We start from the raw sequence: 111,234 nt of genomic DNA, 5'->3' as shown, positions 1-111,234 counted from the left end.
GATATTTATGTCTTCTGTCTAACCGCTGCAGATCCTCAGGGACGAGATTGAATTTGCTGTCATTCATCACTGCAGATATCCCGACAGTTGATTTGTATTTCTCATAATCCGTATAGATACTTTTAAAATAATCCTCCGCTCTGCCTGGTACATAGTTCTCAGGCTCCGGATAAGAAGTAATAACTCCTTCAAAATTTCTCAATACCACTTTTTCAGGACTCTGAGAAATCAAGTAATTCGGCTGCAACGCAATCTTCCCTCCCCCGCCAGGAGCATCGCAAACGAAGGTCGGGACTGCATATCCCGATGTATGACCGCGCAGGCCTTCAATGATTTCTAGTCCTTTCGAAACTGGCGCCCGGAAATGTCCGATTCCCTCTGAAAGATCACATTGATAGATATAATACGGTCTCACACGAATTTTTACCAAATCATGCATTAATTTTTTCATGATTGGTACACTGTCATTGATTCCAGCGAGAATAACAGATTGGTTCCCTACTGGCACTCCAGCATTTGCAAGCATTTCGCACGCCTTTTTTGAGTCCTCGGTAATTTCTATGGAAGTGTTGAAATGAGTATTTAACCAGATAGGGTGATATTTTTTCAAGATATTGCAAAGATTTTCTGTGATCCTCTGGGGGAATACAACAGGTGCTCTTGTACCAATCCGAATGATTTCCACATGGTCGATTTCCCGAAGGTTTTTTAAAATGTATTCAAGAATCGTATCATTAATTAATAAGCCATCGCCGCCAGAAATGAGCACATCGCGCACCTGTGGAGTTTGACGGATGTAGGAAATTGCCGCATCAAGCTGTTTCTTCGGCACCCCCATTCCAATTTGGCCTGAAAACCGTCTTCTCGTGCAATATCGGCAATACATCGAGCATTGATTGGTAACAAGGAACAGTACACGATCGGGATAACGATGTGTTAAACCTGCAACAGGAGAATCCTCATCCTCATACAATGGATCTTCGAGGTCATATTTTGTTTTATAAATTTCTTTTGAGATCGGTACAGACTGCATTCGAATTGGGCAGCGTGGATCGTCAGGGTTCATTAGTGAAGCGTAATATGGTGTGATATTTAGTGGAATTGTTTTTGTGGATATTCTGACTCCTTCTTCCTCATCGGGAGTAAGGTTTATTACCTTCTTCAGGTCACCCAGCGTCCTGATTGTATTGGTTAACTGCCAGAGCCAGTCATTCCATTGTTCTTCAGTAACATCTTTCCAAAGTTCAATATCTTTCCAATGTCTTGTCGGCTTATATAGGGTTTGTTTCATTTCAAATTCCTCCTATACCCTCTTTACCAAATATTATGCAAGAATCGTGCCAGTTGATAAAAACCGAATAAAGGAAGTTTATTTATTGTATTAAGGCCAATATGATTAAAAATCAGAAAAAACCGCCGAAAAATCGGCGGTTTACAGGTTTAATTTCTTTATTTTATATTGTAGGGTTTGTCTTGGAATATCTAATTTTTTGGCTGCTTGATTAATATTTCCGCCCGTTTCATTAAGAGCATTCATAATTAAACTCTTTTCTAACTTCTCAATATTTTTTCGCAGTGAAAAATCTACTGGTATTTCTCTTTTTCTCTCCTTCTGTTCAACCTGTTGTTTTAACATAATCGGTAATCCCTTAAATTGAAGTTGTTCACCCTCACAGAGGTTCATCATATATTCAATTGTATGCTTCAGCTCTCTAACATTCCCGGGCCATGAATAAGTTAGAAAAAAATCTTTGAGTTCTTTGTCTATGCCTTTAATCTCTTTTTTCAAGGATTGATTGAAAAGGTTAATAAAATGGTCTGTTAAATGGAAAATATCCTCTATTCTTTCCCTTAGTGGCAATAATGAAAAGGAAAATACATTTAGCCGAAAGTATAGATCCGACCGCAGTTTGTTTTCCATTAAGGCAGTCCGAGGATGTTCGTTCATTGCTGCAATGACCCGGACATTAACAGCCATATTTTGTGAGCCTCCCACCCTTCTTACTAACCCATCCTCTAATACTCGCAACAATTTCGCCTGCAATTCTATAGGCATTGTATGAAGCTCATCAAGAAATAACGTACCTCCATCAGCTAATTCAAATAAGCCTTTTCGGTCTAATGCACCCGTATAACTGCCCTTTGCGGTACCAAATAGAATACTTTCAAGCAGGGTTTCGGGAATGGCAGCACAGTTTTGAGCAATAAATGGTCCACTCGACCGGAGAGATTCATGATGAATGCCCTGGACAAATAACTCTTTCCCTGTACCACTTTCACCATAAACCAAAATAGCTGAATCCGATTTTGCTAATTTAGCAGCTTCCTCCTTCATACTCATAAAATGAAGGTTGTTAGTCTTTAGGTCTGAGAAGGTATACTTTAACTGTTTGGTAACGGTTTGTTTTTTACTATTTTTTAAACCCCTCTGTAAATCTAGAAGACTTTCAGCAAGGAGCTTCATCCGAGTATAGTCTTTAGCGATTTCAACTGCACCAATAATTTCTTTCCCTAAAAAAATCGGTAAGGTTGTATTAATGGTATCAATTCTCCTGCCATGAACATTTTGATAAACCTGTGTTTGATTATAAATTGGCTTAGTCGTATGAATGACCTTTAATAAGGTACTAGATTCTTTGGTTAAAGAGGGGAATACGTCGAGGAGATGCTTGCCTAATACTTCTTTAGGATCCAATCCATCATGCTTGGCAGCGACAGTGTTATAGAAAATGGTTTTACCTTCCGTGTTCACAACATGGATTCCTTCATCAATGCTTTTCAAGATTGCGGTCAAGACTTCCGTTGTTAAAGCCGTTAATTCAGCCATTCTAGTTCACCTCCTTACATCTTATGGGAAGGTGCCGAAATTTTGTCAGTCCCCGCTTAAAATTTTGCAGGTTGCCAAATCTTTTACCCACATATTCATATTTTCAATTTTGTCATATATATAAACATTATTCATCAGCCTGCCTCGATACTTATAACCAAGTTGATATAAAGCAGCGTTCATCCCAAAGGATAACGCCCTGGCAATAGAATACACGCAAAAAATCCCTTTACTCTCCAATTCTACTTCAAGCTCTTTTAGAATCAACTTCATTAACCCATATTTTCGATGCTCTTTTATCGTTGCGCAATCCGTTAACTCCGCATTTTTGTAAAAATGGTTAATTTCTGCTGATGCGGCACTTACTATTTTCCCTTGATGAAAGAACCCATAGTATATGGTCCCTTCACTCATAGTCTTTTTTATATATTCAGGGTCGTGCAATGGAGTTGGGTAGATTTCAAATACCTGCTGGTACAGGGAGGACAGCTCTCTAGCAAATGTTTCATTTACTTTCCTTAATTCATACTCTTTAGGTAGTGATGTTGCTTTCAGGCCTTTTGTATCTAATTGATAAATATTTTTAATGATTGAATCCTCCGTCACCCAGTGATCACTTTTCTTCCGGTCAGTTGTGTAGTATTTTGCAAAAAAATGTGCATCAGAACCTAGAAAGTAACGATCCACTAAGGCTTCTGGCAGTAGTCCGCTTTCCAAAAACATTCGATAATCCTCAGCACGTCCCTTAATGATTAATTTTTCTGCAGCATGCAGATGGACTAACTCCTCTGCTTTTTGGAGAAGTAAACGTAAATTGCCACGGTAGTCATCAATTCGAACTCTTTTATTAAAAGGATCTACATATGCTTCAAGAAAATATCCACTTGCATCTAAGGATAAAACGGATGCAGTCTTGTCCATTATTATCACCCTTCCTAAAAAGTGCCCGACCGGGATTCGGTCAGACACTGCATCATATTTCAATCTTAAAGCTAATTAATTTTATTTCCGTCATTTCGTCAACAGCATATTTAATACCCTCTCTGCCCATACCACTCATTTTAACGCCACCATAAGGCATGTGGTCAACTCGAAAGGTGGGAATTTCGTTAATCATTACGCCGCCAACTTCAAGTTTTTTGGCACTCTGCAATGCATGCTGAATGTTTTTCGTGAAGATTCCCGCTTGTAGGCCATATTTTGAGTTATTCACTAGACTGATCGCTTCATCAATGGTACTAAATGAATTAATATGGACGACTGGTGCAAATGCTTCCTCACACGAAACTTTCTCTGACGCTGGCACATTGAGCAGAACGGTCGGCTGGAATATTCCCTCAGAAAAGCTTCCCCCTAACTTTAATACAGCCCCATGATCAACCGCTTCATCAACCCATTCTTTTGTTCTTTGTAAATCGGACCTTGTAATCATAGCTGAGAGATCTGTAGCATCATCGAGCGGATCTCCAAGCTGTAGCCTCTTTGTTTCTTTGATAAACGCCTCAACAAAAGCTTGAAAAATATTTTCATGAACATAAATTCTTTGAATCGAGATGCAAACTTGACCTTGGAAAGCATAAGCACCTGTTACAATCTTTGGAACTACCTTTTCAAGCGGGATGTCTTTATCGACAATGACCGCTGAATTAGATCCCAATTCAAGTGTAACTCGTTTTAAACCTGAATTTTCTTTAATATAGGTTCCAACTTCTGGACTTCCTGTAAAAGTAATCATCTTTATTCTATTATCTTTTATCAGTACATCACCGACCTTGCTCCCGCTGCCCGTAATTACATTCAGAGCTCCAGCTGGAAGACCAGCGCGGTGAAAATATTCTGCAATTTTAAAAGCGGATAATGGGGTTTGACTAGCTGGTTTAAGAACAACTGTATTTCCTGCTGCAATAGCGGGGCCAACTTTATGGGCAACAAGGTTCATCGGAAAATTAAATGGGGTAATAGCAGCGATCACACCCATTGGTTCTCTGACTGTAAAAGCAAGACGCCCCTCACCACCCGGGGCAGCATCCATCGGGACGGTTTCCCCATGAATTCGTCTCGCCTCGTGGGCGGCAAAGGTATAGGTCATGATTGTTCTTTCCACTTCAGTTCGAGCTGCTTTGATTGGCTTTGCTGCTTCCTTCGAAATCAGCCTTGCACATTCTTCTTTTTCATTGCTCAAAAAAACGGCAACTCTCTCTAAAATTTCTGCACGTCTAAAGGCAGGCATATCTGCCATCCTTTGACAAGCATCGCTGGCAGCTGTAATGGCCATCTCCACATCATTTCGATCAGCTATCGCTATATCCGCTATTTTTTCTAAATTGTAAGGGCTTTTCAATTCCATATAGGCACTTGTCAATCGATTCTCTCCATTAATCCAAAGTGATTGCTTCATAATAACCCCTCCTTACTACAAGACTATGATTTTATCCCGCATTAACGGGCAGTAAGACCCCCACTGATGTAAGTTTCACTTTATTATAGCAGTTTACTTGGATATATTTGGAGTTAATCGCTTACTTCGCACCATTTTAATAAGGTAAGAGCAATAATTTCACTTGCAGCAAACAGATCCTTAAGGACAATGTGCTCATTAGCATCATGTGCTGTTTCTGTTACCCCCGGTCCAAAGACCACTACGGGTGTGTTCCCTACAGTAGACAATATCCCTCCATCTGTTCCCCATGGACTAGCTTCAATGATCGGTTCAGAGCCTTTTAATTCTAGAAACCTTTCAGAAATTGATTTTATCAACGGATGATCACTGTTTAGGTTTCCAGGAAGCCATCTTCCCCCAAACCATTCAATTTGAAGAGGATGATTTTGAAACCATTCATCTTGCTCATTTAACTCCCGTAAACAGGATTCCATTTCTTGCTGTGCCTCCTTGATTGTTTCATCTGGTGACACACCCATTCTCCCTTCAATAATGGCAAGGTCAGGTACAGAGGACGGCCATTGACCGCTGTTTATTTTTCCAATATTAATGGGGATTGGTATAGGGATTTTGTTGAATAGAGGATCTGTTATTTTAAGATTTCTATCTTTTTCTAATTGTTGAATTTTTTTTATTACCGTTAGTGATTTCTCAATAGCACTAACCCCTTCATACCGTGTTCCGCCATGTGCTGCCCTGCCTTTTACTGTTATTCGAAACCACATCGACCCTTGCTGTTTCGGAAAAATCTTCATATTTGTAGGTTCAGGAATAATGGCTCCGTCTGCTTGATAACCTCGTAAAACGGCTGCAAGTGTCCCCGCGCCACCACTTTCCTCTTCAATAACGCTTTGAAAAATAATATCCCCCTTGAGCCTTATTCCTGCTGAGATAATCGACTCAAGGGCCATTAGCAAAGCAACGGTTCCGCCTTTCATATCTGTTGCTCCTCTTCCATAAAGCTTTCCATTCTCAATATGACCGCTAAAAGGATCATGTTTCCAGTTTTTCTCATTTCCAACCGGCACCACATCAATATGACCATTTAGAATAATTGACTTACCGCCGCCAGTCCCTTTTAATACAGCCACCACATTTGGGTTTCCATCAAAGTTTTCTCTGTCACAGCAATAGGCAGGATGTTGTTTTAGTTCCTCACCGCCAATTTCCCATATATCCAACGTTAGCCCTAACTGACGGCATTTTTCAATAATGACAGCCTGTGCACTGCTTTCATTACCTCTAGTACTGTTTTCCTGAACAAGAATTTGTAAGAGTTTTGCTCCTCTTGCCTGATGACTTCGGAGCCATTGTTTAACTAGCTCTTCTCTTTTTTTCAAATAATTCACTCCCTGTAGGAATCATTAATATGGGATATTTCGGAGGTTTTCTTGAATGCTAAACGCACAGCCTGTATTTTTAACCACAGTTTCCAAGTTATAAGGGGCAAACAATTCAGTCAACACTAGACCTGAAGGAATTACCTTAAAAACCGCTAATTCAGTCACAATCAAATCAACACAGTTAGAAGACGTTAAAGGCAGTGTGCAGGAGGAAACGATCTTGGGTTTTCCCGATTTGTCGCAATGATTCATTAAAACAATGACTTTTTTTGCCTTTTGGGCGAGTTCCATTGCTCCTCCCATTCCAGGTACTTTTCTTCCGGGTACAATCCAATTGGCTAGATCCCCATTTTTACTAACCTGAAGTGAACCTAAAATCGTCATATCAATCCGTCCTCTTCGGATCATTCCAAAGGCAACGGAACTGTCACAATAAGACCCTCCTTGATTAAGAGTTACGGGGAAACCACCGGCATTGCATAAATTTTCATCTTCTTCACCCTGTTTCGGACTAGGTCCCATGCCGGTTATTCCATTCTCTGCATGAAACATAACCACTATATCTTTTGACAGATGATTAGGAACTAGGGATGGTATGCCAATCCCTAGATTGACGACCATCCCATTTTGAATTTCCTCTGCAGCCCTTCTTGCGATTCGGTTACGGATTTCTATTCCCAAACCCATTTCCAGTTCACCCCCTTTGTCAATATGACATAATCAATAAAGACTCCAGGTGTGATGATTTCATCCGGCTTTAAGCTACCGAGCGGTACAATTTCTTCGACTTCAGCTATCGTCAGGTCACCGGCCATTGCGACTAGCGGGTTGGTGTTGCGTGCGCTTTTATCATAAATTAAGTTTCCGTATGCATCTGCTTTTTTTGCATACACGATCGACACCTCTGCTGTTAATGCCGTTTCTACCAAGTACTCTTTTCCATTTAATACAAAGCAGGGCTTATTTTTTGAGACTAATTCATTGTTTACCCCAATATCTGTCAAGATTGCTGGGAGTCCTACCCCACCTGCCCGAATTCTTTCCACTAGGATTCCTTGCGGAGAAAATTCAACTTCAAGTTCTCCATCATGCATTAGTTTCCCTGCAATCGGGTTTGAACCGATATGAGAAGCAATTACTTTTTTGGCCATTCCTCTGCTTACCAGTTTTCCAATCCCAATATGCGGAAATCCTGTGTCATTGCCAATTAACCTAATGCCGCTAATTCCTTTTTCAATAATTCCATCGATAATGGTCGGCGGACTGCCTACTCCTCCAAAACCGCCAAACATCAGCGTCATGTCGTCATGAAAGTATTTCATTACTTCTTCTAATGTCGTAACCTTTCCAAAAGGATTTTGCACCTACAAACCACCAACTGTCTTGTCATTCTTCAAAAGCATTGAAAACTCATCAAATGCAGTATCTAGTAGTGATATAAGCTCTTTCATTTCCTGTTTAGTAATGGTTAATGGCGGGGAAATGATAATGGAATCTCCATTTACTCCGTCTAATCCCGCACCTGCCGGGTACAAAAGAAGGCCATTTTCCTTAGCAAGTTTAACCACTTTCTGTGTTATTGCCGCTTTTCTTGAGAAAGGAGTTTTTTTGTCAGGGTCAGATACAAACTCAACTCCCAGCAGTAATCCTTTCCCTCGGATATCACCAATAAATGGATATTTAGTTTTTAACTTTTCCAAGTTCTTTTTTAAAAATAAACTCTTTGATTCTACGTTTTCGATTATCTTATTATTTTCCAAATACTCTATTACTGCGAGAGAGACGGCACAGGATTGAGGATTTGCGCTTAATGTATGTCCGCTCATGACTACCTTGCTGCCATTAAGGATAGGCTGGATCACCTTTTCACTTGCAACTGCTGCAGCAATCGGAGCGTAGCCAGCACCCATTCCCTTACCAAGAGCTACAATATCCGGGATGACTCCCCATTGCTCGATGGCCAGCATCGTTCCTGTTCTCCCAAACCCGGTCATGACTTCATCTGCTATGAATAGAATGTCATGTTCATCGCAAATCTTTTTAATAAGTTCAAAATATCCCTTAGGTGGGGTGATGGCCCCCCCTGCAGCTCCAATGACTGGTTCTGCAATAAATGCTGCAATATTATCTGACCCCCTTCGAGATATTACCGGCTCTAATTCCTGTGCACATAAAAACTGACAAGATGGCGCCTCGAGGTGATAAGGGCATCGGTAACAATAGGGCGGGTGAATAACTGGACAATCCTCTAAATGAGAAATAAACCTTTCTCGCCTGCCGGGATGACCTGACATCGATAAAGCCCCTAATGTTATTCCATGGTAACTTACCCACCTTGATAGAATTTTCGTTTTCGTATGAATCCCTTTTTCCTGCCAGTATTGAATGGCCATTTTCATGGCCGTTTCTGTTGCTTCCGATCCACTGTTAACAAAAAAACACCAATTTAAATCACCAGGTGTCAACTCAGCTATCTTTTTTGCCAGCTTTTCCCCTGCATCACTTGTAAATTGAGAACGGTAAACAAAAGAAACCTTCTTCGCTTGTTCATGCATGGCCTCAATGATTGCTGGTACTCCGTGCCCTATATTAGCCGTTACAGCCCCAGAACATGCATCTAAATATTTTTTCCCTTCCATATCAAACAAGTAAACTCCTTTACCATATTCAATCACTGGCAGTGATTCATCAAGCAGCGGTTTAATCAGAAAAGATTGCTCCAAACTGGCACCACTTCCCTCACTCATAATTAATCGTCTTTGTTAATTGTATGAATCGAGTGATTGTTTCTTTCTACTTATTTAAGCGCAAAAAAAACAGACACGCATTGGTGTCTGTCTATGCATTGCCACATGTTTGTTGAATGGAGTGGAAATCAACCTTGAAGCATAACTAAACTTACTAAATCTTCGTCTTTTTGAGCCAATTCGTAGTAATAACCCGTTTCATCATGTTCAAAAACATAATCCAATTCACTTTTTGCTTCACTTGAACGATTTAGTAACGCTAAATAACAAGCTTTATTATAGCGAGCTTCCAGGTTGCCTTCTTCTGACAGAACAACCTCGTTAATTACCCTTAGCGCCTCTTCATATTCATCCATGTAGCTTAGTGCTAAACTAAGTTGGATCTTAACGTTTTCATCAAACGGATGGTATAAAACCCCGTGTTCAAGTATCTCTTTCGCACCTCTATACCGCCCCTGCTGGTTCAATAACCACCCTAGCTTATAGTGGACGTTAGCTTCGTAAGGATCTTCTTCCATAATTCTTACTAATTTATGTTCAGCTTCACCAGTATGTCCAAGTTCCAATAGGGTACTGGCAGCCATGTAGCGAAGATGTGAATCATTCGGGAGTATGGATAATTGGCGTTCAAACAATGCTAGTGCAGAATGAAAATCTTCAACCTGTAAGTAAAGCATCCCCAGTTGGTATGCAAGTTGAGAGTCATATTTGGTTTTTACTGCCTTTTGTAAGATTTTAATAGCATCCTCTATTAGATCAAAGTTTTCATAAAATTCAGCATATCGGCTGATTGGATAGGTATTTTCCTTATCCAACTTTATAGCCATTTCATATAATTCAATGATTGCTGCGAATACTGTAATCTGTTTCGTCCGATTTCTCATCTTTCGAACTAACCGCCCAAGTGCATTCCCCTGTTCCTCATCCCCCCAGTTCATCTCTGCAATAAATTGCTGCCCAGCCTCTGCAGTTAATAATAGGCGATTGCCCTTCTCTGCTTCTGGACCATCTAGTGATAATAGAAACTTTGGTAATTTGGACCACTTATTAACAGCAGCGGTATAATGAATTAACGTGAGATAGACACTTTCATCCTGGGCATTCTTATTTAAGAGCAGTTCAAGGATGGATTGAACCTTTTTCCACTTTTTCAGCTTAATGAAGAGCTTTGCTTGGTGATGAAGTAATTCAAAAGAATTTGCCCGTTTTAAAAGTACGGCAGAAAGTGTCTTTGCCTCATTTTCCGTATCTCCTAGAGCACCATACACATACGCTATGGCATCGAGCCTCCACACTTCAGGAACATATCCCCCTAGAGTTTGTAATTTCTTAAGCAAACACTCATTTTCCACTTCATTAAGTATGGAGGATAAGTATTCAATGTCTACACTTAATGGCTCAATTTCTAGTAAAGCTAAGAGATGCTTGGCTACCTCTTCATGCCCTTCGACCATTGATGCTATTTCAGCTAACCTTAAATAGGCTTGCTTGTTATTAGGTTCTAGAGAGATACAATGACCATATGCCTCAGAGGCAATGAGTAACTTTCCGATTTTCATGTAGACCTCGCCAATCCGTAAATATGGGAAGGAATCAACTCTTTTAAGCAATGCAGCATGATAGCATTCTAAAGCGGCGGCAAAATGATGCTTTTTCTCCAACAGCAGGCCACTAAAGCACTTATATTCAATTATATCTGGATTTGCTATCGACCTCTCATTGAAAAAAGCAAGTGCACGATTTTCAAAAGCTGTTTTTTCGACTAATCTAACATAAAGCTCTAATGCTTCAGCTAAATTAGAATGGATTTGGGAAATCCCCTCTTCAATGAATTGGAGAGACTCCTCTAATAGCTGGGCGTCCTCTTTATCCACCAGCTCTGCCATTACACGTCCGCTATTAATTAAAAACTCACTGTCATTATTAAAGCGGTATACCTGTTCCTTAATAAACTCAACTGCCCCTTCTTTTCCTTCACTCCTTGCATAGACCTCTGCCATACCAATGTAAGCAAATATATCTTCCGGATATTGCTCTATACATTGTTCATAGTAGTAAGAGGCTTTGGTTATTTGATCCTGTTCACGATAATAATCTCCTAGGCGAACATAGAGTTGGGAATGACTAGCAGCTTCTATACCTGAAAGTAAAATCTTTTCTGCACGCAGCGGCTGATCGAATTCAAACTCATATAAATCTGCTGTAGCTAGGTAGGCATAATGGACATTAGTTTCTAATTTAATTGCCAATTGATAACCCTTAGCAGCCTTACGGAAACTACCTAACTTCTGGTCCAGTCTAGCTCTTTCATACCAAGTATGTCCATCTTGCGGGTCTTCCTGTATAAGCTGGTTATATACCTTTCGGGCCTCTATAAATTCGTTTTTCTCGATTAAAACCGCTGCGTGGTTCATCCGGACAAAACGGTCATCTGGTGCAAGTTCTAGACTAATTATTGAGTAATATTCGGCCTTGGGTACGTTATTTGAATACAAGTAGGAGAGGGCAAGATAACTCCAGGTGAAATATTGGTCTGGATCAAGCTGTAATGAAGTCCTAAAATATTTAATTGCGGTTTGCATTTGATCAAAGTAAAGAGCTATTCTTCCCTTGATAAAATGAAATAACGGACTAAAGGTTTTATTGTTAACTCTCCCCAATAGCTCTTTTGCCTTTTCCATTTGTTGCAGGCGCATATATGTCTGTGCAACATGTAAGTTCATGAAATCATTATCAGGAAACATTTCCAACACTTTATCTGCACATTGATTGATGTAATCACTATCTTCTTCAAAGGAAAAATGTTTTATTACATATATTGGTGAATAGGGTACGTGCCCATTTTCTTGAAGAAATTGATAAAAAGCGTCTTTATATTTTACTTCATCACATTCCATTTTTTCACCAAAATCATGCAGTTTCCGGAAGTATTTGTCCTCTTCACAGGATAAGAAGCTGATATCTTCTCCTCTATCAATTGGAACAAAAACAATCGATAAATAGCTGGTAGCAGCATTCGCTTTTTCTAAATTTTCTCTCGTAACATAGATTGTTTCAAGCATATTTGGATCTTGAATATGATAAAGATCGTAACGGCTGTCATATCCTTTTAAAACCTGAACATGTGAGGAATGCTCAAAATCCACGCTGAGAAGAATAGGTATATTGTTTCGTAATAAGGTTTGATATTGCTCTTTATTGCCAATAAAATAGCGGCAGGCAAATCCATTTCTTTCAAGAAAATCAATAGTGGTAGAAAGCTTAGAGCCCGTAACGTTAAAAATCTCGGCAGCGATCTCATCTTGAGTCTTCTGCACTCCATAGTATGTTAGAATCATTTCTAAGCTTGCAGGAACGCAATAATTACTTTTCTGAATAATAGGTTTAATAGGTAATCTACTATATTCACCTTTTTCTTCCTTAAGCTTGAACTGTGAGTGTTCTATCCTTTCTTCTTTCACAATAGCCTCGAGTTTTTCAAAATCATTTAACTGGTAAAAAGCAACCGTCTTTAAATGGCTGAAGTAACTGTGATAGGCATGTTCTGGAATCATCAGATTTAAATTCCTTATTGCGTCTAACATTTCGTTCGACATACTAAGATCTCGGTAACGCCTAATTTTTTCAAGCAAGAAAGAAGGATAGTTTGAAAAACGCTGCTCTGCTTCCTCCATTAACTTTAGGGAGTCAATTAATTCACCGTTGGATGCTTTTAAATTGGATAATAATAGATAACAGAACGGACCTCGTTCAGGATCTTCTATACCCGCGGAGAGAATTTGCTGAGCCTTCTCACGTTTCCCCAATTCCATATACGCGTAACCAATTTTATCTAAATGTTTCCTCGAGGACCCTTTCAGATTTTCAAGTTGTTTTTCAGCTTCTTTAAAATGTTTCATTTCTAACAGGCAGCGAATTTTACAAAAGTGAATTCGCTCCATTCCTTCATGGTCTTCGGAAGCATCATCTATTGTGATTTCCTTTACATCTCTCGTAAAAGCGGAGATGATATCATCTGCTTCAAGCAGCTTTCCGTTCTCCAAGAGCTCCTCACAATACCATGATATTGTTAATAAATTGGGAAAACGCCGGTAAGCATAGCGAACAAGAAATGAACTATATTGGAACATTAGAAAATGATCTGCTATCCGAATTAGCACTTGGATATCCTCAGCTGTTCGCAATTGATTCAATTCCTGCTTTATGAGAGATATAGGAAGAGTTTTAATACGGTTAATTTCTTTATTAATAATGACAAGTGCTTGATCAAAATTCTTGTGCAAATATAAGGTTTTTAGCTGTTCAATAATCGTCATAATTCCCCTCCGCCAACTCGTCTTTATGCTGATAATACTAGCATATAGAAAAATGTCAGAAAATTCTAGAGGTAATGTCGGGGAAAACTGTCTTTTACTTTTCAAGAAGATTAATATAAAATTACACTGAGATTCACATAAGGAAGGGTCAAATGAATATACCAAAAAAAGGTCGGTCCAAAAAGAAAGAATTATCAACGATACAATTAATTGTCATTTTTTATTTATCTGCGTTAATTATTTCTACATTGTTATTAATGATCCCGTTTGCCCATCAAGAAAATGTTACATTAAGCTTTATTGATGCCCTTTTCACATCTGCTAGTGCTATAAGCGTAACAGGGCTAACGGTAATTACTGTTAGTGAAACCTTTAATAACTTCGGGATTTTTCTCCTATGTATTATCCTCCAATTGGGCGGTTTAGGTGTTATGTCACTCAGTACCTTCCTCTGGATTATGCTTGGTAAAAAAGTAGGTTTAAGAGAACGGCAGCTAATCATGATTGATCAGAATCAATCTAATTTGGCAGGACTTGTACAGCTCGCAAAGAGAATTTTCATTACGATCATATCTTTTGAAATTATTGGAGGAATTATTTTAGGATTTCGCTTATTACATTACTTTGAGAGCCCGCTTACTGCCTTTAAACACGGCTTATTTGCAAGCATAAGTGCAACCACTAATGCTGGATTTGACATTACTGGGGAATCGTTGCTGCCATTTAGTACAGACTACTATGTCCAGTCGGTTATTATTTTACTAATGATTGTAGGGGCAATTGGATTTCCTGTTATTGTGGAGATTTACGAATTTTTCCTCAGCAGGAAGGTTAAGCAAAAATACCACTTTACATTATTTACCAAACTAACAACGGTTACCTTTATTATCTTAACTATTGTTGGTGCTCTATTTGTCTATTTACTCGACAGTCGTTATTTTTTTGCTGACAAAGCTTGGCATGAATCATTTTTTTACTCTTTATTTCATTCTGTCACCACGAAGAGCGGCGGGTTGGCTACGCTGGATTTAAATGAACTTCAACCCAGTAACCACCTATTTATATCTATTTTAATGTTTATCGGTGGCTCTCCTAGTAGTGCGAGTGGGGGAATTCGAACAACTACATTTGCTATTGTCATTTTAGCCATTGTATTTTATTCACAGGGGAAAAGTTCAATAAAAATATTCCGAAGAGAACTTCTTAAAGAGGATGTACTCAAATCATTTATTGTTCTTACCAGTGCTATGATTCTTTGCCTATCATCCATTATCATTCTATCCGTTACCGAAAAGGGAACCCTCATTGAAGTCATTTTTGAAGTTTCCTCTGCCTTCGGTACAAATGGATTAACGATGGGTCTTACCCCTAATTTAACTACATTTGGAAAGATCCTTATTATCTTTCTCATGTTTATAGGAAGATTAGGGATCGTCACCTGTTTGTTAATCTTGCGCGGAAAAAGCAATGATCAAGAAAAAATACATTATCCAAAAGAGAAAGTAACAATTGGATAAAAACATAAGGGGATATCAAAAATGATATCCCCTTTCTCTTATGCCATGACTGTTTCTCTTTTACGTTCAGGAGCCGTTTGTTGAATGATATCCCTGGCAATCCAAACACCACAAGCACTCGCTTGTGCAAGACCACGAGTAATACCTGCCCCATCTCCACCTACATATAAACCATTAATTTCTGATTCAAACCGATCATTCAGTTTCGGTCTAGCTGAATAGAACTTTGCCTCTACACCATAGAACAACGTATGTTCAGATGCAAGGCCTGGCGTAATTTGATTTAAAGCCTCCGTCATTTCAATCAAACTCTTAAGAGTATTATATGGAAGAACTAGTCCAAGGTCTCCAGGAACGGCTTCCTTTAACGTTGGTTCGATGAAGCCTTCTTTAATCCTCTTCGCTGTAGAACGCCTCCCCTTTAAGATATCACCATATTTTTGTACAATGATACCGCCATTTGATAATGCGTTTGCCAAGCGGGATACCTCATGTGCAAATTCGTTCGGCTTATCAAATGGTTCAGCAAAGGTATGGGAAACAAGTAAGGCGAAGTTTGTGTTCGGACTTCCAAGCTTCGGGTCCTTATACGCATGTCCATTTGCCAGCATGATACCAGAGTGATTCTCAACCACCACGTGACCAGATGGATTGCTACAGAACGTACGGACTCTTGTGCCAACAGATGTATTAAATACAAATTTCCCTTCGTATAAATGTTCATTAATTTCCTGCATCACAATGTCTGATGTCTCTACACGAACACCAATATCCACTTGGTTATTCATCATTTTCAGACGGCGCTTCTTCAAAACTTCCGATAGCCATTTTGACCCATCTCTACCTGGTGTAATAACGACTTTATCTGCATAGAGATTTTCGCCATTTTTCAGTAGAATTCCCTTGATTTGATGACCATCTGGTGTTTTTTCTGTAATCAAATCTTCTACCTCTGTTTTGAAGGCCATCTCAACCTTATTCTTTAAGTATTCGAAAATACTTTTCAGGATTTCAAGATTTTGCTCTGTTCCAAGATGACGAACTTGAGCACGTAATAATTTTAACCCGGCCGCATATCCACGGCGTTCAATATCCTTGACTGAATCTGTAAGTGGATCGGTAATGCTATCTGTTGCACCGTGCTTTAAATTAATTTCATCTACGTATTTAATCAAATCAACCACTTGTGAATCTGGTAAATAATCGGTCATCCAGCCGCCAAATTCACTTGTGATATTAAACTTTCCATCCGAATATGCACCAGCACCACCAAAGCCATTTGTAATCGAACATGCAGGTAAACAGCCTGCAAATTCTTTTTTCCCTACAGCTGGAGGACACTTTTCAATTTTCTTTTGTAAAATTGGACAATTTCTCCGATAAATATCATGCCCTTTATCCACTAATAGCACCTTTGCGTTCGGCATTTTCAGTGTAAGTTCATAACAGGTAAATATCCCTGCAGGGCCTGCACCCACTACTATCACATCATATCTATTTTCCATTGTCCAAAACCTCCAAAACGAATTTACTTAACCCTTGGTTAATATAACAGAGCAAAGCTCATCCGTCAACAATAAAAGCGAACTATAACTATTATATTTTTTAAAACGTTCGTGTTTTACTTACTTGTCTGAAAAAACTAAAAAAGACTCATGGCATTAACCTGAGCCTTTTCATATTTAGCACCAGCTTGCTCCGATAATAATTAGAAGAATAAACAACACCACAATTAACGCGAAACGGTTAAACCCATAACCACCAACTTGTGCTGGGTAACCATACATGCAGCAGTCGTGACCATAATGTCCATAATGCATACCTCAATCACTCCTTTTGTTTTATCTGTTTACACCAGTATTCTATGTGCTAGGTACTTGACCTGTATGTGCATTCGCCTATATGATGAGAATCAATGATAAAAGGAAACTTCCATCAGTGGAGTATTACTGCCCGTTAATGCGGGATAAAATTACAGCGGGGGATGAAATGAAAACCTTAATAAAGAGTTTTGTTAATGGTATCTTAACGATTGTTCCAATTATTCTCGTAATCTTTGTTATTTATAAAACCTTTCTTTTTCTGGACGGTCTACTCGGAAACACTTTAAGACCTTATTTGAAGGATGATTATATTCCTGGTATCGGTTTATTAACCACCATAATCTTGATTACCTTGTTAGGATGGTTATCTACGAAGTTTATAACTGGGACAATTGTCAGGCTACTCGATATTTGGCTAGAAAAAATTCCTGTAGTGAAGACAATCTATTCGGTTATTAAAGACACAGTACAATCCTTTCTTGGCGAGAAAAAGTCATTCTCCAAGGTCGTTCTTGTTGTCATTCCTGGCACAGAAATGAGGAGTATGGGCTTTATTACTTCCGAGCAGTTAGAGGAATTTTACAGTCCTCTTAAAGACCATGTAGCTGTTTATGTACCGCAAACCTTTCAAGTAGCCGGTTTTACTTTTTTAATTCCGAAAGAGCAGGTTGAAGTCGTTGATGTAAAGCCAGAAGATGCTATGAAGTTTATCCTATCTGGTGGAATGACTTCCACCAAACAAAAAGGAAAATAAAGTGAAACTTCCATCAGTGGGGTTTTCTTCTTCCACACTGATGGTTAGTTGAACACCCGAGCTTTTATGGGCAGTTATCCCCCCACCTATAATTTCTCGTATTCACTCCTAACCTTAAGGTGAGGGATCTTACTGCCCGTTAATGCGGCTTTATTTCTGGCTAAATAGGTTGAGATACTCTCCATATCCTTCTTTTTCAAGGTTCTCCTTTAGAATGAACCTCAATGAAGCAGAGTTAATGCAATAACGGAGACCATTTGGTCCTGGACCATCGTCAAATACATGACCTAAGTGTGAATCCCCTGATTTACTTCTAACCTCTGTCCGGACCATAAAATGACTGTGATCAGCTTTTTCGATAATTTCCTCATCTGTTAGCGGCTTCGTAAAACTCGGCCAGCCACATCCAGCGTCAAATTTTTGCAACGAACTAAACAGCGGTTTTCCTGAGATGATATCTACATAGATTCCCTCTCTTGTCTCATTCCAATATTCATTACGGAAGGGCGGCTCTGTTCCGTTATTTTGAGTTACCTCAAACTGAATGGGTGTTAGTTTTTCTTTCGACTGCTCATTATTCTTCATTCTTTTCCCCCCAATGCCTTTTTATAAAACCTTCCCGGCCAGATCCGACATGATAGCGTTCATAATGAGATTGATTCTTTTTGTAATAATGCTGATGATATTCCTCCGCTGGATAAAAGGCTTTAATAGGCAGTATCGGTGTCACGATCGGTTTTTGAAACCGTCCGCTCTCTTGCAGCGCTTGTTTTGATTCTTCTGCAAGCCTTTTTTGATTCTCGTCATGGTAGAAGATTGCTGTTTGATAAGACTGTCCGCGGTCATAAAACTGCCCTCCAGCATCAGTCGGATCAATTTGCTGCCAATACAATTCAAGAAGTCTTTCATATGGAAAAATGTCTTGATTAAACGTAATTTGGACTGCCTCATAATGCCCTGTTGTTTCTGAACAAACCTGTTGATAGGTTGGGTTTTCAACAGTGCCGCCTGTATAACCAGATACAACCTTTATGATCCCCGGCTGTTCATCAAACGGTTTTACCATACACCAAAAGCACCCTCCAGCAAATGTTGCTGTTTGCTTCATATCTCCCAAATTTTTCACCCCTTGTATTCATTGCTACCTGAATATGAGTATAYAGAATCTAACCAAAGAAATAAAATTTTCTAGATCAAAATAAAAAATCGAACCCATTCAACTGGCTCGGTTTTTAAAATTATTTAAAAGATTTTTTTTATTATTCATTTGTTTCTTGATATTTTTCCGCTTTTAAAGGAAAAAAACTAAATTTTAAATGGAAACCTGGTTTTAGACACCTACCTAATATTGATTGAATAAATTAAGTGGTAAGATACATCAGAAAGGAGCAAGAGCTATATGCATGAAGATAAGAACCACCTTTACTACTTACAAAAGGCAGCCTCCTATGACCTGTTAGCACAATACTATAAATACTCAAGCCCCCAATTACACATACACTATTATCTAAAGCATTATAAAAACCTTAATTCAGCAGTCATGAAGAGGAGTAATCAGCAGCTAACTCAGACAGTCATCCAAAATCATGCTAAGATTAGATTCCTTCATACCTCCCCAGACGCCCAGGATGTTGATATCTATATAAACGGCCATTTAATCTTGAAAAATCTAGCTTTCAAACAAATTAGCAATTATCTTTCATTAACGGCAGGGAAATATCATATAGATATCTATCCTGCAGGTAATATGCTCGACAGTGTGTTAAATAAAAAGATTTCCATAGAACCAGGAAAATCTTATACTTTTGCAGCAATTCATCCAGTAAAAAAACTCCGTCTTCTTTCCTTTGTCAATGAACCAACCGTTCCAGTTAATGAATCAAAAATACGGTTCATTCACCTTTCCCCTAATGCACCTGAAATAGATATTGCCGTAACGAAACGGGATGTCGTTTTCCCAAATATCTCCTATAAAGAGACTACTGATTATTTAGGTATCTCACCTATGTCCGTAGACTTTGAACTGAGAGAAGCGGGCAGCACCAAAGTTATTTTTCCGATCCCTAAGGCAGACTTTAAACCAAATCAAGCATATACCATTACCATCGTTGGACTTTTAAACGAGGAACCCGGTTTGCAGGTCCTAATTCACACTGATTAAATAGGTGCTGGATTTAGCTTCCAGCACCTTCAAAAAAACTATAAAATTAAAAGAAAACAGCAGGTGCCTCTGTAAAGATTTTATTCTACTGGTACTAAAATCGTAAAAGTAATATCGTCATTTTTTAAGTCAAACTTATTTGCCTTTACTTTTATGTCACTTTTTATATTTAACTGCTCCATGTTAACATAAATAAGTTTCTCATTTGGCCTAATATCTACTCCACTTGGCAGCTTGTAATTGTCCCTGATAAACTTTAGAACATAAGCAACTGGTAAATCCAAACTTCCAAGAGAGATTGAATTTTGCTTCAGAATTAGGTCACCATTATCCAAAGCCTCTGGCTCGAAGGTCAACTTCATGTTCAGTTGCTGACTAAAGAACGGTATTGTTCCGAATAGCTCGACTTCATCTCTTAATTGAACCTCGTATTCAATTGGTGAGTCTGCTGCTTCCTTTTTTAGAAATTGGTTAATCAACCTATTTAAATCATCTTTATTTGATCGAACATGAAACGAAACATTATTACTTTCTGGGTTTTTTTGTTGTATCCATTCTTCTTTCCCCGGTGGAATCAAAAATAAAAATAAAATGATAATCACGATTAAAAGGTCTAACCCCAATAAAAGGAAGAATCCCTTTTTCCATTTGTTTTTCATAGGAAGTTAATTCTCCTCTTTACTGACCATAAACGCATTTTTCACTAGATCAGGTAATGTCCGTTCCTCAATTGTTTCATTTAATCGTTCTGCAATCAACTCATACCCTCTATCGTTTGGATGAAAATTATCAGTATACAATAAATTCTCACCTGAATTCATAAATAAGTCCTCAATATTTACAAAGTAGCCATTTGTATAATTGGATATCACTCGTTTTCCCGCTAGGTTCCAATCATATACTATTTGATTAAGTTCCTTAATATCTGAAAACCACTGTGAAAAGGGATTATATAATCCAACCAAAACAATACATACTTGTGGATTCACTTGAACAATCGTGTTCATGATTTGGTAAAGATTATTTATATAGAATTCCCTCTCCTTTTCAAAATCCGAAAGCTGAAGGTTATAGAAATTATCCTTAACTACTTTCATAATATCATTTCCACCAATAGTAAGTATAACTAAGTCAGCATTTTGAAGAGCATCCTTTAACTCTTGTGTCTGTAGTCTTTTTAAAAGTTGGTCTGTACGATTACCCTTTATGCCAAAATTTAAAAAATCAACTTCCTTAATTCCCTTTTCATCCTCGAGCATAGTTCGTAAATATGGCAGGTATCCGCCCTTTTTTGTACTATCGCCTATCCCCTGTGTCAATGAATCACCTGCAGAAATGACTGTTAATTTTCTAGGGACAAAATCAGCTGGGACTTCTTCATAGACGACTGCCGTAGCCTCTTTTCCCTCATGCAAATTCAAGGAAGTGGTTTGGCTGCATGAACTTAAGATCATAGCTGAAAGAACAAGAAGGGTGAACGGTTTATACATTTATTTCACCTACCCCCTTACCTAATATTATTATAACACGACAAAATAAATTCAAAACAAACTAGTAATACATCATATTCACACCTAAAAAAATAGACCCCTTTTTAAGGTCTATTGTAATGACTCCATATCATTAAGCATTTCATCAAATGGAACATCGTTCAAACCAGAATAGTATTTTTTTATTTTACCGTCCGGGCCTACAAGATAAATGTATGTCTGGTGAATAACTTGATCTCCTTCTTTTGGTTTTTTCACTAGTGTTTTAAAGGTTTCTCTCGCAAAATTCTCAATAAATTCCTGGGAATAACCGGTCAAAAATGTCCAATTGCTTGTATCAAGTTCATATTGATCTGCATAAGCTTTTAACACTTCCGGAGAATCCACGGTTGGATCGACACTGAAAGAAACAAATTCGACATTTTCCAAGTTTCCATCCTTCACCATTTTTTGCAGCTTCATCATATTCGCGGTCATTGGAATACACACATCTGCGCAATTCGTAAAGATAAAATCCGCTACCCAAATCTTACCATCCAAATCCTTCCTTTCGAATGGCAATGCATGTTGGTCAATTGCTGTAAATTCATTAACCGGATAATCAAGCGGATTTTGGATCCCTTTTTGTCCACAGGCAGATAATAATAGTGCAATCGTTACCATAAAAATTGTTACTTTTATTCTCATAAATATATCACCTACAGCCTTCACTTTTCCTATCTCGTGATTAGTTTAACAAAGATTTTATTAATAGGAAAGAGAATGGCTTGCTACTCTAAGGCACCTGTTTTTGAAATAATATTTTTGACCTTAACATCAAATTTTGCATTCTTATATATTTCTTTCCAATTTTTATTTTCCAGAGCCTCACCCCTGACTTTTGCCATATATTCATTACCAAATCCTACAGGATCAACTTTATTCTCTTGGAAAAAAACGAGTAGGTCCTTAAGTTGTTTTTCTATTTCCTTACTCATTTTATCTTCAATAAACTTTACATTCTCTGGTTTTCCTAAATCAAGTCGTTGTGTCGCTTCAAGTAATCTTGATTTTAAGTACACCTCAACCTTAAAAACTAGATTCTTCTTATCAGTTAGTGTCACCTTTGTATCACTTTGGATATTATCTATCGTAATAAATAACTTATTGTACACGTCCTTATCTGTTCGTCCAATCTGATTTTTTATTACCTTTTCAAAGTCTTGTCGGTTAAATGCTAATTCTTTTGAACCTGAACGGTATTTGTCAGCTAGTACTTTTAAATAAAAAAGCTTGTCATTATCTAATCGAGCAACCATACGATCATCATTAAAAAGCGCAACCCCCGTAATGCTAACATTTTCCTTATCTGCTTTTATGATTGGCAGGACTGGATCCTGACCAAAATCTGCAAAGCTATGATTAAATTCATGCAGCGTCGGGGAAATCAATTGCTCATTCTCGACATTTTGTCTTATTAAATTATACAAATAGGTTCCGATGTTTACCTTTACCTTTGATTCATTCACTTTCACAATTGAGCTTGCATCCTCTTCAGCTATTGTTAAGTAGACCATATTTCCTACCGTTGGATCACGATTTAGAGCATCTACAAGTTGAAAGATGCCTTTTCTAGCCAATTCGTGACTGTAAACTACACTTCGAAGCTGCCCCATTACAAGTTGTTGATCTGTTTCAAGATTTATCTCCGCTCTTAACGTCTGGATCGTATTGGCTTCTGAACTAATTTGCTTAGTTAGAACTTGTTCTAACGGGTCAAATTTAGACACTACCAATGTACCTTTGATTTCGTTTTCTTTTTCCAAATCAAAGCCTATTACTGTTATTAATCCTAAACGTTCCAATTGGTGAGAATCCACACAACCAGTGATAAGCAGTACAGAAGCTAAAGCGATTAAAAACTTATACCTATTAGGCCGCATCAGCATTCTTCCTCCTTGATAATCTCTTTTTTATGTATACGATAATCGAAAGAAGGACTGGATAACAAAAGGCAATATAAAAACCTGCTTGTGCTACCATATCAGTTAGAGTGTTCATCTGATATCTCGTTTTAATAAAGAAGGATGCAAAAAAGGTAACTAAAGCAATTATCCATATTCCCGTTTTTTGCCGTCGAACCATCATTCTAGAAAAACCTCTGGAGGCTGCCCATAGGTACAAGCACATGTTTGGCAGGATAATMAACATCCAAAAAGAAACAGCGATAAACTCAAACCTTTCTAAATTAGGGAGCCGAACCACTTTAAACATCGATATAACAGGCCAGATGGTTCTTTCAAGGCTGGCTGAAGCAAAAAATACAATGGAGAGAAGGGTAAGTAAGGTAAATATTAGAGTAGTGATACTATTTCCTATTTGTGCAAAGAGCATTACCCTTTGTTTGTTTTTGATAAATGGATATACGAACATCAGGATTTCAAAACCCATTAAGGAAAGTGAAGTACTGTGAATCCCTTTGATGATATCTTTCATATTTACATTAAAAATTGGAAACAGATGATTGAAATCTCCGTACCGAAAGGGGATGAGTATAACAAAAACTATCCAAATTGTCCCGACCACGGAGAGGAAAGCAAATCCAACAACCACTCTGATTCCCCCGTAAACCGTATAAATGGACAAAACAATAAGTACTAGTGCCAATGGCCAGGTAGGTAAAGTAGGAAAGATCCATACTTGAACAATTTCAATATAATTCATATATATCACAAAAAAACTAGTTGACATATATGTCATATAGATAACGCTTAATATACTGCCTAGCCATTTTCCGAACACATCCAAGTGGATCCCATATAAGTCAGCATTCTCATACTGCCTTAGCATTTTGGTAATAAACCATAAAACGACAGAGGCTGTCAGCCCTCCTAAAAAAACAGATATCCATGCATCATGCTTTGCCTCTAAATAAACTATTCTAGGCAGACCTGCCATCCCTACTCCCGCTTGAATAGAGTGAATGATAAAGATTAGCATGAACGCATTAAATAATAATCCTTCCTTCGGATGTAAATTTACTTTCATGTTAATCGCTCCTATTCATCTACATCCTTTTTTTTCCTACCCTTCATTTTAGGAAACCGATTATTGTCCTCAGTGCGATTTGTTAAGGGACGATGTGAAAGGTATTGAAGCGGAATTCTAAAAAAACTATATCCAAAATCTTTTATCCTTAACGGATAAACAGGTGTGAGGTAAGGTGAACCTAATGTTTCTAATTTAATTAAATGAATTAAAATGAAGCAAAAAGAGATCATTAAACCAATCCCGCCCCATAAACCCGCTAAAAAAATAATCGGAAAACGTATCATTCGAATTGCAGTCCCCATTATATAGCTTGGTGTTGTAAAAGAACCGAGTGCACTTAACGCGATGATAATAATTAAAATATTACTTGTAAATCCAGCTTCAACTGCTGCTTGCCCGATTACAATACCACCAACAATACCCATTGTCTGGCCTACTTTAGTCGGCAGCCTAGCCCCTGCCTCCCGCAATAGTTCAATAACAAATTCTAGTAAGAGAGCTTCAAATACAGGAGGAAAGGGCACTCTTGACCTTGATTCTCCCAAAGAAACTAATAAGGGTGAAGGAATCACTTCATAATGATATGTTAAAACCGCAACATAGGCTGGTGTAAGTAATACAGACAAAAATGTAGCAATTAACCGAAGCATTCTTAAAAACAAGCCCATGTTCCAACGTAAATATACATCCTCCGTTGACTCAAAAAAAGTAAAAAATGGCGTTGGGCCATAAAGGGCGTCAGGGCTACGGTCCATAAGGACGGCCACTTTTCCTCTAAATAAAGCAATAGAGATTCTGTCTGGCAGCTCTGTTGTCATTAACTGAGGAAATACTGACCAGCTATTGCCATCGAGATACTGTCCTAGGACAGTCGTTCCTGCTACATAATCAACCTCTAAATCCCTTATTCTTTGCCGAAAGGTATTTACAATTTCTTCATCGGCAATCCCCTTTATATAGACAATCTTGACTTTAGTTTTTGATCTACTGCCGATAGTAAGGTCTTCCATGCATAAATCTGAAGTTTTTATATTATTCCTCAACAGATTAATATTGCCGCTCAATGACTCAGTAAAGGCTATTTTAGGGCCATAAACTAGAGATTCTGTTTCAGCTTTTTCTAGTCCTCTTACAAGTGGTTTACTAATGTTAGCTAATATTCCAAACGGCTGGCCCTCTACATAGATATAGACTTTACCATTATTAACACCATCGACAACCTCGTATATTTGATTAGCACCAGACAAGTCCGCAATTGGAATAATCTTCGCCAAGGACTCACTAGTCCACTGCACTTCAGTATTCATTTGAATCGGCTTAATAATAAATTCCTCAAGCTGATTTTTATCAATTGCGCTATCCATGAAGCAAAAAATCAGCTTTTCCTGCTCTTTTTTTAAGATTCGATAGGCAAGGTCTGTGCCCACATTCAATTCCTTCTGTATCTGTTCCTTGAGGATTTCAATTTCTAAGCTATGTGCTTTTGATTCTTCTGCCGGTTTATTTCCAGATAACCATTTGAACATAAGCAACACCTTTAAACATGTAATTTTTTATTATATTTACCAATAAACTGATTTTTACCCATAAAACCCATAATTGAACGAGTGTGGGAGCAAGAATATTATATATTTTCAGAAAGATATGATATAATGAGTGAATATTCATTCATAAAATCTTAATTTTGAATTTTAGTGAGGTGTTAACAGTGGAAAGAATTGGTCCAATCACAATTGTAGAGGGTCCAAATAATAGCAAAGTCCCTTTCTCTAGAAGCTTGTATATTCATTGTGAAGATAAAGTCCTAATTGACACGGGTGCAGAACCAGCAGCATTAATTACAATAGACAAGGATTACGGAGTCGATTTAGTGATAAACACTCACTATCATCCCGATCATACATTAAATAATCATCTTTTCAAGAATGCGAGAAAATGGATTAATCCGATTGAATATGAAACAGTTCAATCAATTGAAGGTATAGCTAAGGGGAACGGCATTTATCAAGAATGGGGTGAAAAGGGAGTAAATGTGTTCCAAAAGCATCTGCCCGAGGAGTGGGTTAAAAGCCTTGGAGATATTTCCGGAACATATCAGTACGAAACGGAATATGTTTTCGGAGACGTAAAAACAATCTTTCTGCACACACCAGGTCATACGAAAGGCTATTCTAGCCCATACTTCCCTGAACTAGGGATTGTATTTGTTGGTGATTTTGATATGACGTCATTTGGACCCTGGTATTTTGGAACGGATGGTGATATCAATGAATTTATTAACTCGGGCAAGCGGCTACTCAGCATTGATGCGGATACTTATATTACGGGTCATCAAAAGGGGATGTTCTCTAAAAAGGAATTTCATTCTGCAATGGAAAAATATCTAACTGTTATTGACAAACGTGATAAAGTCATTGAAGGATATGTAAATAAAGGGATCAATTTTGAGGAGTTAACAAATATCGGGATATTTTATCCAAAACATATGCTCGATAAGTTGATCTTAAAAACATGGGAGCGCAGTGGGATCCGCAAGCATTTACACCGCCTTGGATATACCGTCCTGGAATCAGAAATTTCTTTAGCAAAATAAATAGGATGGTGCATTATGCACCATCCCTTACTTCCATTATTCAAAATAGTACATCAAAGCAATAGCCCCTGGTCCTGTATGTGTACTGATGGTTGGACCCGTATAATCAATTTTAATATCCTCGAACCCCGTTAATTCGATAATTGAATCCTTTAATTTTGATGCTAATTCGTATGCCTCGGCATGAACAATCCCTGCTCCCCGGATTGTCTTGCCTCTAACATCTTCGGCAAATTGCTTTGCCAGCCATTTTACAACTTGTGAATGACTTCGCACCTTGGCTACTGGGTTATATTCGGCTCCTTCAAGCGAGGCAATCGGCTTGATATTAAGTAAGGATCCAATAAAAGCCTTCCCTTTACCAATACGTCCGCCCTTTACCATGTTCTCTAACGTATCCACCATAATATAAAGTTTAGTATGATTACAAACCGTTTCAAGACGAGCTAAGATTTCCTCCATACGTTTTCCCTGCTTCGCCATTTCAGCAGCTTCTCTCACCTGAAATTGTAGAGCAAAGGAAATGAATCTCGAGTCAAGAACCGTCACTTTTGTCTTCGTCATTTGTGCTGCACTTTCTGCAGAACGGACCGTTCCACTCATTTTCCCTGTCATATGTATTGATAGCACTTCGTACCCTTCATCCCCAAGCTGGTCATACACCTCAAGAAAAGTACCCGCTGACGGCTGAGAACTTTTTGGTAATTCCTCTAGGCCTTTCATCGTTTTAATAAATTCAGCTGGTTGTATATCGACTCTGTCCAAATATGTTTCACCATTTATTGTTACTGACAAGGGTACTATTACAATACCTAATTGTTCAGCCATTTCTTTTGTCATATCCATTGTTGAATCAGTTACAATCTTAATTTTGCTCATATAGTCACATCCTAGAGTTTACTCCCTTGTATTATACAGGTAACCGCATCTTTATGATATAATTTCCCCTATTTCAAGGGAAAAATTATAAAAATAAAAGAACATCGGTCACCCGATGTTCAAAAATAAATTAAGCATTATTCTTTAATTCTCCGACCTTAAACAATTCTTCATAGTCAGGCCATTTCATCACTTTTTTCAAGTACTCTTTAAAAGAGTAGCATTTTTTTGGTTTTCTCTCCTGATAAATGGTCGAGATAAACCCCTGCAAACGGACTTGGATCATAAATTTATAAGTGCTATCTTCCTCCAATACTGGAATATCCATGACTTTAACCTTCTGTCCAACAACATTTTTGAACTCTAGGCTTTTGAATAACAAAATATCAATCCTCTTTTTCACCCGTTTGTTTATATTATACACCCTAATCCACTCGAAATGTGTCTTAATATGCTCGGAAAATGAAAAAATATTATGAACATTTTAGGATTTATATTAAATAATTAGAAATTAAACGAATCAATCTCAAAACAAGAAAAAGACCTTCAAGATTGCTGATGAAGGTCTTCTAACATATTATTTTTAAAGTTTAGGCTTCGTAAGGTTCTTCTTCTTGCTGTTTTTTCAAACGTTTACGGTAGACAATCTTTGATAAATTAATACTTATTTCATAGAGGAGCAATAGTGGCAATGTTACAACAAAGTCAGACATAAAATCTGGAGGAGTAATAACGATTGCAATAAGAATTAATACAAAATATGCGTATTTGCGGATCTTTGATAGTACAAAAGGATTAATAATCCCTAGTGACGTTAGGAACATGACGACAGCTGGAAGCTCAAATAACACTCCAAACGGTAAGGTCATGTTTAAAATAAATCGGAAATATCGATCCGCGGTAAAGTTAGTTACAAACATATCTGCTCCCATTTTTACTAGGAATTCTAACACCATCGGGAAGATAATAAAGTAACCAAAAGCAAGACCGACAATAAATAAAATGAATAATGCTGGAATGTAAGATAAAGTTATCTTTCTCTCCAGAGGTTTAAGGGCTGGTTTAACAAAAACCCATAATTGCATAGCCAGTACTGGTATTGTTCCAGCAATGGCAATGATTGTCGCAATCATAAAGTAAACCCAAATGATATCACTTGGTCCTAAAACAATTAATTTAACATCTAGGTCGCGTACAATCCAATTATAGATATCCCCTACATAAATAAATCCAACAATGAAAAAAGCTACAAAGGCAATTGCAGTAATAATAATTCGTTTTCTAAGTTCATCTAAATGATCAACTAATTGTAATTCTTTATCTTCCATGTATTTCCCCTGCCAATATCAAAGTTGAAAATTATATACCTGTCCGTATTCTAATCGAATGTAAGTTTATTAACATATTAATAGTCTAAAATCAGTGAAAAAAAGATGCAAGAAATCTTACACCTTATTTAGTCAATTTTTTCTTTTCTTCTTCAATGTCATCCATTACATCGCTTGTTAGCTCTCGTGTTGATTTTTTAAATTCCTTTAACGTTTGTCCGAATGCACGCCCAATTTCTGGAAGTTTCTTTGGTCCAAAAATAATCAAAGCCAGCGTTAAGATTAAGATTAATCCGGGTATTCCAATATTTGAAAACATTACATTTTCATCCCCTTAATGTTATTATCTTTTCTACTACGATTATAGTATAGAAAAGATGTTTTGCGTTAAAAACCGTTATTAATTCATAGGAATTTCACAATATCTATTAAAAATTACTTAAGTGTGACAAATAGCATTTTTTAAAGCACCAAGTACTCCTAACAATTTAACAATATCTCCATCTGAAGTCAATGTAAAAAAGAATGCTATAATTGTAAAAATATTTTGACAACTATACTTTTTTTCATATATAATTTCAACAAAAGGAACATATACTATTGAAATCCTGAATGAAATGGATGTGAGAAAGATGGAATTTTCACTCAGTAGTTTTGATGGGGCGTTGCCCGTAGAAGTCACCATCGACGAAGACAATGGAAGGTACACCATTCGCAAAAGCGACACAAGCGGGGAATTCTTCAATAGTCCAAACGAATTAATTGAATGGGTGAAAGCACACTTCCGGGAGGAAGATTTCTGCCATCCAGATGAATTCAGAGGAATGCTCGCAAAACTAAGCGACTACGAATTGAATGGCTCCTACTAAAAAAGAAGCATCAGAGCGATGCTTCTTTTATTTTTTTCGGTTATAAACTCTAAATTCATAATCATAAGGATTTTTTTCATTTTTGATTCCTTTTTCAAAAGAGGTAAGTTCCCATTGTGATAAATCAAAATTAGGAAAGAAAGTGTCTCCGGAAAACTCTTCTAGGATTGCCGTCAAATAGAGGCGCTCAGCGAACTGGAATGTCTCTTTAAAGATTTCTGCTCCACCAATGACAAATACTTCTTCATCTGAATGTTGACAATTCTTTAAAAAATCCTCTAAATTGTAGAACACTGTACATTCTGGCGAATGAAAATCCATTTGACGGGTAATTACTATGTTTTCTCTTCCTGGAAGGGTCCTTCCAATTGATTCATGAGTTTTCCTGCCCATGGCGATAGGGTGTCCCATTGTAACTTTTTTGAAGAACTTTAGGTCCTCAGGTAAATGCCAGGGTAATTGATTGTTTTTTCCAATTACCCTGTTTTTATCCATTGCAACGATAAAGGAAATCATACACTCACCACCCCTTTAATGTGTGGATGGGAATCATATCCCTCTAAGCTAAAGTCTTCGTATTCAAACGAAAAGATATCTTTGACCTTCGGATTTAACTTGATTGATGCAAGTTGCCTAGGCTCTCGCGACATTTGTTGTTTTACCTGTTCTAGATGATTTTGGTATATATGAACATCACCAAATGTGTGAACAAATTCACCAGGTTCTAGATCACATACCTGGGCAATCATCATGGTTAGCAGTGCATACGAGGCAATATTGAACGGTACACCAAGAAACACATCTGCAGAGCGCTGATATAATTGACATGAAAGCTTCCCATTCGTTACATAAAACTGAAATAAGCAATGACATGGTGCTAATGCCATCTGGTCAATCTCCGCTACATTCCAGGCGTTAACAATTAGTCTTCTAGAATTAGGATTTGTTTTAATCTGATCAATTAGTTCACTGATTTGGTCCACTGTTTTTCCGTCAGCACCTGTCCAAGAGCGCCATTGATGACCATATACCGGGCCCAATTCTCCGTTCGCATCTGCCCATTCATTCCAAATGCGGACACCGTGGTCCTGCAAATATCGGACATTTGTGTCTCCCTTTAGAAACCAAAGTAGTTCATGGATTATAGACTTCAAGTGAAGTTTCTTTGTCGTAATTAGCGGAAATCCATCTTGTAAATTAAATCTCATTTGATACCCAAAGGTACTGATGGTTCCTGTTCCAGTCCGGTCTCCCTTTTCATGGCCATTTTTCAATACATGCTCACAAAGTTCCAAATATTGCTTCAAAAACCGACACTCCCTTGTCTATCATTACTATTTTTTCATTTTAACATTAGTTTAGACTTTTTATAAGGAAAAATGTTTGGGGGGCACTTGAACGTAACTGCAGCTTCGTTTCCTCACTAAAATAATACATCGCATAAGTTTCAGCAAAATATTCTTCTGAGTGCATAATGAAATAAGCATTCCCTGGAAACAGAATACCTCTTTCTTGTTCCCAGATACTTTTAAACTCAGGATTCTGACTAATATTATTATAGAGATAACGGTCAATTGAATGGCCCATTTCATGAAGTTCTAGATTAATAGAGCTATGTCCTTGGCCTTTTTCACTTGAACCAATTTTAACAAGAACTACCTTTGAACCTCCAATACCAGGAACATTATCCCAAGTTTGATCTGCTGGGTACCCTCTTGGAACAATACCAGCAAGGTGACTGGCTGTCGGGTTATCCGTTAAATTGCCTGTAAAGAGTTTTAGGACAATATTTTCTTTTATTAGTTCTGTTAATACAGATTCCGGTAAAGTTCCAATCCGATTAATGATATCTGCCGCTTCTTGTTGATTAAATAAATTTTTTGGCAGCAGCACAATATGATTCAAATAGGTTTGTGATTGTTCGTTAGTGATTGCTTGGTGCAGGTGAGAGTCTTTTGGAAAATCAGCAAGCTTAATGCTGTCAAAAGATGCCTGTGAGGTGGTAATCATCGACAGAAATAAAGCAGTAATGAACGAGGTAACGACCCATTTACGCATGCTATATTCTCCTAAAAGTAGATTTTAATAGAATTATAACATGCAGGGGGACAACTAGGTTTTAATATTACTAGGCAAAAGACCCATAAAAAGGAAAAAAAGCTGCAGGCCGCAGCTTTTTATTATACCTCTAATCCGAAATTACGACAAAGGGAGGCTAATCCACCTGAAAAACCACTACCAACTGCGTTGAATTTCCACTCGCCATTATGTCGATAAAGCTCACAAATAACCACGGCTGTTTCAATTGAGAAATCTTCACCAAGGTCGAATCGAAGAATTTCTCGGTTCGTCTCTTCATCAAATAACCTGCAAAAGGCATTTGAGACTTGACCAAAGTTTTGGTTTCTTGCTTCCGCATCATGAATCGTTACTGAGATCGCTATTCTATGAACATGAGATGGTACTTTACTGAAATCTATTTTAATCTGTTCGTCGTCCCCGTCACCTTCACCAGTCCGGTTATCACCCGTGTGCTCTACTACTCCGGATGTGTGTACTAAATTATTATAGAAGATAAAGTCCAAATCCTGAGTAACCCTGCCATTTGCATCAGTTAAAAAGGCAGATGCATCTAAGTCAAAGTCTTGTCCGCCATGATAGCGGTTTGTATCCCAGCCAAGTCCAATGATTGCTTTTGTTAGCCCTGGATTCGTCTTCGTTAAATCAATTCTTTGTCCCTTTGATAAATTGATTCCCATATATATCACCTCTATTTTTTACGTTATAAAAACAAGGCCTTGGAACAAGGTATGCTTGTCCCAAAGGCACATGGTTGGTTAGCTATAATTACGGACTACTTCACTCAGGCCAGAGGCATTTGTACCGGTTCCGACAGCAGCAAACTTCCACTCTGTGTTGTGACGATAAATTTCTCCTACCACAAGACAAGTTTTCCCGTTATAATCATCTGAAAGATTATAACGAATAAGTTCCTGCTGATTAGCCGGATTTACCACTCGAATAAAGGCATTGCGAATCATTCCAAAATGCTGCTTTCTTTTAACACAATCATAGATATTAACAACAAATACAAGTTTTTGAACATTTGTAGGAACTCGACTTAACTCTACCATTACCTGTTCGTCATCACCGTCTCCATCTCCAGTTAAATTGTCTCCAGAGTGTTGAACACTGCCATCACGACTTTTTAGATTTCCAAAATAAATGACATCATTGTTATTCTGAATTTTATCATTGGCACCCAGCATGATGACAGAAGCATCACAGTCAATATTAGCACCGCCACCTCCGCCAAATAAAGAGCCGAAAAGGCCGCCGCCTCCACCGCTTTGTACTGGATCCCAGCCTAGTCCTACCAAAATTTTTGAAAGTCCTGGATTACCTTTTGTTAAATCTACTCTTTGACCTTTTTGCAAACTAATAGCCAAATCATTCACCCCATTAAGAAAATTTTTGAAACTATATAGTAAAGCTTATTGTAGCTTTAGCTTTTTAAAATTATCCTGTAACTGTTCTAGGCGTTTAGTCCCCTCTGAACGCAGGCGCTTATTTTCCTCTTCTATCGCTCTTGTTTCCTGCATACCCTTAATGATAATGTTCCAAGATTCTTCTATCGTTTCAATCTTAATACTTGGTCCTCCAGCCAGCCTGGCAATATCTGTACTTTGCTTAGAAATATTTTGTGCATTCTTCAGGAGCATTTCATTTGTACGGCGATCAAGTTCACTCATTGATTCCGCAACAAGTTTCTGCCGCTTCGCTGCTACAGCTTGAATAAGACCATTTTTAAAGATTGGGATTGTGGTAACGAAAGCTGAATTTATTTTTCCAATCAGCTTTGTATTTCCTCTTTGCAATAAACGTATTTGTGGTGCAGTCTGCAAAGAAACCATCTTAGCCATCTCTAAATCGTAAATCCTTTGTTCCAACAGTTCAATTGCATTTCTAAGTGTGTCCAATTGCATGGATGCTAATTGATCACCTGCTTGTGCACGTGCTTCTAGCTGTGGCAGCTGAGTGTTTTTAAGGTCCTCTGCCTTCATTTCACCAGCAACTACATATTTTTCTAGCGTTAAATAATATTGGTAGTTTTGCTCATACATTTGTTCAAGCATTTTGGTGGAGTCAACCATTTCATGCTGATATTTTGAAATCTCAACGTATACCTTATCAATTTCTGATCCCATTGTCTGGTACTTGCCAAACACTTTTTCAATCATTTTCTCGCCTTTTTTAAAGAGCTTAGCGAAAAATCCTGTAGAAGATTTTTGAAAGTCTTTTGCATCAAACTTATCCATAATACGGCCTAGCTGTTTTATAAGTTCCCCAGAATCCTCTACCTTTGTCGATCGCATATTCCCTAGTATTTGATCAGAGAAACGAGATATTTGAACAGCAGGCTCTTTACCGAATTCCAATATTTTTATTTGATCTCGTTCATCAATTGACCTAGCAAGGTTCAGTACCTCCGTTTCCTTCCTGAGGGCAAGCTTGATGTCTGAAACCTTTGCTTCACTTAGTGTATCTTCAGTTGTCGTAGTCATTAAGTTAGCAGATTGATTTTGTGATACGTTCACGCTTTAATCTCCCCTTAAGTTTTTTAGGATTCCTTGGAATAAAATTTTCTTTAACCTAGAAGGCTCTTTATACTCTAATTCAAAAACTACATCCTCAAGCCAATGAGTATCAAACAGATTTTCGTCAAGAAAATTTTCAATATCATTATGAGCTGGAGGGTTATAAATGACAATGTCAATACCAAACTGGTTTAATAACAGCAAGAGTGCTGCGTCAGATCTGGAAAGCATTCCATTGGATTCGTTATTGTAGATAATTAATTTTGGAATATGCTGGGAATAGTCGAATTTCTCCATCAATTGAATTAATTCTTTAGGAGTATACATTGACTGACTAAACAAGTAGATTTTAAGCTCTTCAAAACTTTCCCCTGATAAGGGCTTTAATCCAGGATTTTCACAGATACGCCGGATAGCATTGGCAATCCCTCTTTGCAGACCGGTAGGTAGAAAGGAATATGGCCAGTAATGAGCCTGCATGATTTTTTCAGGAATTAGTAATCCATCTTTATCAAGCGCATTTCGATAATGAAACCGAAAATCATTTGAGCTTGACCATGTAAAGGGCAATTGGCGAATTAGCAGGCTATAATCATGTTGTGCAAGTGCCTGTATCCTTTCCCAAAATTCCTTTCTATTCCTGCTAACCCCTTGTATTTTGGCAAATAGTGAAGGTACTTTAACGTGATTATTTCCGACTTCAAACCCAGGGCGGATCATTGCAATTTCTTTGCCCAGTATAAAAAGTTCGTCGTAGGTTGTCTTCAACGTTATCGAGGAAGGTGTGTAGTCCCTTAATTGCCATGGTTTATACAGCCCCGACCCTTCTTGGTTCAGAATGGTTTCTATCTCCCTAGAGGCACGATAAGCCACTGTCGTTTTTCTGCTTCTTCTTTCCTTTGGAAACGGTTCTGGCGGCATTTTATTTGGGAATTGATGAGTGAATATATCTTCATTCATAACATTTTCCAACACGTCCTTGCCTTCTGGATGAAAAAGCACCACATCACAGCCAAGTTTAATTAAAAAAGAGATGAAGTACTGATGGCTTTTTTTGGCCTCACCATACCAAAGAAACTTAGGCATACCTCTTTCAGGATCCGCATGCTCGAGGGAAGGGTGCAAATGATTCATTGACCATTTTATTAAGTCGACTAATACCCTTCTCAACTCAGGACTCTTTAACCCTGAACTGTCCTCTGCTGCAAACAATTCAAGTGTATAAATCATCGCTTCCCTAATTTTCCGATGTACGGCAGGAACTTTAGACTTGAACAGCAGCTGTTCACCATCTAAAAAAGCAGTAAAACGGTTAATAGACAGCTTCTGTTCATGATTTATATTTAACACCTTTTGAATCGATTGGAAGTGTAGATTATCAATTTTTTTATTAAGGGATTCCTCGCTTATTAGATGCAAATTATTGTCAGAAGAATTCACATAATCAAAAAGCTGATTATAATACTCATCCGTATCAATCGGGACTCCAAGGAACTTCCCGAGAACCTGGCCAATTTGAACAGTACCCCTATCCGATGAAAATTCAGGCCGTTCTGAAAGAGGTTTTTTCAAAAGGTCAAACCAATTTTCATACGAAAGGGATAAAATCCGCACATTCATTTGGTTGTATGGTAATTTCATTCATAATCCCTTCCCTTTAGAAAAACTTGGCATTCTCCAATCTCTAAGGCGAGTGCCTTAGTTTTTCTTATGCATCAGGGAAGTACAATTTTGAAAAAATTATACTTTCCTATTAGCCAAAAAAAGCGACAGATTTTTTTAGCTTTAGCACCCTAGCGCTTCCACTTTCGACTTTTAGTAAAATTATGTAAAGATATGTTACCATCATAACACAGTTAATTATTTGGTTCATTTGTTTATACGAAGTAATCAAAAAAATGTTTCACAGATTGGGTAATTTCGATTTTCACCCTTTCTCTTGTCCCAACATATATTTGAGTACACACATATTAAGTAGGTGACTCAAATGAGATTTCTATATAAGCGGCCAAGATTGGAGGATGTACACGAAGAATTATCAACCCTTATGGACTTAATGGTTTCTAAAACCTTCGTGATGATTGACTTATTCTGGTGCTGTATCATTTTTACGCTGCTTCTTTCTCCTGTACTTCCCTCAATAATGATGACCATATTATTCTTTTGCGGCAGCTATATCGTTTTTAATAGCATTTATTTTATTTTTTTCTATCCCTCTATTAAAAAGAGTTAGCTTTTCATTAATAGTGAGGCTCGGATATTCTTGAGAATCTCTTCGCCAGCAGCAATGCCGAGCTTATTTGTAAGGGTAATTAATGAAGCATCAACATGTTCTTTCAGTTCTCCATGTTTTGGAACAAAAGAATAGCGGCATTTTTGGAGGAAATCCCAGTCAAGAACCGAATCACCCGCACCTGCAAACGCTTCCATTCCTTCTCTTTCACAAATGAACTCAAGTGCATTTCCTTTACTAATAAGCTTTGGTATAAAGTAAAGCTTTCTTCCTTGCAGACTTAATCTCCAGCCATATGAGGCTGCAAGTGCACGAATACCCCTTTGTTCAAAAGACGATGGAAGACCATTTAAAATAAAATAGAAGAATAACTTCTCTACTTTTTTTAATTGTCCATCAAAACAATAACCTTCTTTTAATAGGGTGGAAAGAAATTCATCCAGTCCTAATACTTCATGAGCCATTTGGGAAGACAGATTTTCTGACCACTCTTTTAAGGGATTACCCTTATACAAAATATTGGCTCCGTTAGACGTGATCGCATAGGGCAATGAAACTTCACTTTCAAAGATCACAAATCGTTTAAATTGTTCTGTTGTCCTTGTGGTTACTGGTATAAATAAGCTCTCCCGGCTCAACTTTTTTAAATCTGAAAAAGCCGTCTCTGTCATATAGCCTACCCAACTGCCATCTTTCCTTTCTACTGGCTTCAATTTGGTTTCTCTAGAATGCCCCAGCTCATCAAGTGCTCTTCTAGAGTACATTAAGGTTCGATCTAGGTCAGAAGCAATGATCATTTTTGCAGCCCCTTAACCGATTTTATTAACCCGCAGCACAAATAATTTAATTCAGGATAGGGAATGACTTCTACACCTTTTTCCTCGGCAAGCATCAAGATATGTCTGACGTAAGGACTTTCCGGATCGCGCATCAGTATTTTCCATGGAACCCGTCTAAGTAAAACACGAGTAGTCTCACCTACTCCTGGTTTTATATAGTGCGTACTCTCAATCTCAAATTCACGTTGGATTTTCTTTACGTCTTCCATTCCTAGAAACCCAGTTTGTATCTCTTCGTGATTCCGAACTGCTGCAACGTCAGCTGCCTCGTCAAAAACAAAAGGAAATTCCTCACTAATTAATCTAATATAATCATTTGAAACATCGTCCGATAAAAGCTCACGGTAATATTTGGCACCATGGAAATCCTCTGCGCCAATATACCTATCGTTTAAAACAGTCCGGCTTACTAGTCCAGAAACCGTAGAATTCAGACATGCACTCGGAATGAGAAAATCCTCTCTCGTTCCAAAAAGTGTCGTACAATATCCGGGATCTGCAATTACTGCTAAAGTGTCATCCAGAGCTATTCCATGCTTGTGTTGGTAATCTTGGCATGCCTTTGTTAACTCCAGTGAAATTGCTCCTTTACCCGTCCATCCATCCACAAATTGGAGATTCCCTTCAGGATGTTTCGCCAAAATATATTGTATGGCGTTTGTATCAATCCCCCTATCACGAATGATAGAGACACTATAATGAGGCATGGAAAATCCGTAGCGTAACTTAATATACTTTTTTATTAAGATCCCCACAGGAGTACCAGCACGAGCAAGGGATACAAGAATGGCTTGGTCGCCTTTTTTTTGATAGATTTGCTCTGCTACAATACCTACGCATAATGCTACTTTTTGTTTATATTCCATAAGGGTTTTCCAAAAAAGGTTAACATATTCTTTCGGCGGCTGGTACTCTATCGGCAAAGATTCACTATAATGCTGGCCTGATTGAACCCTAATTTCTCGATTATCAGTTGTATCCTCAAGCTTTATCTCACTTAAATCCTTTAATAGGAATTTGACATCTTCTTCGTGATAGCTTCCGATTTTTGCAGGTTGATTTGTGAGTATTGACATTCTTCTTACACCTCTAATTGCGCGAAAAAGACGATTTTTATCGACTTTATCTGTAATTTTTCCAATTGCGTCAGCACGGGACGCAGTTTCTCTTCCATTACTTCCCTTTCAATAAAAACGAATAATTCGTCATATTCTCCCGGGGGAATGTTATAAACATAATGACAAATGGCTTCATCTTCTGGGTTTGGAAAGGTAATCCCATACCTAGCTCCATAGCCATCCACATTTGCGGTGTAAATAGGGCTCCTTGTTGTAGATTGATAAGATACGTCACCGCCCATTTCAGCAGCTAGTTTCATTGGGATATACATAAATTCCCCGGTTCCCAAACATAGTGTTCTAGTACCTGTTCTATTCTTCTTTAGCACAGAAGCCGCTGCTGTTATTTTTCTATGCAGGCTTTCATTCCTGTCACTGTTAATGCCAAATCTCCCAGTTTCTTCTATAAAATGGGTATTACCCTGTTGGCCTGTTAACTTGAAAGACTTTGTTTTACTAAAAAAAGGTGACAAGGACAAGGACAAAACTTCTGTTGTTGGTTTGTCTTGGAGATCATCTTCTGCTTGCTTTCCATGCACTTCATCAACCTTTTTAAATGGGTCTACAAGAATCTTTCCAGCTAGTAAACTTACTATATGAACGATAACCCCAAATTCTTCCTCTAACTGTTTAACTTGATTGATATGTTCATCAGACCGCCAATCTAAAATGGATACAATTGTATACTCTTTTCTAGGAAACTGAGTGTGAATTGACCGAATGATGTTTATTGCTGTTTTACCAGTTGTCATTTCATCATCAACCAAAATTATTTCTCTGTCATTTTCAATTAGTTCTATTGGAATATAGCAACGATGTGATGTCGCATGTGAATGCTCCTCTTCAAAGGTAATCGATGGCTCTTTATCAAAAATCTCCTCCCGAGTGGTATGAAAGTAGTCTGCATTTTCGAAGCAATCAAAAAATGCATGCCCGAGAGAAGTAGCTGTCTCGGCAAAACCGATGACAACTGGATTAATATGTTTTGGAATAAAAGCCTTATAATGAAAAAAAGGTTCTTCCTGGTGAAACAAATTAATAAGGCTTTCTCTTTTCTCCGCCTCAATCCCTTTAATTGTTTCTATGTATCTAGTACCGAGAAGTGCACCCGTTAACAGACCCTTGTTTGGATTAATCGGTAAATGCTTTCCGAGCACCTTACTAACAAACAAAAAGGATCGCCTTTTATTGATTCTTGCAGCCATTATAAATAGCTCTTCTAATGGTAACAGATACGGATTGTCCGTTACTTCAATATCGACGTGAATCGAATTAAGAATGGTAAACGAATGCGTCTTTTTTAATAAGGTCGATGTTTGTAATATCTTCATGCAGCACCCCGTAAGCTTGAGACTTTAAAATTATTTTTTTTGCCCAAAAGTAATGTGGCTTTATTTCATTCATTTTGTTTTCAAAATTACTTTTCTTTACACCAAGTTCGCCGTCCGCTGCATCAACAATTTCACAAGCGTCAATGTACTCCTCATTAGAAACAACATTCAGTGCTTGAACTGCTTTGATATGTGTAGGATGAATTACCGTTTTACCAGTTAAGCCATTTGCAATATCCATTAATACCTCTCTCATTAATCCATCCATATGCTGGTCAATCAGCTCTGCTCTCCATTTTAAACCCTCAGCCCCATACCTTTCCCGAAAAGGTGTCTGCCTTAATTGTGGCTTTAGCATTCTAGGCTTGGAGGAGAAATATTCCCATACTGGCCCTGAAAGAACATATGGACTATCTGATCTCTGAAAGACATTAATAATATCAGCTATGCAGTCTCTTAAAACAGCAATATCATAAACAGTAGTATCAACACTTCTGCGAATCCCATATAAACCACAAAAGTCAGTTGCACCGATTCTTACATTTAAGATGTTATCCCTATAGCGATCAACAAGCTGCTTAATTCCCATTAATTCATTCATTCTTGTTTCCTTTTGAATCACTAAATCTGTTTCTAGAATGGGCATCGCATAAAAGGGCTGATTCTCTTTGTGGATCTTTGTCACCTCGTAAAGAAGTTCTTCTCCAGATTCGACGCTAAATTTAGGTAAAACGATGCCGGTTAAAAGCTGGATACTCCCGCCCAATTGTTCTTTGATTCTGATAAATTGCTCTACGTTTCTGACACGGATAAAGATTAATGGCAAATCATCTACGGTAAAGAAGTTTTTATTAATTTCATCATAAAGTTTTAGTATTTCCTCAACTAGCATGCTTTCTGCTCTACCTACCTCATTGTCGCCAACGGCATCTTCAAGATCGATTACGAGAGATGTGAGACCTTCATGCTTTTTAGATAGGATATCCTGGTGTATGTTGGGGCGGGTAGCAGGCATATAAAGTGTTGCCCCTAATCCATAGGATAGAAGCTCTCTATTGGAATACTTATTAAATGTTTGGGGCTTTTTATAGAAAAATTGCTCTAACTCGTTTTCATAAAGATATGTAAAAAACCTCATTCTACTTACTCCTTAATTGAAATAATGGATGTGTTACATATAAGAATCAAACAGACCATTTCACACCCAAAATAAAAAGAAATGGGGATTGACTTTCGTCTCCCCATTTTATGTTGAACATGTATGATTATGATTCTCCGCCTGCAGCTTTCTTCTTGTTTCTGAAGTGAACAACAAAAGTGCCTGCAAAGGTAAGGAGTAATAAAATAAAGAAATGAACATGCTCGATATGGATACCAAATACCGCCAGAAGCATCTTGGATGCGATAATCAGGATTAAGACATACGCTGAAGTTTCCAACTCAGGAATGCGGTCAATTAGTTTTAAGAAGACCCCTGCGATTCCCCGCATCATTAATACCCCGAGCATACCGCCAAGCAATAATACCCAAATCTCTTCACTGATACCAAAAGCTGCAAGTACGCTATCAACAGAGAATGCAATATCCATTAACTCAACCGCAGCTACTGTTCCCCAGAAGTTACCAAATAAGCGGATCAAAAGACCAGATTTGTTTATTTCATGATTTTCTTCTTCGCCCTCTTTTTGCGATTCTCTACGTTTATCGATAAAGTACTTAATGGCTAACCAAGCTAAATATCCTGCTCCAAGGATCTTCACCCACCAGAGCTTAATTAAGAATACCCCTACACCAATGGCGATAAAGCGGAAAACATAAGCACCTAATAATCCATAAAATAAAGCTTTTCTACGCTGTTCCTCTGGTAAATGCTTAACCATTACCGCAAGCACAAGCGCATTATCAGCTGAAAGTAACCCTTCAAGAATAACCAGTGTACCAATTAACCCCCAGCTCACTGGGTCTGTCAGTACTTCTCCCCACATTTCCCAGTTAAAAAATTGTGCATAAGTATCTATAATTGCTTGTAAAACGGACATTAAATCTGTTCCTCCTAGTAGTAACACATGTTTTATAAAAGACCCAGACTAGCTGGGTCTCAAAATCCTATTTTTAACCTACTTGTAAACCAAAATCAGTTGCAAGTGCTGCTAAGCCGCCTTGGTATCCACTACCAATTGCACTAAACTTCCATTCACCATTATGACGGTATAACTCTCCGACCACAACTGCTGTTTCAATTGAAAAATCTTCTCCTAAATCATAACGTATTAATTCTTCCCCATTAGCCTCATTGAAGATACGTGCATACGCGTTTGAAACTTGACCAAAATTTTGGCTTCTGCTGCCTGCATCATGAATGGTAATAGTGAAGGCTACACGCTGGATGCCAGCTGGAATGTTTGCTAGATTAATTTTTACTTGCTCATCATCACCGTCACCATCACCTGTACGGTTATCCCCAGTATGTACAACTGCTCCATTAGCTCCTTGTGGATTATTGTAGAATACGAAATCTGTCTCGCCTGTAACTTTTCCGCTTTCACCTAATAAGAATACAGAAGAGTCTAAGTCAAAATCATGACCGCCATCATATTTATTAGTATCCCAGCCTAATCCCACAACCACATTTGTTAAACCAGGGTTTGTTTTTGTTAAATCAACTTTTTGTCCTTTAGATAAGCTAATTGCCATTTTTTTCATTCCTCCAAATTAATAATAGTCTATTTACGAGTTTTTCTAAAAAAGGTTTCATTTATTATAATAAATTTTTTTACTATATTTTAGCAAATAAAACACACTGATTAACTCATCCATTTAGGAGGAGTATTTTTGGCCCAAAAAATGGTTCCGAGGTCATGATGCGTTTGAAAATTATCGTGATAGGTGTGGTAGTGAAAATTAAACCAATACCCAGCTTGTGGTGGGTTTTCTCTCCGTACATGGAAACGAACGACATCTTGATTCGTTACTTTGTTTCTAATATGAAATATCTTCTCTGAAAGTCCTCCACCAGGCGATTCGGTAATGATCAGGTTGTGTAAATCTTCATTTGGGAATTGAGATGCCGTTTCTTCAAGTGCTAGTTCAATATTGGGCATAATAATCGTTCGGAATTCATTTTCAATCACCGGTTTAATTCTAGTACCAAATTTTTGATATGATTGATATTCTGCCTGCCGTACTAAATCTTCCACAAATTTACTTTCTTCAAATAAAGGATTACTAAAAAGATCCTTATGATCTCCAAAGTTCCCCCTTACTGAAGCTGATTCAAACGTTTCCCTATCATTAGCCTTCTCAGCATTAACTTCATTTATGAATTGTGATGGTGTTACTATTCCAAATGTTAGTAACGAAACCATTACCACAAAGGATTTACGAAGCCATTTGTTCATCGGTATCCCCTCTATCATTGAAGTAAATAATTTTGATTCTTACAAAATATTATACTTCTTTTTTGAGAAAAATGGAAAAACTTTTGACTATAATCGTTTCTTTTTCAAGGATACCATAATGGAACTTTGCCGTTTTTCTACGGTGAACGTTAAAGTGGTATTAGATAAGCATTCCAAGGTTATAATAATCGTTTAAGGCGAGTGTCCACTTATGAGTTTAGGAAAGTATAAATTTCAAAAAATTTATACTTTCCTATTAGCCAAAAAAAAAGATGTCATTAGACACCTTTTTAACAATTCGATTCAAATGCAGACAATAAATTTTGCATCACAGCTTCCATAGGCATACCCTCAATATCATGTCTCGGGATAAAATGAACCACCTGATTATCCTTTAATAATGCCATTGAAGGTGATGATGGTTCGACCCCATCGAAATACTCACGCATTTTAGCCGTAGCTTCCTTATCTTGACCAGCAAATACGGTTATCAGATGGTTTGGCTTTTTCTCACTGTTTAGTACTGCCTGTGTCGCTGCAGGTCTAGCTAACCCAGCTGCACATCCACAAACAGAGTTAACAACAACCAGTGTTGTTCCACTAACCTTTTCCATAAACTCTTCTACACTATCCGGTGTAAGTAATTCAGTGAATCCTGCTCTTGTAAGCTCCTCGCGCATTGGTAATACCATTTGACGCATATATTCTTCATATGCCATTGACATAACCTTTCCCCCATTCTTGCTTGTTGTGCATAGCATACTATAATTAATGTTAACAATGCAATTACTACTACTAATTTAAAACTAGCTGTCAGTATTTCTTGCTTCAGTCATTTGTTTCCAAACTGAGCCTTTGGCTTCACCGCCGACTTGGATACGTTCAATTGCCATTTTTATTTGTAATGCAACTTCAAATTCCGGATCATTCTCAGCCTCAATTAATGCTGGAAGTACTTGATCACCAGCAACTTCATATAGAAACATTGCGGCCCGCCAGCGCACTAATTTACTTGGATCTTTCAGAGCAATTGCCATTTCCTCAGTTGCTTCAGGGAAACCTAAATCTGATAAACAGTCACCTGAGGTCCTCCTAACCGTAACGGTTTTATCCTTAAGAGCTTTATACAATAGTGGTAATACGGCCTTATCCTTAATCATACCAAGGTAAACTGTAGCAAGCCGGCGAATAGACGGCTTGTTATCAGCTAAAGCCTTTTCTAATACAGGCAGATCCTCTAACTCTGGATCATCCATTTGCTCTAGAAGCTGATAGCGAATTTGCCAATCTGGATTTTCCAATGCTTCTAAAGAGACCTTCTTCCTTGTCTTTCTGGTTATTTCTTTCCTAGGCGTTACTAAGGCCATGGCTTTAGATACTAGTTCCTCAAGTCTTTCTTTTGGATAGGCGGCAATCAGTTCCTCCATTACTTCCTGTCCAATCTGGTCAAAGTCCCCATATCGAACACCTAGATTTTTCCACCTTCTTAATAGGATATAATTCTCCTCTGGTAATTGCGCCCTTTCTCTAGCGTTCAAAAAGTATTCAGGCATTCCAAATCTCTTTTCAGTGGTGCCGTCCGTTAATTTGACTTGCAGAGGAATGTCTTTAAACATCTGCACCTCAACCTTAACTTCACCAAAGTGTTCATCCATTTGATTTAAAGCTTCTTCTAAAGCTTCCGTCTTTTCCCCAAATGCTTGCCGGACTTGAGGCAATAAATCTTTCCAATCAAATTTTGCATTTCTCTCAATTGCAAGGAAATCAGCTACATGATATACCCCTTTTATTCCGTCTATTTTGAGAATAGCTTGAATGCCGGGCGGAGCCCCAGCAGCAGTATCTTTCTTATAGTTATTGCTCTTTCCAAAAGGAAGTTCCTCGGTTAAGATAATTTTCATCGTATTCGGACTTGGTGTTGGTTCTATCGCCTTAATTCTCAATGTATCACCTATTTCTTTAGACTTTTACTCATTCTCTGCCAGCTCGGCTAAATAAGACCATCTTTCAATTAAATATTCAAGCTTTTCGTTTAATTCAGCTTCCAACTTCATTAAATCTTGTGCTTTAGTAAAGTCACTCCCTGTATTTCCTATTTCCACAGCAACTTCCTCTAGCCTTTCTTCAGTTTTACTAATCACTTCGTCAATTTCAGCCCATTCATTTTTCTCCTTATAAGTCATTTTTTTCTTTTTCTCTTTTTCTGGAGCTTTAAAACTTTGCGGCTCTATGGCTGATTTCTTTTGGACTTCGGTAATTGATTCTTTTTCGAGATACTCGCTATAATTCCCAAAAAAAGTTTCAATTTCCCCCTTACCTCTTAATACAAGAAGTTGATCTACCACTTTATCTAGGAAATATCGATCATGGGATACTGTAATTACCACTCCAGGAAACTCATCAAGATAATCCTCAAGAACCGTTAGTGTTTGAGTATCAAGATCATTGGTGGGCTCGTCGAGTAGGAGAACATTAGGTGCTGTCATTAATAATTTCAATAAATATAGGCGTCGTTTTTCTCCTCCTGATAACTTCCTGATAGGTGTTCCATGTGAAAATGGAGGGAACAAGAAACGCTCTAGCATAAGTGCTGCCGATATCGTTTTTCCATCAGATGTTTCAACGACCTCTGCCGTCTCTTTAATATACTCAATCATTCTTTTATTTTCGTCCATATCTTCGCTTTCCTGGGTATAGTAAGCAATTTTGACCGTTTGGCCCATATTGAACTCACCATCATCAAGATGGATTTTTTTAGCAAAGATATTTAATAGCGTCGACTTACCAGTCCCGTTTCTGCCTATTATTCCAAGACGATCACCTGGCTTTACCAGCAAATCAAAATGTTTTAGAATTGTTTTTTCTCCGTAGGATTTGGCTGCATCCTTAAGTTCAAAAACTTGCTTTCCGAGACGACTGCCGTTTAGTGATATATCCACCTTCTCACCTGTTGTTTTCCCAGCAGAAACCTTCTCTTCAAGAGTTTCAAAACGTTGGATGCGCGCTTTCTGCTTAGTAGTTCTCGCTTTAGCCCCTCGTCTCATCCACTCTAGTTCTCGTCTAAAAAGATTCTTTCTCTTTTCAAAGGTTGCAGCTTCATTCTCTTCTCGTATTGCTTTTGCTTCTAAGAAAGCTGCATAGTTCCCCTTGTAGCTATAAATGTTACCACCATCTAATTCAAACATTCTATTTGTAACCCTGTCTAAAAAGTAGCGGTCATGCGAGACGAGCAAAATAGAGCCGCTATATCTGCTAAGATATTCCTCCAGCCATTTTACTGAATCAAAATCAAGATGGTTTGTAGGCTCGTCAAGAATCAGTAAATCGGGCTCTGCTATTAGCACCTGCGCTAAGGCAACCCGCTTTTTTTGTCCTCCCGACATTTCTCCAACTTTCTTTGTAAAATCCTCTATACCAAGTTTCATTAAGATTGTTTTGGCATTTGTGCTAGCGTCCCAGGCATTTAAAGCATCCATTTGTTTTTGTATACGAAACAGCTCTTCTTGTATTCCCACATCGCCAGGAGAATCATTTAGCTTCAAAAGTGTATTTTCATATTCCCGCATAAGCTTTAAAATAGGTGCCTCACCGTGAAAGACTTGTTCAAGCACTGTTTTCTCAAAATCTAATTCTGGCTGTTGGTCAAGGTAGGAAATGGAGTAATCTTTACTAGTGATTATTTTTCCTTCATCAGGCTGGTCCAGACCGGCAATAATTTTTAATAACGAAGATTTGCCCGTCCCATTTATACCAATTAAGCCGACACGCTCTTTTTCACCTATGGTAATCGAAATATTATTAAACAGTTGTTTCTCCCCGTAGGTTTTTGACAAGTTATCTACTGTGAGCATTTTCATCGGTTGTGACCATCCCATTCTTGATAGAATTGTTCTAAGAATAAAACCATCATTTGGTGACGGCTCTCTGCCATTTCCTTCGCTGATTTTGTATTTAGTAAATCCTTTAGCTTTAATAGTTTCTCATAAAAATGGTGCACGCTCGATGACTTACCCTTTCGATATTCTTCTAAACTCATTTCATCTCTGACCTTTAGATTGGGGTCATAGATAGGTTGTCCTTTCTTCCCGCCGTAAGCAAAAGCTCTAGCAATTCCTATAGCCCCTATAGCATCTAAACGGTCGGCGTCCTGGACTATTTTTGACTCGATGGTCTGAAGTTCAATTTTTCTTCCACCTTTAAAACTAATTGACTCGATTATTTGAACAATAGAGCTTTGAATCTCTTCAGGCATCGCAATGGTTTGAAGAAAAGAATCGAGCTTTGCTTTTCCTGTCTCTATATTATCATTAAGCTTTTCATCAGGAATATCATGAAGTAGAGCAGCCATTTCAATAATAAATGGGTCACCTGCTCCTTCTTTTCTACAAATATGTAATGCGTTTTGCCGAACACGGTCTACATGGTACCAATCGTGACCTGTTGCATCTTCGCCTAGTTCATTCCGGACATATATTTCTGTTTGTTCAATTATTCGATTAAGCATGATTGTAAACACCTACCTTTATCGTTGTATTTTACCATGAAAGGCGCACAAAAAATAACCCCGAAGACTTTGAGGTTATTTTTGCAAACTTATATGATTACAAATATTATTCTTACTTCAATTCGTTATGCCAGCTAATTCCAAGTGTGTTCTCCCCGGCGTGGACTCCGATAACAGCACCCAACGGACAACAAATTACCTTTAATTCGGGATATTGTTTCTCCAGTTCCGATTTCCATTCATTTGCATCCTCTTCATGAAAACCGTATAGAATATACACTTCTTTAAATTTATGTTGTTCGTAAGATGACCTTAGGTAGTCCAGTATTTTTTCCTTAGCCTTCTTTTCGCTTCTAACCTTTTCCTTTGTTAAGAGTACCCCATCTTCAATTGCAATAATCGGTTTTACGTTTAGCATACTGCCTAGGAAAAACTGCAGTCCAGACATTCTGCCGCTGCGATGAAGCTGTTCTAGACTCCCAATCAGAACATAAGTCTCATTGCTTGCTTTTAGCGTTTCCAATTGTACCAAGACTTTCTCAAGACTCTGTCCACTCTCAAATAATTCAATACCTCTTTTTAATAAGGCAGACAACGGATAGGTCAAAATTTTTGAATCGATTGTGGTAACTGGTATATCTACCAGCTTAGCAGCCTGCTCACTGGATGATACGGTGCCACTCAGCTTTCCAGATAAGAGAACCGCTACTACCTGGTCATAATCCTTTGATAATCTTTCGTATAATTCTTGGAATACTCCTACGGCAGGCTGTGATGTTTTTGGCGGAGATTTAAGGTCCTTAAGTCTTTCATAGAGCTGTGCTGCTGTTAAATCAATGCCATCTGCATATTCCTCACCGTCTAGTAAAATCGTTAGGGGTACAGTATACAAATCAGGATGACTTCTTAAATCTTCGTCTAAGAAAGCAGTACTATCGGTTACCCAGGCTGTTTTAACCAATGTTATCTCCCCTTATAAGTAAATTAGTATGAGGTCATAATATCTAGTCGAAACAATCGTACCTTTAAATCGGACTATTGTAAATATTAAAAATTATAAAAAAACCAGCTATTTTTATAAAAGCTGGTTTTTAGTATTTGGTGGAATTACACTCCAGGCACTTCTTCATGCAATTTTTGAAGGGTTATCACCATAAAATCAATCATTTCGATTATGTCATCTAGTTGTTCCTCTCCGACAATACGATCAAATTCAATTGTAATCGTATGATTGGCAGTTGTTTCTGGAGGGATCAGCGTAACGGAATGAATGATCTTCCTATTTGCACCCCAAATCTCCACAAGAATTTGTTTGATTCTATCTAAATAATCTTCATTGATTATCCCTTTATGAAAAAAATTCAGCCTTAGATGACAGCCTTGCTGACTCTTTAAATGCTCGTTCTGCATCAGCTCCGACGCAAGATTGTTAAGCTTAGATTCTATTTCCATTTTAGCTGTTCCTTTATGAGGAAACTTGTCAGCTAACCTAAAGCAAACATCAAAACTCCGAGACATTTTAGCCATGTTCATGAGATCGTTGCGGTCGATAATTTCAATCTCTCCCTCAAGATCTAGATCATACAAGGCACCCTCAATTACCACCTTCATATTATCGAAGGCCGTTGGGTCAAACAAATCATCACCCCATTTTAGAACAATCCAAGAGCATTTCCTTCGTTATCTACATCCATGTTCAATGCAGCCGGCCTTTTAGGAAGACCTGGCATTGTCATAACCTCACCTGTTAATGCGACTATAAAACCTGCTCCAATCGAAGGTTTAAATTCTCTTACGGTTACTGTAAAATCAGATGGTCTGCCTAACTTAGCAGGGTCATCTGATAAAGAATATTGTGATTTAGCCATACAAACAGCTAAGTTCGACCATCCATAATTCTCAAAGTCTATAAGCTGTTTTTTAGCCTTAGACGAGAATTCTACATCCTTTCCACCGTAAACCTTCTGAACGATAGTTCTTACCTTTTGATCTATAGAATCTGACAACTCATATAACGGATGAAACTTATTCTCCTCTTTTTCCATTACAGATAAAAGTGTCTTAGCAAGTTCTTTCCCGCCTTCTCCACCTTTTTCCCAAACCTCTGTTAAGGAAACAGGCACATTTTCGCGCTCACACCACTCAAGCAGTGTTTTAACTTCTAAGTCCGTATCAGTGATAAACTTGTTGATTGCGACTACGAGTGGAAGGCCGAAGCTCTTAATCGTTTCAATATGTTTTTGCAAATTTGAAAAACCAAGCGTCAGTGAAGCAATATTTTCTTTTGATAATTCCTGCTTTGGTACCCCGCCATGCATTTTTAATGCCCGAATCGTGGCAACGATCACTACCGCCTCCGGCTTGATTCCAGCACTTCTAGCTTTAATATGTAAAAATTTTTCTGCACCTAAATCTGCACCAAATCCGCCTTCTGTTATCACATAATCAGCAAGTTTAGCCGCAGCACGAGTTGCAATTACGCTGTTACAGCCATGGGCGATATTTGCAAACGGTCCCCCATGGACAAGTGCAGGAGTATGCTCGATCGTTTGTACGAGATTTGGTTTTATGGCATCCTTTAATAATAAGGTTAGAGCACCTTCCACCCGAAGGTCACCAACGGTAATTGGTTCTTTTTTATCATTATAGGCAACAACCATACGAGATAATCTTAGTTTTAAGTCTTTTAAGTCAGAAGCCAAGCATAATACGGCCATAATTTCTGAAGCAACAGTAATATCAAAAGCATCCTCTCTTGGTACTCCATGCAGTGGGCCGCCAAGACCGATCATAACCTTCCTTAGCGCTCGATCGTTTAAATCGAGTGCACGTCTCCAAACAATACGCCGAGGGTCAATTTTAAGTTCATTTCCTTGTTGTAAATGATTATCTATCAGTGCAGCAAGTGCATTATTTGCCGTCGTAATGGCGTGTATATCACCTGTAAAGTGTAAATTAATATCCTCCATTGGCAATACTTGAGAATACCCGCCTCCAGTCGCTCCGCCCTTAATACCCATTGTTGGGCCAAGTGAGGGTTCACGCATGGCAATCATCACCTTTTTGCCCATTCGATTGAAAGCATCTCCTAATCCAACGGTAACGGTTGATTTACCCTCTCCAGCAGGAGTAGGGTTAATCGAAGTAACAAGAATAATCTTTCCATCCTTATTTGTTTTTAATTTGTTAAGTGCCTCATTAGATAATTTTGCTTTGTACTTCCCGAAAAGTTCAAGGTCATCCTCTGATAACCCAACTTTTACTGCGATATCAACGATATGATGCATTGTTGACTCTTGGGCAATTTCAATATCTGACTTTACTGACATTTTCATATGCAATCCAAACCCCTCGCATTTCACGTTAAAATAAAAGCCTCTATAATTGTAACAAATAAGCTATTTATCACGTGTAACTTTTTTAACAAAAAAATATTCTTTTCTGAATTCAGGTTAATGTTTATAATATTAAATACCAAATATTTTAAAAATTAGGTTTCAACCCTATTAGAGGAGGTCGATCACTTGCCTATTAATATCCCTAAGCTACTGCCTGCACGGGAAATACTTGAGCAAGAGAATATTTTCATCATGGATGATGAAAGAGCCGTTTGCCAGGATATCAGACCATTAAATATATTAATTCTGAACTTAATGCCTGAGAAAGAAAAAGCAGAGACACAGCTTCTTAGACTTTTGGGAAACAGTCCCCTGCAAGTGAATGTAAGATTTTTAAAAACCAATTCCTACGAGGCAACTAATACGAGCAAGCAACATCTTGAACAGTTCTATACAACTTTCTCTGAGATTAAGAATCAAAAGTTTGATGGCATGATTATTACTGGTGCACCCGTTGAACTGTTAGATTTTGACGAGGTGAAATATTGGAATGAGCTAACTCAGATTATGGAATGGACCAAACAAAACGTTACATCAACATTACATATTTGCTGGGGCGCGCAAGCAGCACTATCCTTTCACTATGGAATCGGTAAATATGAACTGCCTAGAAAATGTTCAGGAATCTATGCACATCAAATTTCCGATTATAATGATAACCTGCTGAGAGGATTTGATGATCATTTTTATGCTCCCCATTCTCGTTACACCGATGTATCAATCGGGGAGATTGAAGCGAATTCGAAGTTAAAGCTTCTGGCAGCATCTGAAGAAGCAGGTGCACTTTTAATTGCCTCAACGGATCGCAGGCATGTTATGATTACGGGACATTTAGAATATGAATCAGAATCTTTGGCACAGGAATATATTCGGGATAAAAATAAGGGTCTGGAAATCCATGTTCCTGTGAACTATTTTCCAAATAATGACCCGAGCCGTCCTCCGGTTAACCGCTGGCGTGCCCATGGCCATTTATTCTTTTCTAATTGGCTTAACTATTATGTCTATCAAGAGACACCATTTAATTGGGATTAAAGGCCCGAAAAGAAGGTTCTGTCATCAAATTTTGATATTGATATTGAAGAAAACTAGCAGAGGACTCCCTCTGTTTTTTTTATCATTTTCCCAACAAACCAACCAAAGCAAGTTTATTATTGGTTAAAGTTAGAGAAAATAACTAAGAAGGGGGGATCATTGTGGAGACATTAGTAGCCATTCACCGTAATCATTTTGGTGAAATTATTAACTTTGTGACATCTTCAGGAAGAGTGATTTCCTATCGTAAAGCTCTAATGGATACAGAGAGTGGATTGATTCAAGGTGTTCAAACAACTGTAGATGACTATGGAAATTTAACACTTAGCCCAGAGATAGGAGAGTCTTTAGACCAAATCCCAAACCTATTTTAAAAAGCATCTGGCTATTTCTAGCCAGATGCTTCATCTTTTTGTCTATTGATTTTCAGCTTCATTTAGCTTCTGAATTTCTTTTAAGGCCTGTATCCGCGCCGGATCTTCTTCAAAATATTGTACGAGGTCACCAATTCGATCAATGGAGTCCCAGCTTAAATGATGCTCAATACCTTCTACATCTTTGTAAATATTTTCGTCTTTCACCCCAATGATCTTTAAAAGCTGTTCGAGCAATTCATGTCTAAAGACAAGTCGCTTACCAATTTTATTTCCCTTTGCCGTTAACGTAAGTCCCCTGTATTTTTCATACACTAAATACCCATCTTTATCTAATTTTTGCACCATCTTGGTTACTGAGGAGGGATGGACGGATAACGCCTCAGCAATATCAGAGACTCTGGCGTACCCTTTTTCTTCAATTAGTATATATATTTGTTCAATGTAATCTTCCATACTAGGTGTTGGCATCCCGGACCCTCCAAAAAAAATTATCACCTAAAAGTTTACTATAGTTAAAAATATGTGACAAGCTAGTTTAACAATTTCACTTTCCTTGTGATACCTCTAATCGTTCTTCACCGAACAGAAATTTGAGCTTAAGTTCTCTTTCATCTAATGAAAGCCTCGCATTAAAGGTTTTTTCTTTATTGGAGAACCCCTCTATTACTTCCGTCTTGCCCTCAGAAAGAAGCTGTTTAATTTGCTTTTGAGTTATGTTTTTTCCTAAGATTTTTTTGGAGATGGTAAAGTTACATTTGTTTTTTTGATAACTAGAACAGCCATAAAAACTTCCCTTGTCAATAATAGAACCATCACACTTTTTACAAGCGCCCAATTTAGCAGGCGATTTCATCCGTGTTTTCTGCTTGCCAGGTGTGAAATTTTCTCTAATTTCTTCTGAAAAACTCCAATTTTCCGAGTGCTCCATACCAGAAGAAATCAAATGAAATACCATTTTATTTGTCTGTTCCATAAAATGTTTTGGGGAAGCGGTTCCGTTAGAAATTTCTTTTAATTTTTGCTCCCATTTTGCCGTCATTTCCGGGGATGCAAGTATTTCTTGCCCAATTGCCTCAATTAAAATTTTAGCTTTTGCTGTTGCATATACCATATTTTTAGATACGTTTATATACTGACGATCCTTTAACATCGTAATAATACCTGCTCGTGTAGCCTCTGTACCAAGACCTTCAGTATTAGATAAGATTTTTTCCAGTTCTTTATCTTCTATATGTTTGCCCGCTGTTTTCATTAAAGTTATTAGTTGCCCCTCTGTATAACGCTTAGGGGGCTGTGTCTGGCTTTCTTTAACATCCACTTTTACAGTCCGACCCAGCTCACCCTTTTCAAGCTTTGGAAGTACTGGTTCCTCTTCAGATTCCTTTTGATAGAGAACCTTTCTCCATCCTTCCTGAATTTGAACTTTTCCCTTGGATAGAAACACTGCCCGTCCATCTACTAGAGTCGTAACAGTAGTATATTCAGCAATTGCTTTTTCGTAATGTGCGGCTATCAGACTTAAAACAACTAAATCATATAGTTTTTTCTCATCCTCATCTAGCTTCGCCATATTGGGAAGTTGTTCCGTAGGGATAATCGCATAGTGGTCTGTAACTTTCTTTTCATTTACATACCGTTTATTATCCGTGATAGAAGCTATAGGGAGTGGGAAGTATTTTTCATATCCGTTAACATGACTTAGCTTTTTTAAGATTTCCGGGAAGGTATTCGCTTCTTCTTTTGTTACATACCTTGAATCCGAGCGGGGATATGATACCACTCCTTTTTGATATAGCTTTTGTAGGACATCCAGTGTCTTTTTCGGGGGAAATTTAAAGCGCTTATTAGCCTCCGCTTGTAATGCTGACAAATTATATAATAATGGCGGCAAAAATTCTTTCTTTTCAGAATGGATCTCGGAAACCTGAGCTGCCTTCGTACGGCAAAAAGCTGCAACCTTCTCTGCTAATTCTTTTGTTTTTACACGTGATTCTCCATCATTCTGCCACTTACCAGAGTATTTTTTTCCATTCATTTCAAAATGGGCAATGACTTCCCAAAATGGTTCAGAATTAAATTTCTCTATTTCAAGTTCCCTTTTGACAATGAGAGCTAATGTTGGGGTTTGTACCCTTCCTACTGAAAACACATCGGAAAATCCCTGTTTTTGTAATAGTAAGCTATAAAGCCTAGAAGCATTCATTCCTACTACCCAATCAGCACATGCTCGTGTATAAGCCTCGAAATATAAGCTTCTCGTATCATTTTCATCTAGCAATTTATTAAAACCTTCTCGAATGCTATTAGCCGTTAAAGAGGAAATCCAAAGACGTTTCATCGGCTTTTTACAGTTCGTTACCCTTAGAATATTACGAATAATTAGTTCTCCTTCTCGCCCAGCATCTCCAGCATGGATAATTTCGGTAACCAATGGATTAGAAATTAACTTTTTAATAATAGCAAATTGCTTCGCTTTATCCTTGGTTACTTCATATTGGAAATGTTCAGGGATCATAGGAAGATTGTCTAAAGCCCATTTCTTCCAACCCGGTTCGTATTTTTCAGGTGCAACAAGCTGACATAAATGCCCCACTGCCCATGTAACATAGGCACCTTTTGTAAAAAGTTCATTAGGAAAAATCTCAATAAAACCATTTTGTTTTTTGTGTTTAAAAATAGATGCCAGTGTTGATCCTTGGTCGGGTTTCTCAGCAATTATTAGTTTCATTCGAATACCCCTTCTTGTATAAAACTTTCCGGATTCATTTTCCCATTTCTTGCTTCATCCGTAAAGATAAAAAAATTGGCTAAAGGTAGACTAGGAGAATGAAAAACTACCTTGGATCAACTCAAAAGAAGCAAACCTTAACCAAAAGAAAGAAGAGTGATTCTTTTTCACTCTACTCATTTTTGATCATTAATTTATGATGAGAAATTTCTATACCAGTTGCTCTCAGGAATAATATTTGAAACGGTTAAAATAAAGGATGGGATTCTTTCAACATTGAAAACTATTGCCCCAATCTGTTCAGTAAAGATCAGAAAGGCATCCCCATGTGAATAACCTGATAACCCTTTACCAATTTGCAGCAAAGACATCAAGATTGCCTGCTGCTCATCAGATTCGATTAAAACTTGTGGTGAGAATCTTAAAATCCACTCTTCTTCCTCAATTGAAAATCGATACATTCTCCCTCACCCTTTATCCAGCTTTGTTATTAAGATATGAAGTTGAATCTTTTTTATGTTTAGCGTTTTAATAATTTAGCTGTTTAATAACTTAGAATAAAAAGCGCTTACATTTCTTGACTGACTTTTTTTCTTCGTGTATATTTAAAGCATCATGTACTATACATAAAATTTTTTTACATGATAATATTGATCTTTGACGCTAAAATAAGTGTCTTGAAAGGCTTAGGAGGAAGAAGTAGATGCAAAACGGTAAAGTAAAATGGTTCAACAATGAAAAAGGTTTCGGTTTTATCGAGGTTGAGGGTGGCGACGACGTATTCGTACACTTTAGCGCAATCACTGGCGAAGGTTTCAAATCTTTGGAAGAAGGCCAAGAAGTTTCTTTCGAAATCGTTGAAGGAAACCGTGGACCACAAGCTGCTAACGTAGTAAAACTTTAATCTTACATTAATGATTTAACCGAAGGCTGACATTTATGTCAGCCTTTAAATGTATTTCAACATGAAAGAACAATCACATAAGCTTTTTTCCATACTTCTTTAGTCTTTCTCCAACCGTACATTGAGAAATACAAAACCGATGTGCAGATCTTCTGCCACCTTCTTGTTTAAAATGTTTATGCAGGAGGCAGCCATCACAGTATTGAGCTAATAGAGCTCCAACATGGTTAAACAATTCTTTCCTATTCGAATCCTTCACGAGAAGGTACTCACCTCAATTCTTAAAGTATTTGCGACTTAGCAAATATTTCTTTTCCTTCTAATGCTTGTGTGGCTAATTTATCAGCTTCTTTATTATCTTTTCTTAATATTGACGTGTATTTTGGTGTAATGCCTAGTGCTTTGATTTTCTCTTCAATCCGATCTAACCATTGGTTTAGAACTTCTTCATAACATGGCCATTCACCTTCCAGCTGCTTTAAAACAACCTGAGAGTCTCCTTTAAATTCACAAGAGAGGTTCTGAACACCTAACTCCTCCAATATGTTGAGTGCATAATAAAAAGCAGCATATTCAGCTTCATTATTGGTTTCCATTTCATCAAAGAGTTGATTCGCTCTTATCCGAAATTTCTTTTTCCCTTGATTGAAAAAAACAACTGCCCCGAGACCGGCCTGATTCGTTTCCTTATGGAATCCTCCATCAAAATATACGGTTATGTCATGCGGGTCTTCTTCAATTTCCGCTGTTAATTTAATCATTTCCTTGAGGATCCACGATGTGCCTTTCTCATCATAAAAATAAATGTCACTCGCTTTTCCTGTCTTTTCGAGTTCCTGAGCAACTTGTATGGCTAAATCTGCAGACACATAATCTGAGTTAAATTGAATTTTTTCGTTTCCTTTTACCTTATAATTCCATTCTAGCTTATAGTTCATCATTTTCAACCTTTCTTACTTTATTTCATTTTTTAAAAAAATTGGCTTCCTACTAAAATATGTATAACCTATATTTCTTAGCATACCCATTTTCTTACTCGTCGATAGACCTATAAATAAATTATGGCAGGTTTGTGTTAAAATAAGAAAAAAAGCTTTATTTATTTGATATGGAGGAATGAAGTCTTGATAGAAGTCTATATAGACGGGGCGAGTGCTGGTAATCCAGGACCAAGTGGTGCTGGTATTTTTATTAAAGGGCAAGGGAGTGCAGAAAAGTATTCCATTCCTTTAGGAATTATGTCCAATCACGAGGCGGAATATCATGCATTGATTAAAGCATTAGAAATTTGTATTGAAAAGGGGTATACCCACTCAGTTGTTTCATTCCGTACAGATTCGGAGTTAGTTAATAAAGCAGTAGAGAAACAATTTGCTAAAAACAAACTGTACTCTCCTCTTCTTGAAGATGCACTGCGGTTGTCCAGTAAGTTTGATTTATTTTTCATGAAATGGATCCCCAGCATAGAAAATAAGGTTGCTGACGAGCTATCCAGGCTAGCAATCCGAAAAAACAATCTAGAGGCACAATAAAAAATACTCCCTCATCTAGTAAGGGAGTATTTTTTTGTATATAGTTAAATTGCCATAATTTCTTTTTCTTTCACAAATTTTATTGCCTCTGTTCTAGTTCCTATTTTATTTGAAACTAATGTTTCTAACAGCGACACATAGAAGCTGCCATCAAAGCTTTTTTGAGCTTTTAATGTAAGCTCAATTGCTGTATTGATTAACTCATCAGGTGCATTTGTGTAGTGTTTGCCGAAGTAAATAAACCCAATGGCATCCTCTTCAAATTGAAAGCCCTTTCCCCGCAGATAATGCACATATTCGTCCACTGTTAACACTGCTATTTCCATTCCTCTCCCATCCAATTAAAACCAGCTTTTATCAAATTTTACACCAAAATTCGACAATTTTCTATTCTTTTTTGTACATAAGTGTCCAATTAATCCAACTGCTGTACCTAAGAGAGCCCCGCCGATTACCTCTTGTGGCTGATGCCCTAACATTTCTTTTAATTTTTTTGGTGCTTCTTGTTCAAATTCAACACTTTCATCTTTATGAATTTTTTCAATTAATTCATTCATTGAATTAACCTTTAAAGTGAGTTCTCCTGCCTGTCGACGAATTCCTTGGGCATCGTACATAACAATCAGCCCGTAAACAAGTGACAAAGCAAAATCAAAGGTCGGAAGTCCACGTTGTAAAGCAATGTAGGTAGTCAGGGTTGAAACACCTGCCGAGTGTGAACTTGGCATACCGCCAGTTTGGAAAAACAATTCTGGACGCCATTCCTGGTTTTTAAAATAATGGATTGGAATTTTCATGCCCTGTGCCAGACCAATACTGAAAAGGGCTAAATAAACACCTTTATTCATTTCATCACCCCTATGTTTATTGTTTAGAAAGATGAGTTTTATTATTCCTGCTGGAAATACTAAAAAACGGGAGGTGAACGTATATGAGTAAAAATGGTCATCGAAATCGAGGGGTGAAGGCACCTGGCGTGACGCCTCAAGGTGTAGGGCAAGACGCAGATTTTGCAGAAGCTCCAAAGAGCAAGTTAGAAAATAGAGCTAAGAAAAGTAATACAAAAATATAATATAAATCGAAAAGGCTGTCACAAAGGGACAGCCTTCCAACTTATTTTATGAAACAAACGATTCAGCAAGCGGCAATAACCGCTGCAGACCGCGAAGCTCTAATTCCATTAATTTATTTACTGCTTTTTCTTTTTCAATTTTAAGGCCCGCATCTTCTAAAACACAGGTTACGGGTACATCACACTTAATTTCCGCAAGTATTCTTGATAAATGGAGCATTTCCAAATCCTGTTCAATCTTCGTCTTATGGGACTTAGAAAGACTATTCAGATTCGTAATGATTCCCTCAACGTGTTCAAATTCTTTCAGAAGCTTAAGTGCCGTCTTCTCGCCAATTCCCTTTACACCAGGATAGTTGTCGCTTGGATCACCCATTAACGCTTTTAAATCAATCATTTGTCTAGGCTTAATCCCTTTTTCTTCAAAAAAGGTATCAGGGGTATGCACCAGGTAATTTCCGTAGCCCTTTTTTAATAAGATAACGGATATATTATCATCAAGGAGTTGAAGGATATCTTGATCACCCGTTAGGATAGACACATGTGCATGTTCTTTTGCCTGGTAAGCAAGCGTCCCAATGCAGTCATCTGCCTCATAACCCACTAATCCAATGTTCGGTATATCAAAGGACTCCACTACTTCCTTGACCAAATCAAACTGCGGTATTAATTCAACAGGTGCTTCACCGCGGTTCCCTTTAGTCTACACACAAACGTACGTTCTGAACAATATAAACAAAATAATTTTTCAATAAATATATGATTAAATCAAGCTTTTCCTTCCATTCAATATCCACAAGAACATAATAATAATATGAACATAATATTATTGAGGAAAATTCACAAAAAAAAATTTTTGTGTTCATATTTAGAACACAAAAATCATATAAAAACCCCATATTTCCCCACTAATTGTTTATTATTTTCAATTGTTAATTGTTAACTTATGATTTTTTCTAAACCTTTAAATTCCAGGTTTTCAAACATTTCTAAAGCCTTTGATTTTTTTATTTTAACTTCTGAATGTTCTAAATTATAATTTATTGGTACCTGGTTATAAATTTCTGCTAATTTTTTTGAGATTTCTAAGTTTTCTAAGTCTCTTTCTATTTTCATTCTTTGTGCATTTGTTAATTTATCCAAATTCTCTAATAATCCATTTATAGAATTAAATTCTTTTATAAATTTAATTGCAGTTTTTTCTCCTATTCCCTTAACACCTGGATAATTGTCAGATGAATCACCCRTTAATGCCTTTACATCACTAAATTGATTCGGCAGTATTCCATAATCTTGAACAAACTTATCCATTGAGAATAAATCATAATTTCCAATTCCCTTTTTTAAAATAGCAACAGAAGTATTATCATTAATTAGTTGTAGTAAATCCTTATCCCCAGTAACAACTGTAATCTTTGTATCGTTACTTATTTCATTTACAATCGTACCTATACAATCGTCAGCTTCATATCCTTTAACACCTACATTTGGAATATCTAGTGAAGTAACCAATTCTTTTACTAAACCGAATTGGGGTAATAGTTCTAATGGAGCCTCGGAACGGTTAGCCTTGTATTCTGGAAATATTTTTGATCTATGTGTTTGTCCCTCCATATCCCAACAACAAATGATATGTGTCGGATTAAAATAATCCTTAGCACTAAATAAGTGCTTAACAAACCCAAAAAGCGCATTAGTTGGGACACCTTTACTATTTATCATAAAATAGTTGTTCACAGCAGTAGCGTAAAAAGAGCGAAATAAAAGTGCCATACCATCTACTATCATTAAATGTTTATTTGTCAATATTTTAACTCCCCTTTTCCAAATTGAATCAATTTATACCATTCTAGTAAGCAAATTAGTTTTATTATACTACATCTTAAATTAATATGTGACCAAATTAAACATGGTAAATATTAATAAGAAGTTTAAAATTATTTCTGTTAACCTGCTTTCTTTAGCAAATATTACAGCCACAAGAATGTACCACCTCTGCCATGTTCTTTACAAGCAGTTGCCACGGAATTTACCATTTGCTGTCAACGCGTTTACCAATAGAAAAACATCAAGGATTTTGAAGTGAAAAAGCCTATTCCTCCTTATTTTTACCGAGGAATTAGGCTTATGGTCTTCCGAAATACACCCGATTGTGGAATATCATTTTCTATTGAATAGTATCGTTGTACTACGTAACATAAGAGAGTTACTCCAAAATCCTGGCCATTTACGGAAAAATTAATGCAACTATTTCTATAGCAAGATAACACTGTGGATTAACTTTGAACTATAACTCAATTGAATCCGTTATGCATATTGATACCATGCTATTTCAACTCCATCAACGAACTGTCTCAACGTGCCTTGAGTAGACAAAAATGATTTCATGAAGACCCACTGGTTTCCTTGGCGGAAGGGTATTAATTCACCCTAGGGTGAATTACGGGTTTTGCATAAACTTAACTACACTTGCTTTAAGTTTTTTAAATCTTCTACACGTGGACATCTAGGTATTGAATATTTTCCTTTTTTTCTGCAATTATATTTTCATAGCTTGTGTCTAGAATCGCTTTGGGATTTTGATTATATCCAAGCTCTTTTTTTGTATACATAGATACACTACTAGAAAGATAGTCATTCAATAATCTGTCTGTAATATATTTATTACTACGTAGGACTTCTGATACATCACCACTTATTGCTTTAACTAAATGATAAGTCCATATTCCATTATTCAAGATGTCACTTGAATAAGAGCTTTGTCCTGGTTGACAAGATAGAAATGTTGCATAATACGGAAATTCATTAGTAAGCAATTTTAGTTCCTCATCATTAAAATCAGTAATCTGACTTCGCTCATTTTCATCCCGGAAGCTTTGTGCACAAGCATCTATAAAAATAAGTGCATTTTTGCATTTAGATTCTCGTAAAGGATCAAGGAGGATTTTACGTAATGAAACCGCAGTATCTGCGATATTGTATTGATGCATATCATAAGTTGATAGGTAATTTGTGATACCATTATGAAAACCATGTCCAACATAATAAAAAACCAAGCGATCCTGTTCTGTTAAAGAATAAAATAAAGTTCTAAATTCATACTCTAAAGTACTTTTCAAAGCCTCTTCATTTCTAATCATGTAAATATCATTTTCATCTACATTCATTGATTTAATCAACATTTCTTTGAATTTAAGTGCATCCTTGATAGCATATTTTACGTTTGATATTTGATTCTCTTGTCTAGGGGCATAGTTTTCTATTGCTATTATAATCGCTATAGTTTTATTAATCCTAGAGATATTTAATGTAGTTTTATACTCTGATGTCTTTTCTTCTAAGAAACTATTAAATTCTTCTCTGATATACTTTTGGTTCTCTAACAATATATCATTATCTGCTTTTTCTGTTTTGATCACAAAAATGAATTTTTCTCCACTTTTTAACCAGTCATAAGTTACTGATGGAATTGGTGAAAGTAGGGAAATTGCTTTTTTTGTAATTTCAACAACCTGAAAATCAGTACTAAGTCCAACAATCTCATTTGAAGTCGGTAAATTTTCTTTAAGTCCAAAAATCATTGTTCCTCCATCGGTATTAGCAAAGGATGAAATAATTTTCGCTATTTTTTGTGGAACATATGGTACAGCATTAAATTCTAATACTTCAGATTTAGGATCATTTAATATTGTTTCAAGTTCAGAGTCTGTAATATCAATATTTTTTATAGGGATTCTATTAATGCCTGTTTTTTTCAGGAGCTGCCCCAAAGTTATTTGTTTAGGGATGTTGATACCATCTTCATACCAAAGTTCAGCGTCTACATATTCAAGAACATCAAATTCAGAGGTGTAATAAACTAGCACTTCATCATTATCTGAGGGTCTTGCAACTACAGTTATCTCATTCCCATTTTTGGTAATACCACCAATAATACTATCAGCAATCTTATAAAAATGCGAACAGTCGTATTCCGGGAGTGACTTGAGATGTTCTATTACGTTAGTTACTGCTCTTGTAATAAGTTGTTCTATATACTTCAATCGACTATAATCATTCGTTGATAAATGAAAGAATTCTGGAGATATATTTTTTTCATTGATCGCTGTCTCAAGATCCGAAAAAGAATATATTTTTTGATTTTGTGCTTCAGTTTCAAAATTATTTCTTATTTCAAGAACTTCTTCTGGTATGTTGAGCTCTTCTTGCATAAAGTACTTTTGAATCTCATCATCAGTAGATCTAAGTAAAAAGTCTAATTTCTTATCGTGTCCAACTAGATGAAAATAACGACATAAAACTTCAGATAATTTTAATAATACACTATTGGCATTCCAAGGATTCGTTACATAAAGACTGGTTTCATTAAAATGAATATTTACGCTCTTAATAAAATCAATGCCCTTATATGTAATTTTAAGCTCTTCAGCCTGAAAAACTTCTAAGGTTTCAATTTTATCTTCTAGGTTTTCTAAGCTGTCTCTTGTATTAGAATCACTATCTTCATTTTCAATCCATATTTTAAAATATGGAATAATAATCTTCAATTTATTCTTCAACCTCGAACTTACTTCTTCTTGAGTGTGAACTAGCTCAAATTCACTTTGTCTCAATAGCTTTACTTTAAAGTGCATTAAGAATTTTTCAAGATTTGGATTTTTCCTATTTTCAGCACTAAGCAGTACAAAACAATACTGTTCTTGGAAAATAGCTTCATTACCATCTAAGAAATATTTGAGAGAGTTGCATTCTGTGAATTGATTTTTTGTATTTAACAATAAACCAGTAGAAGCCCATTCTTCAACTTTTTCCATATCGTCAGTACTCCAATTAACACATTGGGTTAATAACGCGGAGTAAATAGATTGAATTTTTTTGTAATTATCATTCTTTACGCTTCCCTTGTCGTCAATATCTAACGAAATTTTACTAAGCAATTCTAAGTAGTCCGACAATTCAAAGCTTGTTCGAAAATTAAAGAAGGCTTTCCAATCTGACGATAATTCGGGACCATTGAATACAGGTAAATATTTTCCAGAAATAGCATTTATCTCTTCTGTGTTAAGAAATACAGAAGATGCAGTTTCACATTTTTCCGAAAGAGTAGGAATGCATTGTATGTTTTTAACAAACCATGGAACATAGTTTTCGACTCGATTACCGTTTGTCCGTCCAGGTCTATTCTCATGCCCCCAATATGCAATTGCTGGTTCTTTGATAATATTGGGTTCATAATTTTCTATATAATCAGACCAAAATTTGAAAGCAAACTTATGGCTGTCTTCTGTAAGTTGAATATAGTTCATAGTTATTAAATCGCTGAAACAATTCGCTGTAAAAGTAGTTTGAAAAGGGGTAAACTTTTTATCCTCAGTTTTAAAATATTTATCATTAAACTCGGCATTAATTAATTCTGAGCTATAATGTCTATTTGTGTACGATGGTGTTGTAATTCCTTCTTGAACCCCAAGCATCTTAAAAAAACGTTTCCATTCATCCTTTTCAAGGGCATTTGAACAATACGATTCACTGACAAATATATCTTTTTCAATTATTTTTTCAATTTCTAGCCTTGGTTTATAATAATCTGAAAGAAAACAATCTTTGGCTGAACACAAAGAATCTCTTTGGGTAAGAAGTTTTATTCTTGACAATTGTTTTATCAATTCTTCTTTAAGATTTCCTGTTTTATATAAATTAAACAAATCCCTAATTGTTTGTAAGGCATTCTGGGCTGTTACGTAACTATCAATTTTGGGTATAATAGTCTGAGTTATATAGGTGATATCTGTTTTTTCTTCTACACCTAAACTCTCTAACCAATATCGACTTTCCGAATCTTCGAGAAGCCACATCTGCAGATCTCTATGCAAGAAAGATAAGTCACTATTAGGGTTATCCCAATTTTGATCATCTGCTGTAGGAAAGCATACTTGATATGGATAATTAATACAATTCTTATGATCCAAAATAAATAGTGAATTCGTTAGTATTTCTTTTGAAATATCTTTAATTTTATCTGATTCACAGAGTTTCTTAAAATGTTTTATAAGTTCAATATTATAAGATGTTGTATGTGAATTAATAAAATATACCGAGGCGAGAAAAGCTTGGAGGTGTTTCCATTCAAAACATGAAGAACCAAGCCTCTTGAATTCAAAGAAAAAACCTGTATTTTTAGCAAATTGTTTTGATTGACCAACTTCTTTTGTATTATCCACATCAATAAATTTCTTTATAGGTTCTTCACCTACAAAATTTTTCTCAGATAGATATGTAAAATCAACTATTGTGTCTTCAATTTTAATTAACTGCCCTTCTCTAGAAACAACAAACGGAATATTTTTTAGAGCATCTTTAATTCCTTCATTAAATTTCTTACCCAGCTCGTCAGCAAAGGTTTCCTTAGGTATTAATTGATATGCTTGAAAATGAAACTCAGTATTCACTAATTTTGAGATCCACTTAAAAATCTCAATAGCAATTGTTTTAAAAAGCCATTGATTCCATTTTGAATCAGCATGAAGTGATTCACGATTAGCAGTAGTTAGAAAGCTTGTATTAACAAGTACTGGAAAAGAATACTTTGTTTCATCAGTTGGTAAATATGAATATAGAAGTTTTTCTTGATTAGAAAGTTTAGTAATACCATCACTACCGACTTTGGCAGCTAACGATAACTCTATAAAATCAGCATTCAGTAATTTCTCAGGAATATTCCGTTCATCTTTTAGGGCAGTCTGTACGTCACTCGGGACTGTTAGGTTAATAGTATTCATCAACCAGTCGGCTTTTGAACTGTTACCTTTCTTTAAAGAGATTCTATCATTTTCTATTCGATTGATTTCAACGGTAACTAATTCTGTTATATCGAAATTAATCTCAGAGATATTTTTAAGAAATATAAACATGTTTAAGTTCTGTGATAGACTTTGAACAGCCTGACTCGTCTCATTCACGTTCTTCATTTGAATTATTGTTGCAACATTTGCATCAATATCTTTAAGAAATTGATTAATTGGCTCATAAACTTCTTTTACTTCTGTATATATTGGAATAATTTGCCACGGGAATTGAAATTCTCGGTCATTATTTTTCTCCCATATTGTCTTTGATTCTTCCCATTTCCACTCAAATGAATAGGAAGAATCAAATCTAAAATATTCATCTTTTGTAAATATTGTTACTTTATCAGATTGTCCAAAAACCGATTTGAAACCAATGCCTTTATAGCCTGTTTTCGTCAAATCTGATTTTTTGGTTCCATTATTTACATTACAAATTCCTTGAAGATCACGAGTAATGAAGGGGCTCCCTGAATGAGCAACGACTAAGTTATCATCAAAAATTTTTATCCATACTTTCACATCTTCACTGTTTTGAGAAGAATCGTCTGCATTTTGTAAAAGTTCATAAATAAATCGCTTTGAATCTGTATATAAGTCACCTGATAATGCGTTAAGTGAACTTGCTTGGTTAACTGCTTGACTAGGGTTTGCATAGTTGGTGTTGTCTAAAAAAATTTTTTCAATGTCTGTTTTTAAACTCATTTTCATCCCCTTCTATCGCTTGCCATCTGGTGAGTTCTTGCTCACGCGTTGAATCAGATCTATATCTGACGCTGCTATCCTAGATTCTATCTGTTCTTCATCTGAATAAGTGTCCAAGACTCTTTCGCAGTTTGTTAAATAAAAGTAAAACTGCTTATAAATATTTAATCAATAAGTCTATACCACCAAATTCGGAGAATACTATTGAGCTGAAACAAACCAATTAATATAAATCAACCAAAATATGAAACAAATAAACTTCTTTCCCTTTCCTTTGATGGATTGTTTTACAGACCCTGATATCTGTGTAATCATAGCCATCTACTTCTTCATATCTTAAAAAGGAGTAGGGATAATTATGTTTTTGAATAAATTCTACATATCTTTTCCAAAAATCAGAGAACTTCTTAGAGGTTGAATATACTAAAATAAAATTACATTTCAGCCCAGTTGTATCATAAGTGAATATTTTATCCAAATGTAATTCTAAGTATGATTTATTTAGTGAATCCAAATTTAATGCTTCAATAATTGAAAACGGCTCACTATTCTTCTTTTTAACAAATAAATCTATTTCTCCAGATGTTTTTCCTGCTCTAGATTTCCCCCACAAAGTCTGATCTTTATTATTAAAACCAGCCATTTCCAGTAATGATCCTATGAAAGTATTCCTTTCATTCTCTGTCGCATTTCTATATATTTGATTCCCCTGCATATTGATACACGAACTAATCATAGAATCTAAGAGATTTTCATATGAGTACTCCGAAAATACTTCAAAAAGGTGCATCATACTTTGTGTATCATGCACCTCATTAATCTTTTTTACTTCATTTTCAATCCTTTTTTTCTCTATATTAGGAAATGTATCTATAAATTTGTTAACAATTAAATCTGTAGAGGCATTCTCATTAATTTTGGAATCAGTTGCAATGCCCCTTAAGTATAAAAGAAAATCATATTCTTTAGACTCTTTCTCTACTTCGTTTATCCTTTTGTTGATTTTACAAATTTCCGCATTAAAATTAAGAGCAAATAATGGTTCAATGGATCGTCTAATCAAGTTTTCTGAAATATTCTTTGTTATATTATTTTTTATTTCTTGATTTTTAATCTCATAGAAATAATAGCACAGATCATTAAATTCTTTTCTATAATCTAACCAATCTTTTGGTCTTATTAATTTAATCTTTCCAAAGGCACATAGTGTCCGATAAAGACCTACCTGTAATGGTGATACAGTTTCATCTAATGTAAAAAGGTGTTGTTGCCACAAAAGTTGGGCTGTAGTTCTTATATTTTGTTCAAAATCAATTTCCTTACCTTTAATAATGTTAATTAAATTTGTAACTGTAATTATAAAAAAATCTGAATCAACTCTATTTTCTATATAATCGCTCGAATTCTTGAAATATTCTAGGCTCCTTGTTAGACACGTCAAATATTCAACTTTGTCTACCATTACATTTGCTTTAAATAAATAGACCAATCCCAAATGATACGCGCTTTCAGATTTAACCTCATATTCTTTATGCTTTACTAAGTTATAATATACTTCTTCTATCTCTTCGGATTCATCTTCATAAAATAAAAATAAATTCTTTAATCTTAATGTTTCTAAAAAAACATCATCAGTGTCTATCCAATCGTCTAATAATAGATTAAGAGCAACTCTTTTCTTTATTTTTTGTAGCTTAACCAAAATCATAAAGTTCTCAAGAGATTTTTTTCTAATATTTAAATTCTCATTTGAATTTAATATAATTTCAATTAAAAACTTTTGTGTTGTTTTTATCTCTTGTTTAATCAATCCATCGATACAATTATTATCAAAGAATTTGAATTTATCCATTATAGACCAAGTCTGAAATTCATTCTTATCATTCATTAGAAAACATAAATTCCTTTCTCAAAGATTTTTTCATTTCCTACTGTTTTCTCTAATTGTCTCTCAGCTGTTCCTATAATTATCTGTAGTTTATCACCAAATCTCTTATCTATATTTTTTAAAGTTTGTGTTAATCCATTTAGGTATTGAGAATCTCCTTCTTCTTTATTTGGACTATCTAAAATAAGAAAACGAGTGTGTCTTCCAAAGTTATTTTCAATATCTAATTGGATTAGCGCAAGATAAAATGCAATTTTCGCTCTTAGCTGTTCACCTTCAGCTATATCATCAAATCCAATATATTCTTCATCTTGCTTGTATTTGATTTCAAAATTTTCATTTATATTAATCTCTGTAATTGATGTCAATCCAAATTGGTGAAGTTCTTCTAACATATTTTCTGATAAATATTTTAAAATATGTTTACTACTTTCATATCTGAAACTATTAAGCTTCTCTATAGCTCGATTAATAATAGGTATTTTTTTATTTTCTTTATTTTGCTGGTCATCATTTGTTTCAACACCAATTTTTGATAATTGGAACTCAATCACTGCTTTTTCAGCAGTTAAATTCATTATCCTGTTATCATTAGTATTTCTTTTTTCTATGTCTATTTTATTCTCAATAACTTTTAATTGATCTTTCAGATTTGAAATATTATTTTGTGTTTTTATGGTGTCCATCTCTAAATAGGATTGATTGACTTTACTATGTTCCTCATTTAAATTATGAATGCTAGATTTTAAAATATTTTCTTCTTTTTCCAACTCATTTAGTGTGATTTTTAGAGCTAAAATCTTTTGGTTGAATATTTCCTTATTAATTTCAAAATTAGAATCATCAATTCCCTCATGACACAAAGTACAAGTTTTTTTATCGTTGTTTTGATTATTTTTTACTTTATGATTGCAACTAGGGCAGTGCTTTATTTCAAGATTAGTAAAGAAACTCCCAACTTCAATATACTCTTCTAAGTCATTTATATATCTTATGGTTTTAAGGACTTCCTTATTAATTCTTTTAAGTTCAGAAGTATATGAGTTGATTTTGGAATTTATAGAGGTGATATCAGACCATTTTTCATTTACTTTTTTAGCATTATTAATAATAATGGAATTTTCGAAATTGATTTTATCGATAACTTTTTCATATTCCTCATAGAGATGAATCAAAGAACCATGATTTATTGTATTTAAATTTATTAACTCATGTTCTATTTCATCTTTTCTTGTTTGCAAATGAGTTTTCTCAATTGCATCTTTTTCATTATGAGCAGAGTATTCCTTTTCTTTAGCTTGATTAAAAGATAGCATATCGTGTTTAACTGTTAGGTAATTAATTGCATAAGTTAAATCAAGACCCAATAACATTTGAAATACTTTTTTCCCTTGACCACCATACATCAAACTTGAACTATCCTTTGATTCAAGATAGATTGATTTAAAGTATGTTTTCCAGCTAGCTTTAGATTCATTAAGTTCATTCTTGTCTTTCTGGGAAGCCTTTTGTGTCCATTTTAAAGAATAGTAAGAGAATTGTTTAAAAAAGAACTCCTGAATATTTTTTTCATAATCTGGTATACTATTAGCCAAAAAAACGGGTGTAAGTTTATTTAATTCTGAATCGCTTACATCATCAATATTTTGACTATATAAAGAACCACTCATTCGAKAGTTGTTAAATCTTATGATAGCTGAATAATTTTTATTATTGATTTTAAACCCTAGATTAATCATTTTGATCCACTTTTTTACGTCAGGTTTCAACTTATTGTTACCTGTAAGTGCAATCTGGATCATTTTAAATATACTTGATTTTCCTTTTAGATTATCCGCAATAATTAAATTAATACCACTTTCAAATGGGTGAGTAAAATCAATGCTTGCTCCATTAGTCTTTTGACCTTTAAAACTTATCTTTGTTAAAAACAGTCTCTTTCCAGTAGAAATCGGTGTATCTTTATTATAATCTCCGTTAATATCTAATAGTTCTTTTATTTCATCTAATGAAAACTCATCTTTATATTCCTTATGTATACTTCTAATAAACTTATCGTAATCAAATATCATAATTCTTCACCATACATTTCCGAGAATAGTTTTTTAACATCGCTCTGAATATCACTAATATATTCTTTGTAGGAAGCATCTCTATATTCTGTTATCTGATATTGTAGTACTTTCAATTGATTACCATTTAAATCCCCAAAGTATTGCTTTATCAAAATACATCTTTTTATATACCATTGAATCGACGGAAGTTTCTTAAGAGAATTTTCAAACTTGTTATGGGAAAATTCAGTAATATAATAATGCTTATCTATTGTTTTTAAGTCAATGCTCCGCTTACTTTTAAAATCAATAAAATCTATGCTTTTTAGAAAGCTAATAACATCATCTATGTCCTCATATGCACCGAAGAAAAAACGTTCCATTTCCAAACGTCTAATAATGGGTTCTTTAGTATCAAATATTTCCTTTACAATTTCCTTAACTTCGTTCCTATCAAACTTACCCTCTGCAGCAAATAATAGTAATTCGTATGATAAGTAGTCAGGGTTCCTTAATAAAAAATCAATTTTCTGGATTCTAACTTCACTTTTAAAAACTCTTTTATATAACAACAAATCTTTTCCCGATAATTCTTCAGAAAAAATATATAGAATAAGAAATATTCTAATTCTATCTTTATAAATTCTGATATTTTCAAAATCATCCAATAAAAATCGCCTCCACAAATTGACATTATTCTATTAATTTTAATCATAATCTTTAAAACTAAAATTCTCAATTTCAAATTAAAAATTTATATACAGGTTCCYATAGTAACATTTTGCTCAAAGGAATCTTTTATTCAACAATCTGTCTATGTATTATGTCATTATTATTGATAAGTGGACTTACCACATATTTCATTACAAGAGTAATTGTTTCTGCATTTACATTTGCGAAAGCACATTCACCCACTTCCCTTTATCTGAATGGCTACTTTAAAAGAAAAAGACGTATTTCCCCACTATTTAAACATGGTTAGACTGCCTACTCGTCCATCAATCTCAATTGTATCAATCACCGCTGTATTCGGAATGACAGGTACTTCGTTAGATCCATAATCGTTACAATGTTGATTGTACCGTTTATAGTAAAACCATACACTTTTTCATCACCTCATTTTTGCATCAAAAAAGCCAACAAGATAATCTTGAAGGCTTCAATATCGTATTCATTATTTCTACTCATCTTCAAATGCCACAAATACTCGCTGTTTGTTATTTTCGGTAGGAATATACAGAATTTCTGTTTCCTTATATGGTAGTTCAACGGCTCCACCAATAACTTTATCAATTCCATCTCTTTGCTTGTATTGTTTCAAAACTTTTATTAATTTGCTCATGTTATTGTTTTCTAACTCAACTTTTTCTTTTACTTTATTAACATCGATTTTATATTTAATAGCACCACCTAACTTGATGCCCTTTCCAATTATAAATGGAATGCCCCGAGCAGTAGGCATACGAACTTCAGTAAATTCATCTAATGATTTTTTCAGTCTTTTCTTTTTATCAACCAATTTGATACTACTACGCTGCTGTAATATTGCATAGGTCTTCTCAACTTCTAATTCAAAATTATGATAAAAACTATTAGCATAATTTTGTTTTAACTGCCTTGTTAGTTCATTAATAATTTCTATTTGACCACCGATCTTCATTCTTTTCCCAATCTCAATTAGTTCTGCAACCAAAGATAATTTATTAGCCTCAAAAGCAATCGCAATTGTAAAATCAATATCCGAAAGTTCCTTTTCCTCACTTCCTTGTCTTTTTAAACGATATTTATATTCTTCATAAATTTCATCTGCAGTTTTTTTATAGCTCCTAATAGCAGATAAATCAGTAGTATCAACAAATTTTCTATTTGCAATTTCAGACAAACCGTTTCTAGCTGCATTCAAACGCCCAATGCTTGTATCATGATGAATATTTAGAAGTTTTTCTAATTTCACATCCACATCTTTAATTTGAGTATAAATTTTATGCAAATAATATGTCCCTGAAACAGCTGACATCCCTTGCATTCCTGCTGAAAGAATAATTGCTGGATTCACTGAAGCACTTAAACCAATGTCAGCAAAACCTGCGTGCTCGACTAAACGTCCCGACGCGTCTCGCACCATTGTTGTTGTAGTTCCATTTGCAAATTTAGACAAATTGGCAGGATTTGCAGTTGCTGTAAACAAGCCATTAGGTGCTTTTTTTGCAATTTGAGCTAAAGTCATACCTTGATTAGCAACTTGAAATGCCGACTGTGATATGTCCCCGGTCATCAATGACCAGTCAGATACCAGGACCTCCTTGTATTTTTTCTTTGTTTCCAATTTATCATCAGTTACTTTTACCAGAGAAAGCTCACCACCAATAGGGTTAGAGAGAACAATTACATTGATTTTATTTGAGTTATTTATCATTTTATCTTCAGACATTTGAACTATCTCCTCGGTCTTTTCTAATATCATTCTCTTTTTAGCCCATCAATTGAAAAATGCTATTAAGATTAAGATCTCTCCTGTGTAATTTAAAACTCGGCAAAAGTCTTACCTCCAGTTAATTAATATTATAAATCATGCTAATCAATCAATTATATTTATTTATTTGCTTGCAAGTAAGGTAATGTCTTAGCAAGATATTCCTGCCAATAACCTTCATCACCATTTAATTCATGTAGCCAGTAATACATCATTAGTATCTCAAATTCTTGTTTTCTTCCTTTTGTATATGACTTTTTCGGCATCTTCCTATAAAGAGAATCTAAATTAAACAAATTACTTTTTTGTTTAAAATCATAATCGTATTTCCTATAATTAGTAGTACTCTTTTTCCTATGAGAAGCTGGCCATAAATTGTCATTATCCCAGAAGTAATTCACCCATTGGAACGAAAATTCATGAAGATTAACCTGGTACTTTGTCCACGTTTTTTGTATCCACTCATTTATTTCAGCTGAAATGAATACACCCTCACTTTGCATTCCTCTCTGACTTAGTACCCTGTGATAATCCTTAATAAATAAAAATAACATCTCTGTCTGATTTTTTAAAAAAGGATACTTTTTAATCAACTTCGAATAACAGTCATAGGATAACGATCTAAATTCTTTATCAGAGCTATATAGAAAAAAGAACTCATCTTCTTTTAAAATATTTCCAATGTTTTTGTTTATTTGCTTACCATACTCGGAATAAATACCTGTTAACCAGTCAATTATTTCTGGGTCATATTCCTTCAGTTGCTGTTGATATTTAGCTAATTTCTCGTCTTTTAGTGCGGTTTTTTCTTCTGCCTCTGTAATATTTAAGTAATTATTAAAGTATTCAAAGACGTAATTAACACACAGCCTCATATTTTCATTTCGTTCATTTATATTAAATTCATCTATCTTATCTTCTTTTTTTCTCCTTGCAATATATTCTTCAATTGTAAGCAATCCTAACACCTCATTTTAATATGTAGGTATACTTTTTATTTTAACAGTTTTTTGGTGCATGTAGGAAATTAGTATGAGTATTTATGATAAAATCAAACTATAAAATTACATTATTGGGGGCTTACAGATGATTGAGGCTATTACTATAGAAGCGTTTGCAGAATTATCGTTTAATAATAGAGAAACATACATATTGGATAGAGCGCAGTTAGGAGATTTTTGGCTTATTGGCCATGTAAGGAATCATTTTGAAGAAAAGCCATTTTTCTTTATTGATCAATTGATTAACCCATATACAGGAGTAGTATTAGAAACTAAGCTTTTTAATAATTTTATTCGACCTCTATCAATCTATTGCCGAAAGAAGGCAAAGGATAAACAATATGAAGACGGAACATTAGTTGCTGCAAAGGTCACTCTCACTGAATCCAAAAATGAGATAAAAAAAGGCAATATATTAAATACCACCTTTAACGAGGTGTATCCGATTGAAGAAAGTGATGAAATCTTTGATTTAGTTGGGATGAAAAAAGAAGATTTAGGTATTATCGCACTAGCAAAGCCATCTCTATATAAAGACAGTGAGAGTCGTTTCATTGATGCCGCTAATATCATAAAAACTAAAATAGAAAAAGATATTACCGACCTAAATTTAAAATTAAAAGAAAACCATCAACAACTGTTATATATGGAAAGACAGGAAGAACATTTAGAAAACGAAAAACAAAATCTAAATTCACTCCAGCAAAAACTAGAAGAATTAGGTTTTGTATTTGAAAAACAATCTGAAGACCAGTTAGAAGAAACAATGGAATCATTCCTTGATACACCGGAAACACCTTCTGAATTATTAAAAGGAATACAGTCACAACTAAGTGTACGAGGTTATCAATTTGAAGAAAAGACATTACGACAAATATTACTAGCACTTATGACAGAACAGATGATTATCTTATCTGGTCCTTCAGGAACAGGTAAAACAACAATAGTAAAGCAGCTTGCATCTATTTTAAATGCAAAGTATGAAATCATTCCTGTTCAGCCAAGCTGGACGGATAAGCAAGATTTACTAGGCTTTTATAATCCGATACGAAAATTGTATGTTCCATCTCCATTTTTAGATTGCCTTATTGAAGCTAAAGAAAACAAAGAACAATTGTACTTTATCTGTTTAGACGAAATAAATCTCGCTCAAATTGAATATTACTTAGCTGACATACTAAGTGTACGAGAATTAGAAGAAGGTAAACTTCGCCTATATAGTGATTTTGAATATCAGCAAAATATGAATGAAATAAAATGGTTTGTTCAACGTATGTCAAATGAGGAATATTCCTCTATCGACGAGGCGCTAAGAAAGATTCAAATGGATTCAATTACCCACTATGAGATGGTTACCCGTTTTCAAAACTTAAAACGTTACTCACCGTTTATTGATATACCGCAAAATGTACGAATTATTGGAACGATGAATGTGGACGGAGCTGTACAGGCGTTAAGTCCAAAAGTAATTGATCGTAGCTTTGTAATTCCGATTTATCGTCAGAAAAAAGAAAAAGTAGATGCAGTAGTAGAAACCGGAAAATACAATATTCCTGCTGATTATTTCAAAACAATTGTGACAGAAACACCTAGAATTTCAAGCCAGCTTCGTCAAGCAATAATTGAGATTCAGGAAAAACTAGATAATTGGCATATTGAATACAATGACCGAGTAGAACAACATATTTTACTATACTATAGAGCGGCAAAAAATATGGAAATTCCAACTAAGCAACAGGTAGATGATATTACGCTAATGAAACTCCTACCAAGGCTCCATGAAATGATAGATGACGAACAACTTATTACAGATCTTTATCAGGTTGTTGAAAGCCATGTGAAAGATGAGCCTCTAAGCAAAGATAAGATAAAAAAAATGAAACTAAGGTTAGAACAAACAGGATTATTCTCATATTGGAGTTGATAAGGCATGCAGGTAGAGTTATACATGATCAAGGTATGGTATAACCATAGAGGAACGCCTCAGAAAGAATTATTGCCAATCTCATCCATAAATATAGGTGACAAAATAGCTCAAAAAAACAAGCAGGAGTGGGTTATTCCAAACCATTACCGTAGTCAAAGTGAAAATTTCATGCGGCAAATTGGTATTCGATTTCCTGATAAAATTAATAATGTTACTTCACTTTCTATCTCTTCACCTGACGGTAAATTCAGAAGTACCTTTGTCTATTATCCTAAAGAAAACATATGGTTTGAACCAACACGTTTTTCTAACAAAAAACGAAAAGGATATTACTTATTTGAAGAATCTAGTATATTAACAGGTCTAACAAATGCAGGAACTGCAAACCTAAACTATGAAGAAAATGGTCATTATAAAGATTTTGCAACCATCCACTTTGTACCTTCATCATTACCAATAGATGATTATGAAGAAATGGTAGCAGATTTATACCGTATCCGTGAGGATATTGTTCGCGATGACCGTAACATTGCGAGGGTTGGAATAAATTCAAGTAAAGTTGTAATGGACCTGCAGGAACAGTTAAAAAAGTTGAAAATTGCAATTAAACAAATAAATGCTAGTCCGCATTCAACACTTGAGCTACAAACTACTAAGAAAAAGCCACAAAATCACGGCCGTTTTGACTTCCGCATGGAAATTGAGCAATATATAAATCCTGGCAAACCAATTTATAGAAGTCGTGAGCTTAAACCAGTTGTTGCCACATTTGAGAATATGCTCATAAAACAAATGTTAGGAGATTTGGTTCAATATGCTACTGCTATGGGTTCAAAAGAAATAACTACCAAGTCACTACTAAATAGTGTGTTAAATGAGCGTGAGGTATATTTTAGAAAAAGCGATTTAGAAATTCAAAGGTTACTAGGCTCTGTCGACAAGGTAGAGGATAAGAAAACCTATAATCAAGTACACAATAAGCTAAATAAAGATATGCAACAGTACTTAGATGAAGAAAACAGTATTCGTGGGGCTATTAAGGTATCGGCAGATTATAATAATATTCCAAGCTTACAGTCCAATACAGAGTATATAGAGTTAATACTAGAAATGAATGGTCCATTAACTAGTAATAATCAGTATTATCACCGTCAATCCAACCAAGGTTTGGCTGCTCAATTAAAGTATGATCGGCGTCAACGACATCTAAGAGTCAGAAACTATGTTATAAAAAATCAGCCGAAGATACCAAATGGAAGTTATTTTGGAACGATCTTTTTATCAAGTGAACATGTACAATCACATTTAAGATTTTATAAAGCTTTTTGTGAAGAGTCTCAGCTAGAGTCGATAAATCAACCTATGACCATTCAAATTTGCGGTATGGTAAGGAAACAACCTAATGGAATCGATACTGTTTCTACAACAAGACAGTTTGATGATTACTTAGATTATACGTTTGACTTTGTGTACATATCTAGTATTCAGGTAGATGGTATTGACATAGATATTCCATCAGATAAAAAATCACTAAATGCATTTTTAGATAGTGAGTTACCAATAATGATGAATAATGCTGACCAAAGTGAAGATGCATTTATGCGTTTAAAGCAGCTAGAGAAACTTCAATCACTCACTAATCAAATGGAAGAAATCCATAGTGTTTCTAAGAAATACGATGAACTAAAGGAAGTTGCAGAAGAACTACTCAATTTAAATTTATTTTCAAAACTCGAGTTAAAAGAACGTCTACCGGTAAAGCCAACACAATTGTTTTTACACAATCCTACCTATCGCGTAGCCTGGCAGGCAATGCAGCGCATTAAGTATGAATTGTCCGCTTCATTATACGTACAGCAAAATCAACGACAGGTTAGTACAGGTAAAGTGGAGTATATTTTTGAAGTATGGACACTTTATAAAATCATTCATGTTTTAACCATGGAAATGGGTTGGAAATTAGAGGGTAACAAGAATGTTACAGCATGTTTAGATCAATACATGGTAGCGGGATCTGAAAAAGGACTACAAAACTTTTCAGCAACCCTTTACTGGCAGCACTGGGAGCTGGAAATTTATTATGAGCCAAAGATTAATCTTCCATTTGAGAATTACCTAACTCCTGACTTCGTTTTTAAATTCAAAAAAAATGGAAGTACTATGGGACTTGTTATATTAGATGCAAAATATCGTAATTACGAATCTCAAGGAATAGAACACTGGGTAAAAGATATTAATGATATTGCAATCACTAAATATGGTAATATGCAATCTATTGATCCAAAGTGGCAATTCCCCATCATGGCATCAGGCATTTTGCATTCTGATGTGAAGATTTCAGAGGACGCCGAGGACAAATATAACCCATATCATGTCATGTACAATGAAACCTTATTTAACACAAATTTGTCAGAAGAAAAGGCACATAAATATGGTTCTATATATATGATTCCTTCTAAGACCTATATTTTCAAGAATTGGTTTCGTTTAATTATGGAATATCATCTTGGTGAGCATAAGGTATGTTGGAATTGCGGTGAATCAAAAGAAGTTCAAGAGCGCCAACTTTTAACTCAATACGGGTACCCAAAGTACTACTATACATGTCATTGCTGTAATGAATTTTGGGTAAAAGTACACTGTCGTTCCAATCGTCATAAAATCATAAAACACATGAATAACTACCATTTACAAGTAGAAAATAGAAGGAAATGGTGGGTTATTTGTCCAAGTTGTGGTGATGGCAGACCTGCTCAGCAAAATTCATTTACTACAGCTCTATTCAATCAGCAGCCAGTATTTATTGATTTTGATGATGATCTACCATGGTAATCATAATAATTTACATTTTATTTATTATACAGTTAATGGGCTTGGAGCTAATTCCAAGCCTTTTATTCATTTTCACATTTAACTTCTGTGCCATCCAGCAAAGTCACTAGAAGTAACATACGAATCATAAATGAAAATATAAAAACGAGCAAATGTATTATACCTCTTACATAAAAGTTAAAAATATTATTTTAACTTTAGGTTTGATGATATATAACCCCCAAAATTAGGTATAATATTAGTAGCAGTGTGCGTTGGCCGCTGTGGGATATAGGTAATCCACCCTTCCACCCGAACTAGCACAGGGATATTCGGGTGGATTTTATTTTTTTCTTTTGATTAAGTGAAAAATTAGTGTAAGGTTTCAGGTATAAAATATTAAATAAAAACTGCTTCAAACAAAAATATGAAATTAATAAAACTATCGGACACAAAACGAACCTGTAATGGTAAGAATTTTTGCTTAACCTCATGTTATTAGATTACCAACCTAAATTCATGCCTTTACCTCATTTGCAGATTCAAACTCGTGTTTCTTAAACCTTTCCTGTGCTTTATTTATTTTTTCAGGAAGTGTATAAACGTAATTAAATATTGTGTGAGTAAATTCAATCATGAGATTAACCGTCTCTGGATCAAATTCAATTTCATCCGCGTGAGCAGCTGAGTTTCCCTCTTTCCTAAGTATGTAGGAAATTTCATTCATAATTGGTGGAAGAATGTGTTTGTCTTGTAAATCCTTAAGTTTAGTAAATAAATCGTTTCCTTTCGCTCCTTTTTGCTTACACATTTTCTCCAGTGCTCTTCTTAATGCCAAAATACAAATTGCTCCATCTAAATTTCTTACTTTTATAGCTGCATCAAAAGCGTCTTTTACACCTTTTGGTATGAAGTGTTCATTATCTGCACCGGAAGGATAAAGGACTTCTTCATTAATTATTGGTGCTCCATTAGGTTCCGTTTCTTCACTAAACCAACTGTGTTTTTCCACCGTAATCTCTTTACAAACTGGGCACAGATACAAATACCATGTTCTACCATAAGAAGTATTATACGCGGGTTTAAAAGGATCATAATTATAATCCCAAACGTCTTCAGTTTCCGTTAAATTGTGATTTGCAACTTGTTTCATTGAGGTTTTATTACCACAATGATTACACGTTATTACCTTTTCCACCAGTATCATCTACCTCCTATCAATTCTCACACCTTCAAAATCAACTTTCCGATTTAATCTTGTCGAATTATTTTAACACCTTGCTTACTACGTAATTTAATCTGTTTTTTAAATTCCTTTATCGCTTCTTTATGACCAAGAATAGTGAGAGTTGTAGCTAATTCATTTTTCTTGATTGAGCGATATAATCCATTAATTTTGCGCTTAATATAGTTTGACATAAAGAATGTAATGATTGACCTATCACAATCAAAATCTCTATTTTTTAAAAACCAATCTACTAAACGTTCAACATGAATTTGATCCGGCATAACAAATTTTCCATTTAAGTATTCAGATGAACCGATAATTATATCTACTGTATTTACTGCCGACATTACACAACTTGCACCTAAGAGATTATAGTGCTCTTTTCCAGCATATTGGATTGCATATTTCTTAATTAGCTCAATTGATTCATCTTGATTAATTTCTATATATCGCAAATCATTTGGTGTTAGTTTAATGAGTTCTTCCATAAAGCAAATCTCCTTAGAACCTTCTAATATTTTATTGAGGACTTATTGCTCTTACCAATATTACATTCTTCACATAGAGTTTGTAGATTTTCAAGAGTGGTCGTCCCTCCAAAAGAATAAGGAGTTATATGATCAACGTGTAACTTTACACCATCATTAGGTGTGCGTCCACATAATTTACAACAACGATCTCTTTCAAGGACTTTAAATCTGAGACTAAGTGGAATAGAACGGCTTCCCCTCCTATTTATAATCTTTTCTGGAAGTTTTTCCTTCGAAATATCGTTCTGCAAGTTTAGCCAAATAGGGTCAAGAGAATATGATGGGAGGATTTCAAGTTGATATCCCTTGTTCCCCATGAAATGCCCCTTCAATAGGGAAATCATAAGAAAATCTGATATAAATTTTTTAGCCGTTGTGTTTAAAAACGTTTCTGTTTTTGTATCATACACACCTAGGAAAAGGTCATTTGTCTCTGTAATCTCAAAACCTAATTTTCTGAGCAAACCACAAAATACTTCTTGTTTCATTCGTCTAAATGCTTTAGTGGATTCTGGATGACCTTCCAGTCGCTCAGAGAATTTTATCTTTTGCATAAAAAATATAGAGCCTTTTGCATCCTTTTCTGTCGTTAAGTTGATTGAAAAGAGCTGTCCTGTCACATCGTTACAACGGCTAAAACAATTAATTCTGTAGTGGTTGTTAATATTTTCATAGAGTTGAAGGGATAATTCAACTTCTCCATCATGAATTCCAAATGTATAGTTATGAAATGTTTCTAATAACTGAAAATGCTCATGGCTATACTGAAGTGGTTTAGATATTCCTTCTTCACCTTGTAGAAAAAATGATCCTATCCGGATTTGACCTTCAGGGAGGAGAGTATTTTTTAATAGGTTTGCCATTTTTAAAACAGCGAGAGTTTCATTGTCTTCAAGAACATCATCTTCAAAAACCCATAAATCGTTAGACATGGTATACCTCCTCATTAACCTTGTGTATTTATCTTACTATCTGAGAACATTAGTATTAATTTTTCAGCCTCTTCTAGGAGCTCTTTTTGGCCATTAATAGATAGTAGATCACGACACCAAAATGTCGTCCTTATCCCTTCTTCATCAATATCTTCATTTAGAACACCGTTTTTTAATATTCCTTCCCACCCTTTATCTTCAAAAACAGTATATTTCAACCACCAATTCTCTATATATGTTTTTACATTTTCAATAGGTTCTGGAAATATCATTACACTATTTATAAAAGTAGGTGGAATTTCTTCATAATCACCATGAAAAAACTGTATATTAGTAAATAGTATTCTATTAACTTTCTTAGTGATAATTTCTTCAGTTAGTACGTATTGTCTTGCTATGTATTGTGGAAAAAAGGTAGAGTATTGACTCATAGATTGGTTTATATTTTTACTAGTTTCCGTTCCTAAAGCATTTCCATTCAAGGGTTGGAAACCACCCTTAGAAAGAGCTGCATCTAAATCCCTTAACAAAAGGATTGAATTGTTAATAAGATGTCTTACATTATTTATTGAGTTAATAATTGAATTATTATTATTCATTTTGATTCCCTCCATAGTTCCAATTCAATTTTTTAACATCCTTATAGTAGTTCCATGAATATGAATTTAACGGTGAATTGTATGTAATATTAATTTCAGATACTATTTCAACATGTTGTTGAAACCCATTAAAGCTTTGAAGACCTTTCTTTTCCAACAGCCTTTGAAGGTCAGTTAATAGTTTTAAGTCCTGCACCGTAAGAAAACTCCTTAAATTACTTATCGTATTATGAATTTCTCTCCATGTAAGCCAGTAAAGTTGTTCTTTTCGAAAAACAATACCGTTTACATGGAGGATGCTTTCAAGGATTTCTTGTTTTGGTAAATAAGTATGATTAGTCAGATATATCATAGCAATACTATTCAATTTATTTTTATTGATATTTAGATAACGCAGGCAGTTATCCTTGTGAATATCCTCAATTTCACGTGCCAGTTGATCCCGTTGTCCATTGGTCCTGTTCTGTAAATCAACTGATTGATCCTCATAACTTGATTTATCCGACCAATATTTCGCCTCAATACATATCAAAAATTCACTATCACTTTTCGTTTTTACTTGAAGAAGTACATCTGGTTCTGAGTTCTCTAACTTTGGCCAAAAAACAAAGTTACATTCTATGATTGGTGAATCAAATGTTAATTGATGGCCATTTATGTTTACACATGATTCTAATACTTTTTGAAAATATGTAGGAGAAGACAAATATTGAAAAAGACCAATAACTGATGAAGTTAATATGTCCTCATAATTCTGCAATGCAGAAGGTATTTTTCCATTTAATTCTGCTACTATCAATTTACTCCCCTCCCTCATTTCTAATAATGCTACCCTTTTCGTGTACCAACAAAGGAATTCCAGCTAGCTCATATCTTGCCTTTATGTTAAAACCATCCCATTCCAATGGCATTGATGTTTGTTTCAATTTTTTATGCTCTTCTTCTGTTACAGTGGCGGTCCAAAGGTATTTTTCTAATAAATCAATAATAAAATCTTTAGTTAATTTTCCGTTCCTCGCTTTGTGTTCACATACATCATTAATATATTTTCCTTTTGGAATGAGATGCTCATATTCCAATCCTTTAATGTCTTTCTTTACTAATTTCTCCAATGCATCGGGGGTGATAAAGTCAGTAGAGTATAGTTTTCGCTTTATAGGTAAACCCCTTGTAGCTAAGTGAATATGAAGATTAGCAAGAAACTTCCTTTTCCCTTCACCAATCCCCTTCATGTAAAGAGCATCATCGAACGGCAATGTCATAAGAAATTTATAATACCTTTCAGCTAGGTCCTTAATTATTTCTTCTCTTGTAAAGTACATGTTTATCTCCTCTTTAATCTCTTATTTGTTCCAAGTAATTTTCAGGGTAATAGAGATAATAATTTATTACCTAAAGCTGTTTTATCATATCTGAATTTACTCCACTGATTATTGTCTGAATAAGGGTTTGCAGAAAACCTATAAAACTCTTTATATGTTGCTCCAGCTTTTTTCAAATAAGCTAACTGTTCAAATTCCATTGACGGTATTAACCAGACACATTCAATCTCAAGAGTTCTTGTATTAAAATAAAAGAATAATAGATAAAATGATTCGTGACTGGAGAAAGTGCTTATACCGACATTTTGAATAAATTGATTGCCATTTAGCGCAAACCTACTCTTGACTTGTAAATATAAAGATTGAAAATGACCTTTTTTATTAACAATTATGTCGATTCCGTCATCATCAGATTGTGGTAAATAGCATGTAAGTTGACCATCTGAACCTAAGGTTATTAGTTCGACGGCACGATTTTCTATAACACTACCCTTTTGTTTTGATGATACATTTTTAAACATAGAATACCTACTTAATATAAATTTAAATAAAAATAAAGGAGAACCTTCAGTTACTCTTCTATGATTTCACATAATCATATTTTACTACTTCAATCAAACAGCGCTCTCAAAGCCTTTTATACGCCGATATAAGCGCATTAAGCTAACACCAAGAACAAACCCTATGAATATATTAAAACAACAAATTTGAGCCCCGTAGACAGGTTATTCCTAATTCTAAATAAACCCCAACTCCTATGAACAAGAATTGAGGCTTTTTATGGTAATTTAAATTTTTTTTATTCTACCCCCAAAGCCTTAAACACTGCATCTTCTGGACTTTGGTAAAAGCTTATCTGAAATTTTGCAAATAGTTCTGGTGGAACCGTCCCAATATCAACTGCCGATGCCATTGGTAATAGAACCTTTTTGGCCCCTGAATCAAAACACACTTGTAAGACGTTTGCAAGCTCTTCCACTTTGTTTATTGTACCACTAATACTAATTGCTCCTAGCACTGCAAATTGACTTTGTACGGGCTTTTGCATAGCTCCTGAGCACAGTGCTATGAATGCAGCTAGTGACAGTTCACTGGTTAATCCAATGCCATGTATATCTTGAATATGCATTAAATAATCTTTTAAAGTTGTACTAATGGAACCACTTATATTTTTACTATTAGCCTTAAAGAAACGGAATGCAGTATCAATACTCTCTTTTGCTTCACGGTCCGTACCAAGGCCAGTTCTTTCAAACTTTCCATTTCCACTAACAACTTCAGTTTCAATTTTAAAAGTACCTATCATACCAGTTTTTCCACGTGCAACAGTATAAATATGTCCCGGCTTCCCTAAACCCTCAGGTATTATTTTGCCACCACCTTGTTCTGGTACTGACACAAATTCCTCGAGCATGGTTTCATTATTAATGTATGAGAAATTGACGTCATAGAATTCCATACCACCAATTTTCTTTAACTGTTCTTTTACACGCCTTCTTCCAACTAGCGCATACCGAAGAATTTCCTCTACTTCTTCAACGGTAAATTCTCCGTTTGGATATAAAAGTTTTATCATCCCCGAAACAGTCTTTCTCACAGCAATGACATCACGCTGGTTTAGATTGTTTCCAAAGCGAAAATATCTTTCTGCTGCATCTGAAAAAGATCGTTTCCGCATTTCACGGAAAAACTCTGCTAGGTAATCGACAATAAATCCGTATTCATTTGTTAAGAATTCTGGTCGCATTTTTGGAACCTCCCAGCCTGGGAGATAGTAATGCATCCGATCAAAAAATGCTGAATCATAAGCCATAGCTTCTGGGAATGGGTCAAAGAGATGAGATGTTTTTAAAAGGACATCAACACTTTGATTGATATTTCCTACAAAGACCATTGATGCATTGGCATTTTTTTCTTCACGACCTCTCGCAAATGAACCAGAAGCCATATAATCCTTCATAATTTGAATCCCGTCTTTGTCTTTAAAAGTAATCCCTGCTACTTCGTCAAAAGCGACACAATCCCACATTCCTACAAGTCCAATTTGACGAGATGACATGTTGTAAAATAGATTGGCAACTGTTGTTTGACCCCCAGAAACTAGAATAGAGTTCGGGGATATCTCCTTATAAACATGGGATTTACCAGTCCCTCTTGGTCCCAGTTCACACATGTTATAATTATTTTCAACAAGAGGGACAAGACGTAGTAGCATATGCCATTTTACATTCTCTTGAAGTTGAGTAGGTTCCATCCCAATAGATCGAATAAGAACATCAATCCACTCTTCCTTTGTGAATTGCTTTCGTTGATCAAATAGTTCTTGAAGATCCATGGTTGGCATTTGAATAGGAGTAATGCTCTCAATACTAAAAGGGCTCGCTCCCTTTTGTTCCTCATCAAAAAAGTATTCCATTTTCAATATGCACCAAATACCACCAGCAAGTAGCTTATCAAATTCTTTAACAAAACGAGATGAAATCGAGACACCTTTTAAACCCAAATTTGAAAACTCAGCCTCGTAAACATCTTTCTTTTCATTTAGTTTAACTGAAATTTTATCAATGACAGTGTAACGGCCAAGCTCTTTAATCTTAGATTTAACCTTTTCGGCTTCATCTGGACGAACAAAATTATCTGATAGGATTTTCTTAACCATTTCAACACCATCTTGAATGCTATTCTCATCAGTTGTGGCACAATACATTCCTAACAAATATTCTAAAACATATACAGGAACATTTGCACCCTCTTTGATTTTCTTTGTTAGGTCTTTACGAACAACTTTTCCTGCAAAGTATTCATTTAACTTTTGGTTTAAATCCTCCATTATTTCAACCCCGCATTTCTCCTAAAAACCGAAATCATTTGATATGGCGATATCAATTGTAAATGGTATTTTGTCATAAACATTCTCTACCGACTCTTCTTCATCCTCTAAAATTAGATAATACTTTTTCACCTTTTCATAAGTCATATTTTTAAACACAAATTTTTCTTTAAAAGTTCTTTCTTCTGGCTTTGATGATTTACTATCTGCAATGATAATATTTTCATTTGACAGACGATTTCCTTCTTCATCAGTAAAATAAATCTTAAGTCGAAGTGGCTTTTTCTTATCTTCAACTTTTATTGTTTGGAAGAATTCTAAATAGGTAATCATACTTGTAATTTTTCTTGAAATACTTGTAAGTTTTACTTCCACTTTGGAAATATCATTTTTTCCTGATTTTCCTCGATCATTTTTGAACTTTATGACTGGAATAACGATTTCTTGCAGCATAGCGCCGCCATGTACGTAATTAGCTCCTGCTCCTTGAACTGCAAAGCGATTAGATCCTCTTGGAACTATTACATTTTTTTCTTCATTTCTTAAAATGTAGTTCATGGAAAACTTCATAGTACCTTCAAGCGCTGCATTCGAATCAGAATTAGATAATACAAATCGCCTTTTCTCAATTAATGCATTATCAATGTTTTTTATTACCTTATCACTTGCATGCAATGGATTTCTATTATAGATAAAACCATGATCAGTAGTAATGACAATATTGGATGCACTAACACTATTAACTAGATGATTTAATAATGATCGTATCTCTACAAAAGCATCCTCCACAGCATCAAAAACTTCCCGTTCAGTTGCCGCATGATCTCCTCTAGCATCAATTGAATTATGATAAATATAAACAAGCCTTTTGCCAGATATGGTCTCACGAAGTTCTTGGCGGTTCATATCAATAATGTTTCTATACTGAATAGCTATTGAATCATTTACATACTTTTGTAAGATATTATTTCGATTTTCAGTACCTGATGCCCTAATACCATCTACGTCAACTTGACCATCTTGATATGTAATATGCTTATGAGGCAAAAGTACGGCCATTCCAAGGTCAGTATAGGATGGCAATACACCCTGCATTGTTACGATTTCCGTCGATCCTTTTCTTTCATTATTTAAAAGCTCACTTAATTCCTTTGCTGCTTCAAATCGGAGAGCATCAGAAATTATGACAAAAACCCGTTCACCTTTAATTATATAAGGTTGGATAGTTGATTTATAAAACTCATATTGTTGATCCACTCCAGAAATTGCCCAGTGATCCTTTAACTCGCCCTCAATTGTATTACACCATTTAATCGAAAGTTCATCTGCATACCAATTCGTATATGCATTCTCAACTTTTTCTTTAATAGATGATAATCGTTCCTTATTTTCCAGCTTATCGAACGCGACATAAAACTTACGATATGCAGTATCTATTTTATAGTAATCTTCGCTATATTCTTTAAACATTTCATATGGACTTTGTTGACGAATAAAAAAGTCTAGTTCAAACGCCTTTTTGAGTAAATGAATGGCATGAATTAATGATTCATACTCATACTTATATTCTGGGTACCAGTGTAATGTACGCCGTTCTGTAATCATATCAACATATATATCATACTGATGGATATCATTATTTAGCTGGGTAGAGATATAATTAATGATTTTCTCATCAAAGATTTGAAATACATCAGTTTTTAAGTAATCTTTTATTTCCCATTCATCAATATAGTTACTAACCTTTACCATTTTTTCGATCTCAATTGCCTGCTTGTTGTAATCCAAACGATCAGTCTTGTTATTCATAAACTGATTCATCAGGACAATGCAATTTGTTGGGCGACTAGAAATATACTTTGTCCATGTATTAGGAAGCGAAGAATACAAAGAAGCTGAAATATTTGTAAGGGTAAAGAAAATGAACAAGACTTGAATGGAACGCTCATCTAATGAATAGTTATAATGCTTCTCCATCAATTTCCAAAAACTTTCCTCATCACCAAACTTTTTTATGCTCTCCCACGCCTTTTTACCCTCATAATTCAATTCTTTAAATAAGGTCTTAACTACTTCATCAAGATTATTAATGTGATTCTTACAGAGAGTTGAAAGGACAGCTATATCTATCTTTTCTTCAGTATATTCCTGGATATCATAAGACTGGAATGATGCATAACGCTCTTTATTATTGAAAAACTTCGCATACTTCTTAAATACAGGACGAAGTGAATCGTTTGTTAAACCCAAGTCTCGCATAATCACCGTGATTTTATCTGTTGCGAATTCGAAACTATATTTATAAACATCAAGTAGCCAATCTTCTCTTGGATTAGGTTTAGCCATATTTGCATAGATTAAGAAATGTGAATTAGGATCACTTTTTTCAAGTTCATATTTAGTAGCAAATAAATTATTATGTGTTAACTTCCAAACCCTTATATCCTCTACATTTAGACTGTCAATATCATCAATAAATTCGCCTTCTTCATCATACCAAAATACAATATGACGCTTCTTTCCTTCTGTTAATTCTTTATTAAACGTTTCTTGTAAAACCCTATTTACTTCCTTAAGATTCATAATACATCCACCCTACATTTATTATAGCTCTAGGAAGTTTTCTGGCTGAAGCTATAATAGTTCAATTAGAACTTAAATCTTTGCTAATAAGTTCGCTTTAAGCACTTTTTTACCTTCACCTTGTGAAACTTCAATATTTTGGAACTTCTCATAATTGACCTTTACGCCGTCATCTAAATTAATTTCAATTTTTTGATTAGCAACGTGAGCGATAACTTGATCGTACTGTTGGCATTCTAATAACTGCCTTTGTATACTTTCTTTTTTCTTCTTCACTTTTGTCTTTTCCTGGGTAGATACATCTGATTCCAAAAGAAAATCTAACCGAGTTATCTCTGTCTCATATTTACGTTGTAATGTGTGAAGGTAATCTGTTCTTACTTTTGCTACTATTCCTAGATCGTAACGATGCATATAAATAAGGGCTTTAAAACCATCATTCTTTCCACTTTCAAACAACCAATAAATTGGGCGTTTCTGATATATATGGAGATGATCCTTATAAAACTCTTTTACAAAATAACGACGAATACGTTGTCTAGAGGTTTCATTCCCTTTTCTTGTTAAAGTATCGGCTACAAAATCTAGGTTTTCTTCAAGATTTTCTTTGCCGAAAGTTATACGGACGAAATCTATAAAACGGCTGACTATATCGTCTTCAAAATATTCATCATCAGTGATTGGAATAATATTATCATTATCAGCTTTAAAAGTTTGGTACTTTCTTTGATCAAACTCACCACCTGCATAAACTAAGCCTTCTTGATCTAATGAATAACGACCAAACATACAACCAACTAAGTATGAAATAAAAGATTTGACCTCACGTGTTTTATCCGCATATTTCAAGGAAATATTTTTTTCATCTACACTATTTGATAATTCATTTTCCAGAAAGTATTCTTTAATAAAATGAAGATTAATCTCCTCTTCATTTTCTTTTATCTTTTTTATTTCTTCTGCCTTCGCCTTGTCCAAATAAGTAAAAATCTCATTTATTTTTTTTATTACTTTTTCATGTGATATTTTGAGAAATGGATGGCTAGTAAAGTCTAACGATATTTCAAAGTCGTCCCAGTCTTTTTTAGAAATCTGGATATTTTCATTTACGTTATCAATAATTTGTAGATTCGCATTTTTATTAAAATCAAACGGCAGGGATAATACAGCATTAACAGTTGTATTAACAGTAGGATTTAATATTTGTAATAAAAAAGACGAAACTTTAGAATTTAAGAAACCTAAAATTATTCTGTCAAATTCGGGAGTTTGGCTCATAATTGTTGGTGCACCAGAACTATATTGAAATTGACTCCTCTTTATTCTAAAACTAGGATAATCAGTAGTGATTAGATTCCATGTTATCCCTTCTCTGTTCCAATACTTTGGATTATTTAAACCCCCATGTTGTTGGTAAAAAAGCTTTGCCTCATCTGACCAATTAACGACGAAGTATTCATTACCATAATATTTTCTATATCCTCCACCGTTTGCAAACGGTACCCACTTATTATCTGTATTATCAACTTCCCAAAAAAATCTTACATATTTTTCATTATTATGCGATTTAACTCTTCCAGCAGATTCAAAGAAATTACCTATCGAATCTCCTGAAAATATATCAACATTTTCTAACCAATAAGCAATTATTTTATTCGGAACCTTTAAAAACTCCTCTTGCTTGAGCCCCGTATAAACAGCCGATTTTTTTAAAAATGCTTTCTCTTTTTCCCTTGAGTTTGAATAATTAACCAATCTGCTAAAAGTTCCCTTATATTCTTTTATTGAACTGTTCTTTAGTATAGCTGCTGTTGTTTGAACAACTTCTCCACTTATTTCTTCGAAAGCCTTAGTGCCTAAATGAGCCATCGATACTATTGTCGATTCTGTGATAAGTTTTTCTCTCAACAAAGAAAAACTATCTAAAAACATCCATGCGTGTTGGGTAATAATAGCTGTATAATTATCTTTCCTAGTTAAATTAATAGCTTTTTCAATAAAAACAGCAAACAAATCATTTTTTGAACTCGGATAATTTTTTTCTAGATATCTATTTAAATTGGCATTCATCCCTCTACGACTCATATAAGGTGGGTTAGTCACGACTATATTATATTTTTTATATAAAACTTTTGCCTGATTTAAAAGTTCTGGCAATTTTGATAACAATATTTCTTTAAAGTGTTCTGTAAATAAATCGTCTGCATCTTCATACTTAAGAACTTCTAACAATTCTTCAATTGCTTGGTAATTTACTTCTTTTACATTTAAAATTGACCCATATTCCTTAGCATCTCTAAAAAGGTTTACTATATATTCTATCTCCTCTTTTAGTAACACTTTTTCTTTATCTAAAATATGTGTTTTTAGGTATTCAATTGCTTCCTGTGGTATTTCATTGCTTTCCTTGATTGGGAAAATGTTTAAGTTTATTTTTTTATTAAACAACCTTTTATTAACACTTCTTCCTTTCATCATTAAAGCAAAATAGGCTAATTGTGCAGCTCTGTCGTCAATGTCTAATCCATATAAATTTTTTTCAAGAATTAATTGAGGAATTTTCCTTTCAGAGTATCCGCTAGAAAGATAAATATTAAACAAGACATCAAATGCATAGACAAGAATGTGACCTGAACCCACACACGGGTCTAAGACTTTAATCACTTCAGGATTTAGTTCATTATTTATTAAACTTTTTAATCGCTCTTCAACATTTGATTCTTGTTTAACACTTGATTGAAAAAATCTCCATTTTTGTTTTAGATCCTCATTTGGATTAGATTCTAACCATAATCGTCCAAGTGAGTTCTCAACCATGTATTTTACAATCCAATCAGGCGTGAAGAGTTGAGTAGCAGCTGGGATATTTTCTTTTAAAATCTTCATATTTTTCTTTAAATCAGCAAAAACTTTATCTTTCTTTTCAGAAATATAGTATTGATACAACCATCCTATTATTTCAACTTGTTCTTTCCAATCTTCTTCATCTATCATAATTACCAAGTCACGAACAACTGAACCTTCTGATAATAATTTGTCAGGTAAAAGTAACTCAGTAAAATCTTCAATCTGTTCAAACATCATTGGCATTATTTCGCCAAGTTTATTACATTGTTTTACTAATATGTATTTAAATAATTCTTCAGTATTATTTTCGTCTTGCAAACGGTAAACAACATCTAAATCAAGCTCTAGATCATCAGCTATGGTCAATACATTGGACACTGCATCTGGTTCTATTTTCCCACTATCTATTGATGAAAGAACCCTCACTCCAGATGGGAGATATTCATTTACTTCCATAAACCGAATTGCTATCAATCGGTTAAACCATGTATAAGCAACTTCCTCAATTATTTGATCAAATCCCTGGTCTTTGATTTTTTCTGTAAGCTTGTCTCGTTGTTTCATCTGATATTTTTTAAAAAATTTATCGTTAACTCGAAAACCATCTTTGTAAACTTCAGGTTCCTTAATTCTTTTTTTTGTAATCCCGAGCTCATAGGCTTTTTGTTCTATGGCTTCCAATAATTTGACCCGAGCTGTGACAGCAAAGTTTTTAATTGCTGATTTATTCATAAATGAACCTCCTTCTTTCTAAAAAAGGGAGAAGATAACTTCCCCCTAATTCCTATACAAGCTTAATAATAGTGTTTTCTTTTAATTCTCGTTTTAACTCTAGGCGTAATTCATTCAGCAATCTTTCAATATCATCGTCATTTTCAATTGTTTTAGTACCACGAAGAACGGTGGATTTACTAATTGTTTTTGTTTCTTTATAAACAGTTGGTGGATCAATAATCGTTGTACCTCCAGGCCCAACAGGTGGATGAATTGGAGGAGTGACAATTGTTTTTTTACGTTTTGCAATTTCATTATTGATCTCATCAATACAACGTACCTTCAATCTGTCACTTTCTGTTTGCATAGCAATTGCTTCGTAGAAATTATTTACACTTTCTAGACGGTTTTTTAAGTCAATAAAACGATTTCTAAATGTTTCACTAAACTTTTCTTTAATGCTAGCATCTTTAGATAACTCATCCATCACGACATTAAGGTCTTGGTCAATCATATTACTGATTGGTTCACACTCTTTTTCTAACAATACAACGAAGAGATCATCGAAGTCCTTATATAAACCAGGCAATTTTTGTATATTATCGTAAGGTTTACTATTTTTGACGATTTTCTCAATTGAATTAATAATTTCCCGAACCTTTTTATCTGTAACATAAGAGCGATTATTCTCAAAGATGTCTAAGCGTTTAACAGCATTATCATAAAGATCTTTTTGGTTTTCAAAGAAGTCCTTCACATCACCGACAGCTTCTGCATAATCAAGTAAATCGTCCTCAAACTCTTTTATTTGTTTATAAAAACTTCCTGTGTCTGAAATGGACAATAATTTCTCAATAGGTTCTTTCCCGTCTGTTAAGATACCTTGTCCTGGATATACTTTATTTCCGTAATTCACTAGTAACAATTTGATTTCATTCAGTTCTTTTAGTAATAGTTCCTTACATCGGCCCATTAGTCCATCTTCATCACTTGGTACAGCTGTAATCTCGAACATATCTTTAATAATATCTTTAGTAATTTTAATTAAATTCTGCGGAATTCTCTCCCTCTTTTTTATGACCACTTTATCAACATAATCACGTTTAGTTATATAATTTAGAATGTCACGATCTGAAGTGTTTAGAATTGACTGATTTAATTCTAACTTTATTTCCTGGCCCTTAAAAAGCTTGATGATTATTGCCGTTGTATCGAGTTCATTCCATCCGTATGGTTGTTTAGAAAAATAGGTAGTTATTCCTTTTATTGTAACTTGTTGTTTTCGAGAAGTTAGTCTGTCTATATAACTATTTACTTCCTGAAGGGCAAGTTTGTTTAGCTCCTCATCACCTGTTAAAGTTAATTGAGTTGTACTATCTTGTAGTAAATCATTTAGTTGTTTTGTCGTATCGACATACTCTTTTATATAATTCAGCTTACTAAATAGATTTTCAATCAAAGCTGTAAAGGCATCATTAATTCGCTCAATTGGATTTTTTTCTTTAACATCAAGTTGCTGAGAATTCACATATACTTCTGCAACCCTTAATGCTTCAGTTAGGTGTGTTGTAACTCTTTCTTTTCTTTCTGATACTTCACGTGCTTTTCTAGTTTTAATGTCCTCAATTGCTTGAGAAACAGATGAACCACTTTTCACTTTTAGATACGCTTGTATTTTTAAAATATTTTCCATTTCATCCAAATAGGAAGTGTCAGCAGGTAATTTTAAAATGACATTATTCTCACGCATAGACATCATCTTTAGTTCCGATTGGTTTAAATCAGCTGCTGCTTCATAGTACGGTGTAATGATTTTCAATCCAATATCATGAGTCTGTATTCCTATCGGACGATCATCAATGATTGTGTTAAAGCTAAAATGATATCTAGTTGAATAGCGATATTTTTTATCTGAATATATTCCACCAAAAATTTCTTCACCAATTTTTTGGATTACTTCAGCAGAATCGACATGCATATTTTTAATTTCACGGTTTACATCTTGCTCATCATTGGTTAAAAAAATATATTCATCACCATTCCTTTGAATTAAGGTTTCTTTTGATAATCGAATAAGTGATGCTTCCATTTCTTTTTTTAAATCCAACTTATCAACATCAATATGATTGACCATTAAAGTTGATAAGTTTTCTAAATTAGATGGCAATTCTTTTACATATTTGATTAGAAATAACAGTTTTAAGATTTCTACATCATGTTCTTTTAAACGGGAATTTTTCTTAGCATGAATAATGACAGTCCGAATAGATGAATCAAGGAAAGTCTCAATCGTTTCATAAAATGCTGAAAATGGAACCAATGATCCTTCTTCACGCTCAGCAAAACGGATAGCAGATTCCTGAAATGCACTTAAAAGAGAACGTTCTCCTTCTGACAAGCTTTTCCCTGATGCCCCATGAATTCTTACACCTGTAAATACTCTTTGCAGAAGATTAAATTGGTAGGGTATAAATGGATAAACTTCTACGAAATCCTCTTCAGAAGAGAAGGATTTCATCTCTGCTGTATCCTGTGAAAACACAAATAGGTTCTTAAGTATCGAACTCTTTTGCCGATAAACTTCTTTTAAAGTAGCTTTACCTTCTTCATTCTTTATTAAAATACGCTTTTTGATGACCTCATCTACATATGCACTAGATAAGCTGAGCTTGGTATCAAAACGGCCCTGGATTTTGGAAAAATCATTTCCTTTTACACTTAATACCGAATCAATATCCTCTTGGCTCGTAACAACTATCCATGCCTTGCCACTACAATGAATACCAAACTGATGAACAACAGTTTGTAAATTTAACATGGATTGTGAGTTATCACCAATGTACTGTCCTACTTCGTCCACCAAGAAAACAACGTGATGATCCTTCGTATCAGGTTGCTTTCTTTTATTTTCGATGTACTCACTAACTCTTTTTGCAAATTTTTCAATACTGATTGAGTATTCCTTTTCTGCTAGTTCAAACCAATGTTTTGCAGCATCTTCACTCATTTTTGTTGTTTTACATAATGCCTCAATGATAGAGTCTTCTTCATAATAAAAATCTTCTCTTGAATCTTCCCAGCTGTTACCAGAGATTTCTTTGAATGTTTCTTTAAATTGTTCATAAAGCCCATCTTTAGCCATTTTCCGTTCAATATCAGCAATCCATGGAATAGATCCACAAAAACCTTGCATTTCATTAAATACTTTATTTAAGACCTTAACAATGGAATCTTTATCTGCCTTTGAATCCGATTCACTCTTCGCATCAATATCAAAAAGGATGACGTCTGTTGTGATGTCACCAGCCATTTTTAAATCTGCTAAAATCATCGGATCTGGGATTTTTTTATCGAAAAAGCTAATCGCTTCTTTACCATTTACTTTTTTATTTTCTATGAGATAGGAGAGAATTTTCAGAAAGTGTGATTTACCACTACCAAAGAACCCAGAAATCCACACACCTACTTTGTCTGTATTTCCTCTTACCCCTTTTTTATAGGATTGAAAGAAATCACCAATATGTTTATGAAGTTCATTGGTTACTACATATTCTTCTAATTCCTGATAAATGTTTTTTTCATCATCTTGGCCAACTTTTACTACACCCTTAATATCACGGTGAATTGGTTTTTCAAACATTTTTTGTATTTGCACAATAATCCCCCCATATGATTACTTATCAATCAACTGAAAAGCACGATAGTAATTGTCATCTTTAATTTCCCCAAAAAGGATTAGTTCCTGGCCATCATAGACCCCTGGAAAAAACATTACAACAGGTACCTGATCTATCCTTTTTTGTAATGTGTTTAGAACTGTATGTGAACGAATAATAGGAAAAGCCTTGCCGATACCAGTTAGAAATACAATGTCATTTTCCTTGACACGATCGGATATGTATTGAACAACCAAATCATTATTTAATGTTAATCGTAGCGCCTTCTTTGTTGCATTTAAAACAAAATCACTACCTTTTTTTTCTTCCATCTCAAAATTCTTTTCAAGGAATCCTTTTTCTTGTAGAATTTCTAAAACAACTTCATATAAATCAAATTCTCTAATGTAAATCTCAGAATTTTCAGTGTTAACTCTTTCCGTTATGTAAGCCATATGCTCCCTTACTAACATTTCATACTTTGGATCATAATCGAAAATATGATAGCCAATTTCATTTCCTAAGCCCTTGCTTTGCCTAAATGAAGGTTCAGTAATTCTTGGCAAAATTTCGTCTAACCTCTCATAGATACTCTTTGTTTTCATTTTTACTCACCTGCCAAAATTTCAATATAAAGTTGGTCCCCAAGCGCTTTTAAATACTTTTTAACTTCATAATCAAGATATACTCTGTTTATTTCTCGATCACCTTTCTGGTTTTTTAATAAACCAGCTTCATGTAGTATTCGGATGTAAACCTGTTTTAGTTTATAGAATGTATAGTCTTCCCAAGAAGCAACCTTATAGCTTTGTTGCTTTTTTGAATCAAAGAAAATATTAAAGTCTTTATCGGTTAAAAACTGTTCTTTAAGAATGAACTTTTCTCTAAATACCTCATACATAAACTCAAAAAACAATCTGTCAGTTTTCATTATTGAATAAAGAACTAACAATTTACTTGTTTCTGAATCACCACGAGCAATTTTCTCCAGCAAATATTCATCTAGATCTTTTAAGCGAGCGATGATTATTGATGCAATTTCCTTTTTCCGAGCTTCAGTTTTAACCTGGAATATATTAGCATGAATTGCTCTATCTTTTATTTCAAAAGCCTTCATCCCTTGATATAACAGGTCTGCGACCTTTTTTGTCTCTAAATAAAAGAACGGTCTGGATTTGATTGTTGATTTATATTCTTGCTTTTTTTCCATTAAAATACATTCCTTTGGTCCAAAATATTAACTATAAATTATTGTAACATTAATAAGATTATATTGGTACTTTATCCCCATTTTCACCACATTGAATGCTTTGATATCTTCTTTCGATGAACAATAAAAAAGTCTTCAAGCACACTATTAAATAGTTCCTATAATGTGAAAAAAAACTGAAAAGATAGCAAATAACTCCCGAATTCACAGTTGAAATCGCACTTCAAATAACAAATAAAAACGCTCAAAGTTATAGTCTCTCTGAGCGTTTTTATTATTACTCATATTCTATTAAATCTACCGTTCGCTGAACTTGTTATTATTTATTAAATTTTTTGTAGTCTTTGCAGAAACACTATCGAAAAGTCCTTTACCCTTTTGACTAATCTTAATTCCAGACAAATCACCATCAACAGTTACTTTACAATCTGTTATCATTTCAGTTTGGCATTGATTACAAACCCTATTCATTATTAAATACCCTAAAATATCAACTACTTACCAAAAGTGGGGTAGCCTTTTTGTTGTTGTGATTACTTTCTCGTATAATTATAGCTTTTTAATGCTTCACGATATTTCTTGAATTCTGGATGCTCCTTTAATATTTCAATCGCTTGACGAATAATGGTTTCTTTTAATCTGTTCTCTAATTCGAGAACCCCTAATGATCCGTATTCTTCAAAATAGGCTAGCATATGCGGGAAAATAAGACTCAAATTAAGAAGAGATGTCTCATCCTTATCAAAATCTAATACCACGTAAAATATTTCATTATTTTTGTCAGGAGTTTCCAACATAAAACGCAATGACTCACACATTACAGAATCAATGCCACCCAGAATCGGCATTTCATATTCTTCAACTTTATTATCTACATCATTAAGTAGGATTTCTTCAGGAAGACCCATGGCACATAAGTCTCGCCACGTTGTTAGTATAAGTTCCTCTAGGTTTCTATCAGACCCATCAATCATTTTTTTCCTCCATTATACTGAAATTAAGTTCATGCAGTCTCCCGCATACCCTGCTTTTTTCTGAGCAATTCCTAAACACCATTATACCAATCAATAACCGAAATTTAACCTTCCCTTTCATTTAAACCCTTTCTATTGGTCACCTTCTTCTAACGAATAATACCAGTCAAGGCCTTGCTCCTCTGCTTCTTCTTCTGTTTTTAGATCAAACTGCCAATACATTAATCTGTATAGCTTTTTAGCGATTTCCTTGTCCAAGCCTACTTCTTTGCAAGCCAGCAACATATATCCTATAGCCTGTCTGTTATACATGATTCCACCTCCTTGTTTTGGATCGTTAAGGAAGGAGAATACCGGGCATAATCGGGGAGACTGGCAATATAACAGTTACTAAATTACTTTAATAACTTGCTACGTTTATTTTTATAACATTTTCATTTAACTAATGTCTTTGATAAATTCCTATAAATCATAATAAATTCTTTATAAAACCCCTATAAATTAAGGAAATAATCTCAAGGGGGGATTCCAAGAACAACATGAATCTTTTCTAAAAAAATAAGCCAATATATACAGATTTGCATAAAAATCTGTATATATTGGCTTATTTAATATTCCTTCATTTTTCACCAAAGCACCTATTAATTTAAATGATTTCCTCACGATCCTTGAAATATAACTATAAAAAAATGATGGTACCATTGAGATCCTATACTCAAAATATTTCTTCACCTTTAATTCCCTTTGCAAATGACAGCAACTGGAGTGCCCATTTTTTGTTAAGGTTTTATACTTTACATTGACCTTAATTCGTTCAGCTATTGAAGAACGTATTTCCTTTATAACAATTAACTGGCTGAATTACTAAAAGACCAGACCACACCTCACCTTACCTCATCTCTCCCGATCGTACCAGTTCTCACCATATCGGTCCCACAACACTTTTCCAGCCTCCAATCTCATCAGCGTACGGAGGGGCTGAACAAATATCCCGTACGGACAGAGTGTTCTGTTTCGATTTTTATTTTCTCATGGCATTATAAATTGTCTCATTATCATCCTCCCATACCAATTCCCTCCAATTTACTGGGACAATACCAGTAGCTAACGCATTAGATATCATTCCCTGATGTCGGTGGCAGGCACGTAAAACGTGGCAGGTCGGGCATAGGGTCCTTAAATTACATATTTTATTGGTACCATATTTACCCGAAATAATATGATCAAGATGGAATGCTTCAAACTCCAGTCTTTTTTTACACCTTACACATTTTCTCTTATCCCGATTCCATACAATCCATCTCAAGTTGCTTAATATAGCTCTAGGAGGCCGTATTTTGGGCATTGTTATCCATCTCCGACACATTAAACTCTAGGACTTCAAAACGTCCAAATCTCAATTTTCTACCGTCAGCTAAACCCTCTAACTCACCTGCATCTAAACAGACTCTTTCCATTTCATTTCTGCTAACAATAGTTTTATTCCACAGTATATTAAACTCAGCTTCCCATCCTGCTGCTAATGCAACCCTATACCTCAAATGTCTTGCTTTTGTTGCAGAAATTTTAACGGGCGCCACATGTAAATACACAGGTTTTGATTTATCCCTATCTATGGAATCAGGATTTTTTAAAAAACGATCAATTAAAACAATTTCATCAATTACTTGTAAAGTAGCAGCCACTTTTGACTGTATTGTTCCTTTTCCTCTAGTTGTGTATTTTGCACCATTTCTAAGAGTCGCAAATATATACTCCGGATTTAAGTAAAATTGTCCTTCCGGCGTTACAGTATAAGTTGTTCTCCATTCTTCGGGATTGTTTCCAGCAACACCACTTTTCTCCTTTTTCTCTAAAGGTATCGATTCCTCCGTAAAACAGTGATATAGCAATGGACTTATCCCTCTAATTTTCACGTTAGCTTTTAGTAGACTAGACATTCAAAAAACACTTCCCTTGTTAATTATTTACTACTTTTATAACCAGAAAATTTAGATATATACACTCACAGTGTACTTTTTTAAAAAACTTACACATGCAGTGTGTGGGTTCACTTCAAATAAACGGTTATTTTTTACCTGAGGTGATAGTAAATGAGTCTTTCCAAACAATTGGGAGAACGTATCAGAAATGTTCGAAAAGGAAAAAGGATAAGTCAGGAAGAATTAGCGGAAAAAGCGTCTGTTTACCATACATTTATCGGTCAGATTGAAAGAGGAGAAAAAGGTCTTTCAATAGATACTCTTGAAAGTGTAATAAAAGCATTGGATATTTCTTTGGGAGAATTAGGCCAAAACTTACCCTTAAACGAAAATAATGTTGAGGAAACAAAGCTAGAATTACTAAGGAACCGTCTTCTTGAAAGAAATCCCAAGAAAAGAGAAGCTTTCTTAAAAGTATTCCATGAAATTTTAGATTTGGACGAGCAATAGATTATTAATATTAATTTCAAATAAGATGAGCATCTACAATGTATTGAGTAAAAAATGAGGTTTATTATTTATGTTTTAATTAGAATTAAGCCGAAAAATAGGCAACGAATAAAAAATACCTTGCCTATTCTCGGCTTATTGTAAGATTTGGATAATCACCACAGTTTGAACTTTGAATTACGAATTTTTTATACACACCACTACAATTTATTAAATGGGAACTATTTCATTTAAGTTATTAAGTTTAACTTCCACTAATCCTGTTAATTTCTTCTTATTGGGATGGAATGGGTTCTCATTTTTAGAGAGATAGGGTCTGTTGTTAGTTTTAAAAACAAATAAGGGTAATCTGGATTGTTTAACAATATTCTGTATCTCAAATATTTGTCTATAATACAATGATAAACTTATATATAAACCATCTGGTAATCCCCATGCTAAAACAATGTAATCTGTATCACTTACTATTACATGGTTAATTGTCTTGTTATTATTTTCAAGCATCCTCTTAAAACCTTTTTCACCTAAAACGGATGCCGAACGAAAATATTTAAGATCATCCCATAGTTGACTAGAATTATGATTATAAATTGGAAATAAATTCAAAACTCTTAATTTACCAATATTGTTTATTACTTTATTGGTGTTGACAACCTTGATAGTATTATTATAAAAAAATTTAATTAGTCCATTTACAGTATCATCCGATTGAGATTGATCTGCATAAGCAGGATTCATCATAATAACTGTCATTCTAGTACTATAGTTATTTTTAAAATTTATCTTTAAAGACTCACGGATATTTCTGCTTGAATTTGTAGGATGAACAGCTGYAGGTAAAATTACTTTAGATTTTTGATATGGTCTAGRAGGCATATTTGATCCTCTTCTCTATTATTCATTATCTTCATCCGTAGCTTTTATAGTCATTTCAAAAACGTTAGTGTCTCCAAGTTTTTTTTCTTTAAAAGGTGAAAATGGAACTACGGTGTTTTCTTTATTTTGAATATTCTTTAGTGCTCTTATCGAAAGGGCTTTATACTTTCTTTTCCATTTCTCAATATCAGCCACATACTTTCTTTTGTCATTTGATATTTTTTCTTTTAATTCATTTATTTCTAATGTTAATTTTTCTATCTCATTCTCTTTTTTTTGTAAATCATCAGCTAAAGAGAAACCCGTATATTTATCTGAAAAAAGTTTTGTATGTGTTATGGACAACTCTCTTGCAAGGTTTAATACACCTTGAGTGTCTTCCTTTTCAATTAATTTTTTAAATTCGCTATAATAGTTTACTAATGGAATTGAATCACCATTTGAAGACTGAAGTAATCCAATTTCATCGGAAAAAGATGAATCGTTTATAATATCAATTTGTTCACGCATTTTTCTTTGCCAAACTTGTATAGGATACTCTGTTAATTTAGCTAAATTATAAGGAGTCAATTTCTTTCCAGGGTTTTTAATTTTTGCATTATACAAAGCAATCCTTAGTTCCGAATCCGTGTATACCTGTTTCCTTCCCATAGATTTCCCCTCCAACTATGAATCGATAGTTTCTTGTTGAATTTCTATTATCCTAGCATCAACCATAGCCTTATTTTGAATTTCTGCAGAAAGTTCTGCGCTCTTGTTTTTTAAAGTTTCATTATTTGTAATATCATTACGAATATCCATCATGGTATTAACTATTTCTCTAATTTGGTTATCTAGTTTTTCAGATTCATCCATTAAATATGGCAAAGCATCTTTCCACATTTCTTGTGGTATAAAGTAAAATTCACAATGCCGACAATCTCTCACAGGGCATTTAACTGGAGTATAAGTACAAAAACCATAATCTACTGGATAAGTTTGTTCAAAATCTTCTGTTTCAAGAATCCTTCTTGCTCTTAAACCCTTATCAATGTTTTTTATACTTTTTGTCCGGCCTAATAATACTTTCCGAAGATCTCTCCTATATATTTCAGTTAATTGAATTACCCTTGATTCTGCATATAAAATTAAATGAGAACGATACGGATTTTGAGAATATATCGAGGAGTGGCCAGATAATTTCATTATAGTAAGTGGCGAAAAACCTTGGAACATCATATTGCAAATTGCTAAATGCCTTGTATGCGCCAGTAGGATTCTTCTATTATCTTTTCTTGGATACGGCTCTAGAATATATCCATATTTATCACACATGATTTCTTGATAAAAGTGATTAATTAAATTCCATAATTGTTCTTTATAAAATAGATTATTGTCAAAGTTAGTTCTATGAATCCCCATTGATTCAATATACATATCAAAGTTAAGTAAATAACTAGTTTTTTGATAATCCTTAGTTAGTTCTTCATACTCTAAAAAGTACATAGCAATGTTATTTGATATCGGAACCGGATCAATATATATTTCTTCACCATTTTTACCTTTTTCCTTTATTCTCGGCAATTGAGCATTGTAATTATTCCCATTGGGAATTAAACATACTAGTGGAATTAAACAAAATTCCCTAGGACGTAAAGGTATAACAGTAGTAACTTTCCACCATAAAAAGAGTGGATAATATTTCCTTTTTTCTTGTTCATTCCATTCTCTATACAGTCTCTCAAGTGCTGTATGGAATAAGGTAATTTCATTAAATGGCGGCAACCTTCTCTTCTTAATTTCGTACCTATTATTTAAAAGACTTTCAATACTTATTCTGAGTTCTTTATCTACCTCAACAAAGTCAATAATTTCTTTTAAACCAGCTATAAGTAAATTTTTATTACTATTTGGTACACTATCAAAATATGAAACAAGTCCAGTAAAATCTTCTAAGCCCCAAGATTGGGTTATTGCCTTATTTAGAAATTTCAATTTAGCCTGGAGATAATCAGGTACAAATTTATTTTTTAATTGTATAACCAAATAAGCTWTAAGTATTAATACCCACTTTTTTAAATGAAAGGGTATATGAAAATGTATTGTAACTGTTCCTAATGAATTTATTCCTAATTCATGCCCCCATAATTTCCAGGAATTTGAGTCGAATTGTTCTTCTTTACATATTATCTCTTCGAGCTTTAATTCATTGAAAAATTCTTTATATTTCCGAATCTCGCTTTTATCAAATGAAATTACTCTTTTTACATTAATCCCATCTTTTAACTTTTCAATATAAGAAATTGACATAATCAATACACAACCCTATACAATTTTATACCCCGATTAATTTAACGTTTTCTTTTTCTAAATGTCTTATTTTATGATCCCATTTGTTGAGTCCGATTTTTTTACAAGTTTCAATCATTTTCTGAGAGTCAATATGTGATTCTACGAAATTTATACCTAGGCCGTTAATTGCTTCAAAAACAATTATCATTATCTTCTTTAACCATTGTGCATGTTTTATTTTCTTTGCTTCGTATTTCGTTGTTAAATATTCTTTCACAGTTGTGTGGAATTCCTTTTCTATATACTTTAAAATCCGAATATTCGGTATATAATATTCACATCCCCCATGAAGGCAGTCTATATCACGATTTGGACAATTTTCTCTTCCTACTAAGCACGAACCAGCTTCAACTCTAGCAGGTAAATCTCCAGAAAATATTTTTAGAGACAATTCTATTAACTCTTTTTTTGATTTTGATAACATAAAATTCATTACATTTTCTCTTTGCTTCACAGACATTACAATCGATAATCCAAGCTCTTCAATTTCTATTAACTCATATTTATTTTGTAAATTTTCTATAAGTACTGTCTTTTCCTTTTGATCAATTTTTTCGTCACCTTTTAACGACTTTATTAGTGAATCATATACCCATCCAAATTGTCCCCTACTAAAGAGGCGAATGCATGCATCTTCATAAGTACCATCAAAATCATTCATTAGGATGTAATATATAATAGAGTTTTTATCTTTATGCCCTCTCCACCGTGACAAATAAGCTGTAGCTAATGCAGGATGTATACCACTAGTTTCAATCAACGAATGGTGCATATAAGTCAAAAAAGAAGAATTCATTTTCCTAGTAGTAAATTTCGGTAATACCATTGGATCTGTATCTAATACTTTTTTATATGTTCTTCTAAATTCTTTATCTACTTCTTCATTTCTTATTTCATCATATATTTTATCTCCATATCTTAATAATGGTTCTTCTTCGTTTTTAGTTTTATTAATTACTTGTGTTCTATGAAGGTTTGCAATTACATAAGCTGTTGCAAACGATTCATAAAATAAAGGATGAACAGTAAATACATAGGTACTATTATTTTTTTTCGCTTCTTCATAATAATTAACAGAATTAATCAAGTTGGTGATTTGATTTAGTATGATTGAAATTTGAGCTTCATCTAATCGGTTGTCATGAAAAAACGCTAGCCTTTCAACATTTAGAGCACTAATATTCATAATAGGAAATTGCATTATATCTATACCTCTATAAGCGCAATTCATATGGATAGCAGCATAAATCCAAACTGATGTATAATCTCTTGAATTAATCATCATAGGTATATGCTTCTCGATGTCAGTTAAAAATTCGAAGTACAACATATATTCCTCTGGAGAATACTTCTCTTTATTGTCCTCCCTTTTTCTTTCTTTTTCTTTTGGAGGTAAAGGGTGTTTAAAAATACATTCACGATTATTTAATAACCATTCTGTGAATTTAACTAAAATTCGATAATATAATTGAGTAAACTCTTCCTTTTTAACAACTGTGCGTCGTTTAAATCTGATAGATTTTTCACTGATAATGATTTAATTATTCGATAAAATAAATCAGCTAAACGTACTGTATTTGTGTAAAGGTTTCTATCTGACCCTTTTAATGAACTAAGTCTTACATTGGAAAATTCTATGAATTCATCAGCGGTTTTTAATAAATGATGAGGTATATTTATTTGATTAATTCTTTCTCTAAGTTGATCAAAAAAACTAAGGTTCAAAAAGTCGTCTACAAAGTTTTGAATATTAACCATTTTATATTTTTGTTCAAATTCGTTATATTCCCTACGGTTTACCATATAACCTTCAGGATACTCATAGCAATCATCAAAATTTTCATCTTTTAAACAAAGCTTCTTTGCTGCATTTAGACCTATTTTTAATCTATCTGAAATTTCCTTATGGCTTATTCCGTTTTGTCGAAATAGTATAAAACCTTCCATTTCCTTCTTGTTATATAGCAATGCCCTCTGATACTTTCCATCAATATTCACCCATTTCCGAACTGTTCTTATTAATTTATTTTTAATAAAATAAGCAAATAAATGTGAAAAACAAAATGAAGTATATACTTCCATTTGGGTTCTGTCTTTTAATACTTCAAAACCTTCTGGTATGCAAAAATCTTCCCTTATAATTAAGTAACAATCTTTGCCTGCGTATTTTATAATTGGACCAACTATACCATTTTCCAATTCAGGTGAACTATACAAAGATAGACAGTTTTGATCAGATAATAAGATTGAAATGTCTCTAATGTTGAAATGTTCAAATACTATAGGAATATCTTCAAATAAAATATAGATATCACTATTAACTGTAAGAATTTTATTAATACTGGTTAATGTAACAAACTCATTAACAGCATTCACAGAACAATTAATACTTTTTGCAATTTCAGTTGTGGAAATACATTTTGTTAGGTCATCAATTTCATAAAAATCAGTAATAAAATCTTCTATATAGTTCGGTTCATAATTATACTGTACATTATGAAAACTGTATTTTTCCTTATCAATTAATCCTGCTTGTACCCAACTATTAAGGTTATGTTGGTAAAGGCCGAATTTTTCATATAATTCTGCTGCTGAAACATAATGATCCTCAATCTCTTTATGCTTTTGATAGATTTTATCGATAACTGTTTTTTTGTAATAACAAGTTGAGAAAAAGTTTTCATATGAATCCTCTGGGATTATATTGGACTTTTTCCAATTTCGAATAGTACCATCAGTGGAATTAAGTAATTCGAGAACCTCTACATGAGTGTAATGTTCAGATAAAAAAGTTTTCCATTTAAGGGATAACGTATCTATATACTCTTTCCCAAAGTAAAGTACCCCATTTATATCTACACACTGTTCAATATCAACAATTCCATTATCCCGCCATTTTTTAAAAAATGGTTTCGATATCCCCAGCAGATTTAAAACTTCTCGAAGGGTATAATAATCTACCAGAAAAAGATTATTTGAAGAGTTATTATTTATAAAACCTTCTACTAATTCATAGGCACTCCCATTTAGAATGTCATTTTTTAATTTCTCAACATATTCTTTTTTTACAAAATATTTACGTTCATAACGCAGAAAATCTTCTTTTTCTAAGCACCCATGTTTTACTAAATGATGGAAGACTTTGTTTATCAAACCAATTTTCTCTGCGGCCTCAGTAAATGTGATATACATTTCTTTTATTACTTCTTGGTTTATTTTATTGTCTTCTGTATTTTCGGGAGTAGATGATTTTATTTCGGAATGATTTTTTTCAAACTCTACCATTTTTTCAACATACTCATATTTAACATAATATTTACGCTTGTGATAGAGTAAATCAGGTTCTTTCAACTTCCCCTGAACCTTTAAATCATGAAAAATATCGCTTTTTATTCTTAATTTCTTTGCAGCTTCCTTAAATGTTATGTACTTTTCTTTAATTAGCTCTTCCATTGCATTGTTTCGATCTTTTTCATATAGTTTTGGGAATTTTGAAATCAGATTATTAACAAATTCTTTTTTTACATAGTTCTTTCCTTTGTGAATCAGAAAATCTGGTTCTTCCAAACTTCCAGAGTATTTAAGGGAGTGAAAATATCCCTCTCCTGCACTTATTATCTCAGCCGCATCTTTAAATAAAATATATTCCTCTCTTATTAGATTTTCTTTTTCAACTAGTTCATCAATTTTCCTCTTTTTATAAAAGTATTTTCCATTAAGAAATAAAAAATCCGAAACATCAATAACACCTATTGATCTTAGATGATAAAAACTTTTTACATCACAATTTAGTAATGTACCAGCTTGGTCTGAAGTATAGTATAATTCGTAGAGTTCTTTTTCTTTTTTGATTAAGGCATTAATATAAGCCTTATTATATAAATACCTATTCCTATCAAAAAAATATCTACCTTCCTCAAATCTCCCCTTATTTCTCCAGCCTCCAAGGGTTCTTTCATCTATTTTAAACAGTTCACATACTTCAGCTGGGGTATAATATTCTTGGTTAATATTTAACATAAAATCTTTAATTGACTGTACCTTTTCTTTTAAGTAATAATAATTCCCCTTATATTCAAGGAAATCATCCTGAGAAAAGGTACCATTTTCTCTCCACCTTTGGAAGGTAGATCTAGTGATATCAAGAATCTGCATTACCTCTGTCGAAGTATAATATCTCTCAGTTAGGTTATCGATAAAATTTTTCTCTCTTACCATTTTTTGTATTGCAGTTTTTTTATAATAAAAATGATTATCAACTAATATAAATTCATCAGCCTTCAATTCCGCTTTTCTAATTATGTAAAGCTTTTTCTTTTCCAAACTTAAAGCATTAGCTGCTTCAGAATCTGAATAATAATCCTTTAATTTCTCATGTATTTTCTCTGTTGAATGTTTTAATGCTAACGCTTCTCTTTTATCATAGTAAATACCTTTTAAAAAAAATGGATGATGTAAATCCGCTTCAATAAATGAAATTTTCCCACCCTTTCTCCAATATAAAAGTGTACTTTCAGCTATATTATATAGCTCCAGAACTTCTTTAGTGGTAAAGTATCTATCAAGAAATTGTTTTTGTTCACATAAATATTTCTCTATTTCCTCCCTTATATAATAAATTATGCGCCCTTTTTTTATTTTGGAAAAGTTATATTTCCCAATACTTAAATTCCTATGAAATGTGGATTCAGAAATGTTTAATTTTCTTGCAGCTTCTTTATACGTTAGATATTCTTTTTCTATTTCCATTTTTCATACCCCATCTTAGATATCTCCTATTATGCTCTTAATTGAATCTAGAACATCTATACTATTAGTGTTCTTTTTTCGTAATTTATCATGTTTACTATCTGGAGATACCATTGGTATTAAATCTTGTTCACTTCCCTCTAAAAGCTCTTCATAAGAATCATTTTTAGCTAGAAGTGATTTTATGTAATCAGTTTGCTTTGTTAATAATTCTTGTTGATTCTCAACAATTTGGGCTTTTTCAAAGTAGTGTGCTGATGCTTCCGGCCCAGAATCACCTCTTGCATCTTGAACTTGAAATGCATTCTGACTTGATCTAGCCTTCATATTTGTAAATATTCCCCTACCTATGTGTGTTGACCAATCTAGGGTAAGTAAACTACGTCCCAACTCCCTATCCTCAATACTATTTTGAGGATCCATCAGTTCTTTACAAAAAGCCTTTTTAACACGATTAAAGTAGCGTGTGTAATTTTTCTTTGTCATTGGCATCCCTTTATATGGCCCATTGATCACATTAACGAATAGTGCTCCACTATTGTCTTTGGCTTTATACTTTGAAACATGTTCTATGTACATTTCTAAACCCTCTTCAACAGAATCAGAAACATCTAAAGGATCAATATATTGATATCTTTCTTTTTTAACAGTACTAACATAATTTTTAGTATCTTTTCTAACTATTGTATTGTTTGTTAATGTTGCCTCAAAACCAAAGCTTGCATTATAACCCACAGGTATTAAATCTTCATATCTTAATGAAACAACTTCTGATACTCTAAGCCCCCCATAGATCTGCAGATAAATACCAAATGCAATAGGATGTGCCTCTCTCTTAGCAATTGCTATGAATAAATCTATTAATCTTTCCGGAATATCATGTAAAATCCTCTTGCTTTTATCTCGAGGATATTCCACAGAAAAAGGATTTTCTTTTTTAGTAATGGAATCATGTAAATAAAAGTCTTCTCTCCGCACTTTTTTTGTACAACCATGATCTATCAAGAATAAATAAAACTCTCTCAATGTGGACTCATGACTTTCTACCGTTTTCCTCGTAACACTTGTCAAACTATTAAGAAATTCTTTTCCATGTGATAATTCTAATATATTTAGTTGTTTTATTTTCTTACTCTCTACAAAAACATAATTTAAGAATGGGATTAGTTTAATATGGTACCTAGAGATAGGACACTCGAAAAAGAGTGTTTCATCTCTAGGTACTTTTTTATATACTTAAATCTTAAAGATATGGGGATTAGGGGACAACTATGAGCAAAACAACATTTTCAGATAAAGAGATAAAAATACTCAAAAAAAATCCAAATATACTGCGGGTCAGCAGTTTAGCTATTACATACTCGGATGAATTTAAAAATAAATTTATCAATGAATATCTTGCAGGCAAACTCCCAAGGCAGATCTTTGAGGAGAATGGTTTTGATATAGACATTATTGGGATAAAGAGGATAGAGACGTCTTCATCTAGGTGGAGAAAGGCATATGAGAAAGATGGAATAATCGGACTTTCAGACGCTCGAAAAACAGCTAGTGGTAGGCCTTTAAAACGGGAACTTTCTCAGGGAGAAATTATAGAAAGACAAGAAGCAAAAATTAAGTTACTGGAAGGTCAGGTGGAACTGTTAAAAAAGCTAGAAGTGACAGAAAGGAGGCTGCTAAACAAAAGGCAAAACTTAGAAACAAGTAAGGTATTTCAGTTAATCTGTGAAACGGTGGAACAAAATCAGTTTAAGCAGCTGACAAAGTATTTTTGTGAGCTATTAGGGGTCTCTCGTTCTGGATATTATAGCTACCTTAAAGCTGCCGGTAGCCGATTTGAAAGAGAACAAAAGGACTTAGAGGCCAAAGAGATTATACTGAAAGCGTTTAATCGACGTGGATATAAGAAAGGGTCACGTTCCATCAAAATGATATTGAACAATGAATACAACCATAAAATTAGCAGGAAAAAGATACAAAGAATTATGAACAAGTACGAGATTATTTGCCCCCATAGAAAGTCAAACCCATATAAAAAAATAGCTAAGGCAACAAAAGAACATCAGGTCGTTTCAAACAAGTTAAACAGAGAATTTAAGCAAGGAATTCCTGGGAAGGTATTATTAACTGATATTACTTATTTGCCCTTTAACGGAAAGGATATGGGCTATTTGTCTGCCATAAAAGATGCCTCCACAAATGAGATTATGGCTTATCATATATCAGACCGTATCACTTGTATTTCGCAAGTGAAAAGTGAGCCATTTCGCAATTTAATTTTGAGCCACCACTTTTTCGGTATTCTCTTTCATCCATTCTTCAGTTTCTCTCATCCTGAATGAAGGGCCAACCATGTTTACTACATGCGATTTATGAGTAAGACGGTCAGTCAATGCAGCTGTTAAAACAGGATCGTGAAAGATTTCCTGCCACTTTAAGAATGACAGATTGCTAGTAATAATAGTTGACTTCCTCCCAGCTCGAAGAGAAAGGTGCGAAAACAATAATTCTGCTCCTTCTTTATCAAATGAAA

97 protein-coding genes and 1 pseudogene are annotated in these 111,234 nt (G+C 34.9%); 15 read left to right on the top strand and 83 right to left on the bottom strand.

Features of this window, described 5'->3' with window-relative positions:
* The 9 genes from kamA to BTR25_RS15885 all read right to left on the bottom strand — a co-directional run.
* Positions 1 to 1,291: lysine 2,3-aminomutase (gene kamA / locus BTR25_RS15925; protein ID WP_075689035.1), on the bottom strand; the 1,291-nt coding region annotated here is incomplete at its 3' end.
* 141 nt (positions 1,292 to 1,432) lie between these two features.
* Complete coding sequence (locus BTR25_RS15920) at positions 1,433 to 2,827, bottom strand: sigma-54 interaction domain-containing protein (protein ID WP_075689034.1); 1,395 nt, start codon at positions 2,825 to 2,827, stop codon at positions 1,433 to 1,435.
* A gap of 45 nt (positions 2,828 to 2,872) precedes the next feature.
* Positions 2,873 to 3,748, bottom strand: a complete 876-nt coding sequence (ablB, locus tag BTR25_RS15915; RefSeq protein WP_075689033.1) for a putative beta-lysine N-acetyltransferase — start codon at positions 3,746 to 3,748, stop codon at positions 2,873 to 2,875.
* Positions 3,749 to 3,800: 52 nt separating this feature from the next.
* Positions 3,801 to 5,225 (bottom strand): aldehyde dehydrogenase family protein, encoded by a 1,425-nt coding sequence (locus BTR25_RS15910; RefSeq protein WP_075689032.1) that lies wholly within the window; start codon positions 5,223 to 5,225, stop codon positions 3,801 to 3,803.
* Positions 5,226 to 5,338: 113 nt separating this feature from the next.
* Positions 5,339 to 6,607: a peptidase gene (locus BTR25_RS15905; protein WP_075689031.1), complete on the bottom strand. Its 1,269-nt coding sequence runs from the start codon at positions 6,605 to 6,607 to the stop codon at positions 5,339 to 5,341.
* Between the two features lie 24 nt (positions 6,608 to 6,631).
* Positions 6,632 to 7,297, bottom strand: coding sequence for a 3-oxoacid CoA-transferase subunit B (locus BTR25_RS15900; RefSeq protein ID WP_075689030.1), 666 nt, complete (start codon positions 7,295 to 7,297; stop codon positions 6,632 to 6,634).
* The gene (locus BTR25_RS15895; protein WP_075689029.1) at positions 7,282 to 7,974 is read right to left on the bottom strand and encodes a CoA transferase subunit A; all 693 of its coding nucleotides are present in this window, start codon (positions 7,972 to 7,974) and stop codon (positions 7,282 to 7,284) included. The genes BTR25_RS15900 and BTR25_RS15895 overlap by 16 nt, the downstream gene beginning before the upstream one ends.
* Positions 7,975 to 9,333 carry an aspartate aminotransferase family protein gene (locus BTR25_RS15890; RefSeq protein ID WP_075689028.1) on the bottom strand — a complete coding sequence of 453 codons (1,359 nt, stop codon included), beginning with the start codon at positions 9,331 to 9,333 and terminating at the stop codon, positions 7,975 to 7,977.
* Positions 9,334 to 9,485: 152 nt separating this feature from the next.
* Positions 9,486 to 13,673 (bottom strand): tetratricopeptide repeat protein, encoded by a 4,188-nt coding sequence (locus tag BTR25_RS15885; RefSeq protein WP_075689027.1) that lies wholly within the window; start codon positions 13,671 to 13,673, stop codon positions 9,486 to 9,488.
* 152 nt (positions 13,674 to 13,825) lie between these two features.
* Between BTR25_RS15885 and BTR25_RS15880 the strand changes: the two genes are divergently transcribed.
* Positions 13,826 to 15,190, top strand: a complete 1,365-nt coding sequence (locus tag BTR25_RS15880; RefSeq protein ID WP_075689026.1) for a TrkH family potassium uptake protein — start codon at positions 13,826 to 13,828, stop codon at positions 15,188 to 15,190.
* Positions 15,191 to 15,228: 38 nt separating this feature from the next.
* On the opposite strand, the gene BTR25_RS15875 is transcribed toward BTR25_RS15880, so the two are convergent.
* The gene (locus BTR25_RS15875; RefSeq protein WP_075689025.1) at positions 15,229 to 16,695 is read right to left on the bottom strand and encodes an NAD(P)/FAD-dependent oxidoreductase; all 1,467 of its coding nucleotides are present in this window, start codon (positions 16,693 to 16,695) and stop codon (positions 15,229 to 15,231) included.
* 177 nt (positions 16,696 to 16,872) lie between these two features.
* Positions 16,873 to 17,010, bottom strand: a complete 138-nt coding sequence (locus BTR25_RS15870; RefSeq protein WP_075689024.1) for a YjcZ family sporulation protein — start codon at positions 17,008 to 17,010, stop codon at positions 16,873 to 16,875.
* 169 nt (positions 17,011 to 17,179) lie between these two features.
* Here BTR25_RS15870 and BTR25_RS15865 point away from each other — a divergent pair, with 169 nt between their 5' ends.
* Positions 17,180 to 17,767: a DUF502 domain-containing protein gene (locus BTR25_RS15865; RefSeq protein WP_075689040.1), complete on the top strand. Its 588-nt coding sequence runs from the start codon at positions 17,180 to 17,182 to the stop codon at positions 17,765 to 17,767.
* 150 nt (positions 17,768 to 17,917) lie between these two features.
* On the opposite strand, the gene msrB is transcribed toward BTR25_RS15865, so the two are convergent.
* Together msrB and msrA are read right to left on the bottom strand one after the other, a co-directional pair.
* On the bottom strand, positions 17,918 to 18,352 hold the full coding sequence (gene msrB / locus BTR25_RS15860; RefSeq protein ID WP_075689023.1) for a peptide-methionine (R)-S-oxide reductase MsrB: 435 nt from the start codon (positions 18,350 to 18,352) through the stop codon (positions 17,918 to 17,920).
* Positions 18,342 to 18,875 (bottom strand): peptide-methionine (S)-S-oxide reductase MsrA, encoded by a 534-nt coding sequence (gene msrA, locus BTR25_RS15855; RefSeq protein WP_083652414.1) that lies wholly within the window; start codon positions 18,873 to 18,875, stop codon positions 18,342 to 18,344. Before msrA ends, msrB begins: the two co-directional genes overlap by 11 nt.
* Before the next feature lie 291 nt (positions 18,876 to 19,166).
* Between msrA and BTR25_RS15850 the strand changes: the two genes are divergently transcribed.
* Positions 19,167 to 19,928 (top strand): DUF4397 domain-containing protein, encoded by a 762-nt coding sequence (locus BTR25_RS15850; RefSeq protein WP_075689021.1) that lies wholly within the window; start codon positions 19,167 to 19,169, stop codon positions 19,926 to 19,928.
* An 80-nt stretch (positions 19,929 to 20,008) separates the two neighbouring features.
* Here the strand turns inward: BTR25_RS15850 and BTR25_RS15845 are convergent, their stop codons facing one another.
* From BTR25_RS15845 to BTR25_RS15820, 6 genes are all read right to left on the bottom strand, one after another.
* Positions 20,009 to 20,587, bottom strand: coding sequence for a YpmS family protein (locus BTR25_RS15845; RefSeq protein ID WP_075689020.1), 579 nt, complete (start codon positions 20,585 to 20,587; stop codon positions 20,009 to 20,011).
* A 6-nt stretch (positions 20,588 to 20,593) separates the two neighbouring features.
* Positions 20,594 to 21,418 carry an SGNH/GDSL hydrolase family protein gene (locus BTR25_RS15840; protein WP_075689019.1) on the bottom strand — a complete coding sequence of 275 codons (825 nt, stop codon included), beginning with the start codon at positions 21,416 to 21,418 and terminating at the stop codon, positions 20,594 to 20,596.
* Positions 21,419 to 21,529: 111 nt separating this feature from the next.
* Positions 21,530 to 22,105, bottom strand: a complete 576-nt coding sequence (locus tag BTR25_RS15835) for an SCO family protein (RefSeq protein WP_075689018.1) — start codon at positions 22,103 to 22,105, stop codon at positions 21,530 to 21,532.
* Between the two features lie 83 nt (positions 22,106 to 22,188).
* Positions 22,189 to 23,340 (bottom strand): Ger(x)C family spore germination protein, encoded by a 1,152-nt coding sequence (locus tag BTR25_RS15830; RefSeq protein WP_075689017.1) that lies wholly within the window; start codon positions 23,338 to 23,340, stop codon positions 22,189 to 22,191.
* Positions 23,330 to 24,445, bottom strand: coding sequence for a GerAB/ArcD/ProY family transporter (locus BTR25_RS15825; protein WP_075689016.1), 1,116 nt, complete (start codon positions 24,443 to 24,445; stop codon positions 23,330 to 23,332). Before BTR25_RS15825 ends, BTR25_RS15830 begins: the two co-directional genes overlap by 11 nt.
* Before the next feature lie 11 nt (positions 24,446 to 24,456).
* Complete coding sequence (locus BTR25_RS15820; protein WP_083652412.1) at positions 24,457 to 25,974, bottom strand: spore germination protein; 1,518 nt, start codon at positions 25,972 to 25,974, stop codon at positions 24,457 to 24,459.
* 182 nt (positions 25,975 to 26,156) lie between these two features.
* On the opposite strand from BTR25_RS15820, the gene BTR25_RS15815 reads away from it, so the two are divergent.
* Positions 26,157 to 27,041 carry an MBL fold metallo-hydrolase gene (locus BTR25_RS15815; RefSeq protein WP_075689015.1) on the top strand — a complete coding sequence of 295 codons (885 nt, stop codon included), beginning with the start codon at positions 26,157 to 26,159 and terminating at the stop codon, positions 27,039 to 27,041.
* 36 nt (positions 27,042 to 27,077) lie between these two features.
* Here the strand turns inward: BTR25_RS15815 and BTR25_RS15810 are convergent, their stop codons facing one another.
* From BTR25_RS15810 to BTR25_RS15795, 4 genes are all read right to left on the bottom strand, one after another.
* A complete protein-coding gene (locus tag BTR25_RS15810; protein ID WP_075689014.1) occupies positions 27,078 to 27,920 on the bottom strand; it encodes a DegV family protein in 843 nt (280 codons plus the stop codon).
* A gap of 130 nt (positions 27,921 to 28,050) precedes the next feature.
* The gene (locus BTR25_RS15805) at positions 28,051 to 28,302 is read right to left on the bottom strand and encodes a DUF2535 family protein (protein WP_075689013.1); all 252 of its coding nucleotides are present in this window, start codon (positions 28,300 to 28,302) and stop codon (positions 28,051 to 28,053) included.
* 208 nt (positions 28,303 to 28,510) lie between these two features.
* On the bottom strand, positions 28,511 to 29,248 hold the full coding sequence (gene tatC / locus BTR25_RS15800) for a twin-arginine translocase subunit TatC (RefSeq protein WP_075689012.1): 738 nt from the start codon (positions 29,246 to 29,248) through the stop codon (positions 28,511 to 28,513).
* Positions 29,249 to 29,372: 124 nt separating this feature from the next.
* Positions 29,373 to 29,567 (bottom strand): twin-arginine translocase TatA/TatE family subunit, encoded by a 195-nt coding sequence (locus BTR25_RS15795; protein WP_075689011.1) that lies wholly within the window; start codon positions 29,565 to 29,567, stop codon positions 29,373 to 29,375.
* A gap of 313 nt (positions 29,568 to 29,880) precedes the next feature.
* Between BTR25_RS15795 and BTR25_RS15790 the strand changes: the two genes are divergently transcribed.
* Positions 29,881 to 30,117 (top strand): hypothetical protein, encoded by a 237-nt coding sequence (locus tag BTR25_RS15790; protein ID WP_075689010.1) that lies wholly within the window; start codon positions 29,881 to 29,883, stop codon positions 30,115 to 30,117.
* 27 nt (positions 30,118 to 30,144) lie between these two features.
* On the opposite strand, the gene BTR25_RS15785 is transcribed toward BTR25_RS15790, so the two are convergent.
* The 7 genes from BTR25_RS15785 to BTR25_RS15755 form a co-directional block, all read right to left on the bottom strand.
* The gene (locus BTR25_RS15785; RefSeq protein ID WP_075689009.1) at positions 30,145 to 30,633 is read right to left on the bottom strand and encodes a dihydrofolate reductase; all 489 of its coding nucleotides are present in this window, start codon (positions 30,631 to 30,633) and stop codon (positions 30,145 to 30,147) included.
* On the bottom strand, positions 30,630 to 31,424 hold the full coding sequence (locus BTR25_RS15780; protein ID WP_075689008.1) for a thymidylate synthase: 795 nt from the start codon (positions 31,422 to 31,424) through the stop codon (positions 30,630 to 30,632). The genes BTR25_RS15785 and BTR25_RS15780 overlap by 4 nt, the downstream gene beginning before the upstream one ends.
* 46 nt (positions 31,425 to 31,470) lie before the next feature.
* The gene (locus BTR25_RS15775; protein ID WP_075689007.1) at positions 31,471 to 32,175 is read right to left on the bottom strand and encodes an anthrax toxin lethal factor-related metalloendopeptidase; all 705 of its coding nucleotides are present in this window, start codon (positions 32,173 to 32,175) and stop codon (positions 31,471 to 31,473) included.
* Between the two features lie 122 nt (positions 32,176 to 32,297).
* On the bottom strand, positions 32,298 to 32,876 hold the full coding sequence (locus BTR25_RS15770) for a TerD family protein (protein WP_075689006.1): 579 nt from the start codon (positions 32,874 to 32,876) through the stop codon (positions 32,298 to 32,300).
* A gap of 78 nt (positions 32,877 to 32,954) precedes the next feature.
* A complete protein-coding gene (locus BTR25_RS15765; RefSeq protein ID WP_075689005.1) occupies positions 32,955 to 33,566 on the bottom strand; it encodes a TerD family protein in 612 nt (203 codons plus the stop codon).
* A gap of 45 nt (positions 33,567 to 33,611) precedes the next feature.
* Positions 33,612 to 34,682, bottom strand: a complete 1,071-nt coding sequence (locus tag BTR25_RS15760) for a toxic anion resistance protein (protein ID WP_075689038.1) — start codon at positions 34,680 to 34,682, stop codon at positions 33,612 to 33,614.
* Between the two features lie 36 nt (positions 34,683 to 34,718).
* On the bottom strand, positions 34,719 to 36,356 hold the full coding sequence (locus BTR25_RS15755) for a YceG family protein (protein WP_075689004.1): 1,638 nt from the start codon (positions 36,354 to 36,356) through the stop codon (positions 34,719 to 34,721).
* Between the two features lie 346 nt (positions 36,357 to 36,702).
* Between BTR25_RS15755 and BTR25_RS27170 the strand changes: the two genes are divergently transcribed.
* A complete protein-coding gene (locus BTR25_RS27170; RefSeq protein ID WP_139311260.1) occupies positions 36,703 to 36,948 on the top strand; it encodes a hypothetical protein in 246 nt (81 codons plus the stop codon).
* On the opposite strand, the gene BTR25_RS15750 is transcribed toward BTR25_RS27170, so the two are convergent.
* From BTR25_RS15750 to BTR25_RS15685, 14 genes are all read right to left on the bottom strand, one after another.
* The gene (locus tag BTR25_RS15750; protein ID WP_075689003.1) at positions 36,945 to 37,745 is read right to left on the bottom strand and encodes an HAD family hydrolase; all 801 of its coding nucleotides are present in this window, start codon (positions 37,743 to 37,745) and stop codon (positions 36,945 to 36,947) included. The two genes, BTR25_RS27170 and BTR25_RS15750, sit on opposite strands and share 4 nt — an antisense overlap.
* Entirely contained in the window at positions 37,742 to 38,863 is a 1,122-nt protein-coding gene (locus tag BTR25_RS15745; RefSeq protein WP_075689002.1) for a cysteine protease StiP family protein, read from the bottom strand. The genes BTR25_RS15750 and BTR25_RS15745 overlap by 4 nt, the downstream gene beginning before the upstream one ends.
* Before the next feature lie 5 nt (positions 38,864 to 38,868).
* Positions 38,869 to 40,236 (bottom strand): phosphoribosyltransferase family protein, encoded by a 1,368-nt coding sequence (locus BTR25_RS15740; RefSeq protein WP_075689001.1) that lies wholly within the window; start codon positions 40,234 to 40,236, stop codon positions 38,869 to 38,871.
* Positions 40,178 to 41,374: an HpcH/HpaI aldolase/citrate lyase family protein gene (locus BTR25_RS15735; RefSeq protein WP_075689000.1), complete on the bottom strand. Its 1,197-nt coding sequence runs from the start codon at positions 41,372 to 41,374 to the stop codon at positions 40,178 to 40,180. Before BTR25_RS15735 ends, BTR25_RS15740 begins: the two co-directional genes overlap by 59 nt.
* A gap of 127 nt (positions 41,375 to 41,501) precedes the next feature.
* Positions 41,502 to 42,275 (bottom strand): TerC family protein, encoded by a 774-nt coding sequence (locus BTR25_RS15730; RefSeq protein ID WP_075688999.1) that lies wholly within the window; start codon positions 42,273 to 42,275, stop codon positions 41,502 to 41,504.
* A 73-nt stretch (positions 42,276 to 42,348) separates the two neighbouring features.
* The gene (locus BTR25_RS15725; RefSeq protein ID WP_075688998.1) at positions 42,349 to 42,930 is read right to left on the bottom strand and encodes a TerD family protein; all 582 of its coding nucleotides are present in this window, start codon (positions 42,928 to 42,930) and stop codon (positions 42,349 to 42,351) included.
* 110 nt (positions 42,931 to 43,040) lie between these two features.
* Complete coding sequence (locus tag BTR25_RS15720; RefSeq protein WP_075688997.1) at positions 43,041 to 43,634, bottom strand: YpjP family protein; 594 nt, start codon at positions 43,632 to 43,634, stop codon at positions 43,041 to 43,043.
* Positions 43,635 to 43,924: 290 nt separating this feature from the next.
* Positions 43,925 to 44,359: a BrxA/BrxB family bacilliredoxin gene (locus tag BTR25_RS15715; RefSeq protein ID WP_075688996.1), complete on the bottom strand. Its 435-nt coding sequence runs from the start codon at positions 44,357 to 44,359 to the stop codon at positions 43,925 to 43,927.
* A gap of 81 nt (positions 44,360 to 44,440) precedes the next feature.
* On the bottom strand, positions 44,441 to 45,577 hold the full coding sequence (locus tag BTR25_RS15710) for a conserved virulence factor C family protein (RefSeq protein WP_075688995.1): 1,137 nt from the start codon (positions 45,575 to 45,577) through the stop codon (positions 44,441 to 44,443).
* A 24-nt stretch (positions 45,578 to 45,601) separates the two neighbouring features.
* Complete coding sequence (locus BTR25_RS15705) at positions 45,602 to 47,491, bottom strand: ABC-F family ATP-binding cassette domain-containing protein (RefSeq protein ID WP_075688994.1); 1,890 nt, start codon at positions 47,489 to 47,491, stop codon at positions 45,602 to 45,604.
* Positions 47,488 to 48,138, bottom strand: a complete 651-nt coding sequence (locus BTR25_RS15700; RefSeq protein ID WP_075688993.1) for an HD domain-containing protein — start codon at positions 48,136 to 48,138, stop codon at positions 47,488 to 47,490. Before BTR25_RS15700 ends, BTR25_RS15705 begins: the two co-directional genes overlap by 4 nt.
* A gap of 112 nt (positions 48,139 to 48,250) precedes the next feature.
* Positions 48,251 to 49,099 (bottom strand): DegV family protein, encoded by an 849-nt coding sequence (locus tag BTR25_RS15695; protein WP_075688992.1) that lies wholly within the window; start codon positions 49,097 to 49,099, stop codon positions 48,251 to 48,253.
* Positions 49,100 to 49,245: 146 nt separating this feature from the next.
* Positions 49,246 to 49,776 carry a hypothetical protein gene (locus tag BTR25_RS15690; RefSeq protein ID WP_075688991.1) on the bottom strand — a complete coding sequence of 177 codons (531 nt, stop codon included), beginning with the start codon at positions 49,774 to 49,776 and terminating at the stop codon, positions 49,246 to 49,248.
* 14 nt (positions 49,777 to 49,790) lie between these two features.
* Positions 49,791 to 51,467: a formate--tetrahydrofolate ligase gene (locus tag BTR25_RS15685; RefSeq protein WP_175596804.1), complete on the bottom strand. Its 1,677-nt coding sequence runs from the start codon at positions 51,465 to 51,467 to the stop codon at positions 49,791 to 49,793.
* A 195-nt stretch (positions 51,468 to 51,662) separates the two neighbouring features.
* Here BTR25_RS15685 and metA point away from each other — a divergent pair, with 195 nt between their 5' ends.
* Both metA and BTR25_RS15675 read left to right on the top strand, forming a co-directional pair.
* A complete protein-coding gene (gene metA / locus BTR25_RS15680; protein WP_075688989.1) occupies positions 51,663 to 52,571 on the top strand; it encodes a homoserine O-acetyltransferase MetA in 909 nt (302 codons plus the stop codon).
* 161 nt (positions 52,572 to 52,732) lie between these two features.
* Positions 52,733 to 52,945: a DUF3892 domain-containing protein gene (locus BTR25_RS15675; protein WP_139311259.1), complete on the top strand. Its 213-nt coding sequence runs from the start codon at positions 52,733 to 52,735 to the stop codon at positions 52,943 to 52,945.
* A gap of 42 nt (positions 52,946 to 52,987) precedes the next feature.
* On the opposite strand, the gene mntR is transcribed toward BTR25_RS15675, so the two are convergent.
* The 3 genes from mntR to BTR25_RS15660 all read right to left on the bottom strand — a co-directional run bounded on the left by mntR (position 52,988) and on the right by BTR25_RS15660 (position 56,137).
* Entirely contained in the window at positions 52,988 to 53,416 is a 429-nt protein-coding gene (gene mntR / locus BTR25_RS15670; RefSeq protein ID WP_075688987.1) for a transcriptional regulator MntR, read from the bottom strand.
* A gap of 76 nt (positions 53,417 to 53,492) precedes the next feature.
* Entirely contained in the window at positions 53,493 to 55,676 is a 2,184-nt protein-coding gene (locus tag BTR25_RS15665; RefSeq protein WP_075688986.1) for a DNA topoisomerase III, read from the bottom strand.
* A gap of 194 nt (positions 55,677 to 55,870) precedes the next feature.
* Entirely contained in the window at positions 55,871 to 56,137 is a 267-nt protein-coding gene (locus tag BTR25_RS15660) for a hypothetical protein (protein WP_075688985.1), read from the bottom strand.
* Positions 56,138 to 56,379: 242 nt separating this feature from the next.
* Here BTR25_RS15660 and cspD point away from each other — a divergent pair, with 242 nt between their 5' ends.
* Entirely contained in the window at positions 56,380 to 56,580 is a 201-nt protein-coding gene (gene cspD / locus BTR25_RS15655) for a cold-shock protein CspD (protein ID WP_026563856.1), read from the top strand.
* Between the two features lie 73 nt (positions 56,581 to 56,653).
* On the opposite strand, the gene BTR25_RS15650 is transcribed toward cspD, so the two are convergent.
* A complete protein-coding gene (locus BTR25_RS15650; protein WP_075688984.1) occupies positions 56,654 to 56,839 on the bottom strand; it encodes a zinc-finger domain-containing protein in 186 nt (61 codons plus the stop codon).
* 22 nt (positions 56,840 to 56,861) lie between these two features.
* A complete protein-coding gene (locus BTR25_RS15645) occupies positions 56,862 to 57,518 on the bottom strand; it encodes a reverse transcriptase-like protein (protein WP_075688983.1) in 657 nt (218 codons plus the stop codon).
* 186 nt (positions 57,519 to 57,704) lie between these two features.
* Between BTR25_RS15645 and BTR25_RS15640 the strand changes: the two genes are divergently transcribed.
* On the top strand, positions 57,705 to 58,112 hold the full coding sequence (locus tag BTR25_RS15640; RefSeq protein WP_075688982.1) for a reverse transcriptase-like protein: 408 nt from the start codon (positions 57,705 to 57,707) through the stop codon (positions 58,110 to 58,112).
* 44 nt (positions 58,113 to 58,156) lie between these two features.
* Here BTR25_RS15640 and BTR25_RS15635 read toward each other — a convergent pair whose 3' ends face one another.
* Both BTR25_RS15635 and BTR25_RS15630 read right to left on the bottom strand, forming a co-directional pair.
* Positions 58,157 to 58,438 carry a DUF6123 family protein gene (locus BTR25_RS15635; protein ID WP_254842728.1) on the bottom strand — a complete coding sequence of 94 codons (282 nt, stop codon included), beginning with the start codon at positions 58,436 to 58,438 and terminating at the stop codon, positions 58,157 to 58,159.
* 15 nt (positions 58,439 to 58,453) lie between these two features.
* The gene (locus BTR25_RS15630; protein WP_075688981.1) at positions 58,454 to 58,960 is read right to left on the bottom strand and encodes a divergent PAP2 family protein; all 507 of its coding nucleotides are present in this window, start codon (positions 58,958 to 58,960) and stop codon (positions 58,454 to 58,456) included.
* A gap of 83 nt (positions 58,961 to 59,043) precedes the next feature.
* On the opposite strand from BTR25_RS15630, the gene sspL reads away from it, so the two are divergent.
* Positions 59,044 to 59,184 (top strand): small, acid-soluble spore protein L, encoded by a 141-nt coding sequence (sspL, locus tag BTR25_RS15625; protein ID WP_075688980.1) that lies wholly within the window; start codon positions 59,044 to 59,046, stop codon positions 59,182 to 59,184.
* Positions 59,185 to 59,230: 46 nt separating this feature from the next.
* Here sspL and BTR25_RS15620 read toward each other — a convergent pair.
* From BTR25_RS15620 to BTR25_RS15585, 8 genes and pseudogenes are all read right to left on the bottom strand, one after another.
* Positions 59,231 to 59,884: pseudogene (locus BTR25_RS15620) on the bottom strand (5'-3' exonuclease); the annotation flags it as partial.
* 239 nt (positions 59,885 to 60,123) lie between these two features.
* Positions 60,124 to 60,990, bottom strand: a complete 867-nt coding sequence (locus tag BTR25_RS15615) for a 5'-3' exonuclease (RefSeq protein ID WP_175596803.1) — start codon at positions 60,988 to 60,990, stop codon at positions 60,124 to 60,126.
* A gap of 686 nt (positions 60,991 to 61,676) precedes the next feature.
* Positions 61,677 to 66,734: a sacsin N-terminal ATP-binding-like domain-containing protein gene (locus BTR25_RS15610; RefSeq protein ID WP_075688979.1), complete on the bottom strand. Its 5,058-nt coding sequence runs from the start codon at positions 66,732 to 66,734 to the stop codon at positions 61,677 to 61,679.
* Between the two features lie 223 nt (positions 66,735 to 66,957).
* Positions 66,958 to 68,622 carry a hypothetical protein gene (locus BTR25_RS15605; protein WP_075688978.1) on the bottom strand — a complete coding sequence of 555 codons (1,665 nt, stop codon included), beginning with the start codon at positions 68,620 to 68,622 and terminating at the stop codon, positions 66,958 to 66,960.
* Positions 68,622 to 70,694, bottom strand: coding sequence for a coiled-coil domain-containing protein (locus BTR25_RS15600; RefSeq protein WP_075688977.1), 2,073 nt, complete (start codon positions 70,692 to 70,694; stop codon positions 68,622 to 68,624). The genes BTR25_RS15605 and BTR25_RS15600 overlap by 1 nt, the downstream gene beginning before the upstream one ends.
* Positions 70,691 to 71,344, bottom strand: a complete 654-nt coding sequence (locus tag BTR25_RS15595) for a hypothetical protein (RefSeq protein ID WP_075688976.1) — start codon at positions 71,342 to 71,344, stop codon at positions 70,691 to 70,693. Before BTR25_RS15595 ends, BTR25_RS15600 begins: the two co-directional genes overlap by 4 nt.
* 512 nt (positions 71,345 to 71,856) lie before the next feature.
* Positions 71,857 to 73,107 carry a hypothetical protein gene (locus BTR25_RS15590; RefSeq protein WP_075688975.1) on the bottom strand — a complete coding sequence of 417 codons (1,251 nt, stop codon included), beginning with the start codon at positions 73,105 to 73,107 and terminating at the stop codon, positions 71,857 to 71,859.
* A 161-nt stretch (positions 73,108 to 73,268) separates the two neighbouring features.
* Positions 73,269 to 74,117, bottom strand: a complete 849-nt coding sequence (locus BTR25_RS15585; protein WP_483295262.1) for a hypothetical protein — start codon at positions 74,115 to 74,117, stop codon at positions 73,269 to 73,271.
* Positions 74,118 to 74,235: 118 nt separating this feature from the next.
* Between BTR25_RS15585 and BTR25_RS15580 the strand changes: the two genes are divergently transcribed.
* Together BTR25_RS15580 and BTR25_RS15575 are read left to right on the top strand one after the other, a co-directional pair.
* Positions 74,236 to 76,074 (top strand): AAA family ATPase, encoded by a 1,839-nt coding sequence (locus BTR25_RS15580; RefSeq protein ID WP_075688973.1) that lies wholly within the window; start codon positions 74,236 to 74,238, stop codon positions 76,072 to 76,074.
* Positions 76,075 to 76,080: 6 nt separating this feature from the next.
* The gene (locus BTR25_RS15575) at positions 76,081 to 78,909 is read left to right on the top strand and encodes a nuclease domain-containing protein (RefSeq protein ID WP_075688972.1); all 2,829 of its coding nucleotides are present in this window, start codon (positions 76,081 to 76,083) and stop codon (positions 78,907 to 78,909) included.
* A 496-nt stretch (positions 78,910 to 79,405) separates the two neighbouring features.
* On the opposite strand, the gene BTR25_RS15570 is transcribed toward BTR25_RS15575, so the two are convergent.
* The 17 genes from BTR25_RS15570 to BTR25_RS15490 form a co-directional block, all read right to left on the bottom strand.
* On the bottom strand, positions 79,406 to 80,086 hold the full coding sequence (locus BTR25_RS15570; protein ID WP_175596802.1) for a DUF4145 domain-containing protein: 681 nt from the start codon (positions 80,084 to 80,086) through the stop codon (positions 79,406 to 79,408).
* A 53-nt stretch (positions 80,087 to 80,139) separates the two neighbouring features.
* Complete coding sequence (locus BTR25_RS15565) at positions 80,140 to 80,604, bottom strand: hypothetical protein (RefSeq protein WP_075688970.1); 465 nt, start codon at positions 80,602 to 80,604, stop codon at positions 80,140 to 80,142.
* Between the two features lie 23 nt (positions 80,605 to 80,627).
* Complete coding sequence (locus tag BTR25_RS15560) at positions 80,628 to 81,578, bottom strand: HNH endonuclease (protein WP_075688969.1); 951 nt, start codon at positions 81,576 to 81,578, stop codon at positions 80,628 to 80,630.
* A 14-nt stretch (positions 81,579 to 81,592) separates the two neighbouring features.
* Positions 81,593 to 82,177 carry a hypothetical protein gene (locus BTR25_RS15555; protein WP_075688968.1) on the bottom strand — a complete coding sequence of 195 codons (585 nt, stop codon included), beginning with the start codon at positions 82,175 to 82,177 and terminating at the stop codon, positions 81,593 to 81,595.
* Entirely contained in the window at positions 82,170 to 82,976 is an 807-nt protein-coding gene (locus BTR25_RS15550; protein WP_075688967.1) for a hypothetical protein, read from the bottom strand. The genes BTR25_RS15555 and BTR25_RS15550 overlap by 8 nt, the downstream gene beginning before the upstream one ends.
* Position 82,977: 1 nt before the next feature.
* Positions 82,978 to 83,499, bottom strand: a complete 522-nt coding sequence (locus BTR25_RS15545) for a hypothetical protein (RefSeq protein WP_075688966.1) — start codon at positions 83,497 to 83,499, stop codon at positions 82,978 to 82,980.
* 41 nt (positions 83,500 to 83,540) lie between these two features.
* Positions 83,541 to 84,020 carry a hypothetical protein gene (locus tag BTR25_RS15540; RefSeq protein WP_075688965.1) on the bottom strand — a complete coding sequence of 160 codons (480 nt, stop codon included), beginning with the start codon at positions 84,018 to 84,020 and terminating at the stop codon, positions 83,541 to 83,543.
* 278 nt (positions 84,021 to 84,298) lie between these two features.
* Entirely contained in the window at positions 84,299 to 86,329 is a 2,031-nt protein-coding gene (gene brxL, locus BTR25_RS15535; protein ID WP_075688964.1) for a protease Lon-related BREX system protein BrxL, read from the bottom strand.
* Between the two features lie 21 nt (positions 86,330 to 86,350).
* Complete coding sequence (pglZ, locus tag BTR25_RS15530; protein ID WP_075688963.1) at positions 86,351 to 88,912, bottom strand: BREX-1 system phosphatase PglZ type A; 2,562 nt, start codon at positions 88,910 to 88,912, stop codon at positions 86,351 to 86,353.
* 72 nt (positions 88,913 to 88,984) lie between these two features.
* Positions 88,985 to 92,491 carry a BREX-1 system adenine-specific DNA-methyltransferase PglX gene (gene pglX / locus BTR25_RS15525; protein WP_075688962.1) on the bottom strand — a complete coding sequence of 1,169 codons (3,507 nt, stop codon included), beginning with the start codon at positions 92,489 to 92,491 and terminating at the stop codon, positions 88,985 to 88,987.
* A gap of 52 nt (positions 92,492 to 92,543) precedes the next feature.
* Positions 92,544 to 96,128 carry a BREX system P-loop protein BrxC gene (brxC, locus tag BTR25_RS15520; protein WP_075688961.1) on the bottom strand — a complete coding sequence of 1,195 codons (3,585 nt, stop codon included), beginning with the start codon at positions 96,126 to 96,128 and terminating at the stop codon, positions 92,544 to 92,546.
* Positions 96,129 to 96,146: 18 nt separating this feature from the next.
* Positions 96,147 to 96,734, bottom strand: a complete 588-nt coding sequence (locus BTR25_RS15515) for a DUF1788 domain-containing protein (RefSeq protein ID WP_075688960.1) — start codon at positions 96,732 to 96,734, stop codon at positions 96,147 to 96,149.
* 2 nt (positions 96,735 to 96,736) lie between these two features.
* Entirely contained in the window at positions 96,737 to 97,339 is a 603-nt protein-coding gene (locus BTR25_RS15510) for a DUF1819 family protein (RefSeq protein WP_075688959.1), read from the bottom strand.
* 533 nt (positions 97,340 to 97,872) lie between these two features.
* A complete protein-coding gene (locus tag BTR25_RS15505; RefSeq protein ID WP_075688958.1) occupies positions 97,873 to 98,313 on the bottom strand; it encodes a hypothetical protein in 441 nt (146 codons plus the stop codon).
* Between the two features lie 132 nt (positions 98,314 to 98,445).
* Positions 98,446 to 98,625, bottom strand: a complete 180-nt coding sequence (locus BTR25_RS15500) for a hypothetical protein (protein ID WP_075688957.1) — start codon at positions 98,623 to 98,625, stop codon at positions 98,446 to 98,448.
* Positions 98,626 to 99,334: 709 nt separating this feature from the next.
* Positions 99,335 to 99,658 carry an HNH endonuclease gene (locus BTR25_RS15495; RefSeq protein WP_075688956.1) on the bottom strand — a complete coding sequence of 108 codons (324 nt, stop codon included), beginning with the start codon at positions 99,656 to 99,658 and terminating at the stop codon, positions 99,335 to 99,337.
* A complete protein-coding gene (locus BTR25_RS15490) occupies positions 99,636 to 100,253 on the bottom strand; it encodes a hypothetical protein (RefSeq protein ID WP_075688955.1) in 618 nt (205 codons plus the stop codon). Before BTR25_RS15490 ends, BTR25_RS15495 begins: the two co-directional genes overlap by 23 nt.
* Before the next feature lie 153 nt (positions 100,254 to 100,406).
* On the opposite strand from BTR25_RS15490, the gene BTR25_RS15485 reads away from it, so the two are divergent.
* Complete coding sequence (locus BTR25_RS15485) at positions 100,407 to 100,745, top strand: helix-turn-helix domain-containing protein (protein ID WP_075688954.1); 339 nt, start codon at positions 100,407 to 100,409, stop codon at positions 100,743 to 100,745.
* 210 nt (positions 100,746 to 100,955) lie between these two features.
* Here BTR25_RS15485 and BTR25_RS15480 read toward each other — a convergent pair whose 3' ends face one another.
* From BTR25_RS15480 to BTR25_RS15455, 6 genes are all read right to left on the bottom strand, one after another.
* A complete protein-coding gene (locus BTR25_RS15480) occupies positions 100,956 to 101,621 on the bottom strand; it encodes a DUF1643 domain-containing protein (RefSeq protein ID WP_075688953.1) in 666 nt (221 codons plus the stop codon).
* 18 nt (positions 101,622 to 101,639) lie between these two features.
* Positions 101,640 to 102,272, bottom strand: a complete 633-nt coding sequence (locus BTR25_RS15475; protein ID WP_075688952.1) for a hypothetical protein — start codon at positions 102,270 to 102,272, stop codon at positions 101,640 to 101,642.
* Positions 102,273 to 102,287: 15 nt separating this feature from the next.
* Positions 102,288 to 103,910: a hypothetical protein gene (locus tag BTR25_RS15470; RefSeq protein WP_075688951.1), complete on the bottom strand. Its 1,623-nt coding sequence runs from the start codon at positions 103,908 to 103,910 to the stop codon at positions 102,288 to 102,290.
* A gap of 25 nt (positions 103,911 to 103,935) precedes the next feature.
* Positions 103,936 to 105,237: a hypothetical protein gene (locus BTR25_RS15465; RefSeq protein ID WP_139311257.1), complete on the bottom strand. Its 1,302-nt coding sequence runs from the start codon at positions 105,235 to 105,237 to the stop codon at positions 103,936 to 103,938.
* Positions 105,238 to 105,401: 164 nt separating this feature from the next.
* Positions 105,402 to 108,701, bottom strand: coding sequence for a helix-turn-helix domain-containing protein (locus tag BTR25_RS15460; protein ID WP_075688949.1), 3,300 nt, complete (start codon positions 108,699 to 108,701; stop codon positions 105,402 to 105,404).
* Positions 108,702 to 108,716: 15 nt separating this feature from the next.
* Positions 108,717 to 109,727, bottom strand: a complete 1,011-nt coding sequence (locus tag BTR25_RS15455; RefSeq protein ID WP_075688948.1) for a site-specific integrase — start codon at positions 109,725 to 109,727, stop codon at positions 108,717 to 108,719.
* 245 nt (positions 109,728 to 109,972) lie between these two features.
* Here BTR25_RS15455 and BTR25_RS15450 point away from each other — a divergent pair, with 245 nt between their 5' ends.
* Positions 109,973 to 111,043 carry an HTH domain-containing protein gene (locus tag BTR25_RS15450; RefSeq protein ID WP_254842727.1) on the top strand — a complete coding sequence of 357 codons (1,071 nt, stop codon included), beginning with the start codon at positions 109,973 to 109,975 and terminating at the stop codon, positions 111,041 to 111,043.
* Here the strand turns inward: BTR25_RS15450 and BTR25_RS15445 are convergent.
* A partial coding sequence (locus BTR25_RS15445; RefSeq protein WP_175596801.1) for an ATP-binding protein occupies positions 110,975 to 111,234 on the bottom strand: 260 nt, incomplete at its 5' end. The two genes, BTR25_RS15450 and BTR25_RS15445, sit on opposite strands and share 69 nt — an antisense overlap.

The organism is Bacillus sp. MRMR6, assembly GCF_001940785.1.
Taxonomy (GTDB): Bacteria; Bacillota; Bacilli; order Bacillales; family Cytobacillaceae; genus Neobacillus.
This window is presented reverse-complemented; position numbering and strand designations above follow the sequence as displayed.

Excerpts from the sequence above, each read along its gene's own strand:
- BTR25_RS15750 (WP_075689003.1), bottom strand. The coding sequence starts at position 37,745 with ATGATCATTGCTTCTGACCTAGATCGAACCTTAATGTACTCTAGAAGA.
- BTR25_RS15740 (WP_075689001.1), bottom strand. The coding sequence starts at position 40,236 with ATGAAGATATTACAAACATCGACCTTATTAAAAAAGACGCATTCGTTT.
- BTR25_RS15485 (WP_075688954.1), top strand. The coding sequence starts at position 100,407 with ATGAGTCTTTCCAAACAATTGGGAGAACGTATCAGAAATGTTCGAAAA.
- BTR25_RS15565 (WP_075688970.1), bottom strand. The coding sequence starts at position 80,604 with ATGGAAGAACTCATTAAACTAACACCAAATGATTTGCGATATATAGAA.
- BTR25_RS15555 (WP_075688968.1), bottom strand. The coding sequence starts at position 82,177 with ATGAATAATAATAATTCAATTATTAACTCAATAAATAATGTAAGACAT.
- BTR25_RS15560 (WP_075688969.1), bottom strand. The coding sequence starts at position 81,578 with ATGTCTAACGATTTATGGGTTTTTGAAGATGATGTTCTTGAAGACAAT.
- BTR25_RS15465 (WP_139311257.1), bottom strand. The coding sequence starts at position 105,237 with ATGATGATTAATTCAAGAGATTATACATCAGTTTGGATTTATGCTGCT.
- BTR25_RS15920 (WP_075689034.1), bottom strand. The coding sequence starts at position 2,827 with ATGGCTGAATTAACGGCTTTAACAACGGAAGTCTTGACCGCAATCTTG.
- cspD (WP_026563856.1), top strand. The coding sequence starts at position 56,380 with ATGCAAAACGGTAAAGTAAAATGGTTCAACAATGAAAAAGGTTTCGGT.
- BTR25_RS15500 (WP_075688957.1), bottom strand. The coding sequence starts at position 98,625 with ATGTATAACAGACAGGCTATAGGATATATGTTGCTGGCTTGCAAAGAA.
- BTR25_RS15845 (WP_075689020.1), bottom strand. The coding sequence starts at position 20,587 with ATGAAAAACAAATGGAAAAAGGGATTCTTCCTTTTATTGGGGTTAGAC.
- BTR25_RS15850 (WP_075689021.1), top strand. The coding sequence starts at position 19,167 with ATGCATGAAGATAAGAACCACCTTTACTACTTACAAAAGGCAGCCTCC.
- pglZ (WP_075688963.1), bottom strand. The coding sequence starts at position 88,912 with ATGAATCTTAAGGAAGTAAATAGGGTTTTACAAGAAACGTTTAATAAA.
- BTR25_RS15450 (WP_254842727.1), top strand. The coding sequence starts at position 109,973 with ATGAGCAAAACAACATTTTCAGATAAAGAGATAAAAATACTCAAAAAA.
- BTR25_RS15735 (WP_075689000.1), bottom strand. The coding sequence starts at position 41,374 with ATGAGGTTTTTTACATATCTTTATGAAAACGAGTTAGAGCAATTTTTC.
- BTR25_RS15460 (WP_075688949.1), bottom strand. The coding sequence starts at position 108,701 with ATGGAAATAGAAAAAGAATATCTAACGTATAAAGAAGCTGCAAGAAAA.
- msrA (WP_083652414.1), bottom strand. The coding sequence starts at position 18,875 with ATGAAGCAAACAGCAACATTTGCTGGAGGGTGCTTTTGGTGTATGGTA.
- BTR25_RS15790 (WP_075689010.1), top strand. The coding sequence starts at position 29,881 with ATGGAATTTTCACTCAGTAGTTTTGATGGGGCGTTGCCCGTAGAAGTC.
- pglX (WP_075688962.1), bottom strand. The coding sequence starts at position 92,491 with ATGAATAAATCAGCAATTAAAAACTTTGCTGTCACAGCTCGGGTCAAA.
- brxL (WP_075688964.1), bottom strand. The coding sequence starts at position 86,329 with ATGGAGGATTTAAACCAAAAGTTAAATGAATACTTTGCAGGAAAAGTT.
- BTR25_RS15785 (WP_075689009.1), bottom strand. The coding sequence starts at position 30,633 with ATGATTTCCTTTATCGTTGCAATGGATAAAAACAGGGTAATTGGAAAA.
- BTR25_RS15705 (WP_075688994.1), bottom strand. The coding sequence starts at position 47,491 with ATGAAAATGCTCACAGTAGATAACTTGTCAAAAACCTACGGGGAGAAA.
- BTR25_RS15865 (WP_075689040.1), top strand. The coding sequence starts at position 17,180 with ATGAAAACCTTAATAAAGAGTTTTGTTAATGGTATCTTAACGATTGTT.
- ablB (WP_075689033.1), bottom strand. The coding sequence starts at position 3,748 with ATGGACAAGACTGCATCCGTTTTATCCTTAGATGCAAGTGGATATTTT.
- sspL (WP_075688980.1), top strand. The coding sequence starts at position 59,044 with ATGAGTAAAAATGGTCATCGAAATCGAGGGGTGAAGGCACCTGGCGTG.
- BTR25_RS15580 (WP_075688973.1), top strand. The coding sequence starts at position 74,236 with ATGATTGAGGCTATTACTATAGAAGCGTTTGCAGAATTATCGTTTAAT.
- BTR25_RS15505 (WP_075688958.1), bottom strand. The coding sequence starts at position 98,313 with ATGATTGATGGGTCTGATAGAAACCTAGAGGAACTTATACTAACAACG.
- BTR25_RS15635 (WP_254842728.1), bottom strand. The coding sequence starts at position 58,438 with ATGGAAATAGCAGTGTTAACAGTGGACGAATATGTGCATTATCTGCGG.
- tatC (WP_075689012.1), bottom strand. The coding sequence starts at position 29,248 with ATGGAAGATAAAGAATTACAATTAGTTGATCATTTAGATGAACTTAGA.
- BTR25_RS15810 (WP_075689014.1), bottom strand. The coding sequence starts at position 27,920 with ATGAGCAAAATTAAGATTGTAACTGATTCAACAATGGATATGACAAAA.
- BTR25_RS27170 (WP_139311260.1), top strand. The coding sequence starts at position 36,703 with ATGAGATTTCTATATAAGCGGCCAAGATTGGAGGATGTACACGAAGAA.
- BTR25_RS15840 (WP_075689019.1), bottom strand. The coding sequence starts at position 21,418 with ATGTATAAACCGTTCACCCTTCTTGTTCTTTCAGCTATGATCTTAAGT.
- mntR (WP_075688987.1), bottom strand. The coding sequence starts at position 53,416 with ATGCCAACACCTAGTATGGAAGATTACATTGAACAAATATATATACTA.
- BTR25_RS15725 (WP_075688998.1), bottom strand. The coding sequence starts at position 42,930 with ATGGCAATTAGCTTATCTAAAGGACAAAAAGTTGATTTAACAAAAACA.
- BTR25_RS15875 (WP_075689025.1), bottom strand. The coding sequence starts at position 16,695 with ATGGAAAATAGATATGATGTGATAGTAGTGGGTGCAGGCCCTGCAGGG.
- BTR25_RS15660 (WP_075688985.1), bottom strand. The coding sequence starts at position 56,137 with ATGTATCGATTTTCAATTGAGGAAGAAGAGTGGATTTTAAGATTCTCA.
- BTR25_RS15685 (WP_175596804.1), bottom strand. The coding sequence starts at position 51,467 with ATGTCAGTAAAGTCAGATATTGAAATTGCCCAAGAGTCAACAATGCAT.
- BTR25_RS15475 (WP_075688952.1), bottom strand. The coding sequence starts at position 102,272 with ATGGGAAGGAAACAGGTATACACGGATTCGGAACTAAGGATTGCTTTG.
- BTR25_RS15515 (WP_075688960.1), bottom strand. The coding sequence starts at position 96,734 with ATGAAAACAAAGAGTATCTATGAGAGGTTAGACGAAATTTTGCCAAGA.
- msrB (WP_075689023.1), bottom strand. The coding sequence starts at position 18,352 with ATGAAGAATAATGAGCAGTCGAAAGAAAAACTAACACCCATTCAGTTT.
- BTR25_RS15830 (WP_075689017.1), bottom strand. The coding sequence starts at position 23,340 with ATGCGGCCTAATAGGTATAAGTTTTTAATCGCTTTAGCTTCTGTACTG.
- BTR25_RS15665 (WP_075688986.1), bottom strand. The coding sequence starts at position 55,676 with ATGAAACTAATAATTGCTGAGAAACCCGACCAAGGATCAACACTGGCA.
- BTR25_RS15715 (WP_075688996.1), bottom strand. The coding sequence starts at position 44,359 with ATGTCAATGGCATATGAAGAATATATGCGTCAAATGGTATTACCAATG.
- BTR25_RS15700 (WP_075688993.1), bottom strand. The coding sequence starts at position 48,138 with ATGCTTAATCGAATAATTGAACAAACAGAAATATATGTCCGGAATGAA.
- BTR25_RS15495 (WP_075688956.1), bottom strand. The coding sequence starts at position 99,658 with ATGCCCAAAATACGGCCTCCTAGAGCTATATTAAGCAACTTGAGATGG.
- BTR25_RS15775 (WP_075689007.1), bottom strand. The coding sequence starts at position 32,175 with ATGCGTAAATGGGTCGTTACCTCGTTCATTACTGCTTTATTTCTGTCG.
- BTR25_RS15730 (WP_075688999.1), bottom strand. The coding sequence starts at position 42,275 with ATGTCCGTTTTACAAGCAATTATAGATACTTATGCACAATTTTTTAAC.
- BTR25_RS15900 (WP_075689030.1), bottom strand. The coding sequence starts at position 7,297 with ATGGGTTTGGGAATAGAAATCCGTAACCGAATCGCAAGAAGGGCTGCA.
- BTR25_RS15835 (WP_075689018.1), bottom strand. The coding sequence starts at position 22,105 with ATGAGAATAAAAGTAACAATTTTTATGGTAACGATTGCACTATTATTA.
- BTR25_RS15885 (WP_075689027.1), bottom strand. The coding sequence starts at position 13,673 with ATGACGATTATTGAACAGCTAAAAACCTTATATTTGCACAAGAATTTT.
- BTR25_RS15510 (WP_075688959.1), bottom strand. The coding sequence starts at position 97,339 with ATGGAAAAAAAGCAAGAATATAAATCAACAATCAAATCCAGACCGTTC.
- BTR25_RS15745 (WP_075689002.1), bottom strand. The coding sequence starts at position 38,863 with ATGTCAATACTCACAAATCAACCTGCAAAAATCGGAAGCTATCACGAA.
- BTR25_RS15720 (WP_075688997.1), bottom strand. The coding sequence starts at position 43,634 with ATGAACAAATGGCTTCGTAAATCCTTTGTGGTAATGGTTTCGTTACTA.
- BTR25_RS15630 (WP_075688981.1), bottom strand. The coding sequence starts at position 58,960 with ATGAATAAAGGTGTTTATTTAGCCCTTTTCAGTATTGGTCTGGCACAG.
- BTR25_RS15870 (WP_075689024.1), bottom strand. The coding sequence starts at position 17,010 with ATGCATTATGGACATTATGGTCACGACTGCTGCATGTATGGTTACCCA.
- BTR25_RS15590 (WP_075688975.1), bottom strand. The coding sequence starts at position 73,107 with ATGTCTGAAGATAAAATGATAAATAACTCAAATAAAATCAATGTAATT.
- BTR25_RS15490 (WP_075688955.1), bottom strand. The coding sequence starts at position 100,253 with ATGTCTAGTCTACTAAAAGCTAACGTGAAAATTAGAGGGATAAGTCCA.
- BTR25_RS15880 (WP_075689026.1), top strand. The coding sequence starts at position 13,826 with ATGAATATACCAAAAAAAGGTCGGTCCAAAAAGAAAGAATTATCAACG.
- BTR25_RS15820 (WP_083652412.1), bottom strand. The coding sequence starts at position 25,974 with ATGTTCAAATGGTTATCTGGAAATAAACCGGCAGAAGAATCAAAAGCA.
- BTR25_RS15605 (WP_075688978.1), bottom strand. The coding sequence starts at position 68,622 with ATGAATGATAAGAATGAATTTCAGACTTGGTCTATAATGGATAAATTC.
- BTR25_RS15540 (WP_075688965.1), bottom strand. The coding sequence starts at position 84,020 with ATGTTTAAAAATGTATCATCAAAACAAAAGGGTAGTGTTATAGAAAAT.
- BTR25_RS15610 (WP_075688979.1), bottom strand. The coding sequence starts at position 66,734 with ATGAGTTTAAAAACAGACATTGAAAAAATTTTTTTAGACAACACCAAC.
- BTR25_RS15910 (WP_075689032.1), bottom strand. The coding sequence starts at position 5,225 with ATGAAGCAATCACTTTGGATTAATGGAGAGAATCGATTGACAAGTGCC.
- BTR25_RS15795 (WP_075689011.1), bottom strand. The coding sequence starts at position 29,567 with ATGTTTTCAAATATTGGAATACCCGGATTAATCTTAATCTTAACGCTG.
- BTR25_RS15645 (WP_075688983.1), bottom strand. The coding sequence starts at position 57,518 with ATGAACTATAAGCTAGAATGGAATTATAAGGTAAAAGGAAACGAAAAA.
- BTR25_RS15755 (WP_075689004.1), bottom strand. The coding sequence starts at position 36,356 with ATGAAATTACCATACAACCAAATGAATGTGCGGATTTTATCCCTTTCG.
- BTR25_RS15545 (WP_075688966.1), bottom strand. The coding sequence starts at position 83,499 with ATGTACTTTACAAGAGAAGAAATAATTAAGGACCTAGCTGAAAGGTAT.
- BTR25_RS15575 (WP_075688972.1), top strand. The coding sequence starts at position 76,081 with ATGCAGGTAGAGTTATACATGATCAAGGTATGGTATAACCATAGAGGA.
- BTR25_RS15760 (WP_075689038.1), bottom strand. The coding sequence starts at position 34,682 with ATGACTACGACAACTGAAGATACACTAAGTGAAGCAAAGGTTTCAGAC.
- BTR25_RS15770 (WP_075689006.1), bottom strand. The coding sequence starts at position 32,876 with ATGGGAATCAATTTATCAAAGGGACAAAGAATTGATTTAACGAAGACG.